Origin of the sequence: Chitinophaga arvensicola (assembly GCF_900110835.1) — a bacterium.
Classification (GTDB): Bacteria; Bacteroidota; Bacteroidia; order Chitinophagales; family Chitinophagaceae; genus Chitinophaga; species Chitinophaga arvensicola.
On record NZ_FOJG01000001.1, the window covers coordinates 2,959,883 to 3,075,225 of the forward strand.

Genomic DNA, 115,343 nt, shown 5'->3' on the forward strand with positions numbered 1-115,343 from the left:
TTTGATTTATAAAGATATGTTCAGGAAGTGAGAAACGGATGGCTACATATCCATAAACTCCCAGGCGCTCTGGTAAGCGTTTTTATTTTCCGCATAACTGATAAAGCCGGCATAAAAATCCAGGTGCGATAACGTGCCGCTGTCGCCAATAACCACCAGCTTTTTACGTGCCCGGGTCATAGCTACGTTCATACGGCGGATGTCTGACAGAAATCCGATTTTGTTTTCAGTGTTGCTGCGCGTCATACTAATGTATACAATATCGCGCTCCTGTCCCTGGAAACTATCGATCGTATTCACGGATATTTTAGCTGCATACGGCTGTAACGCCGGTGAATGCTGCAGCTGTTCTTTCAGTAATTGTATTTGTTGTTTATAGGGAGATATAACTGCCACCGTGGGAAATTCTTCCGGCCGGTAATGTTCGCCCAGCGCGGTAACCAGCTGTGTCAGGTGTTTGAATAAAAAAGCCGCTTCTTCCGGGTTGGTGGTGCTGGTGCCATCTGCTTTTTCATCAAAGCCGCAACCGGCAGTGTCTACAAAGGCCAGCGGGTTATCGGTGGAAAAGAGCAGGTGACCGGCTACAGAAGGATGCGCCTTTAGTTTGTCTTCATAAAAAATTCCGGAAGAATAACCCATGATGGTTTCGTGCATCCGGTATTGTTCTTCCAGCAGCGTCACGCTTTCCGGATGCAGGCCGGTACATTTTTCCAGCAAGGTGGTGCTGAGACCCTTCCTGGCGGCTTCGTCCGACTTAATAGTGGGCGACAACTGGCAGTGGTCGCCGGCCAGTACTACCTTTTGCGCTTTGAGGATGGGAATCCAGCAGGCGGGTTCCAGTGCCTGTCCGGCTTCATCTATTACCACGGTATGATACTTTACATTTCTCACCGTATAGTGATTGGCGCCTACGAGGGTAGCGGTGATCACCTGTGCTTTGGAGATCAGGTCGTCGATGATGTATTGCTCGGTATTGCCTACTTCCTTCATGATCTTGCGGGCTTCATCGAACAGGGCTTTGCGCTGTTCCCTTTCTGCTTTGCCGAAGTTACGCTTGTATTTATGGGCCATATCGCGGAATTCATTGGCCTGTTTTTTCAGCCGCTTGATTTCTTTGATGCTGTTATGGTCTGATATTTTACTATCCAGCGTAAGGGACATGAGCCGCTCAGATACACGGGCAGGATTACCTACCCGGAGTACATTCAGTCCTTCGTCTGAGAGCTTTTCGCTGAGCAGATCCACTGCCGTATTGCTGGGCGCCACCACCAGGATCTGTTGCTGGTCCTGTTTGATCAGCGCTTTGATGGCCTGCACCAGGGTGGTGGTTTTGCCGGTACCGGGAGGGCCATGCACAATGGCCAGGTCGTTGGCGGATAATATTTTATTAACGGCTGATTGCTGGGAAGCATTCAGCGCGGGATTTACATAAGGGGTAATGTCCGGATGAAACACCGGTTTCTTTTCGCCGGTGAGGATCTTAATCAATCTTCCTTCCGGTTCTTTATCCTGTAATGCATCGGCCTGTTTCAGGGCGTTCTGCATTTCATCATAGCTGTTATCATCAAAAAGGAGGTCTATACCCAGTTTACCATCGCTGGCCCACTCCGGCAATTCATCTGTACGTAGCGTGATTTTCAGACGGTTGCCGCCCTGGTAGGAGATGGTACCTTCAAGATGGTCCTGCTTGGGATCATGGTTCGAAAACAACACCGCAGAAGCGCCAAATCGCAGTTGATGGGGAAGGTCCTGGTGGGTGGTCCGTTCTACTTCCACCGTGAGATAGTCGCCCCGACTCATTTCAGAACCCCGGATGGCAATGGGATACCAGGTAAGGCCATTCGCCCGGCGGTCGGCCACAGACGAGCTTTCTGTCATTTTTTTATATGATGTCCGGTCTTCCTCCCGCTCGATTTTGAGTAAATCAAGCTGCTTTTTGAAATAATCCATGGCGCAAAGGTAAGATGTTCCTGAAATGTCGCAATCAGCCATGAAGAATGTCGTATTCCCCCAGCAGGAATAATCGGGAATGCCGGTAAGTTTGTATTGTTAATCAAAACAAAAAAATAACCACAAAAACTACACAAATATGGAAGCGCAAACACTTTATCTGAATAAGAAAGCACCTTCAAAAGCAGCGAATGTAACGGGCTGGGTAATCACTGCCATTTGTCTTCTTTTCCTGTTGTTTGATGCCATCATGAAAATTATTAAGAATGTATATGCTGTTCAAGGCAGTATAAAACTGGGATGGCCGGAAGAACAGATCACCGGACTGGGTGTTGTATTACTGATAGCCACCATTATTTATGCAATACCCCGCACCGCTGTACTGGGAGCGGTATTGATCAGCTGCTACCTGGGTGGTGCAGTGGCTATTATGAGCCGGATACATGAGCCTTATTACTTCCCGATAGTATTCTGTGTACTGATCTGGGCCGCCTTATTTTTCCGGATGCCCGCACTGCGCGCTCTTTTCCCGGTACAGAGCCAGCAACAGTAAACATTTTGCTATCAAAAGTCCTTGTACTGCCCCGCAGTACAAGGACTTTTTTATTTCTTTTAAAAAAAAATGCCCGGGTCATAGGGGAGCGGTAAATCAGGTGCGTCATACATACAGGAGGAATATTTTTATGCAATTTCCAGATGTTATCAATCACCGTTTCCGGCAGGTCATATTGACCACCTGCCTGGTACTGGGCGGCATCATAGCCGGGCAGGCACAGGATGCCTTGCAGGCCGATCAGAACGTTCATTATAAAGTAAGCAGGGATAAATACCTGGCGAACAGCAGTTACCTTACCCGTGATCAGGGTACTACCGTGCAGCAGACCTATAAAGCGTACCAGTATTTTGAAGCAAAGGCAGAGGCCCGGCAACAGCGCCGTCAGTGGCGACAGGACCGTCGTATGGCCCGCAATACGTGGTATGACGAGAGTTTCGGATATGCACCTTCTTCATATAGTTACAATTATCCCGTTTATAATAATACTTATGTCACCCCTTTTCGTTGGAATGATGTAGCAGGTATCACCGCGCTGGCTTTAGGTGCCTATATGCTTTTCCGTTAGTCCGTTAATTATCCATAAAATTTATTGCGTCATGTTTAAAATGAATGCCCTGGCATTTGCAGGGATCTTATGTGCCGGTATTTTGTTACAGGGATGTGCCCCCCGTAAGGTTACCCGCGTTAATGCCAATGAACAGATCGATCTCAGCGGCCGTTGGAATAATACCGATTCCCGTCTTACCGCAGAAGAAATGATTACCCGGGTATTGGGTGAAAACTGGCTCCCCGATTACCAGCAGCAGCATTCCGGCAAAAAGCCGGTGGTGATTGTGGGCATGGTGGCTAACAAAAGTCATGAACATATCGACGCCGAAACTTTTGTAAAAGATATGGAACGTTCTTTTGTATCTACCCAAAAAATACGACTGGTACAAGGTGGCGCCAAGAGAGAAGAACTGCGGGGCGAAAGGGCTGATCAGCAGCAGAATGCTTCTGTATCCACCATGAAGAAATGGGGACTGGAAGTAGGCGCCGATTATATCCTGCAAGGAAGCATTAACTCCATTGTTGATTCCCATAAGAAGCAAATGGTCGTGTATTACCAGGTGAACCTTGAACTAACAGATCTGCAAAGTAATGAGGTAGTATGGATAGGAGATAAGAAGATTGCGAAATACGTAAAGAACTAACAGACTCATCACCTACACTGGCTGTAACCCTACGTTTGGCTGACTTTAGTCAGCCGGCGTACGGGTAAAATTCTCATTTCAGATGAATAAGAAATTACTGCAACGGCCATACGCATGGCTATTGCTGGGTGGCTTGCTATGCCTGTTTTCGTGCCGTACCTATAACGATGCCATTGGTAGCTACTATGGGGCTATTGCCCAGGGACGCTTCGATGATGCAGCTATGCAGCTGGACAAAAATAAATTCCTGAAATACCGTCGTAATCAATTGCTGTTTTGCCTTGAGAAAGGGAAAACAGCCTTCCTGCAGGGGCAGTATGCTGAAAGCAACCTTTACTTCAACCAGGCCGATTCACTGTTGGAAAGCGGTGGCCGGAACAAAGCCATGGATCAGGCGCTGGGGCTGCTCACCAATCCGGCTATGCAACAGTACCGGGGAGAAGATTTTGAAAAATTGCTGATCCATTATTATAAATCGCTCAACTATATGCAGCTGCATATGATGGAAGATGCAGAAGTAGAAGCCCGTCGCATTTCCCTGAGCGGATATGAATTGAACGATCGGAAAAATAACCGCGAAAACCGCTATAGCAATGATGCTTTTGCCATGATCATCCAGGGCATGGTATACGAAAGCGCCGGGGATATCAACAATGCTTTTATTGCTTACCGCAATGCCGCGGATCTTTTTCTGCGGCAGGAGGATCACACCTATTATGGTATCCCGCTTCCGCAACAGTTGCAGGAGGATGTGCTCCGCACTGCTGCCGGGCTGGGATTTGAAACAGAACGGGCCTATTATGCACGTGCTTTTGGTAACACCCGCATGCCTGTGGAAAAACAGGAAGGCGGCGAAGTAATGGTGTTCTGGGAAAATGGATTGGCGCCGGTGAAAGCAGAAGCTAATTTCTTTTTTACGCTGACCGAAAGAGGACCGGGTAATTTTGGTTTTACAGATGGAGACAACAGCCTGTTTATTCCTTTTGATTTCAACCTGCTGCCCCGTGATTCCTGTTATAAACTAAGGCGGCATTTTGAAGCATTCCGGGTAGCTTTTCCGAAGTATGTAGAACAACCGCTATACTATACGGGCGCCAGTATCCAGCGCGATAGTACCTTGCAGGTACAGATGGAAAAGGTGGAAGACATCAACAGGTTAGCTTTTAGTACCCTACAGGAGCGGTTTATGAAAGAACTGGGATTAGCGCTTACGCGGATGGCGATCAAAAAACTGGCGGAGCAACAGATTAAGAAAGAGAATGAATCGCTGGGGGAAGCATTCAACCTGCTCAGTATACTGGCAGAGAAAGCAGATACCCGCAACTGGCAAAGTCTTCCACATACTATTTACTACTCGCGTATTCCGTTGAAGAAAGGGCAAAATAAACTGGTGTTGACGCTGAAAGGCGCCAGTACTACACAGCAGGTAGAGTTTGAAGTGTATGGCAACGGGGGGCTGCAGACGATTCATTATTCTTCGCTGCAAAAGTCATAACGAAGGAGAAATCTCCCGGAGAAAAAACAGAACGCAAATACAATGCGTACAGCGGGATCATCTTTGTATAAGAAATACAAACAGCAACAAAGAAAACAGACCGCGATTTAGGAAACCATTGTTTGACCGATAATATACCTGAAAAGATTGCCCTGATGAACAGAAGTGCATCCTGACAATATTAACCGATGAAAACAAAATATACCCGGGAAAGATTGACCTGATGAACAGAAGTACATCCTGACAAAATTAACCGATTAAAATAAATCTATCCTGGAAAGATTGCCCTGTTTTAAATCTACATCTTTATGGCTTTTTAATTAATACCCTGCATAATCACTGGTCCCCTGCGCCTTTCCATACAAGGCTCCCATCAGCTATCGGGAAATTCACCTGGCCTTTTATCACTCCGGTATCTGAAGAATAACCATTGTTTATATGTAATCCTTTATCCTCCGCATTATCCGCATAATGACCAGAAGGAACAACCATTGTTTTTTGACCTTTGATCATTCCGGCTATCCGCTGATCAGGGGAAGGAGTAACCATTGTTTTAAGTGACGTTTTATTCTTCAACCTATTTGTAAAATGAACCAAGTTGTGATTTCCCGCTACCAGGATGAAAGTCCGCCTATTGCCTTTAGAATTAACGATACAATAGTTTCCGAAAATGTATATAAAACTTACAGGTATCTGTTGAACCGGAAAGGGCAGTTTCTTTCCCTGGTAACCATTGGTATGGCCTTTGGCCGCCCCTATGATTTGTCTGCCGGCTGGGCATCAGTACAGCTCCGTAAACTGATAGCGCTACGTGTTGTGGAAAAGCGTTATGAAACCGGCAATCATCAGCCGGTAGTGTATGGCATACCTCATCCAACGGAAGGAGATGCCGGCAGGTACATACAATAAGATAGACAAGGACTGGTTTGACGAATTTCAGCATAACATAAAAGCATGCAGGTAAGCATTAAGATCACCGCTGCCGATATATATAACCAAGAAGTACTGGATGTAATAACCCGCTTCCACCGGTTTGATGGTAAGGCGTGGTATGGGAAAATTATTATTGAAACCGAAACCGGAGGTACGGTTGCCCTGGATGGAAGACATGAATACAACGATTATGAAGCGCAATATGGGTTTATAATAATTGCAGAATAGCGTCCTTTTTAAACAATTTAAATGAGTATTAACAGAAGTATTTATGACACACTGGATAAAAGTCTGAGAAAGGATTTTGTCGTGGGCGCCTTTATAGGTTGTGTAATGGCTATTGCAGGGCTTTTTAGCTGGGGGATCCACAATGAAGCGCAGGTCATTGATTGCAATGAAAGATTCGCCGCGTTCGCACTGGACCTGCAACAGAAAACCCAACGGAAGCTCGACGAAAAGAACAAGGAGATCGATAGCCTGAAACTACAGGCAGCGCTGGAGTTAAAAAAGGTGACGGAGATCAGGAAGAAGATAGAAAGCCAGATTAAATACAAGACAAAATAATGATGAAGTTTACAATTGTTACATTGCTGATACTGATTGCCGTACATCCTTCCCGGTCGGGCATCAGCAATGCTGATTATAGTTATGATGTATTCAAACCGATTGACAGCATTATCCTGATGAAAACCAGTCAGAATATTCAGAAGCTGGATGCTGCTATCCATCAGCTGCATGACGTTTCGAAGCAATATGATTCCATAAAAAGAATGATAATAACAACAGCTCCCGACGCATGAAGAAGTATATTCTATTGTTACTACCTGTAACGATCACTGCTTGTGGTACCGTACACCGGAAGATACAGCAATCCAGGTCTGAGCAGGAACTCCGGACAACGCACCGGGAGCAGTCCATAAAAACGGTGACCATCGAAATCGATACTGCCGTTGTTATTCCTCCGGATTCCATTCAGGTAATGATGAGTATATCCGGTAGTGAGGACACGATCATCCGGCAGGTGGCCGTAAAGGATGGACTGTCTGTTATGGCTTCGTATAACCGCCGCACACAGGTATTTACCGCTACGGCTCATGTGGCTGAACAACAGCTTCCGGTGAAGGCAAAAAAAACTACCACGGAAACGCATCATTTCTCCCTGGAGCAGCAAACCGTTACTACAGAACGCGCTTCCCTGAAGGAAAAGGATACAGCCAACAGTGTGTTATGGTCCATCGTCATTTTATTGGTCGCATTGCTGGCCTGCTGGTTTGGATTTAAATTTTTCAGGTATATAAAATAATCAGCATGATCTCAGAAACTCAATTTGAAAAAAGCGCGGCTGTCGTTGGTTGTGAAGTGGCCGTGATCAAAGCAGTGGCAAAAGTAGAATCCAATGGCGCCGGGTTTGACGCTGCGGGAAAACTGAAAGTATTGTTTGAACCGCATATTTTCTGGAAGCAGCTTGTGGAAAGCAAATATGATCCCAGGCAGTTTGTAAAAGGCAATGAAGATATCCTCTACCCGGACTACCGGCAGGATCACGGTGCTTATCAGCTCCAATGGCAGAAATTAAACCGTGCCATGAAGATCCAGGAAACCGCTGCCTTAAAAAGTGCCAGCTATGGGATGTTTCAGATCATGGGATTCAATCATAAGGCAACCGGGTTTGATAATGTATATGGCATGATCAATGCTTTTACCATCAGTGAAGATGAGCAATTGAAGGGGTTTACCCATTTTATTGTATCTAATAACCTGGTAGCAGATCTGCGTAATAAAAACTTTGCGGCGTTTGCACGGAAGTATAATGGTCCCGCCTATGCGAAGAATGCCTACGATACGAAAATGGAAAAGTATTATCAGCAATTCCGAAAATAAGGATTGAATCGTTTAAATCATCTGCTATGCATAGATTATTTTTTTCTGACGCCACCAGGAACATAGACATCAAAATGGCGACTACCCTGAAAGACCCGTTGAAAAAGGATGAACAGTTTTATGTGGTGGATATACGCACTATTGATTCCTACCTGGAACAGGAACTGTTCTACTGCTGGGTAAAAGGTGTACCGTATACCCTGAATGAAATGATTTTCTTCGCTGTCAATAATCAGCTGGCACTGGACATCTACGGCGAAACAGATCATCAGCTGATAGCGCATTATGGTGCATAAAAAAGAGGTTTTTTTGTGAGAAAATGGAGCTTATATTTTTTTTCTTCCATTGTTATTTTTAACTTTGTACTATTGAAAAAAGATCGCCGTTAACCTTCTCCATTTAAGTATCGTATCTCTCTTTTTACATCTACCACAAACAGATTGGTCTTAATTTTAATTGTATAATGGCAACCCCTCTGAATATTATTCCTGAAGCCATCCTGTTGGAAAGTATCCAAAACGGACTGGCATATGTAAAAACAAATTTTCAGCAACAGCCCGAGGCAGACAGCTATCTTTTTAAAGCATTGGATGGTTTAATGCTGGGTTCCTATAATTTTTACGAGCAGGCCAGGCAACTGATCATTAACGAAGCAGAAGCACCCCGTAAATTGCTGGTAGATGTGACCTATAACATGCAGCAAAGTCCGGTGCCGGCCATTGTTATTACCAACACGGTGGAAACACCTGCTGCCGGTGGTCAGTGGCTTTCCATAGGCCAGGGGTATATACTGCCGGATGATATGGGTATAGATAGTGCACTACCGGCAGTGTATACACGCAGAAAAACCGCTACCACTTCCCTGGTGATTCTTTCCGATAAGGCCGGCGAAGTAGCGATGTTGTATCATTTTATCTCGGGATTAATATTATCCCTCCAGGTACATCTGCATCTGAAAGGGATAGAGAGTATTACCATCGGTGGGGAAAACAGTGAGTATTATACCGGCCCGCAACCACTTTTCAGCAAAGCATTGATACTGAAATATGATTACAATTTCAGCGCACCGGCTATCCCCGAAGTGTTTAATTAACCCGCATATATAAAGATCGCCCCATAGAATCAATCGCAGAAAGATTGCTATCATTATTGATTAGTATTTTTAATGGCAACGAAAATTAATATTAATGGAAAACTTACGTCACTGCCCGGCGTATATGCAGTAACCAAGTCTGGCATTGCAAATCCTCCAACCAATTTATCCTATGGCAATATCCTCATTATTGATGATGGTATTGGCGCCGGCTACGGAGCTGGATCCGGCTCACAGGGCACATTTAAACAGGGCGCAGACAGCGTTTACGAATTTGAATCCCTGCAAACCTTCCGCGATTTTGTGAAAGGCGGTGAACTTTGGAACCTTGCACTTCCATTATTCAGACCTGCAAGGTCCAGTGGAGAAGTAATCAATGGTGTAAGTAAAGTATTCCTGATCCATGCCCGTGAATCCACCCCTGCCAGTTTGTTACTGGAGCTGAAAAATGGTACCCTGGAACTGCAAACACTGGACGAAGGTGTAAATGCCAACGGTACGAAATCCGGCGATAAATTGCTGAGTGGCTATGGCGCGAAACTGACCAAAGGTCAGGTAGACAAAAACAAGTATCAGCTGTCTTTCTATCACGGTACCTTTAAAGGACTGGACGCACTGAATAATGTTCCTTTTGATGGCATTGCAGCTGCTGAAAGTAAGCCGGCGCTGATTGTATCTTCTCCTGAAGTTGCTACCATCGCTGAACTCGTAACCTGGATGAATACCAGTGTGGCCTTTAAAGCAGGTTTCAAACTGAAAGCCTCTACTGTTACTACCACAGGTGCCCTGGCCACGGATGACCTGACGAAGTACCCTGAAGTGATCGCTGCTGCCGGAGGTACCGAAACCTATTCCCCGGAAGCATTTGAAGCTGCATTGAGAACCATTAATAACCTGGATTTCACCTTCCTCTTTTCCACGAAGTATGCCGATGAGATCCTGAGTGCCAATAACCAGCAACTGGTGCAATTTATCACCGATGGTTCTTCTAAATTTGAACGCTTTATGCTGGGCGCTGCCCAGGCCGATAAGGCAGGTTTCAATACGGGCGCGAATTCCAGCATCTCCGCTGCAAAGTATTACAACTCAGATAAAGTGATCCTTGTACATGGTGCTGCCAAACTGACTAATGCATCCGGTTTTAAACTGGTAAGCCAGTTGTATAAAGCCGCCGCTGTGCTGGGCCGTATTGCCGGTCTTTCCCCGCAAACACCCGCTACTTTCAAACGTATCGGTATCAATGGAGAAGTACATAAACTGGATGAGGGCGAACTGGAACTGGCAAACGAAAATGGCTTGCTGGTGACCTATTACGACTTCGAACTCGACGACTACGTGATTCTGCAGGGAGTAAATACCTTACAAAACAATGAGTACCTGGTAAATGAAGATGCCAGTTCCCACAGCATTGCTGTAAAACGTATCACCGCGCAGCTGAATAAGGAAATTGTAGTTAACGCCAAACGCCGTTTTTTTGGAAAGGATAATGTTGGCCCTAACCGCAATACCGTTACAGAAGCAGACCTGAAAGCATGGCTGGAAGGGTTTCTGCTGAGCAAAACTGCTACCGCATTAACCGATAACCTGATCATCAGGTATGGCAATGTGAACGCTACTGTTACTGGCGATAAATACTATGTGCAGTATGAGTTCGTGCCAAACTTTGAAGTAAATAAAATGGTGATTACCGGTGTGATACTGGAAGCCTAGTTGACAATAACAGATCGAAGATTGTAATTTGTATATACATAATATAAATGGCAGAAAAGGTTTTTACTGGAGCTATTGCTTTGATTAAGAGTGCGGGTGAGGTTATTGGTTTGATGAAAAATATCACCTGTACAGAAAATATAAAAAGGGTACCGGTTCGTGGTATCGGTACTATCCTGGCCTCTGAACAGGCCGTTACAGAATGGGAAGGCACACTGACCTGCGAATTTATGGAAGTGCGGTTTAATAAAACAGGTATCCGTAATGCGATCAGAAGGGTATTCCCCAATATCGGTTCACAGGTGCTCAACGGTGGCAATTCCTTCGAAGATCAGCTGGTACTGGATGGCGAAGGCGTGCAGCTGGATATCTTCAAGAAAGTATCTGATGTTGTAGATGCACAAGGTTTGGTAAGACCACACCTGGAACCATATGCCAGTGTCAGAAACTGTTTGATCGAGTCAGAAAGTTTCAATATTTCGGAAGGAGCTATTGCCGGACACAATCAATCATTTAAATACCTGACACCTATCTCCTTCGCTTAAAAAAGTGTCAATACGGCTGTGTTGTATTAAAGATCGCTTCCTGTAAATCAATTTTTCATAATGAAAGAAAGTGCTGATGAGAAAAAAATGCCTTTAAGGTCTGTTTCCATCAAAATTGGTAGTAATGACTACACCCTTCACTACCCCAATACTGGTCAATGGATTGATATTGACGTTTTAAAATCTCAATTTTCAAATGGCAATTATGAAAAGCTGAAGTACAGCTATGATCCGGGGTTCCTGCGAAGTGCCATTACAATCGACGCGGTGGCTTTACTGAATGTACTGGTGCCGAAGTTAAAGGAAGACTTAACCGTGAAGTCATTATTTATGCTGGACCGCGAAAAAATGGATCTTGTACTGGAAGAATACCTGGTGAAGGTAGTACCCTGGTTGGAACAGTGGGAAAAGCTGTTGTCAACACCCATTGCCGCGAAGAGCGAATAAATGACACCAACAAACGTGGAACACCTGAAATCATACGCTGTCAGATGGAATAATCTTTACCCGTTGGATAGATGGTACAGACGTAAGTACAATATTGGTTTTGGCACAGCGGCTCACAGAGAGCTGTGCCAGATCAATATCCTCCTCGAGTATATGGAAGAGGTGTTGTTCAGGGAATCGGAGGCATTGCATCTGAACGGGATAGAGAATGAGAAAGAATTGAAGGACGGTATCTGGATAAAAGAACGCATCAATACAGCCGAAGAGGATGAATTATTTGTGGGCCTTTCCAATATCGATTTAACAACTATTCAGTATTAATTTTATGGCTGGAGATAATAATATACCTATCACCTTTAGTGCAGGTAATTCAGACTTGTCGGCATACATAGATAAATTACGTGTGCAGGCAATGGACCTGAACGGGCAATTGCTGGCGGCAACGAAGTTACAGGCTGATACGGCCCGGGAGCAGTTAAAGCTGATCAACGACCAGATCCAGGCTATGAGCCGCAAAAACGCGATGGGGGCTGCCGCAGCCCGTGAGGCAGGGACGGCTTATCCGGCAGGTGCGAGAGTGAATGGGGATGATACCATGGTGCGGCTCACACGGGAAGGAATTGAGACCCAGGAAAATATGGCTGATCTGATTATCAGGCAGCTGGCACAGGGAGAAAATGCCATCGTGATAGCGTTGGATAAGTTGAGCGGGAAATGGGGGAATGCCCTGAATAATTCTTCCGGCACATCTTCTGATGCATTCAGTCAGAGCATCGGCAAAATATACCAGGCCATCCGGGAAGCCGGCAGCATCAGCCAGGACTCAAGTCCCATTCCCGTGGCTGAAAGCGGCGGGGCATTTGACCAGGTGAAGGAAAACTACATGGGAACGGCTACCATGCTCGGCGGAATAGTGGGTGCAATTGCCGGTGGGTTACTGGATGGTCCCGGTGGAATTCTCGAAGGCTATTCAAAAGGAAAGGAACTCACGGACGATATTTTTGGTGGCTTCGCCGGATTTGAGGCCATAGAAGAAAATGAGGTACAACGATTCAATGCTTCCCGGAACAGGTACATGGCTACAGCAGGAGTAGGAGATGAAGCAGTTGAACTCCCGAGGCTTGCCCCATACGGTATATCGCCCGCACAAACCATGGACCTGATGACTGTTGTTGCCAAATTTAATGGAACATCACAGAATGCAGGCGTAATTGCGTCAGACATTGTGACGATTAACAAAGCAACCGGTATAGGAGGTGGAACATTACTCAAACTTTCAGAAATAGACCGTAGCGATTCACCGGGAGACCATTCACTGGCCAGATTGGTACAAACACTGCAGCAACGCGCCATTAACAATGGTATCATGCAGAATAAAGACCAGGCTGGATTCAATGACTTCCTCGACAAATTTGCAGAGTTGCATCGCAGCTTCCTGGATAAACAGTCGCAGGTAGGTACTGCTACTACCATGGATGTGATATCAAAATTTAACAGGGTGGGAGGAGAGTTCAGCATCACCGACCCGCATGGATTATCAAATATCAACGCAGTCCAGGATGGATTAACCAACCCGGCTACCGACAGTATGAAGGCATTCTCTTACCTGCAGTTAAGAAGCCTGGACCCCTCAGCAGGTATGTTTGATATCATGAAACAGCAGGAACAGGGACTTGCCGGTCCTAACGGCGGTGCCTATCTTCAGCGGGTACTGCAATTCACGCACGAACTGGGTGACGATGATCTGGGTAAAAGGACCCTGGCTGGCTTCTTCCCCAAACTGAAGCTGGAAGCGGTAGAACGCCTGTATAATAAGAGCGGGGAACTGAATGGGCAGCTCGACCAGGGCTACCTGAATAACCTGTACCGCGAAAAAGGAACCTACGATGAAACGGCTGCCTATTACACCACCGACAAAGAGCGCTCTCCTGCAGTAATCTCCGAAGGTATTCTGTCTGACAGAATCAATGGTCTTATGAGTTTGAAAGCAGAAATCACACAGGCCATCCGGGAAGCTTTCAGCGGCGCTGTGATACAGGTAGATAACGGCAGGATCATTATTCCTGCGAGAACCGGGGAGCCCCGCCTGAAAGGTAACGCCATACAAAACAGCCAGCAATACAAGAATGCCGGAGGCCAGCCTGCCAGATAGTTTTTTGCTACCCAAAAAAAACAAATGGAAAATCAGATATATACAGTAACACATACCAATCCAACCCTCAAAACGGTAGGAGAGTATGTAAAGGACCCTAATTCTCCTGCGTTTCAGTATTCAAAGAATCTTTCTGCATTTTTAGCGGTGAAGAATAAAGATAAAGTATCTAACAGGGATGCTATCTTTTCAATGTACCCGGAGGACAGGAAGAGCCGTGAATACAAAGACAATGCGGAAGCCGACTACCCTTTAATGCTGGGAACAAAGCTGGCAATTGAAGCGGAAAAGATGGAAAGATCGGCCCTGCTCACGGAAGGGATTGAAGTGGTGAGTAATGATATTACCGCCTTTAAAGCCTACCGGCTTGCGGAGCTGGAAGCGGATGCCAGGTATCAGCCGGTGGATAAAATGACATTGCTGAAAGGGCAGGAATTAAATGGAATCACCAGCAACCGCTATCCCGGACTAACCGTGTGGCTGTGGTCGAAGGCATTGTCCCATCCCAAAGACCGCGCACATCGCGGGCAAATGTTTAACCTTACACCTTTTGTTACGAAAATTACCACTACTGTGACCCAAAGCTCAGGTGGAAATTTTCAGCTGTCGCTGGCCCCCGTTGTTTGCTCGATGTTGAACGACAGGTGGACATTAACGGAAGATGATATTCATTTTTATGAACAGGAGCCGGCGGTAAACGGAAAACAGTTCTATGCCAGCAGCAATCTTTACAGCCTGAATGGCACAGGTAAAGATGAAACGCCTTTTGCAAGAAGAAACGGTTTTCTTTTCAATAGCATCATCGGCGCCAACGACATGATCTTTATCCGGTTTGAAACGCTGGGAACCGAAACGGACCACCGGATACAGGACTCCGTTGCGGATCATGTAGGATTCGAAGATTTACCCGGTAAGATCTATGACATGATCGGTTTGGTAGATAGAACCGTTATGCAGGTATCTCCGGAAAATACAGATGTGGGTATAGAGATATACGGAAGAGATCTGTCGAAGCTGTTCCTGGAAGACGGATGTTATTTTTTTCCGATAGAATTTACCGATGGGAAAATGGCTTTCTCCGGATCCGCCGGCAATAAGAATCCTATCATGAACCGGGTAGCTGCCAGCAATGCACTGACCTATCTCGGCCTGTATTGTAATAATAGCCTGGAAAACATTTTTAAATTCGTTATCCAGCAATTATCGAATGTGAAAATTGTTGCAGACGAAATGTTCGCCTACTACGGCGATAGAAAGAACAAAAGATACAACTTTGACCAGGAAGCCCTGACCTCAAATAATCGGCGGACTTACTTTACAGATACCTACAGGAAAAGAGCAGAAGCAAAAATTCAGAACCTGAGGAACAGGCTTAGTTTATCTTATCGCGATAAATTACTGGAAGAAGTAAAAGTCCGGGAGATCTTTGGTGAAACAAAAAGATTTCTCACCGCTATCCGGGAAAAGAAGGTCAGAAAGGTGGCAGGCAACAAAACGGTGGGTTGGAAGAAATTGCAGTATCTCAACTTTAAGAGTGTAAATGAAGATATCGGAGATACAGAGTTTATGCAGTACTTCTATGAAAACTTGCACCACGTATCAAAAGAAGCCATCTTTGATCACTATAGCATATTCAGTATTTTCGAAGACATAGATAACTATATTGATGCTTTCGGTACACTCAAATACAAGCCTGAGTATAAGGAAGCTGATGCCCCTGGTATCTGGCAGATTGTGAAACTGGTGGTAGATGAAGGAGTTGCCGGGCGTAAACTGGTAGATAGCTCTATATCTACTGCCTCCGGTAGTTTGATGAACTTATTCAGGAAATCTTGTCAGGCGCCTTTTGTGGAATACCAGATGGATACCTACGGTGATATGTTTTACATCATGCTGCGTAAAGCCCCTTTTGATAAAATTTCGATCAGAAGTATTGTGAAAGGAAATGTCAGAACGGAGCGGGCGGAAGAAGCTGCAATCCGGAAGAGTGGTAAAGCTACCACTACTACAGATAATGCTGATAAAACACCTCCCAAACCATTGCTGATTAATATAGAAGCCGACAGTGTGATCAGGGAATCACTTGAGTTTTCGGATGCTGACGCTGTTTCCTGGTATCAGCTTATTCCCCGGGCAAATTTATATGATCAGCGCGGTTTCGCTACTGCTGTATTCCCCGCTGTTTATTTTCCTGAATATGCCAGGGAGTTCGGATCAAAGACAATGCAGTTGAATCACTATTATTTGCCAGGTACATCGGTAGACAACAGAAATACCAGCATGGCAAATAAGATTGAGACACAGATCATTGATGATATGAAGTTCATGATTGAGTCCACCGCCTATCTGCCTTTTACCAGAAAGGGAAGTATTGTTATCCACAGGGACCGGCGTATTAAAGTGGGAAATTTTATCAGGTACTTACCAACCAGTGAAATCTTTTATGTGGAGGCGGTACAGCATAGCTATAGTGTTTCTGATACCTCTGTTGAAGCATTTACAACAGTACAGGTGAGCAGGGGAATGGTGGAGCAGTTTATTTATGGTATTACCCTGAATCAGGAAGATCAGTCGAAGAAAAGTGGTGCAAACTTTGCCTCCTATTTTAATATTATCCAGTTACCGGAAGAACGCGACTATGTGTACAAGGATGTGGTAAGTACAGTGGAAGAGCCACAGGCAGCGCAACCCGTCCCTGTAAAGGAAGAGGAACCCGCACCGGCTTCAGCATCCGGTACTTCCTACCCGGATGATAAAGTAACGGAAGCAGGACTGAATGAAAACATGGTTAAACTGAATGCCTATCCACCCCAGTATAAACGACGCTTCATACAGCTGATCAATGCCATCAATAAACGTGGATATTGGGTGAAGATTGAAAGTGGTTTCCGGACCTTTGAACAGCAAAAAAAAGTAAAGAAGGACAATGGCCGTAACGCAAAACCGGGTACCAGTCTTCATGAGTTCGGAAGAGCCATTGATATTACCATCACACATAAAATATCAAAGGCAGTTGCTTCCAAGAACAGTACGGAACAGCAATGGATAGCCACAAATATTCCACAGCTGGCAAATGAACTCGGATTTCAATGGGCAAGCGGAGATGGTACCTTTCACTATAAGGATGGCTATACATATGTAGATAGAGGACATTTTCAGATAAACAGCGCCGGGAAGCCGTTTGTCCCGGTAAAAAAGACGGCTGCCAATAATCCCGCAGCCAGTCAGCCTTCGCCAGCTCCACCAGCACCGGTACAGGTAAAAAAAGTAACCGGCAAAGTACTTGATATCGAAAAAACATTCAGCGGAATGAGGGTGAATATGAATGTTTTCAGCTTCTTCCTGCAACGCCGCCAGATGAATCCCGCGTTTATAACAGGTAAGCCCTTTGTTGGTATGTTCCTCGATGACGGACGATTGGGTATCGACGTGGAAATAAAAGGGGAAAATCTCAGCAAAAATAAGCCTGCATCCTGATGCCTGAGAAATAAGAAAAAGACCGATAAATAGTATAGTTCAACACTGATATGTCATATACGCTTGGCCGCACACCGGTAGACGATTATAAATACAGTGTGGGTATAGCCTACATAGCCATTCCCACAGATGTAGACAGGGCCGCCTATATACAGGACTGCTACCGCAATTTTACAGTCAGCGTGTGGGGGGAAGACGGTAGTTTTATGAACAGACTTCCCATTACTCCTGAGGTCCTTAATTTTGTGGAATTCCCCGTAACGCCAGGTGAACTTGGATCACCGGTTGTATATGTTACCGAAGAAAGCCAGAGTCAACCCGTTGTTATCGGAAGATTTCCTTCTTTAAGTACACTTGGCGACACCAGCGAAGGCGATTTTAAATTCGGGAGAAGTTACCAGGATGGACATGTGGAAATTTTTGGCTCATCCAGGAATAGTTTTCTCAACATAGGCGTTCATTCAGATACGCAGGCCGGCACCCTGTTGTTGCAGGTGGCCGGTAAACAACCGGGTAAGTTTAAGGTGACTACCATAGGCAACAACGAATTTATTGCCAGCGAAACAAACAGCTTCTCACAACAGGGATCATTTGTTACTACCAGCGCCGACCGGACCGCAGATGACGATAGTAACGATGCCGTTTTTAAACAATCCCCGGGCGAACACCGGTTTAAGAACAATAAGTTTTATATCAATGATGGTGATCAGCCTTTTGTATTGGGAAACCATCTCAAAACATTCCTGTCTGATCTGATCGACGAACTGAGTAAATGCACGGTAAGTACCGCTATTGGTCAGCAGCCGCTGTTGAATGCCGCACAGATCTCTGCATTTAAAGAAAGAACAGACGATTTTTTAAGTATTGTAGCCTACATCAACGAATAATTTTTATGGCATTAATAGCGCAGCAGCTGGCGGAGAATATGAAGGCCCATCTCCTGAAAGCGAATGAGCATAAGCAGGAAGACGTATCAGTAGCAATTGATATGCATTGCAGACAACTTGAGCAGGAAGTGTATGCTGCCATCAGGAGTATTACCATCACAATTCCGCCAGGCGCCATCATGGTGCAAACGGCGATGGGGCCCGCAGCCAATATTGCACCGATCGTATTAACATCAACCGTGAAATAAATGAGCATAGAAAGTGTAAGACATACCATGGTGACCCAGCTCGGGGAAATAGGGAAAGCCGCACTCAATATGCGCTATCCGAAAGAGTTTGAATATTATGTATGCGCATTTGAACTGATAGATGCCAATGATAATACCCTGCGGTATTTCATTTTCCCGGTAATGCCTTCCAGTATTGATGAAACACAACCCCGCATCACAAATATCCGGAAAACAGCCGGCGGAGTTGTAGCGCTCTCTTCTACCAATTTTGCACCGGTCGATATTACAATGGCGGGAAACTTTGGGCGAAAACTTCGAATCTTACTGGGTTCCAGCTACACAGATTTTATTTCTTCCCTGAAGGTGGATAATAAAATCACAATAGCCAGCGCTGTAAATGGAATTAAAGCCGCTTTTGACGATAGCGTCAAAACAGGCTATGGCTGCCTCAAAATACTGGAAGATATAATAAGGGAAGCCGATAAGGTAGATAAAGACGGCCCACGCCGGTTGATATTCTACAATCTCGCATTCGGCAACAGCTATATCGTAAAGCCAACTTCCTTTAAAATTTCGATGAACCAGGATACCAACATGATTCATTCCTATAATCTGACCATGAAAGGTATTGCCCCTATAGAAGCCCTGTATGAAGCTAATAAGCCGGGCGGAAGAAATGATGACCTGCGGGTGACCAGCGTATGTCAGAAGAATATTGATAAGATAGTAAATACACTCGGAAACATCTTTAAATAATGAGTATGATTACGATAGATATCCTGGATCAATTCGAACGGATCACCGGAAAAAACATCCGCTTATTTTTTAGCAAAGCACTGGACTTTTTCAGCACCGATTGTAACCTGCTCATCGCATATTACTCCGGTAATGTCAGGGAAATCAAAAGTGATCCTTTTGCAACTCTTACTGCATTGGAAGATATGACGCAGACTATTTTTGCTGCCTTCCACGCACATGGCGCCAGGTTAACCAATACAAGGTGGTGGTATGTGCTGGATGAAGTGGAACAGATAGACAGCCGGCTGAAAACCATCCGCAATATTCACAGATGGGCAAGATCCACACGCTCAGGAGTGGCCTATACTCCCGGAGTGGAAATGGATTATACCATCCCCGCTGGTCAAACCCTGGAACGTATTTCAAGGGATGTACTGGGCGATAACACGCCGCAGGATGAATGGGCTGATATTGCGGTAAGCAACTATCTCCGGGAAGAAGATTATACCCCCGGGGGTGGTGTAAACATCCGGCTGAGACGTTCTTCTGTGAGTGGTAATGTTGTTGTCAATGCAGTGGTAGATGCTATGGATGGCCAGCGGATCGTAGGAAAGGACCTGCATAGAAGTATCAGTTTCCTTGATAACGATCTGAAATGCCTCAGTTACGAAGATACTGTCAGGCAGAGCGTGGAAATACTTGCTACCCTGAAACGGAATGATAATCCATATGTACCCGATTGTGGCCTGCAAAGTGCAGTGGTAGTGGGTGCTAACCGGGCCTCCCTTAATTTCCCCATTATTGTGCGGCAGATGACTGCCACTTTTGCCACAGATGATACCCTGAAAGATTTTTCTATACAGGAGATCAAAGTGGAATCCGATAACCTGCTGATTAATTACCAGGTGACATCAAGACTGAATGAAACGATTGACGGTAGCATTTTAATTTAATATGGCACTGGATTTAAAGCCCTCAACTTCCCTTGAAAGAAGATTATTATTCCTGGAAACACTGATCAACTCAACAGATAAAGTGACCAAGGTATCGGATAACTCCGTGTTGTCCGGTATCGCCACCGGCATCGCCAAAATTACCGGCAAAGGAGAAAAAGATATAGTGCTGGCATTAAGCCAGCTGTTTCCCGACTCGGCATTCAGCGATCAGTTAGACCAGGTAGCAAAGAATTTTGGCGTGTCTCCCCGTATGGGGAAACTGGGGTCTACTACTTACGTAAGAGTGGCCGCCGATCCCGGTACTTCGTATTTTGCGCATGTTCATTTCCCTTTTTCTTCTTCCGGTATCCGGTTTGAATTTGAAGAGGACTTCACCATTGGAAATACCGGTTTTGCCTATGCCAGAGTGCGGAGCCTCGACAAAGGTGAGGCGGCCAATGTAGACCCTTTAACAATTTCAAGACTGGCGCCTTCTCCCAGTGGTCACCTGAATATCGTAAATGAGGTAGGTGCTTCATTTGGCCGGGATGTAGAAAGCGACGAGTTTTTCCGTATCCGGATAAAAAACGGTGCCAATATTCTTGCGAGAGGAACAATCGCTATGCTGGAACAAGTGTTCATCGCTATCAATCCCAAAGTATTGAAAGTATTTCACTATGGTAACAGCAATTCCGGAAAGGTGATCATAGCAATCGCCACACAGGATGGCTCCCTGCTCTCAGATACGGAACTGGACTCCCTCATGAAAAACAGCGCGCTGTATTTTTCACTCACGGAATATAAACCGTTTGGCAGTGAATTCTATGGCCTGGAATTGAAAAATGTGGACTATGCACCTATCGATGTTTCCTTCCGGGTGGAACTCGACAATTCCGTAAATCCGGATGATATCAGGAAAGATATCCAGGTAGCAATATCCAGGTACCTCGACTTCCGTTCTTTTGACACTGCAAATATGAATGTGGAATGGGATAACCTGTTGCAGATTGTAAAAAATACCCGTGGTGTTAAATACGTACCCGACCAGTATTTTTATCCGCGCACGGACCTGAAAATAGACCACTTCTCCCTTCCCCGCCTCAGAGGTTTCCTGATGCTGAATATCGAAGGACAGGTGATCCGGAACTTCAGCGGTACCTTATCCCCGGTGTATTACCCGGCCATGATTGATCACGCATACATGTCCACAATACTTGATTTATAATGATGGAGATACAAGCAGCATTAATAAGAGAAGAAGGCAACAGCATTTTCATTCAATGCGCACCTGCCGTTGCCCTGCTGGGGGTTTCTTCCTTTGTGGATCATACCTCAGGAGAAGATGAACATAATTTCTTTGATAAGTTTTTCAGATATTCTGTTAACGGTATCGATTACACCGAATTTGCTCCCCTGACCCTGGAACAGCTGTCCGGTCTCAACTTTACAGGAAATGATATTGTTTGGTTTGAGTTGCAGTATTATAAAAGGCAGGCAAACAGCCATGTCCCGTTACAGGTAAATGGTGTTAGTTTTACGCCCTCCGGGCAGGGCGCCTTGAAAGATACCCCGTTATTTGCCCAATCTATTTTTGCCCGGTTTTTCCAGGCATATGATATAGAAGTGGTTAGATGGTATATGAATGTATTACAGAAATTATACGAGAAAGGCATCATCCCCAATTATATGGATCGGTTTGATGCGGAAAAAAGCAACGCCGATTTCATCAGCTTTTGGGAATCAATCGCTCACTTTGTCGCCTATCTCGTTATTTATGCCCGGAAATTTCAGGCATTCTATAAAACAGATTTCCTCCTGTCCGATTATCTGGAACAACGGGGTCTCGCTGTATCAGAGCACAACAGCCTGAGCGAGATGAATGAGCTGATGGAACATTTCTATCAGCACATTGCCTACAGGGGCACGAAACATATCTACGATAAGTCGGAACTGGGTGCTGCCATCGACGGGGAGTTATTACGCCTCATCAATTACCGCGACGATGAAGACGAACTGTTGTTTAACCTTTATAAACCGGAGCATTTCGGCTGGAACATCGGTAATGCTTCGCCGCTGTATAAAGGCCTTCACCTGAATGATAATATCAACAAAAGCTATGAAACACATTTTGATGTGCGGGACATCAGTAAATATCCTGTTTTTGGAAATGTGACGGTAGCGCGTGATCAGGAAAAGTCGGTGATGGCAATTAACCAGGGAGGCATCAATAGCAGCGATCCGGCCTGGCGCATCAAGGTGGATAGCCGCCTGGATTACGAGATTTCTTTTTTCATAAAAACAGAAAAAGACAGCCGTTTAACTGTTGGGGCAAACACGTTTTCCAAAACAGGCAATCCGCTGAGTTGCCGGTCATATAAGGATGGTACCGACACTAATTATTTTTTTGACGGTATACAGCTGGTGCGCGACGATTGCTATCTGCAGGTGAAATTATTTATTTACAACAGGAACCGTAAAACATTTGCACATGATACGACGGAAGTAAAACAGGGAAATGACCTGATTTTCCATGAAGATGCAGTGTACCTGATCCCCGAAATCCGTTTGTCCGGTGCCGGGAAGCTATGGGGGCTGCGTATCCTGCCTATGCAAACCAGTTACTCAAGAGGACTGATCCAGGTAAACAACTTTATTTCGGTATGGCTGCGCAACCGCAATCATGCGTATGCGATGGAACAGGTGAAAGATTACATCACCCGCTACCTGGTTCCGTACAATTCATGGATGGCATTGTCTGATGTGGGAGATGCCGGTTACAATGAACTCGAAGAAGCACCGGAAACATTTTACTGGCTGCCGGAAGCGCCTTACTGTGAAACCACTGCCTGGAGACCTGTGGGTCCTTCCTGCGAACTGAAGGATCTGGTATGGGAACCGGAAATAGAGACTGCTTATTGTGAAACCCGCGAGGGTGGACCGAATCCGAAAAATTAATTAACTATGCCTAATACCGGAAAGAAACACTATGCACTTTTGGTGCAATACTCAACGGCAACAGGTTTGCCCACCGGTGTGGTAAAGCCCAATAACCCTTCTGATCCGGATTATGTGGCGCCGGTAGAGGATCTGGAGAGTTGCCCGGCGCCCCCGCAGATAACAACACATTTTGAGATCAACAATCTTTGTGCAGACCCGATTCTCACGGATATCCTTTTCGCTGTATATACAGCATCAGGAAGAACGGGAACAGTAGTGCCCGGAGCACATACAGATTTCACGGTGCAGGGCGATGATCATGCTATCCAGATTATAGCACCCAGCGCAGGGCAAAGTTTAAGCTCCTCTTCCGAAAAACGGGTTGTGGTCGATGTGTTCATTTTTCAAAATGATAAACTGATGTATGCAAAAACCATCAACAGTAACTACGCGGATCCGCAAAACGATGATCCGGTTACCGGGTATAATCCGGATGGATGGCATATAGAGTCACTGTCAGGCAATATCCTGATCAATGTCACAGGAAACGAAAAAGGTTTCTATAGCAGCACCAATGTGCTGGCAGTAGAGTCGGCAGCCGGTTTCGGCAATGCCGGTTTCGATTTCTCCATACAGGGATATCATGGTCCTGCAACAGCCAGTTTAACAGCTGCCAGTCAGTTTGCCTACATCGACTTTGTATTCTGGAGCGATCCTATCCACGTAGACGGGCAGAACTCGAATGATTATAATCTGAAGCTGGAGTTTATTGCCAGTGAGCCGGAATGGATACCGGATGATCCGGATAACTGGGAAGGACCCGGCCATTTTGAGCAGAGAACAATCTCCTCCATCATTGCGCCTGGGCCATATAGTACAACCCTGGATCCGAACGCGCTTGGCGGCCGGGATTTTATTGTCAGAATATCAAAACAGTAGTATGCAGTATAAAATAATACTGGCTCAGGAAGATACCGCTTTATACAGATGGCAGCTCAAAGTTTTCCTGTCGTCTGTAGTAAAACTGGGAGTTTCTCCGGAAGACATCATTTTATTGGCAGCAGTAAATAAGCAGCCACATGCCGACTTCAGGAAATTTGAAAAGTATGCCACCTGTTTCTATTATGAAGACACTAAGAACAGATTTTACCGTCCTTCCTGTAAGCCTTACCTGTTTGGGCGTTTCTGGGAGGAATACCCGGAGAATAAAGAGCAGTGTTTCTTTTTTACAGAACAGGATATGCTGCTCACCGGCCTGCCGGATATGCACCCCGCGCCGGGCACCTGGTACTGGAGTGATGCCGGCAGGTATATTGAATCCGGTAAGTATGAGCACGTGATCGGTTTAAAGCCTAACACTGCCACACCCGGCGGCTTCCATGCCATAGGAAAGGGAGTGGATGCAGATTTCTGGTATAAGGTGGAAGAAGATAGTATGAAACTCTTCGAACACATGTGCCGTTACCTGGATCCACGGGAAGACCGGTGGATCTGCGAAATGAGGTCGTGGATATGGAACCTGTGGGATAAAGGATTCCAGACGGAGATAAGCCGGGAGCTTGATTTCGAGTACGGTAAAGGACCGCGCAGAAATGTGCATTTATATCATCATCTCGACGACCGGCTGTTTAATAAAAGAAACTATACGGACAAAGAACCGTTTGAGGACATAGACAGATACCGTGTATCTCCCGTTGTGTCGGCCTCGCGGTATATAGAAGCGATAAAAGATTGCAGAGATAATTTTTTGAAAGATTTTTGATGCTTATCAACACAGGAAAACTTGTTTATCAGTGGCTCCGGCAAATAGACCAGGCAACTGGTCTGCCTACCGGTCTGCGTAAGCCCAATGATCCGGGCGATTTAGATTATGTGCCTCCGGTAGATAGTCCGGGCTATTGCCCTATTCCCTATTCATGGGAGCCCTTAGATCCGTATTGTGTGAAAACAAGCGAAGCAGACAGTAATAATACCGGCTACAAGGGGTGGCGGAACCGCAGGCGGCTGCTCGCGAATATACCGGATGGTTTTGTAGAACCCAACCTGCAATGGGAAGGATCAGGTACCTGGTTTCCTCCGGTATATGACGATGTGTCCTGCCCGATTGTAGTTACGCAGTTACAGGCATTCGATTATTGCGTTCTCACATTTGGTTTCCAGGATTATGATGGCGTCAACCTGCAAACATTCGCAGGCGGTATAAAAACCGGTACACAGCTGGATACACGCTGGGCAGGCGTTACCCCTTCCTATTCGGATTTTCCTTACAATTCCCCGCCTCAGGATGCGTATTACTCCTGGAGAAAGGATATGTACGGCAGGGAAAGATTACTGCTCAACTTCAAGTCAATTGCCATGCTGGAAACAACGGCTGCTACTACTGATATCGGTATCAGAACCATGTGGGAGATCTGCCGGATGGGCGATTTCGATATGCGGGTCAGAACCTACCTGGGTGGAACAATGATGGATAATAACGGGGAGTTTCAGAATACTGGTGGCACATTGGTACAGGACATCACCCTGTCAGCTAATGGAACAAAAATGGGTACCTATCCGCGTTATAACTCCTCAGAAGATGCCGCTATGTTCCGGTATAACAGATCGACAAAACAAGCCACCCTACAAATACTCTAATGGCACAAAATACAGGATTTGTCAGGTACGGAAACCTGGAAGAATATATTATAGGAACAGGACTGCCTACGGGTAATATTAAACGCAATAAACCACTGGACCCCGACTATGTGGCACCCGCATATGATCCGGTTATTTGCCCGCTGACGCCTTCTGCCAGTAATGTGAAAAACGAATGGATCATCCGCATCAGCAATAAAGGAAGTCAGTTCCTGAATTTCCTCTCACTCGAAGTAGCGGCCTGGGATAAAAGCAGCAGCATTTACAAAGCAAAATGCCTGCTGCTGCCAGGGGAAGTGACAGATCTGGTGGCCAGGCCGGTGCAACAGATAACCGATTGGATTGATCTCAATTTTATCAGTGGTAATTTTTCCAAAAAGTTTTCGGTAAATATGGATGCTTATTTTACTGATGCCACTGAAAGAAAACTGGTTGGAAATATCACACTGGATAATAACACCGGTAAAACGCTGAGCCGCCTGCATGTTGGCAGAACGGCTACAGGTGGCGTGAACCTGCTGGAACTCATCGTTACCGATTTACCAGGTTCCACTGTAAGCAACGAACCACCCGTAGCCAATGCAGGCGCCGATCAGGAGGTGCTGCTGACGGATGATCTCAAACTGTTGCTGAATGGTAGTGGAACTGACAGCGATGGCCAGGTAGTGAATTATCACTGGGATAAAATTATGGGGCCATTGCCTTACCACCTGAGTGATCCGAACATTGCTGCACCCGAATTATCAGGCCTCGTTAAAGGCATCTACAAATTCCAGCTTACCGTAACAGATAACAGGGGCGCTATCGGACAATCGGAAGTAACAGTGACGGTGAATGCCGTTTCCGAAGATACCGCCGGCACTTTGGTAGCCCTGGTGGAATCCGGGCTAACCAACGCAGCTGTTACGCAGATCCAACTGATTGCATCAGAACTGCAGACAGACTTGTTGACAACTGCTGTTACCGCCGCAGATGGCCCGGTGTTAAAGAACCCGGTAATGGGCAAGTACAAAATGTACGTAACCATCAGTGGTAGCCCCGGCGCTGTAAAAGCCGAATTTGACGATACTACCGTCTGCCAGCCATTCCATGGAGAAGGATTGTATATTTTCCCGGAAGTAACAATAGGCGCGGGTTCCAAAGGATTGGCACTCAGCCTCGTGGCAGCTCCATGCAACACTGGTGCAGACACCAGTGTATTTGTGCGGATGACCACTACCAACACCGTGACAACAGAACAGGCCCTTGTACCGTTTGGCAAAAAGAAAGTACAGAAAGCCGACATAAAAGCCAGCTTCTATAAAGATGCAGACGGACAAGAGCCGGTTGCTGCTTCCCTGCTGCTTAATTACCGCGTGGAAACCACCAACCTCAAAACCGGGCAGGTAGAGGTTACTGATACCTATACCACCGTGGAAAACCTCGATAGTGTGCTGATTGGAGGCACCCTGTTGCAAACCGTATATGATCTGACATTACCGGCCGGACAACAAATGGTCAGTGACCGCAGCAGCGTATACACCCTTTTGCCGGGTATGGGATACAGATTGATATAAAGATTGACGGATGATTAATTTTAAGCTTGTAAATGTCAAGATTTAAATTTTGCCCTGATTTATTTTTGGAAGCCATAGAACTCAACAGATTCGCAGACTTTTTAGATGAACAGGGATTTAGAAAGAATATACTAGAGAACTCCCTTTCGTTCGGATTAATAAAAAATGAACGGTTGGACCCCCAGTTCCTGAATGCAAGGGTAGAAAGGGATCTCGACACCACTATCGGTCAGAAAACCGTCAAGATCCGCGAAGCGAAAGGGATCGACGCAGATGGTAACTTCCTGTATCTGCCTGAAACCAATGGTATCCCGGTGCCGGCAGATGGCAACTGGTACTGGATGAAAATCACGTACCATGCAGCAAGCGAAGAACCCGGCGATGTAACGCTTTCCATCAACGGCGACCTGGTAGGTACCGGTACTGCATTTACAAATACCTTAAGGGGCTTACCGAATTTTCCATCCCGGATTTCATTTCCAGGTTCCCGTTTTAATAAACAGGAGTATGATGTGATAGAAGTGGTGGATGACTTTCATGCAAAGATTTCCCACCCGGCTTCCACTACTTCCGGCATTGCACAGTTTATGGTGGAGGAAAATCTGAAATACCGCGTAGTAGGTACTTTTACACCTGGTGCAGCAGTGCCGAATGCCAATAAATTCCCTTTTGTGTATGACGCCTGTACCTATTCCCTGGAAAAGGAAACAGACAATAACATGATACCAGGTCAGTACAGCGTAGGAAAAGAGTTTTTTATTGCGCGGCTCCGGGTAGAAGGCAGTAATATTATTATCCAGGATAAACGGCTGGAAACCTGGGTAACACAGGCAGAATACAATGCAGTGGCTATTGCTGCCGCCGATAATCCGCTGATAGGTGTGGAAGCAGTGAAATGGCAGAACCCTTTCAGTCCCGCGAATAAAAACCAGGTGCAGATTGCCTGGGGTATGAGATCCCAGAACTGGTCTGTAGATTCCTCCTTCAATACCTTAACCCTGCTGGGCGGTGCTATAGGCGGAAAATTCAAGAGCACCGATGATTTTACCAATGGTGATTTCAACGGATGGCGCGCATATTTTCCCAATGGCAACTACCGCAGAATTACTTCTTCGGTAAAACAAGGCCTGGCCATCAATCTGCAACTGGATGTACTGGACATCAACGATGTGTCGCTGGATGGCGGTACCACCTTTATTAACCCGGCTTATGTACTTGTAGTACCCGATTGTGATATGGTGCAGATTAAATGTACACCGGAACCTAAAGACAATATGGGTAACGTGGCAGTGGAATATTCCTTTCCGGTAAATACCCTGTATGGTATCTGTGAGGTGGAGGCTTATAAAGACCCGGTATCTTCCTACAATATTTCTTATCGCTATAAATCGCAACAGGCATACACGGAATATACCCCTATCCCCGCAGATACCGCTGCCGGTTATTTTACCGAAGATTCCTTTACAAACAACGGAATTTTAAAATCTATCGAAAGCCGGCATCTGCAGCCCTATAACTCCGATGCAGCAACGGGATTTATCCCGGTACGTTGTGCCCCGTTTGCCTATAGCAGGTTTGCAACAAAAGTTGATAAAGGAGATATGATCGGCGTGAGCGCCATCAGCAGTTTTGCCAATACCCAGATTTTACAGCTGAGAGTAGGAAAGGATAAGAACTACCAGTATATCAATGGCAACGTAACACTTTCAGACGATGTGTATATCAGTCTGAGTAATGAAGACGCCGTAGAAGGGAATGAGTTTCGTATTCATTTCGATTGTGCTTCCTTCGGACTTTCGGGCAAGAATGTCTATATCGTGCGCAACTATGCCGGTGGCAGCCCCGATATACTGAAAAAAATCGAACAGGGAGATATATGGCATATGCTGAACCATGATGGGGGGATCATTTTTCACTGCAAATTTACAGGTACCAACTGGTGTTTGTCGGCCAACTACGAACTCAGCTCACCATTTCAGATCAGTATGACTGATGGCGTGATTACAGACCTGTTTGATACCAACGGTTGGGGAAAGGTAAAAGGTTATTTCGGCAGCCACCTGTGCAACGGTAACGACAACACGCCGGATCTCCGCGATCGCTTTATTGTAGGCGCAGGGTATACTTACCGGAAAGGTGATAAAGGTGGGGCAGCCAGTGTGCAACTGACAATAGAGCAGATGCCTTCCCACTCACATAGTTTTGCCAAGGCGGGCGACAAGTTGCTGGATGCTGTATCTACCTACGCTGTTGCCAACTCCAACTACGACCACACCTGGGGACCTTTTGACGCTGCCATGAACAAAGCTGGTGGTGATATGCCACACGAGAATTTACCACCGTACTACGCGTTGTATTACTACAAAAAAATGTACTAATACCAGATGGTGCTGATGAGGGTGATATTCATCCCCCTGAATCTTCGGGGGGGATGTTTTTATCGCGATACTGCAATGCCTGTCGGCACAGGGTAAAAATGATTTACTACGCTGTAATTGCCTGCTGTGGCTGATTTTTAGACGCTGTTCCGCGTAGTGCGGGAAATGTAATTTAAACGGATTAAAGAAGGATTTTTTTTATCCATGACCCCGGATAATTGTTTTTATTCTCCACGAGTTTGCTTAAATTTGTTATAACAATCATTGTTAATCCAAAAGTTCTGAATTAAATAGTTCCTGTGACCCTTTAAAAAATTAAATGATGTTTTAGTGTAGTTTGTTGATTCCATATCCCAGGTATTTTATTAAGTACACCGCTGTTACCAATTACTGTATTCATTTATTACTACGAGTTTGTTCAAGACCCCGGAAACACATACCGTGATGAATCTTCATGTTGTTTGATAACTGCTATACGCCAGATACATATCGGGTGAATGTAATCACTATTAATCCTATTTGTTGTGCAGATCGAATTTATATAATCCTATAGCCTTTATTAATGGAAACATTGGAATTAAAACGTGAGAAGACACGTGAGTTGTCAATTTATGATTTTTTTGTTGTACTGCAGGTAGAATGGGTACAGGCAGATATACGACATCGCATTTACCGCAGCGAAAAAGATAAGAAATACTGGGAAAGAGTAAAGGAAGGAAAAGAAATGTCTATCCGGAAAATTGCGGAACGTAACAGTTTACCTACTATTTTTGATGACCCCTATATAAAAAATGATATTGATAAACGGGTATTTCAAACATCTTCCTATCCCTTATTCACTTACAAAAATGCAGAGATGAAAGCAGAGCTGGAATATCTTGATCTGTTATTCTACTATTACAAAGGTAGCGCGGTGAGATGCGAATTGCCGGATGGTAGTTTGAAACAGGGTAGGATTACTGCATACCAGCCTTTCGATGCATTACTGACGGTAACCATTGACAATGTGTGCCTGAAGGTGCCGGTAACCAAAACTATCCGCACTGATTTTTAAAATATAAGGGCGACCCTGCCCTTATATTTTTCCTGGAGAGATTGCTGTTGAAATCATATATCCCGTGATGATCTTATTGCCCTGTACTTTATTTATTGCCTTGGTCATATTGATAATACTGTATCAACGGCAGCACACCTATATCCGCGAACTGGAATCCATTCAACAGGTACCCGGAAACAGGTCGCTGTTGCAACGGGAACTGGAGATAGAGACCGTGGAGCTGAGCGTGGAAAAGTATATAGACGAAAGGAACTGGTATCATCAGGCCGACCAGGAAGTGGCAGATTTTTCCGCTTTCAGAAAACAACTGGAAACAGAGCTGGTAACAGCTCTGTTGGAATCCGGCCTTGTGAAAATTAAACTGTATACCATCAAAGATGAACAGGGCCATCCGCTTCCACTATGGGAATCTTTACTGAAAGCAAGCCTGCTGGTCTGTAAAATACCTTAACGCATATACGCTACCATTCCTGCCATCAGCAATAAAACAACATTAAAAGCCACTGACTTAAATTCAGCGCGCCTGTAGTGAATTGGTATCGCCATCACCATAATAAGCGCGAAGCAACCTGCCGCCAGCGGCGTAAGCTGCGGCACAATACCGGTAAGCCTGGGAAGAATAATACCAACAGCACCTGCTATTTCTGCCAGGCCGATAGAACGGATAACGGGGTAGGAGAGGTTGGCAACACCTGTTTGTCCCAGGCTGACTAACCGGTCTCTCTGTTGGGTGGCTTTCATGATGCCGGAATAAATGAATACGATGGCGAGAAAGCCTTGCAATGTCCATAAAAGCGTGTTCATGATCTGGGTGATTTTATACCACAAAGATCAGCTGCGTGCCACCGGCTTCCTTTGACATTTATCAAATAGTGTAATCTGCCCGGATGCGGCTGAGTGTTTCCTGCGTAATCCCCAGGTAGGAAGCGATCATGCCCAGTGGCACCCGTTGCAACAGTGTGGGTGATTGCTGCATCAGCTTTGAATACCGTTCGCGGGCCGAGGCAAAATGAAGATCATCGAAGCGTTGCTGCATCTGTACCGCACCGGCACTTACCATTAATCTGCCAAAGCGTTCTATTTCGTGATTTTTCCGGTAAAGCTGTTCCAGGTCATCGCGTCCGATAGCCCATACGATGGAGTGCTCCAGCGTTTCAATGCTGCGGATATCCGGTAATCCCGTAATAAAACTCACAATAGATACGGCCAGCGACTGCTCCGGGCTGATCCAGTCGGTGACCTCTTTTCCGTCCTTTATATAAAACGTGCGGGTTAGTCCCTCCTGAATAAAAAACAGGTGTTTGCAGCAACTCCCTGCGCTCACCAGGCAAACACCTTTGGGGTATTCCCTTTTTTCCGCAATGGAGGCAAAAGCGGCTCTGCTATCGGCAGACAGCGTGATATATTGACCAATTAACCGGAACAGGTCGTCCAGTGCAGGATCGTATTCATTTGCAGGCATGCGTTATTACTTACGCTCCTAAAGATAGGGACATTTGTTTGGCCTGAACGGTATTATTTATGGCATTTGAGACAACCGCTAATTCCCCTATCATTGCAGTATGAAAAGTATTCCACTCCCTGCACCAAAGCTGGTTGTAATTGTGGTGATGTCCGGCAATGTGCTGCTGGACATTGCAGGCCCCGCAGATGTATTTGTGACGGCAGGCAAAATACTGGCGAAAAGTCCGCAGCCTGTTGGCGGCTATGAAGTATGTGTGGCAGCTCCCGGGCATATCACACAACTTCCTTCCAGCGCAGGTCTGCAACTGATGTGCGCCACCTCGGTGCTGGATATCCGCCGCCCGGTAGATACCTTGCTGATAGCAGGATACAACAGTGACCAGGAAGAACTGGAAGATTACACGGCGTTTTATCAATGGCTGGGAGTAAAGGCGAAAGAGATACGTAGAATCGGCGCTGTCTGTGTAGGCACTTTCGCGCTGGCAAAAGCAGGCCTGCTAAACGGAAAACGGGCCACCACCCACTGGGAGTATTGCGGACAGCTCCAGGCATGTTTCCCGGAAGTGAAGGTAGACCCTAATCCTTTTTTTATAAAAGATGATAACCGCTACACGTCCGGCGGCGTCACTTCCGGGATGGATCTGGCGCTGGCACTGGTGGAAGAAGATCATGGAAAAGACCTCGCCGCACAGGTGTCGCGCAAACTGGTGCTTTACCTGAAAAGGCCCGGTTCACAGGCATCCTTCAGCGCCTTGCTGCCGGGTTATGCCATCGGCAATGCCATTTCCGGGCAACTCCGTACCTGGATCATGGAACACCTCTCCGCATCCATTGGCGTATCAGACCTGGCCGCACAGATGAATATGAGTACACGCAATTTCAGTCGCGCGTTTACAAAGGAAACAGGCATATCCCCGGCAAAATTTGTAGAGAAGCTGAGAGTAGAAGTGGCCAGGAAATACCTGGAAGACAGCTCCCTTTCCCTGGAAACTATTGCAGAGAGATGTGGCCTGGGCAGCGTGGTATCCATGCGCCGTATTTTTGACAGGCACCTGCATCTCACACCCGGCGACTACCGGCGGACGTTCCGGACTTCCATTGCAAGGGACTTCACAGGAGATATACCTGCTTCATAATTTCCTGCAAAACATATTCAGCAACGCTTATTCCTCACTTCATAAAATAGAATAATTATGCATCCCTCTCCCAGCATGCAGCCCGGTACGGGGCTGGCAGACTTCCTGTGCTTACCCGGCGACAAAGTTGCTGTAGCTGCGCTCCGGTTTGTACAAACACATGAAACAACATCGGTATATAATCACAGCGTCCGCAGTTTTATTTTTGCCCGTTTATATGCGGCGCATAAAGGACTACAGCCCGGGGTCGACTTTCATGAACAACTGCTGTTTATTTCCTGCCTGTTTCACGATATGGGCCTGACCACTATCGGCAATGGTCCCCAGCGATTTGAAGTAGAAGGAGCAGACCTGGCAGTGCAATTCCTTTCGGGAACCTCCTTTACCACAGCGGAAGCAGATATTGTATGGCAGGCGATTGCACTGCATGCCTGCGCTGGTATTGCGGAGAGAAGGGGAGTGGTTCCTTTGCTGACAAGAATGGGTGTGGTGATTGATTTCGGTGGCCCGCTGGCGGATTTTATTACAGATGCACAGGCCGCTGAAATTTTTGCCATGTATCCTCGCCTGTCTATGGCCACCAGCCTGGCCGATTGTATTGTGGAGCAATGCTGTGCCAATCCGGCCAAGGCACAGCGATATGCTATTGCAGGTGAATTATTCCGCGAACGCTCCCAGGGAGGATTGACGCAGATGGAAGAAAATACGATAAAGGGCCGTTGGGGAAACTAACCGACAGTTTTTTTATGAACACCCTCACAGGAAAGCATCTCCGGCTTTCCTGTTTTTTGCATTCCTGATATCATTATGGAATTTTGCATTATTATTATAACTTGCCGTATCATTTGTTAGTAAGCAGCAATCAATTTTAAGCGAATAGTAAGTAACCATTACAGGAATGTCATGCCTGTTTTTTATGAGCACATCTTTAGCCAGCGTTTATCAACATCATTATTAATCTTTTTTAATTGGACGACGGTCACTCTTTTGAAGCTCCTGACCTTTATAAGCGGATAGCAGCCGGAGATGAAGCTGCATTCAGGAGCCTGGTAGAACAGTATACACCGCGTTTGCAGGCCATGGCAGCGCGTATCACGGGATCTGTGGCGGTGGCAGATGACCTCGTACAGGATACCTTTCTCAAAATATGGGTAACCCGTGATCAACTCACGGAAGTAACACATCCAGGCGCCTGGGTGAAGAAGATCTGTTTTTTTCTGGCAGTCAATTATGTGCGCCGGCAGCAGATCCGGGAAAAAGTAATGGATACCATCGGGTATGAGAAGGAAACAACCATTACCGGTGTGCCGGTAGCGGAAATGATAGAGTTTCACCAGTTGCTGGGCTTTGTAAATAATGCTGTACAGCAACTTCCCGAAAAGCAACAACAGATTTACCGCCTGAGCCGTGAGCAGGGATGGAGTATGGCTGAAATTGCCATACATATGGGGCTTGCCGTTAGTACGGTGAAGAACCTGCAGGTGATGGCATTGAAAAATATCAGGGCTTCCCTTCAAAAGGCCGGCTATCCGCTATTGCTGGTCCTGTTAATGGATATTCTTCTCTGACCGGAAAAAAAGATGATCTTTTTTCGGTACCATCTTCCTGCTCATTTGTCTGATAACAGATAAGGGGATATAAACTGTCTTCGTTTACCTGTAATAACCAGCATGGAACATAGCACGCGACTACAATATTTAATGGAACGCCTGACCGCGCATACTGCCACGGAAGAGGAACTGGACGAATTGATCGGATTGGTGGACAACGACACAACCAGCGGCTCCATCGACGAGGTAGATGCCTGGCTGGAGGCTCAACATACGCAGCAGTTGCCGGTATATGATGCAGCACGCTGGAGGAAAGTGGCAGATGATATCCTGGGATCGGATAAGTTATTCCCGGAGCCTGTTACAAAGTCAGCAGGCCGTGTTCATATCCTGCACAGGTGGGGATGGGCCGCAGCAATTGTGTTATTGCTGGGCGCAGGTACCTGGTTGTTTCGATCTTATCATCAGTCCAAACCGGCTGTAATGGCGATAAATAGCCCACAGCTGGATGTTGATCCCGGTAAGAATGGAGCAATTCTGACGTTGGCCGACGGCTCACAACTGGTGCTGGATAGTCTGGGTAACGGCGTTGTTTCCCGTCAGAACGGTACCAGCATTGTATTACAAAGCAGTACACTGCAATATAGTCCCGGTGGTGCCACCAACAATGCCACCGAATATAATACCATCACCACGCCAAAAGGGCGGCAGTTCGAGGTGATACTGCCGGATGGTACAAAGGTATGGCTGAATGCAGGCAGTGCGCTGCAATTCCCGGTGGCTTTCAACGGAAAGGAAAGGGAGGTACAGCTTAATGGTGAAGCCTTTTTTGAAGTAGCGCCCCGTGCGGCACAGCCGTTTAAAGTAAAGGTGCGGCAGCAGTTGTCGGTGGAAGTACTGGGCACCAGCTTTAATGTAAACGCCTATACGAATGAACGGCACATTGCTACTACACTGATAGAAGGGGCCGTTCGGGTATCCCTGACCAACGAAAGCGGTCGTACGCTGGTGTTGAAACCTGGTCAGCAGGTACAGGCCACGGCAGAAAGTATGGAGATGATTTCCGGCGCCGCCGTGGAGAAAGCCATCGCCTGGAAGAATGGGCTTTTCAATTTTGAAGGAGTAGGGCTGCGGGAAATGATGCGGCAGCTCGAACGCTGGTATAACCTGGAAGTAGTGTATGAAGGAAATGTGCCGGATGTAAAGTTTTTTGGAGAGATGAGCCGCTCGCTCAAACTTGCGGATATACTGACCGGATTGGAAAGATCGGATGTGCATTTCCGCCTGGAAGCCGGGCGGCGGCTGGTAGTAATGCCTTGAGTAATGAATGTTAAACATTATACCAACATGAAATAAAAACTGGTCAACCGGCAAAAAAAAACCGGGAGTGCGACTAACACTTCCGGTTGCCTTTGAGTAATCAAAGGGTTGCCGGGTTGATTCAAAACAGGGTTTCGCGACCTCCATTTTTAACAACCAAACGTTGCAAATCTATGCAAAAAACTGCTTATTGGAGCCGTTGGGACTTGCCGTGCCGGCTCCCAACCAAAATGCTCCGGATTATGAGATTGACAAGTGTTCTTCTTCTCGCCATTTGCTTACATGTATCAGCCAGCACCTTTTCGCAATCCGTTACCTTTTCAGGCAGAGCGGTTCCGCTGGAACAACTGTTTACCGTTATTAAAAAACAAACCGGTTACGTGGTATGGGGAAAGTCGGCGCTCCTGCAACAGGCCGGGGCTGTATCGCTATCCGTAGCGGATATGCCGCTGACCAGCTTTCTCGACCTGGTCATGAAAGACCAGCCCATTAGTTATAAGATTGCCGGCAATACGATTATGCTGTTCAGCAAATCGGAAGCGCCGGCTTTCATCGCCGAAATAATACCGGATAAAGAAACACCGGTAACCGGACATGTAACCGATAGCCTGGGCGTACCGCTGATTGGCGCTACCATACAGGTAATGGGGAGTAATCAATCTGCCATTACCAATGCCGACGGGAATTTTACCATCCCTGTATTGGTCGGAAATGTACTTCGCATCAGCTTTATCGGGTTCAGAACAAAGGAACTCGTGATCACACCGGTGATACAAAAAACCGGGAATGCAGGTAACATTACCCTGTCGGTGGCCACGGCTAATCTGACTGAATTAAATGTAACTGCCAATACCGGTTATCAATCTATACCCAAAGAACGGGCTACAGGCTCCTTTGGCATCGTTACCGAAAAAACATTAAGCGCCAGGATGGAAACAAACCTGCTGGATCGCCTGGAAGGTACTATCCCCGGGCTTTTTATGCAGAACGGTTCCGTGAGCATCCGTGGCGTATCTACGCTTTATGGCAACCAGGATCCATTGTATGTGGTAGACGGATTCCCTTATGAAGGAGACCTGTCGCTGATCAATCCTTCGGATGTCATCAACGTAACGGTCATGAAAGATGCTGCTGCGGCATCTATCTACGGTACCAGGGCCGCTAATGGCGTTATTTCCATTACCACCCGCTATGGTAGCAGCCGCAAACCGGTGATCAATTTTACCAGTACTGCTTTTATGACACCCATCCCGGATGCCGGTTATATGAACCTGATGAACTCCGGAGAAATGGTAGACCTGCAACAGGAACTGTTTAATAAATGGCATCCCTCTTACAATGATGCCATCAGGCGCGCCGCTCAGCCCAAAGCACTGGAAGCGCTGTATAACTATGAGCAAAACCTCATCGACAAATCCACACTGGATAATACACTGAATACCCTGCGCCAGGGCGACGGACAGCGCCAGATTGAAAAAATGCTGATGCGCAACCAGCTGCAACATCGGGAGAGCTTCTCCGCCAGCGGTGGCAACGAGATTCATCAGTATAACATGATCATGAATTATACCGGTACACGTCCATACTCAACGCAGAGCAAGAATGAAGATATCAACGTGGGTATAAAAGATAAGGTGAAAGTATTTAAATGGCTCGATGCAGAAGTGGGCGCTTATACCAATTTCCGTAACGGAAAATATCCCCGTGAAACACCGGAAGGCTTTTACCGCAATATGCCCTACGAAGTACTGAAAAATGCCGATGGTAGCCTGGCTGGTTGGTCGAAGCTGAAATCACCCTACGAAATTGAGCGCTTAAAAAACCTGGGATTATACGATGAAACATTTAACCCGTTGAGCGAAGCCGGAAAGTCGGATACCCGTTACTGGTCGAACCAGTTCCGCTTACAGGGCGGCTTTACCGTGAAAATAATGAATGGCCTGAGCCTGGACCTGAAGTACCAGACAGAAAGAGGAAGCAGCTATTCCAAAACCTATTTCTCTCCCGATTCCTATTATGCCAAAAGCCTGATCAACGATGCTACCCAGATCATCAATGGAGATGTGATAAAAAATGTACCCGATGGCGGACAGGTATATGAAGGCCGTGGTGATAATAAATCCTATACCGCCCGTGCCCAGCTGAATTTTGATCAGCATATCCGTTCCAGGCATCATATCTCGGCATTGGCAGGCGTAGAAAGAAGAGCGGTGACGGCCTCATCTACCAATGTATTTAAAATGGGTTACAACGATAACAACCTGCAGTATCTGCCAGTGAATGAAATCGCGCTGGGAAACCTGAAAGGCACGGAATCCATTAACGGTACTATCTACTGGAAGTATAATAACGATAATAATTTCCGGTATGGGGAAGACCGCTACATTTCTGCCTATGGCAACGCCGGTTACACCTACAACGATAAATACAACCTCACCGGAAGCGTACGGATAGATAACTCCAACCTGTTTGGCACCGATCCCCGTTACCGCTACCTGCCACTGTGGTCTGTAGGCGCCAGCTGGAGAATATCGGAAGAAGATTTTATGAAAGATATCAGCTGGTTGAACAACCTGGGGATCCGCTCCACTTATGGACTCAGTGGCAACGTCGCTAAAAAAGTAGGTCCCTACCTGCAGGCCAGCTCTTCTTTCTTTTCGGAAGCAGGAGCTACTGCTACAGATATTATTTATCCGCCCAACAAATCATTGCGTTGGGAAAAAACGGCGACGGTCAATATCGGTATCGACTTCGCCCTGCTGAACAACAGGGTGTCGGGATCACTGGATTATTATGTACGTAAGAGCAGCGACCTGCTCGGAGAAAAAGCCATTGATCCTACCAATGCCTTTCCCAGTGCATTGATCAACTATGGTAGTTTAACCAACAAAGGAATTGAATTGGCGCTCAATACCGTGAATATCAAACAGCGACATTTCAGCTGGAACACTTCCCTGGTAGTCAGTCATAATAAAAACCGGATGACGGAGATCAACACGAGAACGGAGAACATATATGGCCTCACTGCGGGTTGGGGGGTAAACCGCGTAGGTTATCCGATGAATGCGGTATTCAATTTCAGATCAGCAGGTCTGGATCCCACCAACGGATCTGTGCTGGTGTATGATGCGGCAGGAAAAGTAGTAAAGAATTATGACCAGAGCGGAGAGATCGTGGCCAATATGACGGACATCAACGGCCTGGTATACGGTGGTACCTTAACACCTACCTATACTGCAGGACTCACCAACACTTTTACCTGGAAACAACTGACACTGAGCGTAATGCTGATTGCCAACGGAGGCAACGTACTCCGGGATGTAGTGCCTGCGCTTAGTTACGGGTTGCTTAGCACTAACCTGGATAAACGGGCGGCTAATTTCTGGCGTAAACCAGGCGATGAATTGAAGCCTGGCACCATGCCCGCACCGGACCTGAAAGCCAACGGCGGCAGCTATTATACGCTGATCTGGTATGCTTCCGATAAGAACACATTGAAAGCGGACTACATTAAAGTAAGAGATATTTCTCTTGCCTACAGTTTGCCGGAAAAGCTGTTCCCTACCAAAAAGCTGACCGCTGCCAAACTGAGTTTACAGCTGCGTAATCCGTTCAGCTGGTACCGGAATGAGGCGGGGATTGACCCGGAAGCATATACCGCTGCCAGCCAGTACGCCAACCGCACATTGCCACAAATGACTACTTACATGGTAGGTCTTGATATCACTTTCTAAACGTTGGAAACATGAAGTCATTACATCTATATATGATTACCAGCCTGCTGTTATTGTCAGGCTGCACAAAGTTCCTGGACATAAAACCAAAGGATAAATTCATCCCGGTAACAGTAGCGGATTATGAGAATATGCTCAACTCCGGCACGATTGTCAACTATGGAGATTATTTCTGGGATCTGCTCTCAGATGATGCATTCCTCCCGGAAGGAGAACCCGGTAACCTCTTTTCCAAACAGCAGCTATGGGGAAGAAAGATTTATACCTTCAACAGCAGCCCTTATGAACAAGGGCTCACAGACTTTACCTGGAGCGAAGGGTATAAAAGGATCTTCTATTTTAATTCCATCATCAACAATATCATGGATGCCACAGAAGGCACAGTCGAGAATAAGAAAAGCGTGCGTGCAGAAGCTTTGCTGGGTCGTGCTATGGAGCATCTCCTGATGGTGAATGTATACGCGCAGCATTATGATGCGAATACTGCCGCTACGCAGCCAGGCATACCGCTGGCATTGATTGCAGATATCAATGCGAAGTTCACACGGAATACGGTAAAAGAAGTGTACGACCAGGTACTCAGTGATGCCAACGCCGCTATCGCCGATCTGCCGCTAAAACATAAACTCACCAAATTCAGGGCATCGAAAGCAGGCGGCTACGCGCTGCTGAGCAGGGCTTATCTTTTTATGGGTGATTATGCCAATGCGCAGAAGTATGCCGACCTCACGCTCTCGCTGCAGCATGAACTGGCCAACATGAATGCGTATAAGATCACCATCCCCGGTCCCTTTCCCAATGTACCCGGTGCCCCACTGGGCTGGACAGATATCCCGGATGGTCAATTGAATAAAGAAACGATTGTAGCCCGGCATTTTCTCCGCCCATTCGGACTAGGTATGGATGTTTGCGCTTCTCCTGAACTGACGGCGCTTTTCAGCAGCAACGACCGCCGCTGGATGCTGTACTATGCAGACGGCTGGCCGCCGGCGCCCCCATTTAACTATATGTCCCGGTATAAAGTAAAGCTTTACCTGCGTGGCGATTATTACAGCAACTATCTCAATGTACCGGAAGTATACCTGACCCGCGCAGAATGTAATGCCCGTAACAACAACCTGGCCGCTGCCCTGGACGATGTGAATACTTTAAGAAGCAACAGGATCACACCAGAGGCCTATAAAGCTTTTACACCGGCCGATTTCAACAATGATGCGGAAAAAGTGCTGCGTTTTGTACTCGAAGAAAGAAGGAGGGAACTGGCCTTCACAGGGATGCGTGTGATAGACCTGAAACGGCTGAATAAAGAAACCCGTTTTCAGAAAACGATTAAACATACTGCGGAAGGCAAAAACTATGAGTTATTACCGGGGAGTAATAATTATGTGCGCCAGCTGTGGCCCAGTGCCACAGTGTTTAACCCGGACTGGCCACTGAATCCATAATTTATTTGTCCTGTCCCTATACTAATGGTGACGCCGGTATCAACACCGGCGTCATTCACTTCCTATTGACTAATCAGATCAGACATGCAAGACAACATTGTTAAAATTGAAGGACTTTCCCACCGCTACAGTAAGGATTGGGCGGTACAGGATGTCAGTTTTGAGATCAATAAAAAGGGTATCGTCGGCTTACTCGGTTCCAACGGAGCGGGCAAGTCCACTACCATGAATATCCTCTGCGGCGTGTTAAGTCAGACCCGTGGCCAGGTACTGATTGAAGGCATCGATATGAGAGCGGCGCCGGAAGAAGCGAAGAAACGGATTGGCTTTCTTCCGCAGAACGCACCGTTGTACCTGGAGCAAACCGTGGATGAATACCTGACCTATTGCGCACACCTGCGACTCATAGAGAAACCCCGTATCAAAGCAGCGGTAGACGCGGTGAAAGAAAAATGCGGTGTGGCCCATTTCAGCAAACGGCTCATCGGCAATTTATCCGGTGGTTACCGCCAGCGGGTGGGCATCGCACAGGCGTTGATCCATAAGCCCCTGCTGGTAGTGCTGGATGAGCCTACCAACGGCCTGGACCCCAACCAGATCCTGGAAGTAAGACAGCTCATCAAGGAAATCGCCATCGATCGCGCCGTGATTTTTTCTTCGCATATCCTGTCGGAAATACAGGCTACCTGCCAGGATATTATTATGATCGAAGGTGGTAAAATGGTATTTAAAGATACCATGGAATCATTCAACAATTATATAGAGCCGGATAGCCTGATCACAACCATGGAGAATCCTCCGTCTGCAGCAGTGCTGATGGCCATCCCGGGGATAAACGAGGTAGTGTTTTTATCTGAAAATACCATCCGTATGCATTTTGATCCGACCGCTGATATTGCGGAAAGCATTGTGGAAATGAGCGTAGGCAACAGGTGGCGGTTAAAGGAAATCACCCTCGAAAAAAGTTCCCTCGACGCTATTTTTGCCCAACTATCCAATAAAAAATTAAAACCCGTTTTACAGAAATGAGAGTCATTATCAGAATAGCGCGTCAGGAGCTGAGTATCCTTTTTCATTCGCCGGTAGCATGGCTGATTTTAATCGTATTTCCCGTACAGATAGGAATTGATTTTCTGCATTACATCCAGATGATAGGCCGGGCACAGCGCATGGGGCATCATTTTACAGATGTTACCGCCATGGTGTTTGCAGGGAAGGAAGGATTTTTTCCGGGTGTAAAAAGTACCCTGTATTTCTATATTCCCCTGCTTACCATGGGGCTCATCAGCCGGGAAACACACAGCGGGTCTATAAAGCTGTTGCTGTCATCGCCCATTAAAGTAAGAGATATTGTATTGGGAAAATATGCCGCCATGATGGGATATGGCGCCGTACTACTCCTGATTATCTGTTTGTATTGTGTATCAGGCGCTTTTTTTATTGAGCATATCGACTGGAAATTAATGTTCTCCGGCGCATTGGGGATATACCTGTTGATTTGTGCATATGCGGCCATCGGGTTATTCATGTCGTCGCTAACCACTTACCAGGTAGTAGCCGCTATCAGTACCCTCGCGGTATTGGCGGGCTTAAACTTTGTCGGTGGCCTGTTCCAGGGCAATGATACCATCCGGCATATCACTTATTTTATGTCTATCGCCGGCAGAACAGAACAGTTTATTTTCGGATTGATCAGCTCAGAGGATGCATTTTATTTTGTGTTGGTCATCGGTTTCTTCCTGGCTATTACCGGCATGCGTTTGCAGGATCAGCGGGAAGCAAAATCAGTATATACCCGCACCGCGAGATATGTGGGACTCGTTGTATTTTGTTTTGTTACCGGCTATATCAGTTCCCTTCCTTCGTGTACCGGTTATATAGACATGACTGCCACGAAAACCCATACGCTGGGGCCTCAGAGTCTTGCGCTCATCAAAAAAATGGATAAACCATTAAAGGTAACCACCTATGTGAATATCCTGGACAACAACTATTACATGGGCGCCCCCGAAAAGAAAAGTGAGGATGAAAGGCTGTTGACACCCTATCGGCGCTTTATGCCCAATCTGAAGATGGAGTACGTATATTATTATGATTTCGCCAATAATAAAAGTCTGTATAAAAATTATCCGGGAGAAAGTGATGCGGCAATTGCAAAAAAAGTAGCAGATATCCAGGACCTGGATTACCGGAAAGTATTGCCACCTGCGCAGATCCGCAAGCTGGTAGATCTCGGACCGGAGGAAAACCGGCTTGTAAGATTGCTCCAGTACGGCGATGGAAAAACCTTTCTCCGTTACTACGACGATATCATGGTATATCCCAGCGAGCAGGAATTTACCGCCGCACTGAAACGTATTGTCACTCCTTCCAAAATTCCGGTGATCACTTTCCTGACCGGCAACGGTGAGCGGAGCATCACTAAAAACGGTGATGCTGCACTTAGGAAATTTGTAAATGAACTTACCTTCAGAGGAGCGTTGATCAATCAGGGCTTTAATGTAGATACCGTCAATCTTTCCGTGCAGGACATTGCGCCGGCCACCTCCGTATTGGTGATTGCAGATCCTGAAACTGCCTTCCCTGCCACTGTACAAGCGAAGCTGGATCAATACCTGGCTGATGGTGGCAGCTTACTCCTGATGACAGAGCCAGGTGCTGCTGCTGTGCTGGCGCCTTTACTGCAACAACTGAATGTACAGGCCGCCAATGCGCCGGTACAGGAGGAAAGCAGGGATTATGCACCGGATTTTATCCTGGCAGGTTTCTCAGACAGCGCCGGTGTCATCGCTTCCAGGCTGGAAGGCTACCGGAAAGATAGCGCCATTGTTTCCCTGGTTGGAGCTGCGCCGCTGCAATACGCGCCACAGGCAGGCTTCCGGACAGTACCTTTGTTGCAAACCAAAACACATCAGCCGTTGGCGTTAGCCCTGGAGCGGCAGGTGAAAAATAAATCCCAACGCATTATTGTAACAGGCGATGCAGATTTTATGAGTACCGGCGAACTTGGCCGCCGTCAGCCGGTTACCTGGAACCAGGCGTTCATCACAGAAATGTTCCGATGGTTTTCAGCAGAAGAATTTCCGGTGAGCACCGGTAAAGTAAGGCCCATTGATGTAATTGACAGCGATGACAAGGGTATCCTTACTATGCGGGTATTTTTCTTTGGCGTGATCCCGGCATCTCTCCTGATTTTTGCTACTGTGCTGTTGTTATACAGGAAGAGAAGATAAGCTTAAAACCAACCAATGATAGAAGGGGCCGTCACGTTAAAGTGGCGGCCTCATTTCTTTTATGGTGTGCAAAAAAAAACCGCAAATGCAACAAAGCATTTGCGGTTGGTTTATGACGGGAGATGGTTACTTGTCTTTCCCTTCCAGTACTACGGTAATCCGGTTCTCCATATCCTGTAAATGATACTTCGATACCCCGGTCTGCAAAGGAATCGCTTTGCGGATGTCACTACGCAACGCTACTAAATGCGCCCGCATGATGCTGGATACATCTGTGCCGGTAGGATCAGGATTTATATAATAGATAGTGCCATTACCATTGTTACGGCCCACAATTTCATTCACGGCTTTAAATGCCTTGAAGGAATTATCTATATATATTTTCTGCTGGTTACGGCGGTAAATGTCAATCGGCTTGTTGGTATACAGCTCTGTCCAGATACTGCGTTTCAGGTCTTCCAAAAACTCACTGGCCTTATAGTTTTTCCTGTTTTTATTCAGTTCTTCATACTTGATCAGCGTCAGCAAAGTACCTGAGCCCTGTAATTTCATCAGTACATTCGACTGTGCTACCGCGATGTGCACGAAGGGTTCTGTACCGGTGAGGGCGGTCAGTGTATCGTTGATCAGCCAGGTAGGCGTGGTGAAAAGATAGTCGTTCAGGAATTTCATGGCGTCTTTCTGGCGCTGGTATTCCACAGGTTCTATCTGAACACCGGGTTGTTCTATGCTTTTGAGCGTGCGGTAATCGCCGCCAATGCTTTTTAATACCTGTACTGTGTAGAGTTTGTATTGTTTGATTACTTCCTCATACATGTTTTTCAGCTTATCATAGCCTTCATTTGGTTCCCGGGTCCAGTCTTTCAGCTGTGGCAGGATACGCTGCAGGTTTTTGATACCGTATTTACCGGCCAATACCGCATCGTCGCCCAGATCTTCGCTCTGGTTGCGCGGATCGGAGAAACTGAATTCATTACCGAAATACAGGTGCTTATTTTTCGCCAGGCTGTCGATGATGAGTTTATTCAGATAAGGTACTTCCTCTTTGGCGCTTTTGAACTGCGGATACCATCTGTAACCCCATTCAATAGCCCAGGTATCGTATTCCCCGATTCTCGGGAAAATACCTTTCTGGGAGATATGATCTTCCGGTTGCGCTACATAGTTAAACCGTGCATAGTCCATGATAGAGGGCGTGTGGCCATGTGCTTCCACATATTGCTTGTCCCTCAGTTTTTCTACAGGTACTGTAGAACTGGAACCAAAGTTATGCATGAGGCCCAGGGTATGTCCTACTTCATGGGAAGACACAAAGCGGATGAGCTGTCCCATCAGTTCATCATCAAATTTCATTTTGCGGGCGGCAGGATCAATAGCACCGGCCTGGATCATGTACCAGTCGTGTACCAGCTGCATGATGTTGTGATACCAGTTGATATGCGATTCAATGATTTCGCCGCTGCGTGGATCATGTACATGCGGACCGCTGGCATTGGCTATCTGTGATGGTTTATAAACGATTACATTATGGCGTGCATCGTCGATGCTCCAGGTAGAATCATTTTCAGGAGCAGGCATGGCTTTGATGGCATTTTTAAAACCTGCCTGTTCAAATGCTTTCTGCCAGTCGTTTACGCCTGCAATGAGGTAAGGTACCCATTTCTTTGGGGTGGCCGGATCTATATAATAGATGATCGGCTTTTTAGGTTCTACCAGTTCACCGCGTTTATATTTTTCAATGTCTTCGTCTTTAGGTTCCAGTCTCCAGCGGGTAATCATGTATTGTGCTTTCACGCCCTGTGGATCTGCATCAAAATCTACGAAGCCCCTGGAAAAGAAACCTACGCGCGGATCTGCAAAGCGGGGCTGCATAGGTACTGCCGGAAGCAATACCATAGAGCTGTTCAGCTCATAGGTATCCGGGATGGTGGAAGCCGGTCCCTGGCCTGCTACCGGCAGATAGCTACGCAGGGTACGGATTTCGATGTTCTGCGGAAACGCTTTGATACCGGCGATGTAGGATTTGTCGGCTTGTACGGCCCCTATTTTCAGGACTGTTTTGGTCTGCGGACTGAAATAGAACACTTCATTATCGGTGTTCAGGTAATCTGTCACATCAATCACCGTGCTTTTCTGTTCCTTGTTATAGGCTTTTACGGGAAATGCAGCAGCAATGGGTTCCAGGTTGGAATTCAGTACGGAGCGGAATAATCCGTTCTCGGTAGAATCTGCAGAACGCTCATTGAAGCGCATTACTTTCATAAATACTTTATCATCCGGACCGGGTTCGAAGCGGATCACATTTTCGGCGATCTGGTCGCCGGCATATCCTGTCATCTGTGGTCTGGGACCTACAGCTGCTTTGGAGATGCGGTTCACCACCAGGATGGCCCGGTTGTACATGGAGTCGGGAATCTCAAAGTAATAGCGTCCGTTTAACTGATGTACCTTGAACATACCAGGAAAGGTCTTCGTTTTTGCCGTAATCACCTGTCCGTATGGTTTGATGGCGGAAGGAAGAGTGTCTGTTTTTTTGACAGATGAATCGGCAGGAAGTGCTTTTTGCGCCTGGGAAGTGCCCGTAATGCCCAGCAGTGCAACCAGGGCGATGTTTAATCTAAGCATAGTTATTGTAATATTTCTTCAAGTTTTTTAGTCAGTTGTGCGCCGCGTAAATCTTTCGCAATGATCTTTCCGCGTGGGTCTATCAGGAAGTTCTGCGGAATGGAGCGGATCATATACAATTCTGCTACTGCATTGTTCCAGTATTTCAGATCAGATACATGTTTCCAGGTAAGGCCATCGTGTGCAATGGCTTTCAGCCAGGCCGCTTTCTGGTCTGCCTGGTCCAGGGAAACGGAGAGGATATCAAAGTTTTTATCTTTAAAGCGGTGGTAGGCGGCTACCACTATCGGGTTTTCTTCCCGGCAGGGACCGCACCAGCTGGCCCAGAAGTCGAGCAATACATATTTACCTTTGTAGTCCTTCAGCTGTACCGGGTTACCGAGGGTATCCGGGGAGGAGAATGCCGGTGCGGTAGCGCCCAGGCGTACGGTCATAAAGCCGTCTATTGTTTTTTTCAGTTTGATGCCTTCTTCACTTTTCTGTACCGGTTTCTTCAATCCTTTAAACAGGCGCTCATAGATCGTGATGTCATCAGGAATAGGGCCAATGGCATCTTTCAAAGCTTCCACACTCACGATATAATCGGGATGTTGTTGTATAAAAGTGATTTCCTGTTTCTTCCTGATCAGTTTTAATCCGCGTACATCTTCCCGGTATTGTGCCAGCCCGATGGTATCATATTTTGCTTTGGCTTTTTGTGCGTCGTACCATGCCTGGTTACGATCGGCCACTTGCTGGTCAATGTCTTTCAGCGCGGTGGTCAGTTCCGCTTTTTGCCTGGAACGGATCAGTGTATCTGTCGGGCTGCTTTGCGCCAGGAGACTGCCTGTATACAAGGTGCAGGCCACTGCGAATAGTAAGGAGCTTTTCATGTTTGGTAGGTATTTATTTTTTGAAGAGACATGAGATCACCTGGCCACCGGCTAAAGTGGCTTTGGGGTGATCTCATATCGGAAATAATTTAGAAGACCCGGCTTCCCAGTCCTTGTTCTACGTAGGTCACATTGCTTACACGTCCATCGCCTTCGAAATTCGGTTTGGTAAGTGCATCAATGGTACCGGTAGAGCTGATTTTATGCAGCCATATTTTATAGCGTCCGTTTGCATAGGAGGCGATGGCCAGGTAGTCGGTGGTAACCGGTATGCCTGCTGTTGGCTGCGGATATTTGATATGCTGGATACAGGTAACTGTTTCTCCGGCAGGTAATGTTTCCTGTAATATTTCCTGGGTAGTAGCCACATCTGTCAGGTATATTTTGTTACCATTGGCATAGTAGATGTAATCCGCATCATAGTTACCACCTATGGCGCTGGCGTTCATCAGGCCATGCGTTGCGGGCAGGGTATCTTTGGCCATGATCAGGGGAGATGTAAACCCTGCGAGGTAACCATATTGTACGTTCAGTTTTACGAGTAATCCTTGTCCGCTTTGCATACGGAACAGGCCCAGTGCTATACTGCGCTGGCCGGCATATCCACTCAGCCAGAGCACACTGGCATTCATGTTTTTCAGGTCGTTTCCATTGGAGCCTAAGGCGGCGAAACTACTGCCGTTGAAACAGAAAACAGATTTTGAGTTTTCATCGAAACCAATATCCATGGCTCCTACTGCAGCAATCGCCGATACTTTGTAGGTGGAGGGTAAATCAGTGAACAAGGCACCTTTCGTCATGGAGTATGCTTTGTTGTCATTGATCAACCCGATGTTGTTGGATGCCATGGATTGAAATGCGTTCTGCAATTTCCGGGTGGCGGGTTTTGAAAAAAACATATCATCAAAGGAACGCACCATTTTGCCATTGTCGATCCGGTAAATAGCGGCATCTTTTTCGGAAAGAACCGTGAGCGTATTAAACAGATCGGTAGAGGTGATCGTCATTTTGAAAGAAGGCGTGAAGATGGCTTTTACCGCGTTTCCATCCAGATTTTTACCGCCGTTATTAAAGCTGATCCAGTTATCGATGCGTCCATCTTTATAAATAAAGTCAAAGTCTGTTTTACCTGCGTTGTCTTTCAGCAGGTACCAGCCGTTCATGTTAACGGTAGCTACAAACAGGTTCAGATTAATGAGTTTTATTACCCCGGTTTTTTTGTCTTTTACATTAAATACCAGGTAGTACGAGCCAGGAGCGAGTACCACGGGGTAGTTCAGAATTTTTGCGTTACTCAGCGTATCCGCCTTTGGAAGATTGCCCTGTACGAAGTTGGTAGAATAAGCGGTCCAGTAAAAGTCATAGTTACTTTCATTCTCTACCACCGGATTCATTTTTAAGGTATCCCGGCGGGTGAATATCGTGACGCTATCCTTTAATCCGCTTACCACTACCGGAGGAAGCGGATGATCGGCGTAGGTGCTGTTGTCTTTTTTGCAACTCATGGCCAGTGTCAACAGAAGGCCTGCCGCAATAATATATAACTGTTTCATGTTGGTCATAATTGATAAATGATCAGGGGAATGTTACCACAAGGGCGCCCGGAGCAGTTGTTTCACGTAAAGGTGCTTTTCCGCTGGCGATATTGGCCGGGTCAACGTTAAAATCCGCCAATGCCTGTTTCAGTACGGTGCGGTATTGTTGTGCCGCGCCAGAACTCAGTACTGCCTGGAACCATTCTTCGTCTATATTCGCTTTTAATACATCCACCATAAACTGGTGTTTGCCGGTGCTGTATTTTCCAAAAAGCGAAAAGGCAGAAGCAGAGGTGTTGTCTACTCTCCAGGAGTAAAAACGTTCCAGCCGGTCTGAGAATACAAGCGTTTTTGCCCTGGCATTTACTTCACCAAGTCCGAACTGATCGTTGGCGACGAGTTGCACCCGTAAACGATAGCTGTTGTTTTTCAGGCTGGTGTCGCGCAGCAATACTACCGGGATATTGGCAACGGCCTGGTGAGCTTTCACCACCATTAAAGACTGGATGGATTTATCTTTCAGGTCCAGGTAATGTACGCCGGCAACCGCTTTAAAAGGTCGTTCCTTTATCAGGGTATCGGTGATCTGGTTGGTCACCGGGTCGCGAACGTAGGTGTAATCGTATTCCGGCACCTGTGTCAGTTCCACGGTACGGTCATGATCTGCTACATCGCCGATGGTATTCACCTGGATATAAATCGTATCCCGGGTAATGGCAGGCGGTATGTACACAAAAGTGGCGCTCATGGTGGTGGTATCACTGAGCTGTACACGGGTAATATCGTTATATATCAGGAGATCCGCTTTTTTGCAACCGGCCGCCAATACCAGCAAAACAGCGATCGCGTATATGAATGTTTTCATCGTTGTCATTAGTTGTTATGGTAATTGATTTCACGATCGGGTTTCGGTACAATGTATCTGCCAACAGATCCGGTGTAGTAGGTGGCTGTCCAGTTGGCTGGTAAGGCCACTACGTTAAATCTTTTGTAGGTAAAGAAGGTTTGTCCCTCTGCATAGAACTCACGTACATATTCCCGGATCATTTTATTCTTACGGTCTGTTTCCCAGTTATTGGCATTGAATCCATTTACGAAGGGTATCCCTTTCTGGGCGCAGTAGATCCGATAGTATCCTTCGGCGGCTTCTTTTGTGGTAGCGCATTCCGTGAGGATCAGGTACATTTCGCTGAGGCGCAGTAAGGGGACCTGTTGTATCGGTGCATTAGCCCGTTGAATGAATTTCTTATACATCACATAGCTGGTGTTACCGGCAGAAGTTTTATAAGCCCACATTTCTTTCCACCTGATATCGGACGTTCTTTCCGCTACGGGGAAGAGGTTATTCAGGTAATAGAATCCATCCTGAACGTTGAAATCATTCCGCACCAGGCTGCCCTGTTCACCAAAACTGCTGTTTGCGATGTTATCCAGGGTATAGATGCTTAATGCCATCAGGTGTTCGGGCGACATGGTATTATCTCCCGCTACACGGTCGCTCTCCCTGCCCAGGCGGAAAGTAGGCATACCTAAACGGTCTTTGGCATCAATCACCATCTGTGCATACTTCGAAGCATTGGCTTTGTTCGCCGTATTCAACGGCGCCAGCCACAGGTATACACGGGCTTTCAGCGCCAGTACTGCGTAGTAATTCATACGGATTTGCCGGTACAGGTAGTAATTGTCTACTACCGACGGAGTGGAAGAATTACTGCCCGGGTTCAGTTCTGCGATGGAGTATTTTGTGATAGGATCGGTATCCTTCAGCAAGGCTTCTGCGGCGTCCAGGTCTGCCAGTATGGCTTGTGTAAACTCCGCATAAGGTACCGGCAGAATGATATCGTGGGACACTTCTTTTACATAAGGCAATATGGCCGCTGTGCCGGGATTATCAGGCATCGGGCCATACAGCCGTATGGCATCAAAATGAGAGAAAGCTCTTAGTGCCAGCGCTTCTCCTTTGATGAGCGCATAGTTATTGTCGGTGAAAACGGATTTATTAACGTCGATCTTCTCCAGGATGCTGTTCACATCTGCCACTACTTTATACATATCGGCATACGTGTTATCCAGCCATCCACGTGCGGTGGCGTCGGTATAAACGCCGTTGGCCAGGCCGGTGATACCGGTGTTGGTAGCTGATACCACGTCCCAGTTACGGGCCATATATTCGATATTGCTCCACATCATAGCGGCGCCATAGGTGTTGTTACTTTTCAGGTGAATGTAGGCACCTGTCAGCGCATCACGGAATCCTTTCTGGGTGCTGAACAGTTCATCTTTGGTGGTCTGGGCCTGCGGTTTCACATCCAGCCATTTGTTGCATCCGGTGAAGGTGATGGCGCTCAAAGCGATAGTTGCGATTATGATCTTCTTCATGTTGAGTTCAGATTAAAAGGTGGCAAACACGTTGATCGATACCTGCCGGGTGAACGGATAATCAAGGCCACGTTCCTGTTGAACGCTGGAGATGTAAAACAACTCCCCGGTGTTAGCACCTACTGTCAGCGATTTCATGCCGATATGCGACAGCCAGGCCCTGTTGAGTACATCGTAGGAAATATTCACGTTCTGACAGGTGAGGGTAGATTCATTCTGCACAAAGCGGGAAGAAGGATAGATCCTGGAAGTTTCATTGATACCACGGAAGAAGCTTTTATCGCCGGGTTGTTTCCAGCGGTCATAAAACACCCGTTCATCCACATTGAAAAGACGGTCGGCATTTTCGATTTTGTCGATCAGCGTCTGGTTGTACAACTGCCCACCAAAGCGGAATCCGAAGGAAGCGTTCAATGCCAGCCCACCATAGCGGAACAGGGTGCTGAAATTGCCACGGAATTTAGGTTGACCCAGGCCAACGGCTACACGGTCGGCCGAGTTCCAGGAATAGGTAACACCACCGTCTTTATTGAGGAATAATTCCTTCCCGGTGCTGGGATCGATACCCAGTGAACGTACGGCATAGATAGTATTCTGGGAAGCGCCTTCGCGGATAATTTTATTGGGAGAGTTGCTGGATACCACCGTCGCCAGTTTTTCATTGGCGGCTTTCATCGCCTGTGATAACTGTACGATCTGATCCTGGTTATGGGCAATGTTACCGGTAACAGACCAGGTGATCCGGCGCGCATTATTGCGGATGAGCATTACGCTGGCCATCATTTCCCAACCGGTTTGTTCCAGTTTGCCGATGTTTTCCACATAGCTGGTAAAGCCATTGGCATAAGGCAGTTCGAGCGAAGAAAGCAGGTTGGATGTTTTTTCCTTGTACACATCGGCCTGTAAGATCAGGCGGCCGTGAAACAATTCAGATTCCATTCCCAGGTTATATTTACCGGTTTTCTGCCATTGCAGGTCCTTGTTCCCGAGAGATGTTTGCGTAGCGCCTAACCAGTTTTTATAACGGTCGTTGGTGATATAGGTATAAGTGGCCAGTGGCTGATAGGCGGAAAACTGCTGGTTACCCGTAACCCCATAAGAGGCGCGCAGTTTCAGGCGATCTATAAAATGTAGGTTGTCTTTAACAAAGGATTCATAGTGCAGGTTCCATCCGGCGCCGGCAGACCAGAACGGAGCAAAACGTTTATTGGTGCCGAATTGGGACGCACCATCCAGGCGATAGGCCAGGTCTGCGAAGTAACGTTCATCATAAATATAGCTGAAGTTACCGACTACGCCTATCCTGCGGGTAGTAGCTTCGTTTCCGGAAGGGGAGCCACCAGCCTGGTATTGCAGCGCCATACCAATGAAGTTGATACTTTCATCCGGGAAACCTTCTGCCGCAAAGGAGTAGCTGCTGGTTTTATCTTCTGTTACTTCTACAGAAGCACCGGCAGCAATACCATGTACGCCATTGAATACATTGGAATAGGTAGAAGTAAGATTGGCAGTATAGTTAAAGGCCTTTCCGCTGCCATAGATATAGCTTCCTTTACGCAGCAGGTCTGCATCACTGTAGCCTGCAAAAGAAGAGTGGCTGGCAGGTTTGAAGTTGTCGGCCGTGCTGTTGTTGGTGGTTACACCCAGGCCGCCACGTAACAAAAGGTGATTCACTGGTGTCCATTCCAGCTGGAAGTTATTGGTGATCGCCGTATAAGCGTTGCGGTTAAAAGTATTCAGGGTGGCGTCGTACATCGGGTTGGGATAAGGATTACCGCTGTATTTGCTGGTTTGTGTCCAGTAGTCCCAGTTGTAGGGAGTGAAGCTTTGTACAATATGGCCCTGCGCATCGTACGGGCTCCAGTATGGATTCAGCTTTACATAATCACCAAAGGAACCCCAGGGTGATTCGTTGGCTTTCATGCTGGAAATCCGGAGACTGTTACGGAAGTTCAGTTTACCGAGGCGATAGGAGAGGTCTATGGAACCATTGATGGTTTCACGGCCGGAGCCTTTCATCACGCCGTTGATCTTATTATATTGTCCTTCCATCGAATAACGGAAGGCATTGTCGCCCCCTTCCAGACGGAGAGAATGGTTCTGGTCTATTTGTGTGCGCAACGGTTTGGCCATCCAGTCGGTATTTACGCCGCTTTCCACGAGATCCTTGATCTGGTTGTAGTACTGTTGCATGCCGATGTTCCGTTGTGCATCTTTCGTTGAACTCTGATAGTATCCGGAAATGCGTTCCAGTTCCAGTTTATCCCTGGCATTGAGCAGGTGATAGCTGCTGAGATCGGGCATACTGAGATTTAGGCCACCTCTGTAGGTGAGTCTTAATTTCCCGCCTACTGGTTCTTTGGTAGTGATCACAATTACACCATTGGCGCCGCGTGAACCATACAATGCAGTGGCAGAGCCATCTTTCAGCAGGGTTACGGAGGCGATCTCATTATTGTTAAGGTCCATCATCCTTTGCAGGGTGGTAGGAAATCCGTCCAGGATAATGAGGGGGGTATTGAGGGCAGCAGAAGTTTTATCCTGCAGCTGGTCTATATTGGGAAGGTTGCGGGTACCCCGGAGTTGCAGATCCGGTAAATGGTTGGGATCCGAACCAAAGCTGTTGTCGGGCACAATGTAGAAAGAGGGATCGATGTTCCCGATGGTCACAAAGATATTACGGCCCTGGAAGGCTTGCAGCTCTTTTGCGGTAATCACCTTGGCGGCGCCGGTATAGCTTTCTTTGGATTTGTTGAAGATACCTGTTACCACTACGTTGTTGATCGTGGAAATAGTAGCCGCCATGGAGATGTTTACTGTTTTAGTATCATTCTTAATAAAAACAGTGGCAGGGCGGTATCCGATGTAGGTAATGATCAGTACATCGCCGGGTGCAGCGTCTATCTGAAAATGTCCGTTTGCATCGGAAGATACGCTCTTCTGTTTGCCCCGGATCAGGATAGTGGCGCCGGGCATGGGAGCGCCGCTGGCGCTATCGGTTACCCGGCCGGAAATGGCCTGGAAGGCGGCGGCTTGTCCTACCGTGAGGGTAAGTGGCGCTACCGGTTTGGGAGAAAGCACAATTGTTTTTGTGTTTTCTTTCATCTCCAGTTTGAACGGCTGGTCTTTCACTACCAGTTCCAGCAGGTCGTTCAACGGCATACTTTTTACTTCCAGGGAAACCGGTTTCGCATTGGCGAGGATGTCCTGGTTATAGAAAGTAACATAGCCGGTTTGTTGCCTGATGTCCTGGAGGATCTTTTTTACCGCTAAATTTTTGCCGGACAGCGTGACTGTTTGCGCTGTAACGGCTGCCTGCACCTGAATAAGTGCAGTGGTCAGTAGTACAATTGTCAGTTTCATTGCAAGCACAATTGATGCTGTGTGGCTACGACGGGTTCGCGTGTTGAACCGTACCATCGTAAACAGCGTTTTGGTTGATGCCCCTTGTGCCGGTCGCTGTTTTAAAGGCACAGCAATAACATACGGCTCGGGATAAGCTGTAAAATCCATAACTTACGTTTGGTTTGGGTTGATAAAATAAGTGGTTGTTCCTCGAACGAAAATTGTTTATTGGGTTCAGCCCGGCCATTCACCGGAGGTGTTGCAAGCGCCTTCGGTTTTTTTATGGGCTATCCCCTTACGGCTGTCATGTCATCATGAATTATCTGGTTTTATCGACTTATATTTTGGCACAGTGAATAATAAGCGCTGTCGGATCGGGGCATTATGGCATGACAACCAATTTGCGGCCTTGTTCCAGCTTGAAATGCACATTTGATTCTTCCAGGATCTGTAAAACGTCCTGGAGTGTATTCTGTTTGTTGATCTCCCCACCGAAACGGATAGGGGGTATACCTTTTGCGTAAGTTACTTCTATGTCGTACCAACGTTCCAGTTCTCTCATTACTTCCGGGAGACTGGCATCATCAAACTTGAACAGTCCATTTTTCCACGCCATTACCTGTTCAGGATCCGCTTCATGCGCGGGTTCCATTTTTTCTTTAGATGGCGTGATGCTCACCTGCTGGCCGGGTTTCAGCGTTTGCGATTGCTGGTACGCATGGAGGCGTACCACCCCTTCCAGCAAGGTGGTTTTTATCGTTGACTCGTTTTTATACGAGTTGATATTAAAGCTGGTGCCCAGTACTTCCACTTCTGTAGTATTTCCTACCGCTACTTTAAAGGGCATCGCGGCATTTTTTGCGATCTCGAAATAAGCTTCTCCTTCCAGTGTTACCCGGCGATCTTTCCCGGTAAAGGCAGTGGGGTACCGGAGCGCGCTGGCGGCATTGAGCCATACTTTGCTGCCATCAGGCAGTAATACCTTGAACTGGCGGCCCCTGGGCGTGCTGATCGTGTTATAGACCATTTCTTCCCCGGAACTGCTGATGGGACCATAGGCCAGCTGACCATTTTGTAAAGAAACCGGAACGCCCTGCTGATTGGCAATAACGCCATTTCCCATGCTGTCCAGTACTACCCTGGAACCATCTGCCAGTGTTAATACAGCGCCATCTCGCCCGGGGGCAATGGTTTCCGCAGATGATGCGTGTGCCAGTGATGGCTCCCGGTGTTGCCGGAGCGTCCAGAGATAAGCGCCGGTACCGAGTAAGAGCAGGCCGGCAGCAGCATAGCGTACAAAACGGCGTCTTAGAAAATGAACCCGTGTATGGATGGGAGGGGTGAGCTGATGTACCCGGTGCATGCCCAGTAATTTTTTCTCTTCCCGGTTCTTTTCAATGGCATACCATTTTTTCAGCATGTCCTGCACAGCGGCAGACATTTCCAACCGGTCCAGCAGCGCTTTGTTGTCGGAAGATCGTTCCTGCCACTCCTGCAACAACAGCAATTCCTCCGCTGAGAGCGGCTCTCCGGCCAGCAGTTTATGCAGCAGCGGAGCTACCGGATCCAGTAATGCCATGTTGATATCGTGAAAATCTTCCGAAGCCATGCAAGCTATTTTCAATAAAACAACTGAGGAAAAGGAAGCGTGACAGATTTCTCAAAAAAATAATACAGACAGTAAAAGTTCGCTGAAACCTTTTCTGAGCAACTCATTTTTAAGTTCTTTGATAGCCCGTCCTTTTCGTTGACGCAGGTTTTCCATGCTGATGCCCAGTTTTTCTGCCGCTTCTGCGGAAGAAAGATCTTCTATATAAAGCAACTCCACTACCTCGCGGTAGGAGGCTGGTAACCGGGCAATTTCCTGGTGAACAAGCCGCATCAGATCGGATTCTACGATCAGTGCTTCCATTCTTGAATCTACCAATACGTCCGTTCCGGAAAGGGTGCTTTCGCTGCGTTCCCTTACCCGCAAGTGTTTCAGGTAGTTCAGACTGGCATTTCTGACAAGCGTGAAAAGATAGCTTTTCAATTTGCCTGTTGTTTCGAAATGAGTGGGCAGCTGCCACAGCTTCACCAGGGAATCCACGGCGATATCCTCGGCCTGTTGCTGGTCCGGAATGATACTGAGGGAAAAATAAACGAGAGAATTATAATAAGTGTCGTGCAGGTAAGGATATATGGTGGCATCACCTTCCGCTATGCGCGTCAGCAATTCTTTCTCCTCGTATGGTAAACTGGATTGCAAATTCGATTTAGTATTGACCCCTTACGGGTACAAACATAGAATAAAAACATTATTGAGAGGAGAAAAATTGGGGGAGATAATAAAAAAAGGATGATTTTAAGCAGGAAATAATGTAACTGGGAGGAGGAGGTACTGATAAATAATTTTCTTATTTTAAAGACAGATTTCTCCTCTTAAACCGCAAAGTGGAAAGTATTCCCTTTAATTTTAATATTTATCCCCCGGATTTTTTTTCCAGGACATAAGGGTTTATGGTAACTGAAGTGTATCATCAATATATTGTAGTCAATAACCGTAACGCTGGCTGAAAATTGGATGTACAAAAAGTCTTAAAAGAAGGTGAATCCCGGAACGCGGGTGTAGTTGTGCAGTACTTTAACGCTTACTTTGAAGTGTTACACGCTTATGCGTATACCATATTAAGGGATAACGACGAGGCTAAAGACGCAGTACAGGCGGTTTTTCTTAAATTATGGGAGAAAAGAGAGGAGTTGCAGGAAGAGCAATCGGTAAAATCCTACCTGTATACGTCAGTTTATCATCAATGTTTGAACATAGTCCGGCATGGGAAAATAAAGCAGAAATATATTGAGCAAAGTGATGTCACCGCCCATGAACCAGGTAATGACCTGACCAGCAAAGAGAGAAGCCTGCAGATATTAAGGGAAATTGATAAGCTGCCGGATCAATGCAAACTCATTTTTTCCAAAAGCCGGTTTGAGGGTATGAAATATGCTGAAATAGCTGCGGAACTGGGATTGTCTGTTAAAACAATTGAGGCACAGATAGGAAAGGCATTAAGAATTCTACGGAAGAAGCTCTTCAGCATATTCATCTTCATTGTCTGGTAACCGGGAAGTCGGTGGTAACTTTATTTTTTTTATCTAAACATAACTATGGTTAGTAATTTTATACAACAATGAGTATCAGAAGCCATATTCCAGTTGATATTGAGCTGTTGGGCAAATATTTGTCGGGCGAAGCTTCTCCGGAGGAAGCGATAGCTATCGACAACTGGGTTGCTGATGATGCAGAAAACCGGCGGTTGTTCGGTGAAGTAACAGCCATATGGGAGCGCAGCACTCCCGGAACAGGTCACCAGCTGCCTGATAAAAAGCAGGCATTACTGGAACTGCAAGGTTTGTTGGAACAAAGTAAGCGGGAGAAGAATGTTCCTGTCAGGAAAATATTCCCCTATAAAAGTATAGTAGCAGCCATCGGATTGCTGTTGCTGGCCTCAGGTATGTTGTATTTTTTCTTTTATCAGGAAAAAACACCTTCATCAGCATCAGATGTAGTGAAACAGACCGCAACAGCTATTTCCCGTGATACGCTTCCTGATGGTACGGTAACAGTACTGAACAGCTATTCACAACTGAAATATTCCCCTGATTTTGGTAAGAAGAACAGGGAACTTGTACTCAATGGGGAGGCCTGGTTTGACGTGGTACCTGACCCGCAACGGGCATTCGTGATCCATATAGGGGATATCCATATCAAAGTATTGGGTACTGCTTTCAATGTGATGCGGGATTCTGCTAAAATTGTGGCGATCGTGAAAAGCGGGACTATCCTGATGTACCGGGGAGGAGACAACATTACTGTTAAGGCTGGCCAGAAAGGGGAATACCTCTTCAATAGCCGGCATTTTTTTGTATCTGATACAGCAGATATGAACAACATGAGTTATGCCACCCGTATTTTCAGTTTTGAGAATACCTCACTCGGCGAAATGGTAGCTGTACTGGAAAAGGCATACAGCACAAAAATTATCATTGAGAATAAAAAGTTGGAAAACTGTACAATGAGTAGCTCATTTGATAACAGACCGCTGCAATATATTTTAGATGTTATCTCAATTACTTTAAATGTGCAATGGAGAAAGGAACACGATACCATATACATCAATGGTATGGCGTGTGATTAACAAGTGGACAATAACCGGTTTGATGATAATGCTCCTGGCATCGCATCTGCCATCAAATGCACAGAACGGAGAAGTGAACCTGAAAAGGAAGATCAGCATACCTGCTGGTAATATTCGTTTTGATTCCCTGCTTCACCTGATTCGCAGGCAAACGGGTATAAAATTTTCCGTGAACACACGTAAATATCCGCCGTCCCGTATGATTCCTATCGGCAAAAGGACGTTGCCATTGGAAGATTTACTGGAAGTTATTCATAGCAGATCCGGCATCTACTATACGGTGCTGGGCGCACATATCATTTTCGTGGATACACCTCCGCAACAGGCGAATGCTGTGCATCGTTCGCAGGCCCCCGTAACAGTTGGGAAAGCTCCCGTCAGCATAATGTCTGCAAAAAAAGGAAAGGCCCCGGTAATAAAGCCCCCGGAATCAAAACAACCTGTAGTAAAGCCCCCGCAAGTAAAACGACCGGTTAAATCACCGTCGTTGTTAACCATGGAAGCGTTGCCGCCTGCATCACCGCAGATGGCTGTTGTTGTTACGGGGCTGGAACACGTATCTTTTATCTCGTATAAAAAAAATCTTACTGCGGGTGATAGCATTCCTTTAGTCACGCTTTCTTCTGATAGTATCCGTGTAGATAAAGCCCCGCAAACAGGTACCTCTTTAATCCGCTCTGCCTGGGAAGGAATTACTTCCATCCGTTTACCAGCTTTGGGCTACAATGAACAGAAAAGAACTGGTCGTCGCGCTGTATTCAATCCGGAAATAAAACCTGGTATCACGGCAGATGAAACATTTTATATGAACCCCATTATTCAGGCAGGATGGCCATTTCTCTATGGTATTGTTTCCTGGAGCAGCAATTTTAAAGTTGCAGGTTTGCGCTATGGAGGAGGAGTGTCGGCCAGAATAGCAGATAACTGGCGGCTACACCTCGCGGTGACAACCGGTAAACTGGAAAAATCATATGATACTTCGGGTTTTATCATCCAGGGTAAAAGCACCCTTAACAGGGTGGCATTGAGAGCGGAGAAGCCATTGAATGAAAAATGGTGTTTGCAGTTTGGTGTTGCCTACGCTATGCTTCGTACTGCCTATTATCAGAATGGTACGCTCACCCCTCCGTTTATCAGCGAAAATGAAGTGAAAAGAGAAGTGAATCCAATAAACCCTATTTATACCATTGGGGGCCGTTATACGCAGGATGGCGCCGTGCATCACCAGACCTGGATCGGATTTCAGATAGGTATATTTTACCGGATCAATTTTTCCAGGCACAATAAGGGATTTTAAATTATTAAGTGTAGTAGTCATGCATTACTGTATTACTCACCTCACAACACTTAATAATGTTTGCACTACTAAAAACGGCAGAAAGAACCAACAATACTTCATTTAGTAATAACTATGTTTTCCAGCGTCATGTATTTGCATACAGATATTCACATCACTTAAAACTCGTAGGGGAGCAGGTACTGGAAGTAGGTTGCGGCGAAGGCTATGGCATAGCGCTGCTTTCACCTTATACGGAACAATATATTGCAGTGGATAAAAAGAGACCTGAGATTCACAACTTTAGTGATAAGGCAGCTTTCATGCAGTGCCGGCTGCCGGATTTATCAGGATTCGGTGATGAGTTGTTCGATACGGTGATTTGCTTTCAGGTAATCGAACATATCAGAGAAGATCACCAGCTGCTTACTGAAATTAAAAGAGTGCTGAAACCGGGAGGGAAATTATTGCTGACAACTCCCAACAGGTTAATGTCATTAACGAGAAATCCGTTTCATATAAGGGAATATAAACCCCTGGAGATGTGTACCCTCATGGCAGCACATTTTAATGACTTTACAGTGCAGGGAATTTATGGTAATGATCTTATAATGGATTATTACAGGGAGAATAAAAAGAGCATAGCTGCTTTTATGAAATACGATTTTCTTAACCTTCAATATAACCTGCCTGGTTACCTGCTGAGAATTCCCTATACTTTATTGAACAACCTGAACAGACTGTTGCTATTGAGGAAAATGGAAGACCTGACAACTGGGTTCAGCTTCCGGGATTTTTATCTACAATCCCTGCAGGATGATTGCCTGGATTATTTTGTGATGGCTGTTAAGCAATAAAACTGTGTTTTAAAGAAATGTCACCTTCGACAGCTCAGCACCCATTCCTTTGAGTTCGGCGTAGGTCAGTTTATCCATGATGGCGCCGTCAAAGCAGATGGTTTTAATGGCACGGTAGTATTTGTTGGTTAACGCATATGTTGGGCGGAAAGAAACATTCTTAAGGGTGGCGCCATTGAACGTAGCTTCGTTCAGCGCTGCCTTGTCAAATTTTACACCAATAAAGGTTTGCCCGTCAAGGCATACATTACGCAGATCGGAATACTTAAAATCTACACCTTTGAAGATACATTTTTCGAAAACAGTTTTCCTGAGATCAGTTTTGTTCAACTTTACATCAACCAGTTCAGCTGCTATAAATTTTGCACCGGCCAGTCCTGATGCAGTGAACACCGTGCGAACGAACACCGTTTTGTTAAAGCTGACATCTGTAAGGTCATTGGCCGACAGGGTGCAATCTGTCAGATTCGCTTTATCGAAATGGGCCTCACGGATATCACTACCCGTAAATGAACTGCCGGTTAAATCTGCCCCGGCAAAGTCTGAGCCGCGTAGTGCGCTTCCATTAAACTTCCTGTTATGCGCCGTAACCCCCGCAAAGTCACTTTTTGTCAAATTGCCACCGCTGAAGTTCGTCAGTAATTCCCGTTCGGGACGGGTGAAAACTTCCGCTGCCGTTTGCTCGTCGTTGTCGCCGGCTATGTTTGAAGGTAATTCCTTATCTGTCGACAGGAAATTTTCTGAAAAATAATTAAGGTCAACACCAAAAATCTCCGCGAGTCGGTTTATAGTAACAATGTCAGGGATCGATTCTCCACGTTCCCATTTTCCAACCGCCTGTGGGCTGATAAATAAAAGCCCGGCGAGTTGCGCCTGGGACATATTTTTGTCCTTGCGCGCTTTGGCTATTTTATGGCCGATCATTTTAGTATCCATAACTGCTGTTTTTTGATGTAGTAAAGTTACTCCTAATCACTCCGGAAATCGGCAAAAAGGACGCTCTTTAAAGTGGTGATGCTGCTACTTCAGGTGGTATCTGACAACCGCCAGTTGTTTTCCGTATATTTTTTAGGTAAATGCAGACAGAACCTGCTAACTTTCGGGCATTGAATATCCTTGTATATGAAATGGATTACCCGTGAACGGCCAAAAATTGATAGAATTGCCTGTCCATGGCTGATAAAACGCTTTATTGATCCGGCAGCAGAAATTATCTATGTGCCGTTCCCCGATGTCATTACGCAGGCGGAACGCTTATCCGCCATTCCTTTTGATATCCCGGGTGTGGAGTATACACACTATCAGGGCCAATGTACATTTGACTATTTCCTCAAAAAGCATCAATTAGAAGATGCAGCCCTTGATCGTATCGCCGCAATCGTAAGAGGCGCAGATACAGATCGCCACGATTTTGCACCACAATCAGCCGGTCTGGAAGCCATATTTTCCGGGTTGGCGCATAATATCAGAGATGACCAGGAATTACTGAATTTTGGTGTCGTTATCTACGACGGACTGTATAGCTGGGCAAAAGATTTATACCATCTGAAACATACCCAGGCCGGTCCGGCAGAGCAAATGTTGTTGGAGCTGTTCAATAAGTACATCAATAAAAAAGGAACCCAGACCACTCCTGGTTGGGTAAAGGAATTGAAAGCACTCATCCAGGACCAGATTGATACCAACCTTAGTTTAACATTAAAAGATCTCTCAAAGGACCTGGATATTAACCCATCGTATATATCAAGAGAGTTTTCCAGGTACTTTGATAACCTTTCCTATGGCGACTACATCAGGAAACTAAGAATTGAACGCTCCATTGAGCTGCTGAAATCCTCCGGTTATTCCCTGACGGAAATAGCCTATCTCACCGGGTTTTCCGATCAAAGCCATTTTACCCGGATCTTTAAGCAACAAACAGGAAAAACACCCTCCGCGTACAAAAAAGAATGCTCCAAAAGTAAAAACGATTCCAAAAGTTAATTCTGTTCTATTTCCGGAAATACGAAGATGATAGTATTGTATAATGGTATATCAGCCATTACATGCCGTCTTCTGTATGAAAAAAATTATCACCATCTTCTTTGCTGTGATCAGTTTTGGGATGAAAACAATATCTGCTCAAACAGCTACTGTAACGTATCCCCGTATTACCGGCTATGCTGGTATCCTGCATCCGGTGGTCACCTTTGGAAATGATGGTGCGCACACCAATTTTGATGGCGCCTATGTTGGAGGGTTACCAACAGGCATCAATATATGGAAAAGTCAGAAAATAGGTTTCTCAATGGAAATCGTTCCTTTCATCCGCGTGGCAGATGGAACCAGCAAAATGAATCACCTGTTGTTCCATCCGGGAGTACTGGTGTCGTTAGGACACGGTTTCACACTGGCCAACAGACTGGCATTTGAAACATCAGGGAGATATGGTATTACACCGGTACTCAATAAGGTCATTAAAAAAGGAAAGGATTGCAGCTACTTTGTAGCGGTTCCTGTACCAGCCAGGTTTGGAAACGATCAGCCTTCCACTGTCGGGATAGGTTTTCAATTTGGTATCAGCTTTTAATACTTCCTGTATGAATAGCACTGGCGCAAACTATAGTCTTCGTGAACTGATCCTGTATTTTTTAAAACTGGGTTCATTGGGATTTGGCGGCCCGGTGGCGCTGGCCGGTTATATGCACCGCGACCTGGTTGAAAAAAGGGGCTGGATCAGTGAAGCCGATTATAAGGAAGGACTGGCATTAGCCCAGCTTGCTCCCGGTCCGCTGGCCGCACAATTGGGTATATATATCGGATATGTACATTACCGTATCCTGGGAGCAACATTGGCGGGTATCGCGTTTGTATTACCCTCTTTTATGATTGTTGTTACGTTGGGATTCATTTATACCAAGTGGCAGGGCATTCCCTTTATGCAGGCTGTATTTTATGGTGTGGGTGCTGCTGTTATCGGGATAATCGCCATGAGTGCGTATAAGTTAACCCGTAAATCAATTGGTACAGATAAGTGGCTGGCCGGCATTTATCTCACTACAGCTGCATACACGGTCTGGAAAGAGGATGAAAATATATTATTGTTTCTGGGAGCAGGAATACTTTACTGGTGGTTAAAATCACCCCGAAAGAAAATGAGCCTGAAACAGCCATCTGCCGATCTCCTCAAATCATTTTCCTTTCCGATACTGGTTAACCTGTCCGGTATTACAGGCGGAAGTACGTTGTGGCAGCTACTGCTGTACTTTACGAAAGCAGGCGCGCTCGTGTTTGGCAGCGGCCTGGCCATCGTTCCATTTTTATACGGAGGAGTGGTAAAGGAACATGCCTGGTTAAATGAGCAGCAGTTTATGGATGCAGTGGCAGTAGCGATGATCACACCCGGACCGGTGGTAATCACAGTGGCATTTATCGGATTTTTGATAGCAGGTTTTGCCGGCGCATGTCTGGCAGCATTGGGCACCTTCTTTCCCTCATATATCTTTACCGTTTTACCAGCACCCTACTTCAGGAAGTACGGGAAACATCCCGGCATCAAGGTTTTTGTGGATGGCGTTACAGCTGCTGCTGTCGGAGCTATATCCGGCGCCGTGGTCGTATTGGGCAAAAGATCCCTGGTAGATGTTTACACGATTGTGCTGGCAGTCATTACAGTGATCGTGCTGCTGCGATTTAAGAAACTGCCGGAATCACTTATCATATTGGCGGCGGCAGGTATCGGGCTTTTAGTGAAGTGTTTATAGAGAAATTAGTATGTTTGAGGCAGAGCTATACCTCCCGTTACGCTAAACGGGAGGTATTAAACGATTTTATCAATGAGTCCTAACAGCGATCATAGTCATGTTCTTTCTGCCGGAGAGTTTGAAAGGCTGTTTCGCCATAACCATCAGTTTCTGTGTGTGATTGCCGCCAGGATCATCAAAGATGATGTTGTAGCAAAGGATCTTGTACAGGATTTCTTTATTAAGTACTGGGAAAACAGGCATCATCTCCATGTGGCTTCTTTTGAGGCTTATGCTTACCGTGCGGTGAATAATAGTTGTATCGATTATTTAAGGCGGCAGGAGGTGTCACAGAAGCGCCATGCCGGACTGGAAACAGACGTTTATACTTTGCAGCCATCCGACGAGATGCCGGCAGAAGATAAACGCCTGAACCGGTTGTTGCAGTTATTCAACCAGCTTCCGCCCGAACGACGCCGTGTTTTTGAACTGCATGTACAGGAAGGGCTGACTTACAGGGAAATTGCCCTTCAACTGAATATTTCCGTTAATACCGTGAAAACCCAGCTACGCCGGGCCTATACTGCGTTAAGGGGAAAAATAATTTCACTTCTGGTGTTGCTCTGGATACTTTTTTTAATTTTTTTTTGAAACCTGTCACCCTTTTACGCAGGTAATGCGTCAATGATATAAGTATGGATCAGCACAATGATATCGACTGGCATAAGTTGCTGGACGCCCTCGAAGAAAAAGAGGCCGTGCAGGGTACGTTGTCTGTAGAAGAAACGCAGTTGCTCGGTGAATTACGGGCAATCAGGTCCGAATCAGCAGCATTGCTGCAGGATGTCCGTTCGTACGATACAGACGGAGAGTGGAAGTTGATCCGCGCAACGATGCAGATAGAAAGTAACCGGTATAAAAATACCTGGAAATATGTGACTGCGGCCGCGGCAGTGCTGCTGCTGGGCATCGCGGTATCCTGGTGGATGAAACCACCGCCTGCACCGGTACCTCAACCCGTAGCAGATATCGCTCCTGGCCGTACCGGGGCTACGCTGACATTACCCAATGGGAAAAGCATTCATTTGTCTGACCAGCCCGATGGAGAAATAAACCGGTCTGCCGGAGTAGTGATCAAAAAAGGAAAGGATGGGGAACTGGTTTATAGCTATAATACAGCTGCAGGAGAAACCGCTAAAGGAATAAATGTTCTTTCTACAGCCAGGAGAGAATCCTACCGGCTACAGTTGCCCGACGGTACCAATATCTGGCTCAATGCGGCTACCACACTGAAATATGATCCTTCTGCAAGAGAAGGGGGCATACAGGAAATATCACTGGAAGGAGAAGCCTATTTCGAGGTGGCGCCACACCCGGGCCGTCCTTTTGTGGTACAAACGGCTACGCACAAGTTGGAGGTACTGGGTACCCGCTTTAATATCAGCAGTTATAAAAATGAACAAAGTGCCCGGACAACCTTGCTAGACGGCGCCGTGAAAATATCTCACCAGGCCGATAGCCGTGTGCTGAAACCAGGGCAGCAGGCAATAGTAACAGCAAGTGGTATTGTCAGTGTAAAGGAAACAGATGTAACACAGGCTGCTGCCTGGAAAAATAATCAACTGGTGTTTGATGGAGAACAGATAGAAGATATCATGAAAATGATTGAACGATGGTACGACGTAGAAGTCGTTTATGCCGGTGAGAAACCCCGGGATAAGTTTATTGGTGGTGTATCCCGGCTGGATAGCGTATCGCAGGTACTCAAGGTGCTTGAAACCACCGGAGGCGCTCATTTTAAAATGGAAGGAAGAAGGATTGTTGTGACGAAGTAATGCTTTGTTCTCACGTTTTTATCATAAACAGCAGCATGCCAGACCACCGGGATGAAGTGCACACTTCCCGGGAATCAATTGTTGAATATCAAATATCAACCATTAATCTGCAATGCCTGCAGAATTGCTTAGCAGGTATCTTGCATTAAAAACAGACCAAGAAAAAATGCATCAGAATCATGTCGATGTACCCTCTCAGCAGAGGCGTACCGGGTGCTTTTTGCCTGTCGTAAAACGATATATCCTGAGCCTGGTATTTATACTGGCAGGTACAGGGATCGTTTCTGCACAAAAGATCATCCTGAACAGCACCAACGCTTCCCTTGCCGTTGTATTGAAAGATATCCGTTCGCAAAGCGGGTATAATTTTGTGATCACCGAATCATTGCTGCAAAAGGCAAAACCGGTATCTATAAAGGTGAAGGACAAAGAGGTGCTGGAAGTATTGAAGATGATCTTCCGTGATCAGCCATTGAGCTTTACCGTCAACAACAAAACAGTGGCCATAGGGCCGAAAGAAGGAAAGGAAGTCACGCCGGAAGCAGCTACCATACCGGTAAAAGGCATGGTGCTTTCAGATGAACAATTGCCATTGCCAGGCGCCTCTGTTAAAGTAAAGGGAACCAGCGGCATGGCCACCACAGATCAGCAGGGGCAGTTCCTGATCCCGGAGGTAGATGAACAGGCGGTACTGGTTGTTTCATTTGTCGGATATGCTACCCGGGAATTAAAGGTCCGGGAGGATATGGGTAATATCATGCTATCTAAACAAACGGCTACGCTGGGTGAAGTGAAAGTATTTAATACCGGTTACGTGAAGATCTCCGGCGAAAGGGCCACAGGCGCCTATTCCTTTATTTCAGGGCGACAGCTGGACAATAAGCTGAATCCCAACGTGGCCGCCATCATGGAAGGACAGGTCGCCGGATTGACTATTTCTCCCGCCGGGGCGATTGAGATCCGTGGTGTATCTACTTTCCTGGCAGAAAGAGCGCCGCTTATCGTAGTGGATGGTTTTCCTGTTACCGGTGGATTGGAAAGTATCAACATTGATAATATTGAAAGTATTACCGTACTCAAAGATGCGGTAGCTGCCTCCATTTACGGCGCCCGTTCTTCCAATGGTGTGATCGTGGTAACCACCAAACAGGCGAAAAGTGGTTTGCTGCATGTACAGTTTAATACTTCGCTGGGGTGGCAGCAACGTCCGGATCTGTCCTACCTGCGCCTGACCGGGGCCTCAGACTACCTGGATGTGGAAGCCGAGCTTTATAACCGCAATAAAACAACAGCCCTGAACACTTACAACCGCTATGGCCGCCTGCCATTGGGTACTTACCTCATGCTCGCGAAAGATCAGGGTTTTATCAATCCGGCCGAAGCAGATCAGCAACTGGCCCAGCTAAAGGAAAACGGCGGACAGGCGCAGCTACAGCATTATCTTTTCCGCAACCAGTTTACACAACAATACAACCTTTCTGTTTCCGGTGGTAGCGAAAAGGTGCTCACTTCTATGTCTGCAAGATATATCGGAGATCGTGGAAACGCTTTGTATACGAAAGACAGCCGGGTTATACTCGATTTCAGTAATCAATGGAAACCTGCAAAGGGCGTAACGCTTCGTGTATTATCCAATATCAATTACAATACGGTGCAGGCGCCGCTTACGCCTGTATCAGAACTGATTCAGTATAGTACCACTTCCTTGCTGCATCCTTACGACCTGGTAGTAAATCCTGCAACAGGTCGCTACCAGGATATTTTTGCAGAAAATCCGATGAAAATCCGCGACTATGCGAAAATTTCAGGGCTGAAACTGATGACCTACAACCCGCTGCAGGACCTCGCTTTGTCCGAAAGCCAGCAACGCAATTTGCAATTGCGGCTTTCCGGTAATCTGAACATCCGGCTGGCGGATGGCATCAGCATCGATGGCGGCGGCTCCTGGACACGCGGAAATATATTGATCCGGGAAATATCAGGCGCAGATGCTTTTAATATGAGAGTGAATTACAACGATCAGACTTCTGTTTCCAATCCGTCCAAACACTATTTCCCGGATGGCAGTATGCTGAATGAATCCAGGAATATCAACCAGTCCTATACCTTGCGTGGGCAGCTCAACTTTGATAAAACATACCAGCGACACAGTATCCTGGCGATAGGAGGAGCAGAAGTAAACAGGCTGACGGTCGACAACAATACTTATCCTACACGTTTCGGGTATAACGACCAGAGTGGCACCTTTGCCATCTTTAACTATGCCGATTACAACGGGGGACTGTACATTCCCGATATGCTCAATCCCAGTCTGACTAACGCCAATATCGGATCTATTACCTATGGCGATAACCGGTTTGTTTCCTGGTATGGTAATGCTTCCTACGAGTTCGACAAGCGTTACCTGTTATCAGGAAGTGCGCGTCTGGATCTGACCAATTTCTTTGGCACCAATCCCGACTTCCGTTACAAACCGATATGGTCTATTGGAGGTACTTATAAAATATCGAATGAAAGCTATTTTAAAGCTGCCTTTATTGACAAATTATACGTGAGGGGATCGTATGGTATTAATGGGAATATAGATCTTAATTCCGGGCCTTTCCTGATTATTGCGCCAGGAAGCGCTTTTTCCAACCTGACAGGCGCGATCCCTTACCGGATTACTTCTCCTCCAAACAACTCCCTGCGTTGGGAAAAAACCACCACTACTAATCTGGGCGCAGATGTATCCCTGCTGAAATCCCGTTTGAACCTGACGGTTGATTATTATCTCAGGAAAAGTGATCTGTTACTGGCCAGTGATGCCATCGATCCCACTACAGGGTATTCCAGTATCAGACGAAACGTTGGAAGTATCAATAACACAGGGGTGGAAGTATCGTTGCAGGCCAATGCCATCCGGTCGGAAGGCTTTACCTGGAGTATCCTCGGTACATTCAGTTACAATAAGGGAAAAATTATTGATTACAATTTCAATTACACGTTTCCGACTTTGCTGACCGGAGATCCGGTTAACCGCGAAGGGTATCCTGCCGACGCATTGTTTAGTAACCGTTTTGCTGGTATCAGCAATGCCGGTAGTCCGCAGTTCTATACCCAGAAAGATGCAAAAGTTGCCGGCAGCAGTGTAAGTATAGCCGACCTCGCCTATAGTGGAACTACAAGAGCACCTTTCGCTTTCGGACTCACCAATTCCTTTAACTACAGGCAATTCGGACTTTCTTTCCTGCTTGTTGCGAAAACGGGCAACGTAATGCGGGTGCCTGGTTTTTACGGAAATAACTATCAGCAACAGGATGTAAGGCTGCGTTGGCGCAAGCCGGGAGATGAGTTGACCAGTCCTTATCCTAAACTGGGCAGCACCAATAACGATCCCGATTATTTCTCTGATTCAGATTTCTTTATCCGGAACGCATCATTCGTAAAACTCCGCGATGTATCATTTTCTTACAATATCGACAGGAAATATATCAGGAAGACAGGGCTTTCCAATGCAGGCCTGTATTTCCAGGCCAGGAATATAGCGATGATCACAGCCAATAAGGAACGCTTTGATCCCGAAGCGGGAACATTCAAGGTACCTGCTACTTATTATGTAGGACTGAAAGCAGATTTCTAAACCTAACAGTTACCATTATGCTTAGATATAACGTACTGGCATGTACGATCCTATTATTGCTCTCGTCCTGCCAGAAATATTTGGATGTGAAACCAAAGGGCAAATTGATTCCTACCAGCATCGCAGATTTTAATCATTTGCTGGATAATGAAGACATTGTCAGAAATCCTTTCCTGGATAACAATAGCGCATCGATGATCGCTTTCCTAACGGATAACCTGACCATTTCTGAGGCCATTGCCCAAACACAGTTCCTGTCTGGTGCGCAATCCCCTGGTCCATATTATGGATATATTTTCAGGGAGCCTTACCTGAACCCTAACCTGACAGATTATTTCTGGGAATGGGGTACCTACAGGTCTGTGAAATACTTCAACAATGTAATTGACGGAATAAAGGCGTTGCCCCAGGCAGCTAATGCAGCAGAAGCCAATGAGGTGCTGGCACAGGCATACACAGGCAGGGCCTGGATTTATTTCAATACAGCGCTTGTATATGGCCCGGTATATCATCCCGGGGGAGATAACAGTAAAAAAATAATACCCTATGTGGTGAGCAGCGATATTCAAACGCCCATGGTAAATTTGTCTTCCCAGGAAGAAGTGTTTGCAAAAGTACTCAGCGACCTGCATACCGCATTACCCGGCAGTCCGGAAGTGACCAGCTATCCTTCAAGGCCGAATAAAACCGCTACCCTGGCTATGCTGGCCTATTACCACCTTTTTACCCGGCAGTTCGACAGTGTGGCCTATTATGCCAACCAGGCCTGGATACTGGCCTCCGCCAAAGGGGTAGACCAGGTACTCTATGATTACAATACCCTATACTTTGCCAATCCCAGCCGGCCGCCGCAAAACGATATGGTGAAAAGTCCCGATGGTAAGCTCTCTGTGCCTGCCAGTAAAGAGATCCTGTTGTTTCGTTCCAGCGACCGGTTTATTGGTTATGATCAATCTGCCTATCCTTCCGCCGATTTCCTTGCCCTGTTCGACAGGAAAACAGACCTGCGTGCAAAGTTTTTTCTGATAGATGCACCCGGGTACCAGACTACTTACCAGGGAACAAATTATGATGATGGTATCAGAACACAGTATTACCGTGGTCAGAAAACAATGCTTACCTCCGGGTTTACTTATCCTGAACTGCTGCTCATGAGGGCGGAAGGATATGCCAGAACTAACCGGTTACAGGAAGCGATGAATGACCTCAACCTGTTGCGTAAATACCGTTATGTAACCGGTACGCCTGACTGGCAGATGCCGGGTTCACAGGAAGAGGTAATCAATCTTGTATTGCAGGAGCGACGCAGGGAATTGCCGCTGGGACATATCAAACGCTTCCTCGATCTTAAAAGATATGTATTGGATGCCGGCAAACCATGGAGCAAAAATAAGATCACGCATGTGGTGGGGCAACAAGTTTATAATGCAGATATCGACTCTCATTTTTTTCAATTTCCTATCTCTAACAATATTTTGAAATTCAATCCGCAATGGAATGTTCCATTGGAGCAGCGGATATATTGATCCGCTGAAAAATGACTTACTACAGTTAAATAATTCAAGATGATACGAAACCGATTTTTGTTCTTTTCATTCTTTTTATTGCTGGTGGGCCTGACTACCGCAGTGAAGTCGATGGACCGTGGCTATGTTATTAAAGGCCACATCACCGGTGTGCCGGATGGTGCCAGTGTAAAATTGAGCTATGCCGATTTTGCAACAGGTAATGAAGTATTGGGAAGCACTCATGTAAAAGAAGGAGCGTTTGAGTTAAAAGGGACTTTGTCTTCCCCCAGGTTATTGTCTTTGTTGATCACCGTCAAAGGACAGGAAGGAAAAGGAACCTGCTTTTTTGCAGAAAACGGAACGATAGCTATCAGCGGTGCGGTGGAAGATCTGCTGGATCAATCGGCCATGGCCAACCGGATGGGTACTGCTGCAAAAATAAAAGTGACAGGTTCCGCCAGCCACGATCTTTATCTCACCTATGTCGTTAAAAAAGCGCCGCTGGACCAGCAGATCAATACCCTGAGAACATTTGATCTTTATGTACCCGAGCCGGGAACACCTGTAAAAGACAGGATCCGTATCAGCAGTATCCTGGATTCCCTGATGGCTGAGAAAATAAAAGTGGGACTGGATTTTATCCTGAAAGCACCTCTTTCGGAAGTTAGTTGTTATGTGGGTTCCCAGACAATCAGTATCGTGGATATCCGTATAGCAGATGTCGATAAGATGATGCAACACCTCACCGCTGCCGCAGATGGTCCTTTAAAACAGCAGCTGTTAAAAGGTGCGGTTACTGCCCGCTTTTCAGCTGTAGGCGCATCTTTCAAAGACTTTGTATTACAGGATGTTAATGGGAAATCGTATCACCTGAAAGATCACCTGGGTAAAGGGAAATACGTATTGCTGGAATTCTGGGCCTCGTGGTGCGGGGTATGCAGAAAGAGTTTTCCTCACCTGAAAGAGTGCTATGAACTGTATCACCCGGCTGGCCTGGAGATAGTCGCCATCTCATTGGACGATAAGAAAGAAGCCTGGAAAGAGGCGATGGATAAGGATGGCACAACATCCTGGTTGCAGTTATCGGATTTACTTGGTTACAATAGCAGTATTGTAAAAGCATACGGTTTCAGTGGTGTGCCGGTAAGTATATTGTACGATCCGGAAGGAAAGGTGGTGACACGTAATTTCAGAGGCGCCTGGATGGAAAAGATATTGATCGGGCAGTTCGGGGATCGATTTACCACGCATCCTTAGCATAAATGGAGACTGATATTAAAAAGGCTGGTTCTGTCTGCAGGGCCAGCCTTTTTATACTATAGCCTCTATTATTTAATGGTACTATTACCTTGCCTTTAGCCGCTTGAGTTCCTATATTTGCATCGTAGCATTATTCAATCCCTATACAATTATCTATCATAACCCGTCAAGCAAATACTCAATCGTCAAATTATGAAGTACAGTTTATCCCTTGGCCTGCTCCTGTTCGGAGGGCTGCTGCAAGCACAGAACTATATCCCTCTCGATTCCGGGAAAGTAGGCATAGGTACCAAAACACCGGAAGCGCTGCTCCATGTATACAAAGGAAACGTCAGGGTCACTAATTCGGCCCCGTATCCCTATGGTATAGCAGTGGATATGGTCGGAAATATAGGCACCTGGGCCAGGGAATTTGGTATTTCCTATAATAACACCGGAAAATTGGCTGCCTTTGGCGTATATGCTTTTAACGGTACCATGAGTTATGCCTATATCGGAGGGAATACCGCAAAAGAGGTAATTTATGACACGCCCTGGATGGTGTTTAAACCGGATGGTAATATCGGAATCGGCACCCTCAGTACACCTACCCGGTTCTCTGTGAATGGTGGGTTTACCATGTATTCTCCGGTAACAACAACAGATCCCAGACCTCCCATATCTGCCGGTACCATTACAGGTGAAATAAGAGGTACCAGTCCGGCATGGTACGAAGGTGATAACGGTTTTCTCCGGCTTAGTGCTGGCGGTGGAACAGCAGCCGGCACAAAATCTTTTATTGACTTGTCAGGGTATTCCAATAATCAACCGGATCTGAATCAGAATATCGTGCTGGGAACTTCCGGCGTAGAAAAGATGCGTATTCTGTCCAATGGAAATGTAGGCATTGGCACTGCTACCCCTTCCGTTAAATTAGCGGTGAATGGAGATATTAAAGCCCGTCGTATAAAAATTACTGCTACCGAATGGCCGGACTATGTATTTAACACAAATTATCACCTGCCGGATTTACTGGAAGTGGCCCGCTTCATTGATCAGCATAAGCATCTGCCCGATGTTCCATCTGCCGGAGAAATAGAGAAAAATGGGGGAGTAGATATAGGAAACATAAGTGAAATAACGATCCGGAAAATCGAGGAACTGACCCTTTATATGATTGAACTTAAAAAGGAAAATATGCAGTTGAAAAAGCGGCTGGAACAGCTGGAAGCTAAACAGTAGATAAATGCAAAGCGCCCTGTACTGTAGCAGGGCGCTTTACGCATTTCTCAGGGCGGCCCACGCGCGTATGGTATTGAAAATTATTTACAACTTTGTCTGATAAATTATAGCCGGGAATTGCTCAATGGCTGAAATAATTCCTTTACATTTGTTTCAATCCACCTGCTACAGGTGGTTTTATTTGTTATGTGTCCTTTATATCCGATAAACACTCCCGGGAACAACCAAATGTAAAAATTATTTTATCTAAATTATTATTGTAAATAATTGGAAAGCAAGGATCTACATAATGAGAAACAGCTATTTCTCCTTATCGCCGACAGTAATGAAGAAGCGTTCGAGACGCTCTATCGAACCTTGTTTCCACGATTTTTGCCATATTTATATAAACTGTTGGGGTCGGATGTGGCTGTAGAGGAAGTGTTGCAGGACACGCTTATTAAATTCTGGCTTAGCCGGCATAAATTAACCGAAATCCTTCACCCTCATGCCTGGTTATTCCGGATCCTCGCTAATGAAGCCTTGCGATATCTTCGCCGGCAGAATGTTCAGTTGAAAGCTAAAGACAAATTTCAGGCACTCCAGGAAGATCTTAACGGCTCCGGTTCCAGTCAGACAGAATTAGATCTTTCCTTTCGGGAAACGCAACGCATTATCGGAAAAATTGTCGATGGACTTTCCCCCCGTCAAAAAATAATTTACAGATTAAGCCGGGAGCAAGGACTTAAAGTGCCGCAAATTGCGGAAGAGCTGAATGTTTCTTCCAATTATGTACAGAAAACCCTCTCATTAGCCCTTAAGATCATTCAGCAAAGACTCTTGGAGAAAGGAATCTTTATCCCCATCCTGCTATTGCTTTTTAAGAAATAAAATTTTTTTTCTACCGATGGGTAGAAAACCATTCTCCCAGGTGTCTATATTATATACGCACTTATGGACACTATCAGAATAGCTTATTTATTAACGCAGTTTACTGACAAAACTATCACTGCCGTGGAAATGGAGGAGCTGGAGCATTACCTTCAGGACGACAGATACGACGGGATACTGACAGATGAAATAGTTGGCCAGCTGATGAAAGTAGAGGCGTCTTTGGTAAATGCTGACCGCTTTAGCCATCTGGCCCAAAGGGCCATGCAGGTTGATAAGGTTTTCAAGAGCGATATCAATACAGAAACCAATGCTCCGATTCATTTTCTGCGCAGGTGGGGCTGGGCTGCCGCAGTGGCACTGCTATTGGGTACTGGCGCTTTCTTTTGGATAGCCGGTAGAAAGCATACAACGCCTGATGATATAGCAAAAGCGGAAATAAACATAGTGCCAGGCACCAACCGGGCAGTATTAACTGTGGGAAGTAATCAACCCATCACGCTCTCAAACAATAAAAAAGGAATAGCAGTTGGAACAGCTGTTACTTACAATGATGGGGAACGTATTGCGGATGCCGGTCAGGTGTTGCAGCTGGTTACGCCACGTGGTGGCCAGTATCAGGCGGTTCTTCCGGATGGAACAAAAGTGTGGTTAAACGCGGCATCATCTATCAGGTTTCCTACAAAGTTCGATGCCGGTAAGAGAGAGGTGCAGGTAACAGGAGAAGCGTATCTGGAAGTAGCGAAAAATGCGGCGTCTCCCTTTATTGTAAAGACAGGAAGCAGCACCATACAAGTGTTGGGAACAAGTTTTAATATAAGTGCCTATGAAGATGAAAGAGTGCAAAAGACGACGCTCATAAGCGGGTCTGTAAAGGTGATGATTGGTAACAGCGGTCCTTTTGACCAAAATGTTACGTTACAACCCGGGCAGCAAGCCATTGTATCTGACAATAAATCCATTGATGTAAAAAAAGGAATTGATACTACGCAGGATATCGCATGGAAGAATGGATATTTTAATTTTGAAAGTGTAGGCATGAATGAGGTCATCCGGCAAATTGAAAGATGGTATGATATCAAGATCCAATTTGAAGGTCAGGTCACTAAAGTAAAATTAAGCGGTGGAATGGACCGGGGAGTTAAATTATCAGGCCTTATCAGGTTTTTCAATAGTTATGGATTGCAAACCAGGCTGGATGGAAGAACGCTTTATATAAAAGAAAATTAGAAAAATATAGATCACGGATTAAACGTACCTCGTATCAAAAAAAGCCGGAAGTGCTAGAACACCGCCGGCTGGAAATTCGGGTAACGCAAAAAAGTCGTCGCTGACTGTTTATTACATCAACCAAACATTGCAAATGTATGCAAAAAAGTCCTTATTGCGGCTGTCAGGCTCATGGGAGCAATAGCCGTGTCATCCAAAACTTGTTAGTAATGAAGCTAACAATGCTTTTACTCACCGTTGGTTTTCTGAATGTTTCTGCCACCGCACTCTCACAGAATGTGTCCCTATCAGGCAAAAATCTGCCATTGGAAACAGTATTTAAAGAAGTAAAGCAGCAGACAGGCTTTATTTTTCTTTATCCTGAAATTGTGCTTAGTAAAGCGAAGCCGGTTGAAGTTCACGTCAGCAATATGCCGCTTAACACCTTCCTCGAGGTACTTTTCAAGGGGCAGCCGCTGACTTACTTCATCGAAAGCAAAACAATTAATGTAACACTTTTACCCGATGCCAGGGCTAACGACAGGCAGCCGGAATTATCACCGGGAACCAACTATTTATCAGACACACTTGTAAATGTTCAGGGACGTGTAAGTAATGATAAAGGGGAGTTCGTTGGCGGCATCCTGGTCTCTGTCAAACTGGGAAAGGCAGCAGCAGTAACAGACGATCAGGGATATTTCAACATCAGAAATATCAGCTCAAAATCGGTATTGGTTTTTATAGGATTTAATTATCAGGCAAAGGAGATACGTGTGCCACAAAATGGCTACGCCGCCGTTACATTAACCACCAAAGTATTACAGCTTGACAGTGTAGTAGTCCGTAACATCAACACCGGTTATCAGATCCTCAAAAAAGAAAGAGCTACCGGTTCCTTTGGCCAACCCAACATGGAGGTGTTTTCGCAACGGACAGGATCAATGGATGTGATGGCCCGGTTGGAAGGACTTGTTCCCGGTTTAACCGTCAATAGAGGACAGGTAACAAATTCAAATGGAAATGGGATTGCTACCCAATCGGTCGTTATTCGTGGTGCCAGCTCTATTCAGTTGGGAACGGAGCCGCTTTATGTGGTAAACGGCGTCGTTACCAATGATTTCGCTACGGTTAACCTGGATGATGTTACTGATATCACCGTTTTGAAAGATGCTGCTGCAGCAGCTATCTGGGGTGCAAGGGCTGCCAATGGCGTTGTTGTGGTAACTACCAGACAGGGCGCAAAAAATCAACGCCTTACGATCGGTTACAGCGGATTTGTCAATTTTCAGGGAAAGCCAGATTTTGACTACTTAAAGCGGCTTAACAGTGCACAATATATCCAGGCCGCCAAAGAAACATTTGATCCTAAAACTTATCCATGGGCCACCCTCTCCAGGCAGTCGGTAGCCCCTCACGATGTTATCCTTTATAATCAGTACCGGGGCCTGATTACAGCCGCACAAGCCAATAAAAGTCTTGATAGCCTGGCTGCAATAGACAACAGTGGACAGATCAGCGATCTGCTCTATAGAAATGCCATGACAACCAACCATACCATTTCAGCTTCGGGTGGTAACAATATCTATTCATTTTATGCTTCTCTGGGTTATACAAGTGTAGCAAGTAATACGCCGGGACAGAAAAATAATTCCTACCGGATCAATGTTACGCAAAACCTCCATCCTAATAAAAGGATCCAGGTAACCCTTAATACGCAAATGACGAATGTGATCACTAGTGGTAAGAACTATCCCGGTGTTACCAATACTTTTTTGCCTTACCAGCTTTTTAAAGGTCCGTCAGGTGAAAACCTGCCGATGTCCTACCTGCTGGGATTTTCGGATTCCCTCAGGCAGAATTATCAAGCCAGAAGCGCCACCAATCTCGATTATATTCCACTTGATGAGGTTAATTACAAGTATACCCAAAGCAATACACTTGCTTTTAATGTAACCGCTAATGTAGGTGTCAATATATGGAAAGGATTGAGTTTCCAGGGTACTTACGGTTTTATGAGAGAACCCGGCAACGTTACTTCTTACCAGGACAGCAAGACAAGAGAACAACGTAATACCTTGCTGAGCCTTACTGTAGCGCCAACTATCGGCTCCACACCTGTGTATTATTATCCCACAACAGGAGGCTTGTATACAAATTCATCCAATGACCAACGCAACTGGACAGTACGGAATCAACTGGTGTATGCGGCCAATCCCCGGAATGGAAAGGATGCTTTAAATATCCAGGTAGGGCAGGATGCTCAGGAATCTTTTGGCAGTCGGGCCACCACAACAATACCCGGCTATGATGCGGCACTCAATAGTTATCCTGCTATCGATTATGCCACCTTACGCAAAGGTGTTCCCGGAACGATCCTTGGCTTTGGAAGCTTAACTACACAACCGTACGTCTATATCCAGAATCAGAGCCGTTTCACTTCATATTTCGCACTGGCCAGTTATTCCTACCAGCAGAAATACAGCCTGGATTTGAGTTGGCGCCAGGATCACAGCAATCTTTTCGGGCATGACGAATCTACACAGAACAAACCTATCTGGAGTGTAGGTGGTAAATGGCAGATAGGCAAAGAGTCATTCATGAAACGCACCAATAACTGGCAGAATATGCTGGCCCTGCGCGCTACATATGGTATTACCGGAAATTCTCCTTATGTGGGGGCAGCTTCGCTTTTCGACATTCTCCGGGTAGTAGATGCCAATCAGCAAATCGGGGCGGTTGCCGGTAATGCGCTTTCAATCAGTCAGCCCGCTAATACTACGCTGAGTTGGGAAATTACTCATACCACTAATCTCGGACTCGACTTCTCGTTGTTAAAAGACCGGATCTCCGGTAGCTTAGATGTTTATAACAAGATGACTACCGGCCTGATAGGAAATGTAACGCTGAATCCCTTTTCCGGTTTCGCTTCTCAAACAGGCAACATAGGAGAGTTAAGTAATAAGGGAATTGAACTGGCTTTAAAGACAGTAAACATAAAATTGCGTGACTTTTCCTGGTCTACCAACATCGCCTTTAGTTATAACAAAAATAAATTGCTGTCGTATGTAGACGTCAATCCGCAGTTTTTTAACGCCAATTCAAAAATTACATCTTCCTACCAGGTGGGCTATTCACTGGGGCCTCTCTTCGCGTATCGCTATGCCGGACTGGATAATATGGGTGATCCGCAGATTTATATAAAAGATCATGCGGTAAGCAAAGCACTCGATGCTGCTACTCCTGATGATGTAGCGTATATGGGTACTATGCGTCCTACCTTTAATGGTGGTTTGTCGAACACTTTTTCCTATAGGGGAATATCGTTGTCCGTGAACATGATCTATAGCCTGGGCAACGTGATGCGTCGCGAAATGAATCAATTCTATACCGGACGTATGTGGAGTTCGACCGCTTTCAACGGCCCCACTATCAGTCCCGAATTTTTAGATAGATGGAAACAACCGGGTGATGAACAAAAAACCAATGTGCCTTCTTATGTAGCAGGATCCGCCAGTTCCAGCAGAAGAAGCGTAGGCTATTATGTTTATGGTGACCTTAATGTAGTTAGCGCGGACTATGCCAAAATACGTGATATCACGCTGGGATACGATCTGCCGGCTTATTTGCTGCAAAGAATAAAGATCCGCAACATCAGGGTATATGCGCAGGCAACTAACTTTTTAGTATGGACAGCCAATTCCGACCACGCCGATCCGGAATATTCCAGTATACAAAATGGCGGCCGGACACTTCCTCCGTTTAAGCACAGTTTTAGTCTTGGTACCAATATTACTTTTTGAGTCCTGTAAAAATAAAATCGAATGCGTACAAAATATATAGGCAGTATTCTGGGGATTATATCACTGATATCTCTGAGTGCTTGTAAAAAAGACTTTTTGAACATCGTTCCATTAGGATCACAAGTGGCATCAACTACCAACGACTATGACCAATTGATGAATGATCCGTCGCTCTATTATTTTAATGCTGGCGGTGGTTGGCAGGAACTGGTCTTGATGGGAGATGAAGTAGGAGCAGATGCGACTTATTTTAATCAGGGATCAGCGCAAATGATCAATGCATTTCAATGGAAGGACGATATTTTTTTACCGACTGATGGAATGCCCGTGGACTGCCGGTTACAGCTCAGCAGTCTCTATCAGTGCAACAAAGTTATTGCAGAAGTGGCTTCTTCAACCGGGGGAACTGACTTGCTCAAGGCACAGGTTAAAGCAGAAGCGATGGCTACACGTGCCTGGATCAATTTTGAGTTTATTAATTTTTATGCAAAACCATATCTGGCATCTACGGCTGCTACAGACCCGGGCTGGCCAATCATAGATCAGGCTAACGTATCTATTTCCAATTATCAGCGGGCGTCTGTGCAGGCCGTATATGATTTTATGATTAAGGATCTTACCAGCGCTATTGCTGATCTGCCGGTAAAGGCAAAAATACTTACGCGCATGTCCCGTCCGGCTGCAGAAGGCCTGTTAGGAAAAATATATATGTTTATGGGCCGCTATAATGATGCCGTTCCATTATTCAATGCTGCGCTTGCCGACGTGAAAGCTGCAGGTGTGCCCGTGTTATATGATTACAATACCACACTGGCGCCCGGTGGGCCTTTCCTGCCAATAGATCCTTCTTACGGCCCTAAATCACCCGGACAAATTTATACCGATATCACAGAATCAGTCGTTTCCAAGATTTTTAATAATGGGCCTTACAGTCCGTTTTCCAGCAATCCTTTGGGAAGTAGTGGTTTGGTGCTGGCTCCATGGGCTGCGGCATTGTACACTCCCGCTGATTTACGTCTTAAACTCTATTCGGATAAAAACCTGGATGGCTCGGCTATTGGCGGCGGACGATTACGAAAATATGGTGTACAATGGTCGCGTTGCGGTTTGCAACTGGCAGATCTCTATCTGCTCAGTGCAGAATGCAAAGCCCGCCTGAACGATCTGGATGGCGCAAAAAAAGATGTAGAAAGTCTTCGTATGCGTCGGATGCCTATGCCGGATGCAGCAGTGCCGGTTAATATCGCTTCCAGTCAGACAGCATTAATCAAATTCGTCATTGAGGAACGTATCCGCGAGTTTGCCATGGAAGGCGCCCGCTGGTTTGATATGCGCAGATTGTCTGTAGATCCGTTGTTTGCAGGTACTGCATTTAAACACGTGTTATATGACAATGATGCGGGCAATACTACTACTTACACAATGAATCAACCCAATCGTTTAACATTAAGAATTCCTCCTGCTGTAATTGGTCTTAATCCGGGAATGGCCAATAATCAATAATAAAAATTAACAATAAATAATATGAGAACGTATTTTTTGTGTCTCCTGCTGGCAGCGGGATGTTATTTCCATGTGTCTGCTCAAAGCACTGGCCGTCTTCAAATAGATAAGCAACATCCTGCACCGAACCAGGAAATTACATTGCGCTATAACTCAGATATCGCTGTGCCGGCGGGCAAAGAGCTGCACGCACGGGTCGGTTTTTATAATCAGCTCAAATATCCCAGGGCCCGGGATATAACGATGAAACTATCCGGCAATGCTTATACCGCTACGATAAGCGTGCCGGAAGGTGCAGTAGTAATGGGTGTTGCTATTGGTATGGATACGATAATAGATGCCAACAAGGGAAAAGGCTTCCTGTTTGACGTATATAGTAATGACAAAGCAGTGGCCAATATCCCCGGCATCCGATCATTTATTTATACTTATGGTGATGAAGTGTTTGGTATCAAACCCGATCCCAAAGCGGCATTATCATGGGTGAATTTGCAAAGGCAGGCCTATCCCGCTACTAAAAGCGACTACGATAATATTTACTACACCTGCCTCGTAAAGAATCCCGGTAAAGAGCATCGAAAGATATTGGATGCAGAGATAAAAAGGTTATTGAATAGTGACAAAGAAGCTGACTTTAAAAAAGCAGTTGATATCTATGGCTATCAAAAGAATAGAAAAAAAGTGGATAGCCTTTTTCAATTACTGTTGAAGCGGTTCCCTACCGGTTTGGCTGCGAGAGGCCAAGCCGCCGGAGAGATATTTATTATAAAAACGGCTGCTGAAATGCAGCAGGCATATGAGCAATTCTGCAAGCAATTTCCTCCATCCCTGTATCATGAAGAGCCCATACAATATGATTATATCAGGATTGGTATTGCTCAACGATATGCCCGTGAAAAGGATTCTTTGCACGCAGCAGCATTCGCCGATAGCGTCCAGACTCCTTATTTAAAGCCAACGACATACAATAATGTTGCGCAGGAGCTGTTCAGAGCAGGCTTACTGGAAACAGCAAAAGTGCTTTTCCAAAAAGCATTTTCAGGTTATGATGAATATCTGTCTGCAAAAAAGAACGACGAAAACGCTGAAAAAGCCCTGAAAACTTATGTAGAAAGTTATTGTAATTATGCGATCATCCTGTATGAGCAAAAAAATTACGAACAGGCATTAAAATATATCACTATCGCCTACCAGCATTTGAACAACGCGGTAGCGCTCAATTATTATTATGCAAAAATATTAAAGGCAAATGGTAAACCGGCAGATGCCCTGCACATCATGGATGGTATCATGCGCACCGGAAATGCAGATTCTACTATGGTCGCAGCGTTTAAAACACTTTACCTGGAACAGCATGGTGCACAGGCCGATTTCAATAAATATATGGCCACTATACAGGAAGAAGTAGTTAAAAAGCACCGGGAAGATATCGTGAAACAAATGATTGACCGCCCGGCCAAATCTTTTACCCTGACGGATTTAGATGGTAAAAAAGTATCCCTGGCCGACTTGAAAAATAAGGTAGTCGTATTGGATTTCTGGGCTACCTGGTGCGGCCCTTGTAAGAAATCGTTGCCAGCTATGGCCATGACGCAGAAAAAGTATAGCAATGATCCTGGTGTGAAATTCCTTTTTATTCATACATGGGAACAATCCAATACGCCGGTACAGGATGCAAAATCGTATATCGACAGCCAGCAGTATGACTTTGAAGTATTGATGGACCTCAAAGATCCTGTTACCAAAAAGAACAAAGTGGTGGAGAGTTACGGCGTAACATCGATACCTGCGAAATTTATTATCGATCCTAAAGGAATTATTCGCTTCCAGCTGACAGGTTTTAGTGGAGATACCAGTGAAGCAGTACAGGAGTTGTCTACCATGATAGACCTTGCCAGGGAAGAGGGAAAAAGAAATTAATTAAAGTGAGAAAGGTTGTAGTAAGTAACTACAGCCTTTCTGGTGCTTATAAAAATCTGTCATGATGGGGCAACTATTTTAGTTGTCCCTTTTTGATATTTACCTTACTGTAAGGTAGTAGCAGGAATATTCATTTTACAGTCCTTTTTATTACACCGCAAGGATCGCCACGTTCGTCGCTGTTGACCAACATTTATAGTTTAATAATAATTTTTCCAAAATGCTTTCCATCTTTAAGATAAGTAAAGGCGTCCTTGGCTTCCTTAAAATCATAAATTTTATGGATCACCGGGTGAATGTTATTTCCTACTAAAGCATTGTTCATCCTTTCAAACATTGCTTTAGACCCAACTTCAATACCCTGCAACTTAATTTGTTTACTCATTATCGGACTTGTACTAATCTCTCCGCTTAATCCGCCAATAAGACCAATAATTGAAATAGTAGCATCATATGTGGCAACGTCAACAGATCTGTTGATATTGTTGCCACCCACTACTTCTACTACGTGATTTACACCATGGCCATTGGTAATATCTTTTACCTGTTTTTCCCAATCGGGATGTTCATTATAATTGATGAGATGATGCGCCCCTAATTTACCGGCCAGCTGCAGCTTTTCATTGCTACCGGATAATAGAATCACCTTAGCTCCGGCCATTAATGCGAATTGCAGTGAAAACAGTGATACGCCTCCTGTACCTTGAATTAATACTGTACTATCAGGTGTAATATTCCCCCTTTCAATTATCCCGTTCCACGCGGTCAGGCCGGCACAGGGCAATGTGGCACCTTCTTCATCAGACAGGAAAGCGGGTATTTGTATCAATTCATGCTGATCAAATATGGCATACTCCTGTAATAAGCCATCCCGCGAACCGCCTCCAAGCGGATTTAATAGTTTTTCAGCACTCAATTTTCCATCGATCCAATTAGGTAGAAAAAGCCCGGCCACCCTGTCGTTTAATGATAATGTTGTAACAGCGCTACCTTTATCAACAATATACCCTACACCATCAGATACAGGAACTCTGCCAACCGGAGGTTTCCATCGGCCGAAACCGGTAACTACTAATAGATCCCGGTAATTTAGGGATACTGCACTGATTTTAACAAGCACTTCATTGGGGAGAAGTTCGCGGATGCTTTGCTCTTTCAGCGCCAGGGAGGGGATACTGTAATCCGCTGTAATTTGGTAACTTTTCATATTGTTATTACTTTTATTTTATACAAAGAAATGTTTGGTTCAAACAGCCGGTGATTCATAAACCAGCACCACTATGACCTTACAGCATGTAAATTTAGATCAAAAATGATCCGTGGGTTACTACGGTGCTAATTATGAGACACTCATAAAAAAATGAGTATGCGCCAGAAAAAACAAAATTCTACCAATACGCTTAACGAACATTTCCTGGAAGAAAGATGTACGCTGAATAAGGTTTTAAAAATTATCGGCAAACGATGGATCACAGAAATATTAATCCTCATTGAAAAAGATGTATATCGGTTTTCCCAACTGAAAGAATGTTTGAGTGGTATATCAGATAATGTATTATCAACAGCGTTGAATGAGCTGGTAGAAAGAAAATTGATCAGAAAGGAAATCTACAATCAGGTACCCCTGAAAGTTGAATATCAGATTACAGATACCGGGCTGGAAATGCTTACAGTATTACATAGTTTATGTGCATGGGGGAAAAAACATATTCCGTACGATGTCCGGATGACTCCTGGTGTGGCAAAAAAAGCAGGGATATAACAATTTTCATTAAAAGTGAATCGCGCTATATTGTCTAAATCCTTCTGTGTGCCTGCAGCCTGTTAAGCTGATATCCATTCCGGAGACGGGATTGTCTCAAAATAAAAAAGGACAAACCGAAGTTTGTCCTTTTTGTGCCCAGAACTGGATTCGAACCAGCACATCCTTGCGAACGCTGCGACCTGAACACAGTGCGTCTACCAATTTCGCCATCTGGGCATCGCATGTCCCCGTTAAGGGATTGCAAAAGTAAGCACTTTTTTAAATTCACCAAATTTTTTTTCCGCAGACAAAAAAATAGCGCCTGATGAATACTCATCAGGCGCTATCCGGAACAAAAAATTTATACCGCTACATTGAACTCACGCAGGGTGTCGTTCAGGCTGGTTTTCAGATCTGTAGAGGCTTTACGCTGACCAATGATCAGTGCGCAGGAAACCTGGTATTCACCGGCAGGGAATTTCTTGGTATAAGTACCAGGAATGACCACGCTGCGGGCTGGTACACGGCCTTTGTATTCAATAGGCTCGCTGCCGCTTACGTCAATGATCTTGGTAGACTGCGTCAGTACTACGTTTGCACCGAGTACCGCTTCTTTTTCCACAATCACACCTTCTACTACGATACAACGGGAACCTACAAAGCAACCATCTTCAATGATCACCGGACTTGCCTGTAATGGCTCCAGTACACCACCAATACCAACACCACCGCTCAGGTGAACGTGTTTGCCGATCTGTGCGCAGGATCCTACAGTAGCCCAGGTATCTACCATGGTGCCTTCGTCTACGAATGCGCCGATGTTAACATAAGAAGGCATCAGGATGCAACCTTTGGCGATGTAAGCGCCATAGCGGGCTACCGCGTGTGGTACTACTCTTACACCCAGCTCTTTATAGTTCGACTTCAATCTCATTTTATCATAGAACTCAAACGGAGGTACCTCCATTGTTTCCATGGGCTGAATGGAGAAGTACAGTAAAATAGCCTGTTTCACCCACTCATTCACCTGCCAGCCATTTTCTGTTGGCGTCGCAACTCTCAGATGTCCTTTGTCTACTGCTTCTATCACCGCTTTTACTGCATCTGTGTACTGAGTCTCCTGTAAGAGGCTGCGATCAGCCCAGGCAGCCAGTATTTGTTGTTGTAATTCCATTTTTTTATTTTTTGCAAACATAATACGTAGAAAATAAAATTACGAATTACACGGGGGGATTTCCGGAAATCTTATCAGATATACGTAATTCGCCATCCGTAATCCTTAATTTTGCCTTTTGTCTGAATAGCATTGTATGAAAATAGGATTCGACGCCAAGCGCGCGTTCCAGAACAATACCGGCCTGGGAAATTACAGCCGTACGCTGATATCATCGCTGGTAAAGGATTTTCCGGAAGATGACTATTACCTGTTTGCACCAAAGCAAACAGCGATGTACGATCTGAGCGATATGCCCGGTTTACACGTTATATTGCCGGAAAAGCCGCTGCATCGCTGGTTTAAATCTGCCTGGCGCAGCCGCTTTGTGGTAAAGGACCTGCTACGCTATGGGATCGGTATCTACCATGGCCTCAGCCATGAACTGCCGTTTGGGATTCATAAAAGCGGCGTGAAATCGGTCGTTACCATGCATGATCTTATTTTTGAAAGATACCCGGAGCAATACAATCCCATTGATGTGATCACCTACCGGCGGAAGGCGCGCTACGCCTGCCTGCATGCGGACAGGGTAGTGGCCATCAGCGAGCAGACAAAGCAGGACCTGATCACTTATTACCATACGCCCGCCAATAAAATTGATGTGGTGTACCAGAGTTGTGATCCTTCCTTCGCGGTTACTTACCCGGATGATGAGATCGCTGAACTGGGCGCCAGGTACCGGTTACCATCGCAATACTTCCTGTATGTAGGATCCCTGATTGAAAGAAAGAACCTGCTGGGCATTGTAACGGCCATGAATACACTGAAAGGAACGCTGGACCTGCCGTTGGTCGTATTGGGCAATGGCAGCGGGTATAAGAAGAAAGTAAAAGCTTACCTGGCGGCAAACGGTCTCACTACACAGGTAATTTTCCTCAATGAGCAGGTACGTTTGCAGAACAGTGAGTTGCCGCTCCTTTACCAGGGCGCCGTGGCCTTGATCTATCCCTCTGTCTTCGAGGGCTTTGGTATCCCGATCCTGGAAGCGTTGTGGAGCCGTACACCTGTTATTACCTCCCACGGATCCTGTTTTGCAGAAACAGCGGGAGATGCCGCCATTTACGTAGATCCATTGAATCCGGCCACCATCGCCGATGCCATGAGGCGCATAGTGGACAATCCTTCGCTGGTAAAGCAGTTGCAGGAAAAAGGATGGCAGCATGCGCAACAGTTTACACCTGAGAAATGCGCAGCCGCCATGAGAAAAGTATATGAACAATTAAATAAGCCATCATAAATGTTTGAAGATGATATCAGCGCAGCCATGCCGGTGCTGCGAAACGGAGGCCTGATCCTTTATCCTACAGATACAATCTGGGGCATCGGCTGCGATGCAACCGATGAAGCGGCCGTACAGAAAGTATTTGCACTGAAAAAACGCAGCGAAAGCAAAAGCCTGGTGATCCTGCTGGCAGAAGTAAAAGACCTGCTGCAATATGTGGCCAATCCCCGGCCCGATATGGCCGACATAATCGCCGGTTTTACCCGGCCCACCACAGTGATCTATGAAGGCGCACTGGGGTTAGCCCCCAATGTGATCAGTGAAGATGGCAGTGTGGCTATCCGGATTGTAAAAGATCCTTTCTGCCGTCATCTCATAAAAAGACTCCGTAAACCCCTGGTATCCACCTCCGCCAACATCAGCGGAGCGCCTTCCCCGGCCAGCTTCAGCGAGGTAGCTGCCGATATCCGGAATGGCGTGGATTATGTAGTGAAATACCGCCAGGAAGATACCGCTGCAAGCGCCGCATCCAGGATTATCAGGATAAACAAAGACGGTTCTATCGCGATAATCCGGGATTAAAATCGTTTATTTATTACATTTGCGCCCTGGTTTTCAGCGAAAGGAATAAAATTAACTGGAATATATTACTATGATCAGCAGCAAACCGTTAGACATACCCTGCTCCCTGCAGGAAAGAAAAGTGCTGGAAAAGATAGCATTAGCCGCCCAGGAACTGGGCGTACCTGCCTATCTGATCGGTGGCTTTGTGCGGGATAAACTGTTGGGACGGAAAACAAAAGACATGGACGTTGTTTGCGTTGGCGATGGTATCGCCCTCGCGCACAAAGTCGCAGATAGCTTAGGCAACAACCTCCCCGTTAACTTCTTCAAAACATACGGCACCGCCCAGGTGAAATGGAATGAACTGGAAATAGAATTTGTAGGCGCCCGTAAAGAAAGCTACCGGGAAGCTTCCAGGAATCCGGAAGTATCTGCCGGCACCCTGCAGGACGACCAGAACCGCCGCGATTTTACCATCAACGCTATGGCCATCAGCCTGAAAGATATCGATTATGGCTCCCTCCTCGATCCATTCGACGGACTGGGAGATCTTGATAAGAAAATGATCCGTACGCCCCTGGCGCCGGCACAGACTTTCAGCGATGATCCCCTGCGCATGATGCGCGCCATCCGCTTTGCCTCACAACTGCAGTTTACCATCGAGGAAAGCGCCTTTGCTGCGATACAGGAAAATGCAGAACGCATCCGCATTATCTCCCAGGAAAGGATCTCCGATGAGTTCAATAAAATAATGCTCTCGCCGAAACCCTCGGTAGGACTGGATCTCCTGTATAAATCCGGCCTGCTCAAAATTATTTTCCCCCAGATGATCGATATGGTGGGAGTAGAGATGTATGAGGGAAAAGGTCATAAAGATAATTTTTATCATACCTTGCAGGTAGTAGACAATATATCCGAAAATACCCGCGATCTTTGGTTACGCTGGGCCGCACTGTTACACGATATCGGAAAACCGGCCACCAAAAAATTTGAACCAGGCCATGGTTGGACCTTTCACGGCCACGATGCAGTAGGCGGCAAAATGGTGCCCCGTATCTTCACCAGGATGAAATTACCATTGAGTGATAAAATGAAATTGGTAAAAAAACTGGTAGAACTACACCTGCGGCCCATCAGCCTCACCAAAGAAAATATAACAGACTCGGCTATCCGAAGATTGCTGTTTGATGCCGGTGATGATATAGAAGGACTGATGATGCTGTGTGAAGCGGATATTACCTCAAAAAATAAGTCGAAGGTTAAACGCTACCTGGAAAATTTTGAATTGGTCCGCAAACGCTTGAAAGAAGTGGAAGAGAGCGACCGGATCCGCAACTGGCAACCACCTGTTACCGGCGAAATGATCATGGAAACATTCGGGCTGAAACCAGGCAGGATAGTAGGCGACCTGAAAAGCGCCATCAGAGAAGCCATCCTGGATGGTGAAATCCCAAATACCTACGAAGCGGCATACGCATTTTTATTGGAAAAAGCTGGCGCATTGAATCTAAGCCCGGTTAAATAAAATTGGTAATTTTACAATACCATAATAATTTTTACTAGCATTCAGGATCCACCGCTAAAGGCGGAGAGTTTAATCATTAAATAACTTATAACCTTTTTTGTCATGCCGGTTTTGAAATTCAGAGTTTACTGGGAAGAAGATGAAAGTGTCTACAGAGACATTGCCATTAAGCCGAATCAGACGTTCTTATTATTTCACCAAGCAATTTTGCAAGCATTCGAATTTGATTCAAAACATAAAGCTACCTTTTTCCGTAGCAACGATAACTGGCAACGTGGCCGGGAAATCATCCTGGAAGCAGATAACCAGCCCCGCAAAGCGGAGCCCCTGCTGATGGCGGATACAATGATTGCCGCTGCGGTTAAAGATCCTAATCAGAAATTCATTTATCTCTACGATTTCGCCAAAAACTGGTCGTTTCTCGTAGAACTTATCGGCGTTTCCAAAGACGAAAACAGTAAAATTACCTATCCTGCCTGCGTACGCAAGGAAGGCCTGGCCCCCAGCCAATACGGCACCAAAGGCCTGGTAGGCGATAAACTCGTGGAAATGGAAGAAAAATACGACCTCAACAAAGAAGGCATGGACGCTGATGGCTTCGGCGAAGAAGGCGAAGAAAGCGACGCCCTCGGCGGCGACGGAGGCGAAGAATTCGGATCAGAAGAAGAAAACAATTTTTAAAATATTTCCCATCAGTCAATTTAGGGATCTGTCTATTTTTTGCAGAGAAGAACTGTTCCATGGATGAAACAGCCCGTCTTCCGCAAAAAATAAGCAGATCCCTAGCTATTTAGCGCAATATTTATGCAAAAAACCGTCATCATTATCGCAGGTCCTACCGCTTCCGGCAAAACTGCCCTGTCTGTTCAGATAGCACAGCTGTTCAACACAGCCGTGATCTCCGCAGACTCCCGGCAATGCTACCGTGAAATCAGTATCGGTACCGCAAAACCTTCCCCGGAAGAACTGTCGGCGGTTCCCCACTATTTTATTAACTCCCACAGTATCAGGGAAGAGGTTAACGCAGGCATATACGAGAAACTTGCCCTGCAATACACCAGCGAAATCTTTGAAAAAAATGATGTAGCCATCATGTGCGGTGGCACCGGCCTCTACATCCGCGCCTTCGTGGAAGGCATCGATGATATGCCCGCCATCGCCCCCGGTATCCGTACCCACCTCAATGAACAATTTGCCCGGCATGGCCTCTCCTGGCTGCAGGAACAACTCCAGGAACGCGATCCCGGTTTCTACGCCACCGCTGAAACACAAAATCCCCAACGCCTCATCCGCGCCCTGGAAGTACTGGACGCCACCGGCCAGTCTATCACCACTTTCCGCAACGCCACCCGCGCCCAGCGCGATTTCCGGGTCATTAAAATCGGGATCAACCTGCCCAAAGAACAACTCCATCATAATATTCACTACCGGGTAGACCAGATGATTCAAGCCGGCCTCGTTGAAGAAGTCAGATCCGTACTGCCTTACCGGGAACATAACGCCCTGCGCACCGTAGGCTACCAGGAAATCTTTAGCTTCCTCGACGGATATATCTCCCTGGATCAGGCCATAGACGATATTAAAACACATACCCGCCAGTATGCCAAAAGACAACTGACCTGGTTCCGCAAAGACCCGGCCTTCCAATGGTTCGATCCCCGCGATACGGCAGCGATCATCACTTATGTGAAACAGCAGGCGCAGTAACTACACCACCGCTTCAAAGAAACATCCTCTCTCCAAAAAACGGATTACCGGTGCAACCGGTGAGGGCCTATGCTATGTGTACACCTGAAAGCAGATGTAATAAATCGCACTGTTTATTGTCATTGCATTGTCAGGTAAGCCGTATCCTAGCCCTATCCCAGCCCTATTCCAGTGCCCCATAAGCTCCACCTATTAGATACGGCTTATCTATAGTGGGATGAGTGAATACCTACCCTATATCGGGGTGTATGATAAAGCCGGCAATAACAATCTCCTGCAAATAATTACGGACAACCGCTGTGCTGAAACCGGACATTTGGGATAATTATGGAATATGTAATTATTTGTATCTATGTAACTGATATTGTGGCATTTTCTTAGCTGCCAGAGCAGACGCCCGAAGCCGGGCTCACTGAAACATTCCGCTTATGTTTAGAAACTATCTGAAAATCGCCTGGCGACACCTGCTGAAAAACAGGCGTTTTACCCTGCTGAATCTTATCGGGCTGTCTACCGGTCTCGCAGGTACGTTGTTAATCTGCCTCTGGGTATACGATGAAGGAAGCTTTGACCATTTCCATAAAAATGACCGCCACCTGTTTCAGGTCATGGAAAATGTGCCACACGAAAAGGGCATCACCACTTCTCCGGAAACACCCGCATTACTGGCCGCAACGCTTAAAGCCAATATGCCGGAAGTGGCCGCCGCTACGGTAAGTACACCGCCCTCCTGGTTTCCGAAAATAGCCCTGACAGCAGGAGATAAAAACAGTAAAGCCGCCGGCATTTTCGCCGGAGCAGATTATCTGCAGGTATTTTCTTACCCATTGCTGCAGGGAAATAACCAACAGGTACTCCAGGATAAAAATAGTATCGTGATATCCGCCAGCCTCGCGCAAACCTTGTTTGGCAGCGTATCAGGCGCAGTAGGTAAAACCATTCACTGGCAGCTGGATAAATTCAAAAAAGCCAGTATCGTGTCCGGCGTGCTGGAAAATACACCGGCTAACTCTTCCACCCGGTTCGATTGCCTACTGCCTTTCGATGTGTTCAGGGAAATCATGAATATTACTGCCATGGACCCACAAGGCCCGTTTTATACCTATCTCGTTACAAAAGAAGGAACAGATGTTACCGCCTTTAATGCAAAGCTGAGCCAGTATATGACCAGTCTCACAAAAGGCAGTACCAGCTCCCGGCAGCTGTTCCTGGAGCGTTACAGCGATCATTACCTCCATGGTAATTATGAAAATGGCGTACAGGCAGGCGGCCGTATCAGCTATGTAAAACTTTTCTCACTGATCTCCCTTTTCATCCTGCTCATAGCGTGTATCAACTTTGTAAACCTCTCCACCGCTCAGTCTTCCGGCCGCATGAAAGAAATGGGAATCCGGAAAACGATCGGCGCTAATCGCGCTACACTGGTACTGCAATACCTGGGAGAATCCATGCTGCTCACTTTTTTATCGTTGCTCGTAGCATTGATGCTGGTAACACTGTTGCTGCCGGAGTTCAACCAGATCACCGGTAAATCATTGTCCCTGTCGTTCAATACCGGCACGGTTGCCATCATCCTGGCTATTGCACTGGCAACAGGCCTGCTGGCAGGCAGCTATCCCGCCTTCTACCTCTCCGGGTTTCATCCGCTATCGGTATTGAAAGGCAAAATGCCCGGATCTCCCGGTCAGCTGCTGGCCCGTAAAGGCCTGGTGGTATTCCAGTTTACTTTGTCGGTGTTATTTATGGTGGCGGTGATTACTGTATACCGGCAAATTGCGTATGTGCAGCACCGTTATCCCGGATATGATAAAGACAATGTGGTATACTTCGACGTAGAAGGCAAGGTGCCGGAAAAGATCCCTGACTTTTTAGCGGGTATTAAAAGGATTCCGGGTGTAGAAAATGCATCTGCCATGGTAGGAAATGTGTTGGGTGCACCTTCCAGGGGATGTAGCTGGAAGGGCAGGGGCAAAGACGAAATTATTTTATGCCGTCCTTTCCAGGTAAACTATGATATGATGGAAACACTGGGGTTGCAGATGGCGGCCGGTCGTTCTTTCTCCAGGGACTATGGTACAGACAACAACCGCATCATTTTTAATGAAGCGGCCATCCGGGCAATGGGTATTGAAAATCCTGTGGGCAAAGTGATCCAGTTCGATGGAAGTCAGCTGGAGATCGCCGGGGTAGTGAAGGATTTTCATTTTCAATCCATGCATGAAGCCATCAGTCCTGCCTTTTTCAGGCTGGATATGGTGAACAGCACAGTGATGGTAAAAATCAAAGGAGAACAAACAAAGACGACGCTGGCGGCACTGAATCACTTTTATCAGCAGTATAACCCGGGTTTTGCATTTGATTATAAGTTCCTCGATGAAGATTATCAGGCGCAGTATATCGCGGAGCAACGGGTGGCCGCGCTGTCAAAGTATTTCACCATACTGGCTATCCTGATCTCCTGTCTGGGTTTGTTTGGTCTGGTAGCTTTCACGGCAGAAAGCCGGCGCAAGGAAATCAGTATCCGCAAGGTGCTGGGTGCTACCGTAGCGAATGTGGTGCTGATGTTATCGGGCGTGTTTTTACGTTCGGTGCTGATCGCCATCGGTATCGGTTTGCCGCTGGCCTGGTATGGCATGAATCGCTGGTTACATAGTTTTGTATATCATATGGAGATGGGCGCCGGGGTATTGCTGCTGGTGGCCGGGGCTATTATCGGGGTCACGTTGCTGACGGTCAGTTTTCAATCGGTACGGGCAGCGCTGGAGAACCCGGTAAAGAGTCTGAAAATGGAATAAAAAAAGTCCGGGTCATCAGGCCCGGACTTTTTTTATCATCAGTTGATTTGTTTAGAACTTGAATCCTACAGACAACACGATATTGCTTCTGGCAAAATCCATGGTAGCAGCCTGTGGAGTCAATGCGGCTTCATATACGGTATACGGCTGATACCTGTCTTTTCCCTGGGTGTAGCTGTAGGTAGCATCTACATACAGGCCTTTGGTACGCAGACCAAGACCACCGCTGTACACTTTACGGGAAGCATCTACACCGGCGTTGTAAGCATCATTGCTATATGGGTTGCCATACGCTGCAAAACCTGCTCTTACGGCATACATGGCGAGGAATTTAACCTCAGCGCCTACACGAACATTGGAAGTGGCTTTGTAAACAGCGCTGATATTGTTATTCAGCACGTTCTGGCCAGATCTGTTATCGCTCATTTTGAATTTACCGGACGACTGGTTTACGTATTCATAATCTGCCGTGATAAAGCCCTGAACGGTTTTAGGTTCCTGCAGGTTGCCAAAGAAATAGGAAGCGCCGGCACCTGCACGCAATGGAGCGGTGTAGTTGTAGTCATTTTCAACAGGATATCCCTGCGTCTGATCCAGTGAAATAGCGCCTACTTCTTTACGGCCGTCTTCTATATCTGAATATAATTCGGAAGTATAACTGTCATGAATAGAGTACCAGGTAGGTGTTACGAAAGTACCACCCAGTCTGAAGTGGTCAGATACCTTGTAGAGGATACCCAGTTTACCACCAAAACCCAGACCGGTACGTTTGAGGTTCTTATAATAGTCGAAATACTTGAAATTATTGGCATCGCTTCCGGTGGCATCATCTTCTGACCAGGAAAGATTCTCTTTGTAATTAATGCTGGGCAGGTTGATGCTGGCGCCGATATAGAGGCGGTCGCCATAGTTACCACCTACTGCGAAGGTATATTCATTGAGGCCGCCTTCTGTTTTCAGGGTTCCTCTCTGCTGGATACTTGCCAGCCCACCAATTTGCCTGGATGGAGAAGACAGTGCCATGGGTTGTTTATTACCGGTGGTAGGTTGATAGTCTGCAATCAGTCCTGTAGCGAAGCCAAGGTCGTAACCCAGTGCCTGTGTGGCTTTGGAGCCGTCGAACAGGTCATCTACCCATACATCTGCGTAGGAAGATTTTTTATTATTGCCGGCGATGGCGATTTCGTTATTGTAATTAGCCACGCGCTGCATACCCAGTGAAAAGCTGATATTGTTCCACGTGCTGGCGCCGTTGTTTTTGTTGGTAGCCATTACCAGGCCGATGGACGGCATCTGGAAATTGGAACGGTTTCCTTTGTTATCGAGCGAGCCATTGCCGAGGTAGGTAGAAGTATTCTGCGAGATACCTACGCCGCCTGAAACATGAAACTCACCGGTTTTGAAGATGGCAATACCTGCCGGGTTAAGATGTGCGGATGAATAATCTCCTCCGAGACCTATGCCTGCTCCGCCCAATGCCTGGGTTCTGGCGGTTCCCTGAGGTTGATTGGGAGAGTAAAGTAGTGCGTCGTTGGTGCTCTGGGCAATGGCTGTCACAGATATAAACATGCCACCTAAAAGAGGATAAAGTCTTTTAATCATAATCTGTTTTCTTAAAAATGAGATTGCTGCAGGTAAAATTACGGTTGCTGGACGTTTGCTGCGATATGTATAACGTGCTGAACTGGCAAAACGTGTGTGGAGATAAAAAATAAGCGTAGTTTTTCAGGCTACGCTTATCTTGTCAATGTTTTTTTATTAACGGCCTCCTCTGGATGGACGGCTGTAACCACCGCCGCCACCGGAATTACCACCACCTACACGACCACCGCCTGAGCTGGGAGGAGTGTAGCTTGGAGCCGGGGTAGGAGCTGGTCTGCTGTATTCTGCTCTCTGTGGACGGGAATAATTACCATTGTCGCTACCACTGTTGTAGGCAGGTCTTGATACAGGTCTTTCTGAACTGGACTGCTGGAACACACGACGTGGTCTGTCATTACCATTCACTACGTTACCGCCATTGGCTGGCTGGAAGGTACCGGTTCTGGAAGGACGGGTATATCCGCCACCACCGGTGCCGCTACCGCTATTGGTATAATTCGATCTTGGTACTCTTTCGTTACCTGCTCTTACAGGACCGTAAGAGTTGGAAGGACGGGAATTGTAATATCCGCCATGTCCGTAGTAACCACCACCATAGTAGCCACCGTGGCCGTAAAATCCACCACCGTAGTAAGGGTAGTAGTAAGAAGGCCAGTAGCTGCCGATGTATGGGTATCCCCAACCGCCACCGTAGAAACCGCTGTTCCATGGGCTATAGAAACCACCCATTCCCCAGCCAAGGCCGAGGCTCAGTGAAGGTCCGTAGAAACTGCTGTATGGGCTGTAACCGAGTCCGAAACCACCGAATCCCATGCCCATTCCCCAACCGCTGCTCATGTACAGGTTGGAAGCCGCATTGTAACCATCCTAGTAATCACCGGAGTAGTTGCTGCCACTGCCAAATCTGTTCAGACGGCGTTGGTAATCGCCCTGGTCTTCATCCTGGTAAGTAACATAGTTACCACCTTCGTCCTGGTTGCCTTGTACATAATTGGCATCATTCTCATCCTGGCGGCTATTTCCATTCGAACCATTATTGGAGGCATAGGTACGCTGCTGCTGACGCGGAGAATAGTATACATCATCCGGTGTCTGCGCCGTTTTGTAGGTACTGGAACACGCGCCCAGTGCGAGCGAAGCGGCCAGTCCAATGTATAATATAGGCTTCATTTGAAATATGTTTTAAGCGTGATTCGTGTAGTAAATTTACTTCTTTTTAACGGATTTAACGGGAAGAAAGTTACAATAACACAGACTACGTTATATTATTTTGTGATAAGTGTTTGCAACGTTATGTTTTTCATCTATGTTTGTGGAATTTCTTCTGAAGGTAATTTGGACAAAAACTAAGCCAATTCAGCCCCTGGCACATGGCAGACAGGTTTAATTTTGACTTGACAAATATAACCCGACTAAGCTTAAAACTAACGATATATAAATAAGGTATAATTTTTATGAGTAAAGAGATCACAGCCCGCTCGGAAGACTATTCAAAATGGTATAACGACCTGGTATTGAAAGGCGGCCTGGCAGACTATTCTGCCGTGAAGGGATGTATGGTTATCAAACCATACGGCTTCGCCCTCTGGGAAGCCATGCGCGATGTATTGGATCGCAAATTCAAGGAAACCGGTCACCAGAATGCATATTTCCCGCTGTTCATCCCTAAAAGCTTTTTAAGTAAAGAAGCCGCCCACGTGGAAGGATTCGCAAAAGAATGCGCCGTAGTAACCCATTACCGCCTGAAAAACGACCCCGATGGCGGTGGCGTTATTGTGGACCCGGAAGCCAAACTGGCAGAAGAACTCATCGTTCGTCCCACTTCTGAGACAATTATCTGGAATACATATAAAGACTGGATCCAGTCGTACCGCGACCTGCCCCTCCTGATCAACCAGTGGGCAAACGTAGTACGCTGGGAAATGCGTACCCGCCTGTTCCTCCGTACCACAGAATTCCTGTGGCAGGAAGGCCATACCGCTCACGCTACTGCACAGGAAGCCATCGCCGAAACAGAACAGATGCTGAACATCTACGCTGATTTCGCTGAAAACTATATGGCCGTTCCCGTTGTACGTGGACTGAAATCACCCAGCGAAAGATTCGCCGGCGCCGTAGAAACCTATTGCGTGGAAGCCATGATGCAGGATGGTAAAGCCTTACAGGCTGGTACCTCCCACTTCCTGGGCCAGAACTTCGCCAAAGCATTCGACGTACAGTTCTCCAATAAAGAAAATAAACTGGAACACGTGTGGGCTACTTCCTGGGGAGTGTCTACCCGCCTGATCGGCGCACTCATCATGGTACACAGCGATGATGAAGGTCTCGTGATGCCGCCGAAAATTGCTCCTATCCAGGTAGTGATCGTGCCTATTTACAAAGGCCCCGATCAGAAAGCCGGTCTGGATGAAAAAGTGAACGTTATCGTAAAGGAACTGAGAAGCGCCGGTATCAGCGTGAAATACGACGATTCCGACAATAACCGCCCAGGCTGGAAATTCGCTGAATACGAAATGAAAGGCGTTCCCGTTCGTATAGCCATTGGCGCAAGAGATCTCGAAAACAACGTGGCCGAGGTAACCCGCCGCGATACGAAAGAGAAAATGAGCCTGTCGCTGGATGGTTTATCCAACCGCATCAAGGATCTGCTGGACGAAATTCAGATCAACCTCTTTAATAAAGCAAAAGCTTACCGCGATAGCCACATCACCCGTGTAGATACTTTCGAAGAATTTGAAAAAGTACTGGACGAAAAAGGTGGCTTTGTATCTGCACACTGGGACGGTACCGCCGAAACAGAAGAACAGATCAAAGACCGGACAAAAGCAACCATCCGCTGCATCCCGCTGGACAACCCGCAGGAAGCCGGTACTTGTATTCTGACCGGCAAGCCATCAAAGGAAAGGGTGCTGTTCGCCAGAGCTTACTAAGAAAGAATTACCATATTAACCCGACGGATTACGGATTTTCAGGAAGATATTCATAGGAATTCTTCCTAAAAAGCCGTAATTCGTTCCGGTGTTGTCTGGAAGCTTTCATAAACCATTAAAATGATCCGATGCCCTTGAACCGTTTTATAATGTTATGGGGGTTGGTCTTCTTTTGCACTGTTACAACATCCCTGGCACAAGGGCTGATGATCCGTAACTATAATGTGAAGGACGGACTGGCCAACGCTACTGTTTATGCTGCTGTGCAGGATAAAGACGGGTTCATATGGTTTGCTACTCCCACCGGCGTCAGTAAGTTCGATGGTAAAAGATTCCGCAACTACGCCAAAAAAGACGGTCTTACGGATAATGAAGTGGTGAAACTCGCCGCCGATTCCAAAGGACGGGTATGGTTTTTTACCCTCAACGGAAAACCTTCCTTTTACGAAAAGTCAGTCATCCACAGCGAAGACAACGACTCCTCCCTGCTTTTCAACAGCCGTAGCCACTACATGCAGTACGCCTTCGAAGGACAAGGCGGCTACATCTGGTTTCTCAATACCAATAACCGTATTGTACAATACAACGGCAAACAAACGATTTACGATAAACTGGGTGCTTCCGGCGCCGACCTGTATTTCCTGATGCGCAACGACAGCATCTTCCATCCTTTACAGGCTTCCTTTCACCTGGAAACACTGAGAGATCCCAATAATTCCTTACAGCAGATCTCTTCCGTTTGTCCGTACCCGTTAGATGATCCCACACTGCGTACCCGTGTAAACGAAAACGCCGTAGTGATCATGCGGAATACCCTGTACTCCTACACTTCTAAAGAAGCTTTCTGCTTCTTCAATGGCGCAGAATGGGGAATAAAAGATGATATCAGCCACATGTGCATCGACAACGATAACCTGTGGATCGGTACCCAGCGTGCTTTGTATTTCCTCAAAGGGTACTTCCGGGGAGAAAGAAGAATTATCCGTTTGCTCGATAATCATTTTATCACCTCCCTGCTGAAAGACAGGGACGGCAATATCTGGATCACCACTTTTGGAGATGGTGTATACAATATCCCCTACAAGAATTTTTATTTCAGTTACCTGGATAATACCAATGGCCTTTATTCGCATTCCATCTTCAGCATCAGCAAAGACAAGAAAAACGACCTGCTGCTGATTGGGCAGAATGCCGGCATCCTCAATACCATGGATGTGGATAACCAGATCCGCCAATATACACTGGACACCACTTCCGGCCGTAACAGCGTACTCTCTATTACCCCGCATACCAACGATAATGTATTGATAGGCACCGATAACGGCCTGTATAATTTTAATGCCCTTACCCGTAAAACATCTCTCTTAAAAGCAGTAAAAATGCTGAAAGATGTAGATGTTTCCCCCGGTGGAAAGATCCGGATAGCAGCGAAAAACCAGGTGATTGCGCTCGATGACTATGCCATCAGCGACCTGGATATGCTGGTTACTTCCATCGCGAGTATCAGCGACTCTACCTATTACGTGGGCACCAACATGGGCCTCTATTTCTGCACCGATAAGCAACGGACACTGGTACCCGCCGGCGCAGACACCATGCGTAAGGTAAGTATCAAAGACCTTAAATGGATAGACGGTTCCCTTTGGGTAGGCACCAGCGACCAGGGAATTTATGTGATGCAGCACGATTCAGTTGTAAAGCACCTGTCGACCGCAAACGACCTGGCCAGTGATATTTGTCAGCAACTTTATTACGACGGTGTTGGCCGCCTGTATGTAGCTACCAACCACGGCGTATCAGTGGTGGATGTGAAAACACGGCGCATCACCCGCAACATCACCTCCAGCGACGGATTGATGTCGGATGACATCCGTGGTGTGTATGCGGATCATGATATCCTGTATATCGCTACCTCCAACGGGTTGTGTTATTTCAATGCAGATCATATCCCCGTAGATACCATTCCACCGGTGATCTACCTGAATAATATCCGTTATGGCGACAGTACCTTCCTGTCTTCCCAGCGTTTTGTACACCTGTACAAACGCAAGGCTTCCTTTGAAGCGGAGTTTGGTACCATTGTATTTGATTTGCCGGAACTGGTAGAGTACCAGTATAATTTTTCGGGAGATAGTACCAATGGCTGGGTAACTACCATGTCGAATATCATCCCGTTCCCGGACCTGCAGCCTGGCAACTACACGCTGATGGTAAGGGCGAGGAAATACAAGAGCGACTGGTCCAAGGCGCTGAGTATGGAAGTAAACATCCTGCCCAGATGGTACCAGCAATGGTGGGCGAGAGGCATCCTGCTGCTGGCGGCTTTACTGCTGGTAGGCGTAGGCCTGCGCTATATTATCCGTCGTATTAAGCAGGCAGAGAAGCGGAAAACAGAGTATAACCGGCGTATCGCGGAGCTGGAGGCCAAGGCATTGACCAACCAGATGAATCCGCATTTCATTTTCAATTCCCTGAACTCCGTGCAACACCTGATTTTAGAGAAAGAAGAGAAGCAGGCCCTGAATTTCCTGGCGGATTTTGCCACACTGATGCGGCAGATGCTGAATAATTCCCGTAAATCGTATATATCCCTGGAAGAAGAAATCGCTTTCCTGACCCGTTACCTCGAGTTGGAAAAGATCCGGTTTGCACATTCCTTTACCTATCACTTTATCATGGAGGATGCTTTGAAAGAGTATACCATTTATATCCCGCCCATGATTATTCAGCCGATAGTGGAAAATGCCATCAAACACGGGTTGGCACCCAAGAATATCAGCGGTTACCTGGAGATCCGCCTGGAGATGGTGGATGACCTGTTATATTGCTCGGTAGATGACGACGGAATAGGTTGGGATAAGTCAAATAGCATTAAAAGTTCAAGGCTCATTAAACACGAGTCTACTGCACTCAGCGTGATTAAAGAGCGGTTGCAGATTATAAAATCTTTTAATGGAAGTGTTGGAAAGTTAGAAATTATTGATAAATTTAAATCTGGTTTCGGCAATAAGGAAGGTACCTTAGTTGAAATACTGATTCCCATTGTTAAGATGTTATGAGTAATATAAAAGCTGCCATTGTAGACGATGAAGTCCGCAACATTCATATTTTACGCAATATACTGGAGAACTACTGCAAAGATGTGACAGTTGTCGGTGAAGCGCAGAATATCAATGAGGCGGCAGAAATGATAAAGAATAACCCCATTGATGTTCTGTTTCTTGATATTGAGATGCCACCACACAATGGATTTCAGCTCCTGGAAATGTTCCCGGTGCTGAATTTTGAAGTTATCTTTATCACCGCTTTCCAGGAGTATGCACTGCAGGCAATTAAATTTGCCGCGCTGGACTACCTGTTGAAACCAATCAAGGTCAGTGAGGTGGAAGATGCGTTGGAAAAAGTGAAAAAGAGCAAGAAGGGGAGACTCAACGAACTGGCATCCATCCTGAAAGACTACGTAAAGAACAACGATAATGCTTTCTCAAAGATCGTTATACCGGTAAACGACGGGTATAATGTGATCGATCTGAAAGATATTATCTATTGTGAAGCCTTTGATAGCTATACCAAAATTCAGCTGATCAATAACGTATCCCATCTGATCTCCAAATCATTGAAGGAATATGAGGAGATGCTCTCTGATAAAGGATTTTACAGGGTGCATAAGTCCTTCCTCATTAATATTCATCACATCGTCAAGATCATCAAAGGGCTGGGAACAGCCGTGGTGATGAGCGATCAGAAGAATATCCCGATCTCCTCCCGTAAGAAAGATGAATTCTTCACCCAGTTGAAAGGAGTGATCAATCTCTAATATTATTAATTTATTGTAATTATTAAAGCCGGTGGCGCAACGCTTAACCGGCTTTTTTGTGCGTTCACTAACCGGATTGAACCGTTTACGGATTTAGACCGGTTCATCTCATATACTTATATTATTTTTCTAATGGGTTTTCATAGATATGGCTGATTGCATGCCCGGTCTTTTAAGGCTATTGCGTGTATGACTTAATGGAAAAGTCCCGTTCCCGAGTAAGCCGGGACGGGACTTTTATCTTTTAAGACCCTGACCTGTTAAAGGATCAGAGGTTTTCGGTACCAGTACCGGTAGTTACATTATAGTAATAGATATTTCCACCTTTTTCAGGATAGAAGCCTATCAGCTTGAGTGTTTTTTGTTTTTCCACGGCCTGGCTCAGGTCATCTACAGAAGTGATCTGTGTGCTGCCTGCTTTCAGGATTACGAACCCGGGCGCCATGGTGGTTTGTTTTTTCAGGATACCATTGCCGATATCATTGACTACCACACCGCCATTTACACCCAAACGGGCTGCCTGATCCTTGTCGAGTTCGGAGAGATCCGCACCCAAACGGTCCAGCGCTGTTACCTTTACCAGGTCGGTATTACCTTTCAGGTTTTTCATCACCACATTGTTAACGGTGATTTCCTTACCATCGCGCAGGTAGCTCAGGCTGATCTTATCGCCTGGTTTGTAACGGGCCACCTGTTCGCTGAGCTGGGAAGTAGTCGGGATCTTCACTCCGTTTACCGCAGTGATCACATCGCCGGTACGCAGGCCGGCAGCAGCAGCAGAGCTATTCGGCAATACTTCCGTTACCTGTACACCATTTACATCTCTTCTGATACCGGCATCTTTCAGCTGCTCATCGCTCATATTGGCAATGAGGGAAGAAGGAGCGTATCTCACACCGAGATAAGCACGCTGCACGTTACCATATTTCAGGATATCATCGACTACCTTTTTGATCAGGTTTACCGGAATGGCGTAGGAATAACCTGCATAGGAACCTGTAGGAGAGGCGATTGCAGAGTTGATACCTACCAGCTCACCAGCGGTATTCACCAATGCACCACCACTATTACCCTGGTTCACCGCCGCATCGGTTTGTATAAATGATTCGATGGCGCTGTTTACCCGGCCACCACTTTTGTTGATACCAATGGAGCGGGATTTCGCACTCACGATACCAGCAGTTACGGTGGCATCAAGATTCAGCGGATAACCCACGGCCAATACCCATTGTCCTATTTCCACGTTGTCGGAGTTACCATACAGGAGATAGGGAAGGTCTTTGGCGTCGATTTTTACCACAGCGAGGTCGGTGCTGGGGTCAGTACCTACCAGTTTCGCTTTGTAGGTTTTGTTTTCGTTGCTGAGGGAAACGCTGATTTCATCGGCATCAGCAATCACGTGATTGTTGGTCACGATGTAGCCATCTGCGGAAATCAGTACACCGGAGCCGGAAGCCATCTGGCCCGGAACATAGTACCGGCGGCCATCTCCGCCACCATTAAATTCATCTCCGAAGAAATCGTCTCCGAACAGATCCTGCAGGATACTGCGTTTTCTTTGCAGGTTATTACCATTGGTAACCTGGCGCGGATTGATTTTCGTTTTGATATGAACTACTCCCGGCACAGCTGCTTTTGCCGCAGTAGTAAAATCTGATGGTGGTGTGGCATTTGCATTTCCTTCTGTACCCGGCATGTAGCGGGCATAGTTGACAGGGATTTCAGTTCCGTTCTGGAAAACCATCGGCTGCTTCGGCTGGATATATTTGCCATACACAAATATGGAGGCAGCTGCCGTTACAGCACTGATAAGAACAGTCGTAACAATTTGCTTGAATTTCATATTATAGTGTGTTTGCGTGATAATTAATTTAACGCAGGTATATGATCAATTTATATGCCCTGAGTACAAATTTAATTCGCAGCAGGAATCAAACGCAACCCGGGAGATTTACTTTAACACATTTTTATATCAATCGTTAAACGCGGCTTAATACGCTACTGACAGGCATGACAGCCCGCATGTCAATATAACAAGTAATTGCGACAAATTGTTAGGGGAATGCCTCCGTTGTGCGGTATGTCCGGACACAACGGAGGTAAGACGTTATAAATCCAGCAGGAATTTCATGGTATCCACGCCGTCTGCATAATCGGTGAGGGAGGGTTGCTGCGCAGAGCCAAAAGGTGTAAACTGCTGACCTACCAGGCATTGGAGGGCTTCTTCTCCGGAAAGCTCCTGTTGGAGCTGAGCCATATCTATATAATAACTATAGTGTAAAACGCTGAGCGGTGAAAACAGGCCGGTATTTTCCTGGAGCAGGATACTGCCGTTGGTCATATACGGACTGGCATTGAGCAACAGGAGCGCCAGGTTATAATCGTAGTTGTTCTTGTATTTATGATGATCTGCCAGGTAGCTGTATTTCTCCAAAGCTTTGAGCAGGGGCACAAAGTCGTAGTCGACCGGCACATACACTTTGGTCACATTACGGCAGCCAAGTCCGAAGTAAAGCATAATATCATCTGCCAGGGACGAAAGTTCTTCTGGTGTTTCGTTACCGGTGAGGATAGCGGCGGAAGTACGGTTATGACGGATAATATGCGGATATTTTGCAAAATAGTAGTGGAAGTAGCGGGCAGAGTTGTTACTGCCGGTGGCGATATAGGCGTCGCAGTTTTTCAGCATATCCTGCACTTCGGTCTGGTGGGCCTGGTCCGGGTACCATTCCCCGATCTTCTCCAGGATATGTTTCATGAGGATCTCATCTTTACCGGAGAGCTTCATTTTTACGGAATGCCCGCTCAGGAAGCCGCAAAGCCAGTCGTGGAAGCCTACCAGGGGAATATTTCCGGCAGAAACGATGCCTACGGTTTTGGGCGTCCTTTCTTCGGTGGCTTTCGGATAGCCGGCCAGCCATTCCTGTAAAGGCGCCGGAGAGAGGAAATACCGGGAGATATTCTCCAGGGCGTTGTCTATAAAGGAGGGGATAAACCAGCCATTTGCAATATAAGCACGCTCTTTTACTGCTTCCAACTCCGGACTTTTATCCGCCAGATACTGCCCCAGGCGCACTAATGCGGCTTCTTTTTCTACTATGTTCATGAAAGTATATAAATAATGACCTAATTAAACCGGGAAAATTTTATTTTTGTCACACAAAATTAATGGCTTACTACTTAACCAAAAAGTTTACACTATGGCAATTAAGATAACAGACGAATGTATAAACTGTGGCGCCTGCGAACCAGAATGCCCCAACAATGCGATATACGAGGGTGGTGTTGAATGGGCTTTAGCCGACGGTACCACCGTAAAAGGCTCCTATACATTGATGGATGGTAGTGTAATGGATGCTGACCTGCGAAATGCGCCTATCAGTGTAGATACCTACTATATTGTGCCCAACAAATGTACAGAATGCCAGGGATTTCATGAAGAACCACAATGTGCCGCGGTTTGCCCGGTAGATTGCTGCGTACCGGATGAAATGTACCAGGAAACTGTGGATGAGTTGATGGATAAGAAGGCAAAACTGCACGTTTAAAATATTCAGGAAGGAAGCTTATAACCGTTCCCGCTTTGGCCGGAACGGTTTTTTTTATGTAATTTGAACAGCCGCCGTCTGCAAGGGCCGTGGCTCTTGACAATTAACAAATATCCTTTAACTTTACCCGCTTATTGTAAAACATTTTATGAAGAAGAATATAGCTTTGGTCGCCGGTGGCTATTCAGGAGAGTATGTGATTTCCGTGCAGAGTGCCGTAACTATTGAAAATAATCTCGACAGCAGTAAATACAATGTATATAAGATCGTCATTACCCGGGAAAGCTGGAGCCATACCGGTGCAGATGGCGTGGTGACCGAAGTGGACAAAAATGATTTTTCCTTAACCATCCACGGAAATAAAATCACCTTTGATGCCGTTTTTATCGGTATCCATGGTACCCCGGGCGAAGATGGCCGCTTACAGGGATATTTTGAAATGCTCGGTATTCCGTTTACCAGCTGTGGCATGGTCACCTCTGCGGTAACGTTCAATAAAAGCTATTGCAATAAGGTAGTAGAAGCCTTGCAGGTGGTGAATGTATCCAAATCGGTGCATATTTTCCGCGAACAGCCCTATAACACTGCTGACATCTTGCAGCAACTGCGTTTACCCGTATTCGTGAAACCGGCAGAAGGAGGCAGCAGCATCGGTATGTCCAAGGTGAAAACTGCGGAAGAACTGCAGCCAGCTATCGATAAAGCGTTTAATGAAGATTCACAGGTACTGATCGAAGAATTTATCAAGGGCCGGGAACTGACCATCGGATTATTCCGTTCCAAAGGTGCCATCACCGTATTGCCTATCACGGAAGTGGTGAGCAGCAAGGAGTTCTTCGACTATGAAGCGAAATATACCCCGGGTGTGAGCAATGAAATTACTCCTGCGCCGGTAAGCGACGATATTACCCGTAAAGTACAGGAAACCGCGACTGTATTATATAATAAGCTGAATTGCAAAGGCATTGTGCGTGCTGACTTTATATACGAAGAAGCCACCGGCAAATTATTTTTCCTGGAAATCAATACTATGCCCGGTCAGTCTGAAAACAGCCTGGTACCACAACAGGTAAGGGCTGCCGGAAAGACCCTGCAGGAATTTTATGGCCTGCTTTTGGAAGAAAGCATGCAATAACGATTATCACACTTAATTTAATTATCGTGTTCGACTTTATTACCAAACGCTCATTTTTATTCAATCTGTTAGCGGTTATCGTCATGTTTTTTGCCCTGGCACTGTTATTTTTTTCCATGCTGGGCTTTATCACCAAACATGGACAACAGCTGACCGTACCGGATGTACATGGAAAATCTGTTAAAGAGGCCATTGAACTGCTGGAAAAAGCCGGTTTTGAAGCCGATGTAAGGGATTCCATTTATATTGACAGCATTCCTCCGCTGGCGGTATATGCACAAACGCCGGATAAAGGTGCGCAGGTGAAGGTGGGCAGAACCATTTACCTGACCGTGAATAAAACAGTAGCGCCGATGGTGAAAATGCCGGATCTCGAAGGACTTACCTTCCGGAGTGCCGAAATGATGCTGAAAAGCATGCGCCTGAATGTAGGAGATACCATCTACAAACCGGATTTTGCCACCAATACCGTTTTGCAGCAATTGCTGAATGGCAAGAAAGTAAAGCCGGGCACAGAAGTAGCAGAGGGCAGTAATATTACCCTGATCCTCAGCAGCGGAACCGGCAGCGTGGAAAACCCGGTGCCTAACTTTGTAGGACTCACCTATGCGGAAGCCCGCGAAATGCTGAGTGCCAGCAACCTCAATCCAGGTACAGTGATTATTGATCCCGGTGTGTCAGACACGGCGAATGCCTATATCATTAAACAGGTGCCTACCCGTAAAAACGAAATAGGAGATTTCAATATGGTCAGGGCCGGTGAAAGCGTGGACTTCTGGTTATCGGCCACCAAGCCGGTTACGGACAGTACCGCTACCGCCAAACCTGTTGAACAGGAATAATTGAAAATGATGTAATTTGATTTTAAATACTTAACAACATGCAAAACATTACGGCAGAAGAACTGAAACAGCGTATCGACAACGGAGAAGAGCTTTATATATTAGATGTAAGAGAACCACATGAACGCGCAGAGTTCAACATCGGCGGAACGCATATTCCTTTGGGTTTTGTTCAGCAGATGCAGGTGGATGAAATTGAAGACTGGAAAGACAAAGAAATCATCGTGTACTGCCGCAGCGGTAACCGCAGTGGTCAGGCCTGTATGTTACTCGATTCCATGGGCTTTACCAACACCAAAAACCTGGTAGGTGGTATGCTGAAATGGACAGAGCTGTATAAATAATTTTTATTGCAGAAGCGGAATAGCTGCGGCTTTGCTGCAGCTATTCCGCTTTGTATTTTGATGCAGGCCGGTTTAGGCTTTCTGCTCTACAATAGCCGTTGCTTCTATCTCCACCAGGTAACGGGGATCAATCAGTTTACTCACTTCCACCATCGTAGTAGCGGGTTTGATGCTTTTAAAGAATTCTCCGTGAGCACGGCCATATTCCTCCCACCTGGAAATATCGGTTACAAACATGCGGGTGCGTACTACATCATGTAAAGTGGCGCCGGCATTGATCAGCGCGGATTCTATTTTCGCCAGCGCAAATTTCGTTTGTTCATAGGCGTCGCCTTCTGCCACTACCTTATCGTTGTCGGATGCTACGGTTCCGGATACTTCAATGATATTACCGATTCTTACTGCACGGGAGTAGCCTACTTTCCCTTCCCAGAGCGCTCCGGAGGAGTAATTGGTACGTTTCATAGCTATATTTTAGAAAGATGAGGAGATATACAAATCTACAACATCCTGTGGGTTGCGATAGCATGATCCTGCACTGGGTGACACCATGAATCATTACGGTGTTATTGCCGCGTTCCACTGCTATTATCCGGCGGTGGTGTGGTTCTGAACTTTACCACTTTCCCCAGCAGATCGAACCAGAACGGGGCGCCAAGAGAAATAGCCAGCGCCGTAATGCACCAGCCGCCAAAGATCAGCCAGCTGTTTTGCTGAAAGGGATGGGTATAGCCGCAGCGGAGCACCGGATGGCCACTGCTGGTGTCGGTGATGCAGGCGCGGCTGATACCCAGCACATTGGCAGCGTCGCCGGCATCGTTGCGTAGCATGGCGTAAACACCGATCAGGGAAGTATCTCCCACAAATACGCGCAGCGAGGTATCGGCACGGAAAAAGGCGCTGTCTGGATGCAGTATATTTTTACGTATAAGTGTATCCGTTATGGCGCTATAAGCAGGCGTTCGGCTGGTGGCCAGTTGAACCATTTCGGTGCGCACGTTTTTGTCTTTCATCAGGATCCGTGCAATGGCAATAGAGTCTACATTGAACAAGGCGGCAATGGTGATACCGATGAAGAGCAGCCAGGTTTGTGTTTGCTTGCGGTACCAGCCACTGGCGCGGGTCATGGTTTCATTGAACCAGCTCTCCATATTGATCCGGAAGGCAGGAATATTGTGATGGGCATCTTCAAACAGCTGCAGCAGGTGTTCCTGTGTATCTGGTACCAGGTGCAGGGTATTGAGCGTGAGCGCCGTTTTCACCGCCTGTGCATCTGTACCGGCATGTTCTTTCACACTACCACGGAGCAGGTGCAGCATGGTTTGTGAAAAGATCTGCGGACTGATATACGCAGGTCTCGATGTAGCGCTGTTTTCCCCCAGGTTACGGATGGATGGTGTGCTGTAGAATTTCCGGAGAAACGGATTTTTGCGGAAGGGTTCAAAAAAGTAAACCACGCTCCAGCCCAGTTCGTAAAACCAGTTGAAGAAAGTAAACTTTCCAAACCAACCGAGGTCTTTGCTGTGATCATCTTCTTCCAGCATCCTGCGCAGGCCTTTGGTGAGCAACCGTGCGCGGGAATTGAAAATTCTGGCAATCAGTTCCTGTACTACGGAAGCCAGCAGGCTGTAAAGCAGGTAAATAAAAATAAGGCCGAGGGCCACATCAATGGCCAGGTTACTAAACATAAGGATAGGTATTAAGTTGACATATTCACATAAAAGTAAATATTTATACTAAAGATAAAAGGCCGCTACGCAATGTATTTGCAAACCCGTCGTTATGTTCTTATGAACTGCCGCTGAGTGCGGTGCAGAAACATTATATATTTGCGCATATCTTAGTCCATATGAACTTGAAACATTTAGCCTTGTGTATAGGGATAGCCGCCGCCAGCAGCGCCTCTGCCCAGATCAAATACAGGGATACCGAGAAGAAGCCGACTTTAGTACCTTACGACAGCAGTATTGCCTTTCAGCATCTTACGCCAGACATTGCCCAATTGACGCTGGTAGGACAGGAAATTACGTTCCTGAAGCTGAACCCGAAGCGTCCGGTGAAGAACAAGGAAGATACCCTGCTCGATAATATTAAAGTGAAAGCCGTGATGGAAGTGCCATATAAGAGCGTACTCAAAGGCGGACATTTTTATACGCCCTATAAGGCGGTTGAAAATAAAACCTTCCGCATTGTTGACTACGACCGTAAAAACCTTGACGGAGGTACACCTACCCTGATCTTTACGCTGCGCGATGAAGACAGGAAGCTGTTGCTTTTCCAGGTACCCGAAGAAAGCTTATCCAGTACGCCGGTTATTATCAATGGTAACTACGAGTGGCTGAAACAGCAGTATGTTGGAAAGAAACTCCGTCTCCGGGCAGAGGAAAAGAAAACGGAAAATGTACTGGATAATAACAAGGAAATTACCCTGAGTAATGCAGATACCTATTCCTGTACAGACATTGCGGTGATCTATGCCGGTAAACAGAAGTATGGCCAGCCTTTCCTGATAGTGAAGAACAGCGAGAACCAGGAACTGGCAATTGGTGTGGGTAAGAAAAGTGAATACGCCAATGGTCCGCTGATAGAAGAATTTGAATTTTAAGCGGAAGGATACGGGGTTGTATCCTTGTATGAATAAAGCATAAGGCGCTCTTCATAAGAGCGCCTTATGCTTTTATTTTGTATCGCCGGTTTCAAAGAAACAGCAGCTGCCACCTACCCAGGTGTCCTGGCTGTTGAACCCGACGCCGATCATTTTTCCCTTGCTGATACGGGCCAGGTTGTGTACCAGTATAGGCCTGGCAGAGCCGTCCTGCCAGATATAGATCATCCTGATCTCACAGATCGCCGGTCCTGTAGGCGTTTCTATGGCAGGGGCATATTTTACTTTATGTTGCAGGATCCAGTTCTCCGGATCTTTGATAGCATCAATATCTGCGGCAGTTACATCTATCAATACCCCTTTCCCGGCAAAAGAAAAGAGGGGCTTCAATACATAGTTTTCCAGGTCGGCCGGCACTACCGGTAATTCATGCAGGAACCAGCTTTTAGGTACATAGTCGCTGTGAATAAAAGGCATGATGTATTTGCTGATGCGGTAAAACCAGTTGGGATGTGTGATCCATTCCACATCGAGTTCCTGGAAAAGATTGACATGTGCGCCCAGGCTTTCTGCCTGATGTTGCAGGTCATCGAAAATGATGCGGTTATAGATGCGGCGGATACGCGTTTTTACGCCATCCTTTATATAGTACAATTGTTTTCCTTCCTGTATCAGTTCCGTTAAGCAAACGGTTTTAATCCCCAGGTTTTTTTCTGTGCTGTGAAAGTCGATACGTGTTTTCTGCTCCTCCGGTTTTACTTCCAGCAGGATCACTTCTTCCGGTGCAAAAGGTCCTACGATCATATCGCGCAGCAACTGGTAATAAGCTGCTTCGTCGAGTCCGTTGAAGAAGTTACTGAGTCCGGCGGGGATATTGAAATGTGTTTTGAACCGCCTGGCCATTACTTCCTGGAAAGCCAGCATGGTAGGGAATCCCTGCAGTTCAATCAGCTGCGGCACCAGGTGGTCTTCTGCATCTTTACACACGGCAAAATCAATCACAATGAAATGCGGATGATCATTTTCATGCGGCACTTTCAGCGATGCAGGAATCGCATCACGGGTAATGGTTTTGAAATCGGGGCGGAGCAATACATCCACAATTTCTTCACAGGCCTGCACCAGTTTGTTGCCCAGGGCAGCAGGTACAAACACCGGTGTTTCCGCCACCCGGAAAGCAGGCGCTTCACCGGTATCATCGGCAATACCTGCTAAAAAAGCCTGGTATTGTTCGGGCGTGAATTGCTCATTATATAATTTTCTGACAGCAGGGATCATAAATTGTTGAATTAAAAGAACGAGTGTTCCTTGTCGTTATGCGCCGCCACCTGTACCAGCCGTTCAATATTGGCGAGCCTTTCAGAGAGCTGACCGTAAATGGCATAGTCCAGGAAAGCGGTAATGAAGCGATCGTGTGTGAGCATAATCCTGTCCGGATCGGTGAGTTGCTGGATCATGCTGTTATATTTTTCCAGGCCGTGGTGTTTCACCACCTGGTTTTTCTTTTCTTCCTGGAGCAGGTACATGTGCATACCGGCGGCATCTGCTTCGGGATGAAACTGGGTTCCTATAAAGTGTTCGTTGAAGCGGATGGCCATAGTAGCACGTTCCAGCGGCACATGTGGCCGTTCTTTTTCCAATGCAATGACATAGCCGCCCATTGCCTGTAGATTTTCGTAATCCAGTTCAATCACTTGCCAGTCGCGGCTATCTACAATATAAAAAGGGTCTGGTAAGGCACTGAATACTTTTTCCTGCATGCCGGCAGCGGTTTTATGTACGGGGAAAACGCCGAAAGCGGGCGATTTACGTTTACATACATTCCCCAGTTTATAATAGCGGCACATGATCTGGTAGGAGTGGCAGATAAAGAAGACGGGTTTCTTGACGGCTTCGGTACGATTCCACTCCAGCAAGTCTTCTATGAGGGAGAAGTAAGCGGTTTCCCAATCGCTGCCTTCACTGTCGACCGGACTACCCGGGCCGCCTGTAGAAATATAGATATCATAGGAAGTGTCAGGAACCTGTATCTGCTGCCTTACTTCAAACTCATCGAATTGCAGGTCGAGTGCATGCATACTGGCATATTTCGCCAGTATTTCACGGATACAGCGCATCCCTTCATTGGGAACACCCTCATACATATCCAGCACAGCTACCTTCCAGCTATTTTTAATTGGATGCATGCTGCAAAATTACACAAATTTGTCTTTTTACCGGTGTTAAGTGATGAAGACGAGCATCAGCAGCCTTTCAGGAACTGGCCCTGGATGAAGTCGGTCACGGCTACAAGGTCGTTGGTGTCGGCGTATACCTGTAGCTGTTTATCCGCGCCGGTACCGGTTTCCAGCAGGCGGGTGGTGGCGGCAATCACTTCGCGGCTTCCCAGTTCATCTACTACATCATCAATAAAATCCAGTAGTTCAAATATGAGGGCGCGGGTATTGATTTCCATTTCCTTGCCGAAGTCGATGAGGTAACCATCGATGCCATAACGCGAAGCTCTCCATTTATTTTCATTGATGAGGGCGCGGTTATAGATGATGAAGTTGAGATTCTGCATGCGCAGTTTATAGATCTTCGCACACACTGCCTGGAACAATCCTGCCAGCATGATGGTATCATCGAGGGTTAAGGGTACATCGCATACCCGGAATTCTACGGTATTGAAAAACGGGTGTACCCGCAGATCCCACCATACTTTTTTGGCGTTGTCGATGCAGTTGGTTTTTACCAGTAGTTTGATATAGTTATCATATTCCTCAATGCTGGCAAAATAGTCGGGGATGCCGGTACGGGGAAATTTATCGAAAACTTTGGTACGGAATGATTTGAAGCCGGTGTTGCGGCCTTCCCAGAAAGGAGAGTTGGTGCTCAGTGCAAAGATATGCGGCAGGAAGTAACGGACAGAATTGGCAATATGTATCGCCATTTCCCTGTTTTCCATGCCTACATGCACATGCAGCCCGAAGATGAGATTGGAGCGGGCGGCATCCTGCATTTCGTTCACAATTTCAAAGTAGCGGGGATGATCGGTGATCAGTTGTTTTTCCCATTTACTGAAAGGGTGGGTACCGGAAGCGCCGATGCTGAAGCCCAGGTCGCCGGCTATTTGTGCAATGGTACGACGTAGATACGCCACATCGGTGCGGGCCTCATCGATATTGGCACAGATCTGTGTGCCTACTTCCACAACGGCCTGGTGGAATTCCGCTTTCACCTGGTCGCTGATCACTTTATGCGCCTGTTCAACAATTTTTTGTTCATGTGATCTGAGTTCCCGGGTAACGGGATCTATTACCATGTACTCTTCCTCAATCCCCAGCGTGAACGCCTTAAACATGTGGTATATATTTTAACACTGTCTACAAATGTAGGGCAGTAAAACGGTTTCATTTTTCTTTTTGTTGTTTTTTGGCCGGGCTTTTTTTCGCGGCGGTCTTTTTCTCCTTCTCGGGCGCTGCTTTTTTCTCTTTTACTGCTGCTGTTTTCTTTGCTTTGGGAGCGGCAGTTTTCTTTTTCTCTGCGGTGGCTACCGGTTTGG

Annotated in this window: 97 protein-coding genes and 1 tRNA gene (1 of these 98 cut by a window edge); 72 read left to right on the forward strand and 26 right to left on the reverse strand. The window is 46.3% G+C overall.

Going from position 1 to position 115,343, the window contains the following annotated elements; translation table 11 throughout:
* Positions 1-42: 42 nt before the first annotated feature.
* A complete protein-coding gene (locus tag BMW79_RS12285) occupies positions 43-1,878 on the reverse strand; it encodes an AAA domain-containing protein (protein WP_245752472.1) in 1,836 nt (611 codons plus the stop codon).
* Between the two features lie 211 nt (positions 1,879-2,089).
* Between BMW79_RS12285 and BMW79_RS12290 the strand changes: the two genes are divergently transcribed.
* From BMW79_RS12290 to BMW79_RS12445, 31 genes are all read left to right on the forward strand, one after another.
* The gene (locus BMW79_RS12290; protein WP_089895083.1) at positions 2,090-2,503 is read left to right on the forward strand and encodes a DoxX family protein; all 414 of its coding nucleotides are present in this window, start codon (positions 2,090-2,092) and stop codon (positions 2,501-2,503) included.
* Positions 2,504-2,633: 130 nt separating this feature from the next.
* Entirely contained in the window at positions 2,634-3,071 is a 438-nt protein-coding gene (locus tag BMW79_RS12295) for a hypothetical protein (protein ID WP_089895085.1), read from the forward strand.
* A gap of 31 nt (positions 3,072-3,102) precedes the next feature.
* A complete protein-coding gene (locus BMW79_RS12300; RefSeq protein ID WP_089895087.1) occupies positions 3,103-3,699 on the forward strand; it encodes a penicillin-binding protein activator LpoB in 597 nt (198 codons plus the stop codon).
* A gap of 82 nt (positions 3,700-3,781) precedes the next feature.
* Positions 3,782-5,194, forward strand: coding sequence for a COG3014 family protein (locus BMW79_RS12305; RefSeq protein WP_089895089.1), 1,413 nt, complete (start codon positions 3,782-3,784; stop codon positions 5,192-5,194).
* A gap of 588 nt (positions 5,195-5,782) precedes the next feature.
* Positions 5,783-6,103 (forward strand): hypothetical protein, encoded by a 321-nt coding sequence (locus tag BMW79_RS12315; protein WP_089895094.1) that lies wholly within the window; start codon positions 5,783-5,785, stop codon positions 6,101-6,103.
* 45 nt (positions 6,104-6,148) lie between these two features.
* On the forward strand, positions 6,149-6,355 hold the full coding sequence (locus BMW79_RS12320) for a hypothetical protein (RefSeq protein WP_089895096.1): 207 nt from the start codon (positions 6,149-6,151) through the stop codon (positions 6,353-6,355).
* A gap of 21 nt (positions 6,356-6,376) precedes the next feature.
* Positions 6,377-6,691 (forward strand): hypothetical protein, encoded by a 315-nt coding sequence (locus tag BMW79_RS12325; RefSeq protein WP_089895098.1) that lies wholly within the window; start codon positions 6,377-6,379, stop codon positions 6,689-6,691.
* Positions 6,691-6,927: a hypothetical protein gene (locus tag BMW79_RS12330; protein ID WP_089895100.1), complete on the forward strand. Its 237-nt coding sequence runs from the start codon at positions 6,691-6,693 to the stop codon at positions 6,925-6,927. The genes BMW79_RS12325 and BMW79_RS12330 overlap by 1 nt, the downstream gene beginning before the upstream one ends.
* A complete protein-coding gene (locus BMW79_RS12335; protein WP_089895102.1) occupies positions 6,924-7,430 on the forward strand; it encodes a hypothetical protein in 507 nt (168 codons plus the stop codon). Before BMW79_RS12330 ends, BMW79_RS12335 begins: the two co-directional genes overlap by 4 nt.
* A gap of 5 nt (positions 7,431-7,435) precedes the next feature.
* Complete coding sequence (locus BMW79_RS12340) at positions 7,436-8,008, forward strand: N-acetylmuramidase family protein (RefSeq protein ID WP_089895104.1); 573 nt, start codon at positions 7,436-7,438, stop codon at positions 8,006-8,008.
* Positions 8,009-8,034: 26 nt separating this feature from the next.
* Positions 8,035-8,304: a hypothetical protein gene (locus tag BMW79_RS12345; protein ID WP_089895105.1), complete on the forward strand. Its 270-nt coding sequence runs from the start codon at positions 8,035-8,037 to the stop codon at positions 8,302-8,304.
* Between the two features lie 167 nt (positions 8,305-8,471).
* Entirely contained in the window at positions 8,472-9,101 is a 630-nt protein-coding gene (locus BMW79_RS12350; protein ID WP_089895107.1) for a hypothetical protein, read from the forward strand.
* A gap of 72 nt (positions 9,102-9,173) precedes the next feature.
* Positions 9,174-10,811 carry a hypothetical protein gene (locus BMW79_RS12355; protein WP_089895109.1) on the forward strand — a complete coding sequence of 546 codons (1,638 nt, stop codon included), beginning with the start codon at positions 9,174-9,176 and terminating at the stop codon, positions 10,809-10,811.
* A 113-nt stretch (positions 10,812-10,924) separates the two neighbouring features.
* The gene (locus tag BMW79_RS12360) at positions 10,925-11,356 is read left to right on the forward strand and encodes a hypothetical protein (RefSeq protein ID WP_143059138.1); all 432 of its coding nucleotides are present in this window, start codon (positions 10,925-10,927) and stop codon (positions 11,354-11,356) included.
* 60 nt (positions 11,357-11,416) lie between these two features.
* The gene (locus BMW79_RS12365; RefSeq protein WP_089895113.1) at positions 11,417-11,803 is read left to right on the forward strand and encodes a hypothetical protein; all 387 of its coding nucleotides are present in this window, start codon (positions 11,417-11,419) and stop codon (positions 11,801-11,803) included.
* Complete coding sequence (locus BMW79_RS12370) at positions 11,804-12,124, forward strand: hypothetical protein (RefSeq protein WP_089895115.1); 321 nt, start codon at positions 11,804-11,806, stop codon at positions 12,122-12,124.
* A gap of 4 nt (positions 12,125-12,128) precedes the next feature.
* Positions 12,129-13,955 (forward strand): hypothetical protein, encoded by a 1,827-nt coding sequence (locus BMW79_RS12375; protein WP_089895117.1) that lies wholly within the window; start codon positions 12,129-12,131, stop codon positions 13,953-13,955.
* 24 nt (positions 13,956-13,979) lie between these two features.
* Positions 13,980-17,432, forward strand: a complete 3,453-nt coding sequence (locus tag BMW79_RS12380) for a D-alanyl-D-alanine carboxypeptidase family protein (RefSeq protein WP_089895119.1) — start codon at positions 13,980-13,982, stop codon at positions 17,430-17,432.
* A 50-nt stretch (positions 17,433-17,482) separates the two neighbouring features.
* Positions 17,483-18,319 (forward strand): hypothetical protein, encoded by an 837-nt coding sequence (locus BMW79_RS12385; RefSeq protein WP_089895121.1) that lies wholly within the window; start codon positions 17,483-17,485, stop codon positions 18,317-18,319.
* A gap of 5 nt (positions 18,320-18,324) precedes the next feature.
* The gene (locus BMW79_RS12390) at positions 18,325-18,567 is read left to right on the forward strand and encodes a hypothetical protein (RefSeq protein WP_089895123.1); all 243 of its coding nucleotides are present in this window, start codon (positions 18,325-18,327) and stop codon (positions 18,565-18,567) included.
* Entirely contained in the window at positions 18,568-19,305 is a 738-nt protein-coding gene (locus tag BMW79_RS12395; RefSeq protein ID WP_089895124.1) for a hypothetical protein, read from the forward strand. It abuts the gene before it with no gap.
* Positions 19,306-19,310: 5 nt separating this feature from the next.
* Entirely contained in the window at positions 19,311-20,240 is a 930-nt protein-coding gene (locus BMW79_RS12400; protein ID WP_143059139.1) for a hypothetical protein, read from the forward strand.
* Position 20,241: 1 nt separating this feature from the next.
* Entirely contained in the window at positions 20,242-21,447 is a 1,206-nt protein-coding gene (locus BMW79_RS12405) for a baseplate J/gp47 family protein (protein ID WP_089895127.1), read from the forward strand.
* On the forward strand, positions 21,447-23,177 hold the full coding sequence (locus BMW79_RS12410; protein WP_089895129.1) for a hypothetical protein: 1,731 nt from the start codon (positions 21,447-21,449) through the stop codon (positions 23,175-23,177). Before BMW79_RS12405 ends, BMW79_RS12410 begins: the two co-directional genes overlap by 1 nt.
* 6 nt (positions 23,178-23,183) lie before the next feature.
* Complete coding sequence (locus BMW79_RS12415) at positions 23,184-24,098, forward strand: hypothetical protein (RefSeq protein ID WP_089895131.1); 915 nt, start codon at positions 23,184-23,186, stop codon at positions 24,096-24,098.
* 1 nt (position 24,099) lies between these two features.
* A complete protein-coding gene (locus BMW79_RS12420) occupies positions 24,100-24,921 on the forward strand; it encodes a hypothetical protein (protein ID WP_089895133.1) in 822 nt (273 codons plus the stop codon).
* Complete coding sequence (locus tag BMW79_RS12425; protein WP_089895135.1) at positions 24,921-25,796, forward strand: hypothetical protein; 876 nt, start codon at positions 24,921-24,923, stop codon at positions 25,794-25,796. The genes BMW79_RS12420 and BMW79_RS12425 overlap by 1 nt, the downstream gene beginning before the upstream one ends.
* Positions 25,796-27,352 carry a PKD domain-containing protein gene (locus BMW79_RS12430; RefSeq protein WP_089895137.1) on the forward strand — a complete coding sequence of 519 codons (1,557 nt, stop codon included), beginning with the start codon at positions 25,796-25,798 and terminating at the stop codon, positions 27,350-27,352. The genes BMW79_RS12425 and BMW79_RS12430 overlap by 1 nt, the downstream gene beginning before the upstream one ends.
* Before the next feature lie 173 nt (positions 27,353-27,525).
* A complete protein-coding gene (locus BMW79_RS12435) occupies positions 27,526-29,730 on the forward strand; it encodes a hypothetical protein (protein WP_089895139.1) in 2,205 nt (734 codons plus the stop codon).
* Between the two features lie 562 nt (positions 29,731-30,292).
* Positions 30,293-30,784, forward strand: a complete 492-nt coding sequence (locus BMW79_RS12440) for a hypothetical protein (RefSeq protein ID WP_143059140.1) — start codon at positions 30,293-30,295, stop codon at positions 30,782-30,784.
* 100 nt (positions 30,785-30,884) lie between these two features.
* Positions 30,885-31,238 carry a hypothetical protein gene (locus tag BMW79_RS12445; RefSeq protein ID WP_143059141.1) on the forward strand — a complete coding sequence of 118 codons (354 nt, stop codon included), beginning with the start codon at positions 30,885-30,887 and terminating at the stop codon, positions 31,236-31,238.
* Here BMW79_RS12445 and BMW79_RS12450 read toward each other — a convergent pair.
* Together BMW79_RS12450 and BMW79_RS12455 are read right to left on the reverse strand one after the other, a co-directional pair.
* On the reverse strand, positions 31,235-31,591 hold the full coding sequence (locus BMW79_RS12450; protein ID WP_089895144.1) for a DoxX family protein: 357 nt from the start codon (positions 31,589-31,591) through the stop codon (positions 31,235-31,237). The two genes, BMW79_RS12445 and BMW79_RS12450, sit on opposite strands and share 4 nt — an antisense overlap.
* A 61-nt stretch (positions 31,592-31,652) precedes the next feature.
* Positions 31,653-32,249 (reverse strand): Crp/Fnr family transcriptional regulator, encoded by a 597-nt coding sequence (locus BMW79_RS12455; RefSeq protein WP_089895146.1) that lies wholly within the window; start codon positions 32,247-32,249, stop codon positions 31,653-31,655.
* 100 nt (positions 32,250-32,349) lie between these two features.
* On the opposite strand from BMW79_RS12455, the gene BMW79_RS12460 reads away from it, so the two are divergent.
* The 8 genes from BMW79_RS12460 to BMW79_RS12495 all read left to right on the forward strand — a co-directional run bounded on the left by BMW79_RS12460 (position 32,350) and on the right by BMW79_RS12495 (position 44,669).
* Entirely contained in the window at positions 32,350-33,387 is a 1,038-nt protein-coding gene (locus tag BMW79_RS12460) for a GlxA family transcriptional regulator (protein ID WP_089895148.1), read from the forward strand.
* 57 nt (positions 33,388-33,444) lie between these two features.
* Positions 33,445-34,119: an HD domain-containing protein gene (locus tag BMW79_RS12465; protein WP_218150307.1), complete on the forward strand. Its 675-nt coding sequence runs from the start codon at positions 33,445-33,447 to the stop codon at positions 34,117-34,119.
* A gap of 236 nt (positions 34,120-34,355) precedes the next feature.
* The gene (locus tag BMW79_RS12470; RefSeq protein ID WP_089895151.1) at positions 34,356-34,955 is read left to right on the forward strand and encodes an RNA polymerase sigma factor; all 600 of its coding nucleotides are present in this window, start codon (positions 34,356-34,358) and stop codon (positions 34,953-34,955) included.
* A 102-nt stretch (positions 34,956-35,057) separates the two neighbouring features.
* Positions 35,058-36,257, forward strand: coding sequence for a FecR family protein (locus BMW79_RS12475; RefSeq protein ID WP_089895153.1), 1,200 nt, complete (start codon positions 35,058-35,060; stop codon positions 36,255-36,257).
* A 242-nt stretch (positions 36,258-36,499) separates the two neighbouring features.
* Positions 36,500-39,991, forward strand: a complete 3,492-nt coding sequence (locus tag BMW79_RS12480) for a SusC/RagA family TonB-linked outer membrane protein (RefSeq protein ID WP_177192142.1) — start codon at positions 36,500-36,502, stop codon at positions 39,989-39,991.
* An 11-nt stretch (positions 39,992-40,002) separates the two neighbouring features.
* Complete coding sequence (locus tag BMW79_RS12485; RefSeq protein ID WP_089895156.1) at positions 40,003-41,436, forward strand: RagB/SusD family nutrient uptake outer membrane protein; 1,434 nt, start codon at positions 40,003-40,005, stop codon at positions 41,434-41,436.
* An 84-nt stretch (positions 41,437-41,520) separates the two neighbouring features.
* Entirely contained in the window at positions 41,521-42,465 is a 945-nt protein-coding gene (locus tag BMW79_RS12490; RefSeq protein WP_089895158.1) for an ABC transporter ATP-binding protein, read from the forward strand.
* Positions 42,462-44,669 (forward strand): Gldg family protein, encoded by a 2,208-nt coding sequence (locus BMW79_RS12495; protein ID WP_089895160.1) that lies wholly within the window; start codon positions 42,462-42,464, stop codon positions 44,667-44,669. Before BMW79_RS12490 ends, BMW79_RS12495 begins: the two co-directional genes overlap by 4 nt.
* Positions 44,670-44,795: 126 nt before the next feature.
* On the opposite strand, the gene BMW79_RS12500 is transcribed toward BMW79_RS12495, so the two are convergent.
* The 8 genes from BMW79_RS12500 to BMW79_RS12535 all read right to left on the reverse strand — a co-directional run bounded on the left by BMW79_RS12500 (position 44,796) and on the right by BMW79_RS12535 (position 57,673).
* Positions 44,796-47,294 carry a zinc-dependent metalloprotease gene (locus BMW79_RS12500; protein WP_089895162.1) on the reverse strand — a complete coding sequence of 833 codons (2,499 nt, stop codon included), beginning with the start codon at positions 47,292-47,294 and terminating at the stop codon, positions 44,796-44,798.
* A gap of 2 nt (positions 47,295-47,296) precedes the next feature.
* Positions 47,297-48,166 carry a peroxiredoxin family protein gene (locus BMW79_RS12505; protein ID WP_089895164.1) on the reverse strand — a complete coding sequence of 290 codons (870 nt, stop codon included), beginning with the start codon at positions 48,164-48,166 and terminating at the stop codon, positions 47,297-47,299.
* Positions 48,167-48,255: 89 nt separating this feature from the next.
* Complete coding sequence (locus BMW79_RS12510; protein ID WP_177192143.1) at positions 48,256-49,719, reverse strand: PKD-like family lipoprotein; 1,464 nt, start codon at positions 49,717-49,719, stop codon at positions 48,256-48,258.
* A 22-nt stretch (positions 49,720-49,741) separates the two neighbouring features.
* Positions 49,742-50,566 (reverse strand): DUF4843 domain-containing protein, encoded by an 825-nt coding sequence (locus tag BMW79_RS12515; protein ID WP_089895168.1) that lies wholly within the window; start codon positions 50,564-50,566, stop codon positions 49,742-49,744.
* Positions 50,567-50,574: 8 nt separating this feature from the next.
* Positions 50,575-52,080 (reverse strand): RagB/SusD family nutrient uptake outer membrane protein, encoded by a 1,506-nt coding sequence (locus BMW79_RS12520; protein WP_089895170.1) that lies wholly within the window; start codon positions 52,078-52,080, stop codon positions 50,575-50,577.
* 12 nt (positions 52,081-52,092) lie between these two features.
* Positions 52,093-55,443, reverse strand: a complete 3,351-nt coding sequence (locus BMW79_RS12525) for a SusC/RagA family TonB-linked outer membrane protein (RefSeq protein ID WP_245752474.1) — start codon at positions 55,441-55,443, stop codon at positions 52,093-52,095.
* A gap of 364 nt (positions 55,444-55,807) precedes the next feature.
* Entirely contained in the window at positions 55,808-57,034 is a 1,227-nt protein-coding gene (locus BMW79_RS12530; protein ID WP_089895174.1) for a FecR family protein, read from the reverse strand.
* Positions 57,035-57,085: 51 nt separating this feature from the next.
* Positions 57,086-57,673: an RNA polymerase sigma factor gene (locus BMW79_RS12535; RefSeq protein WP_089895177.1), complete on the reverse strand. Its 588-nt coding sequence runs from the start codon at positions 57,671-57,673 to the stop codon at positions 57,086-57,088.
* A 311-nt stretch (positions 57,674-57,984) separates the two neighbouring features.
* On the opposite strand from BMW79_RS12535, the gene BMW79_RS12540 reads away from it, so the two are divergent.
* The 4 genes from BMW79_RS12540 to BMW79_RS12555 all read left to right on the forward strand — a co-directional run bounded on the left by BMW79_RS12540 (position 57,985) and on the right by BMW79_RS12555 (position 61,733).
* Positions 57,985-58,524: an RNA polymerase sigma-70 factor gene (locus tag BMW79_RS12540; protein WP_089895179.1), complete on the forward strand. Its 540-nt coding sequence runs from the start codon at positions 57,985-57,987 to the stop codon at positions 58,522-58,524.
* A 68-nt stretch (positions 58,525-58,592) separates the two neighbouring features.
* Positions 58,593-59,600 carry a FecR domain-containing protein gene (locus BMW79_RS12545; RefSeq protein WP_089895180.1) on the forward strand — a complete coding sequence of 336 codons (1,008 nt, stop codon included), beginning with the start codon at positions 58,593-58,595 and terminating at the stop codon, positions 59,598-59,600.
* Positions 59,601-59,622: 22 nt separating this feature from the next.
* Positions 59,623-60,897, forward strand: coding sequence for a hypothetical protein (locus BMW79_RS12550; RefSeq protein WP_089895182.1), 1,275 nt, complete (start codon positions 59,623-59,625; stop codon positions 60,895-60,897).
* A 56-nt stretch (positions 60,898-60,953) separates the two neighbouring features.
* Complete coding sequence (locus BMW79_RS12555) at positions 60,954-61,733, forward strand: class I SAM-dependent methyltransferase (protein ID WP_089895185.1); 780 nt, start codon at positions 60,954-60,956, stop codon at positions 61,731-61,733.
* A 9-nt stretch (positions 61,734-61,742) separates the two neighbouring features.
* Here BMW79_RS12555 and BMW79_RS12560 read toward each other — a convergent pair whose 3' ends face one another.
* On the reverse strand, positions 61,743-62,669 hold the full coding sequence (locus BMW79_RS12560) for a pentapeptide repeat-containing protein (protein WP_089895187.1): 927 nt from the start codon (positions 62,667-62,669) through the stop codon (positions 61,743-61,745).
* Positions 62,670-62,855: 186 nt separating this feature from the next.
* On the opposite strand from BMW79_RS12560, the gene BMW79_RS12565 reads away from it, so the two are divergent.
* From BMW79_RS12565 to BMW79_RS34385, 14 genes are all read left to right on the forward strand, one after another.
* Entirely contained in the window at positions 62,856-63,716 is an 861-nt protein-coding gene (locus tag BMW79_RS12565; protein WP_089895189.1) for a chromate resistance protein ChrB domain-containing protein, read from the forward strand.
* 76 nt (positions 63,717-63,792) lie between these two features.
* Positions 63,793-64,302, forward strand: a complete 510-nt coding sequence (locus BMW79_RS12570) for a hypothetical protein (RefSeq protein ID WP_089896877.1) — start codon at positions 63,793-63,795, stop codon at positions 64,300-64,302.
* Positions 64,303-64,312: 10 nt separating this feature from the next.
* Entirely contained in the window at positions 64,313-65,476 is a 1,164-nt protein-coding gene (locus BMW79_RS12575) for a chromate transporter (RefSeq protein ID WP_089895191.1), read from the forward strand.
* 72 nt (positions 65,477-65,548) lie between these two features.
* Positions 65,549-66,106, forward strand: a complete 558-nt coding sequence (locus BMW79_RS12580) for an RNA polymerase sigma-70 factor (RefSeq protein WP_089895194.1) — start codon at positions 65,549-65,551, stop codon at positions 66,104-66,106.
* Positions 66,107-66,150: 44 nt separating this feature from the next.
* The gene (locus tag BMW79_RS12585; RefSeq protein WP_089895196.1) at positions 66,151-67,290 is read left to right on the forward strand and encodes a FecR family protein; all 1,140 of its coding nucleotides are present in this window, start codon (positions 66,151-66,153) and stop codon (positions 67,288-67,290) included.
* 166 nt (positions 67,291-67,456) lie between these two features.
* Positions 67,457-70,912, forward strand: a complete 3,456-nt coding sequence (locus tag BMW79_RS12590) for a SusC/RagA family TonB-linked outer membrane protein (RefSeq protein WP_177192144.1) — start codon at positions 67,457-67,459, stop codon at positions 70,910-70,912.
* 17 nt (positions 70,913-70,929) lie between these two features.
* Positions 70,930-72,438 (forward strand): RagB/SusD family nutrient uptake outer membrane protein, encoded by a 1,509-nt coding sequence (locus tag BMW79_RS12595; protein WP_089895200.1) that lies wholly within the window; start codon positions 70,930-70,932, stop codon positions 72,436-72,438.
* A 39-nt stretch (positions 72,439-72,477) separates the two neighbouring features.
* Complete coding sequence (locus tag BMW79_RS12600; RefSeq protein WP_089895202.1) at positions 72,478-73,677, forward strand: TlpA disulfide reductase family protein; 1,200 nt, start codon at positions 72,478-72,480, stop codon at positions 73,675-73,677.
* A gap of 195 nt (positions 73,678-73,872) precedes the next feature.
* The gene (locus tag BMW79_RS12605) at positions 73,873-74,901 is read left to right on the forward strand and encodes a hypothetical protein (RefSeq protein WP_089895204.1); all 1,029 of its coding nucleotides are present in this window, start codon (positions 73,873-73,875) and stop codon (positions 74,899-74,901) included.
* A gap of 267 nt (positions 74,902-75,168) precedes the next feature.
* A complete protein-coding gene (locus tag BMW79_RS12610; protein WP_089895206.1) occupies positions 75,169-75,771 on the forward strand; it encodes an RNA polymerase sigma factor in 603 nt (200 codons plus the stop codon).
* Positions 75,772-75,834: 63 nt separating this feature from the next.
* Entirely contained in the window at positions 75,835-77,001 is a 1,167-nt protein-coding gene (locus BMW79_RS12615; protein WP_089895208.1) for a FecR family protein, read from the forward strand.
* Between the two features lie 209 nt (positions 77,002-77,210).
* Positions 77,211-80,780, forward strand: a complete 3,570-nt coding sequence (locus BMW79_RS12620; protein WP_177192145.1) for a SusC/RagA family TonB-linked outer membrane protein — start codon at positions 77,211-77,213, stop codon at positions 80,778-80,780.
* Between the two features lie 21 nt (positions 80,781-80,801).
* Positions 80,802-82,283: a RagB/SusD family nutrient uptake outer membrane protein gene (locus BMW79_RS12625; protein WP_245752476.1), complete on the forward strand. Its 1,482-nt coding sequence runs from the start codon at positions 80,802-80,804 to the stop codon at positions 82,281-82,283.
* Between the two features lie 1,440 nt (positions 82,284-83,723).
* Positions 83,724-84,203: a TlpA disulfide reductase family protein gene (locus BMW79_RS34385; protein WP_407641627.1), complete on the forward strand. Its 480-nt coding sequence runs from the start codon at positions 83,724-83,726 to the stop codon at positions 84,201-84,203.
* Between the two features lie 193 nt (positions 84,204-84,396).
* Here the strand turns inward: BMW79_RS34385 and BMW79_RS12635 are convergent, their stop codons facing one another.
* The gene (locus BMW79_RS12635) at positions 84,397-85,410 is read right to left on the reverse strand and encodes a zinc-dependent alcohol dehydrogenase family protein (protein WP_089895214.1); all 1,014 of its coding nucleotides are present in this window, start codon (positions 85,408-85,410) and stop codon (positions 84,397-84,399) included.
* A gap of 159 nt (positions 85,411-85,569) precedes the next feature.
* Here BMW79_RS12635 and BMW79_RS12640 point away from each other — a divergent pair, with 159 nt between their 5' ends.
* Complete coding sequence (locus BMW79_RS12640; protein ID WP_177192146.1) at positions 85,570-85,965, forward strand: winged helix-turn-helix transcriptional regulator; 396 nt, start codon at positions 85,570-85,572, stop codon at positions 85,963-85,965.
* A 135-nt stretch (positions 85,966-86,100) separates the two neighbouring features.
* Here BMW79_RS12640 and BMW79_RS12645 read toward each other — a convergent pair.
* Positions 86,101-86,184: transfer RNA gene (locus tag BMW79_RS12645), tRNA-Leu, on the reverse strand.
* Positions 86,185-86,308: 124 nt separating this feature from the next.
* Positions 86,309-87,121: a 2,3,4,5-tetrahydropyridine-2,6-dicarboxylate N-succinyltransferase gene (locus tag BMW79_RS12650; RefSeq protein WP_089896879.1), complete on the reverse strand. Its 813-nt coding sequence runs from the start codon at positions 87,119-87,121 to the stop codon at positions 86,309-86,311.
* Between the two features lie 136 nt (positions 87,122-87,257).
* On the opposite strand from BMW79_RS12650, the gene BMW79_RS12655 reads away from it, so the two are divergent.
* From BMW79_RS12655 to BMW79_RS12680, 6 genes are all read left to right on the forward strand, one after another.
* Positions 87,258-88,400 (forward strand): glycosyltransferase family 4 protein, encoded by a 1,143-nt coding sequence (locus BMW79_RS12655; RefSeq protein ID WP_089895218.1) that lies wholly within the window; start codon positions 87,258-87,260, stop codon positions 88,398-88,400.
* A complete protein-coding gene (locus BMW79_RS12660) occupies positions 88,401-88,967 on the forward strand; it encodes an L-threonylcarbamoyladenylate synthase (protein WP_089895220.1) in 567 nt (188 codons plus the stop codon).
* Between the two features lie 70 nt (positions 88,968-89,037).
* Entirely contained in the window at positions 89,038-90,474 is a 1,437-nt protein-coding gene (locus BMW79_RS12665) for a CCA tRNA nucleotidyltransferase (protein WP_089895222.1), read from the forward strand.
* A gap of 102 nt (positions 90,475-90,576) precedes the next feature.
* The gene (locus BMW79_RS12670; RefSeq protein ID WP_089895224.1) at positions 90,577-91,155 is read left to right on the forward strand and encodes an IS1096 element passenger TnpR family protein; all 579 of its coding nucleotides are present in this window, start codon (positions 90,577-90,579) and stop codon (positions 91,153-91,155) included.
* Positions 91,156-91,278: 123 nt separating this feature from the next.
* Positions 91,279-92,181, forward strand: coding sequence for a tRNA (adenosine(37)-N6)-dimethylallyltransferase MiaA (gene miaA / locus BMW79_RS12675; RefSeq protein WP_089895226.1), 903 nt, complete (start codon positions 91,279-91,281; stop codon positions 92,179-92,181).
* A 428-nt stretch (positions 92,182-92,609) separates the two neighbouring features.
* Positions 92,610-94,976 (forward strand): ABC transporter permease, encoded by a 2,367-nt coding sequence (locus tag BMW79_RS12680; protein WP_089895228.1) that lies wholly within the window; start codon positions 92,610-92,612, stop codon positions 94,974-94,976.
* Positions 94,977-95,027: 51 nt separating this feature from the next.
* On the opposite strand, the gene BMW79_RS12685 is transcribed toward BMW79_RS12680, so the two are convergent.
* From BMW79_RS12685 to BMW79_RS12695, 3 genes are all read right to left on the reverse strand, one after another.
* The gene (locus tag BMW79_RS12685) at positions 95,028-96,578 is read right to left on the reverse strand and encodes an OmpP1/FadL family transporter (protein ID WP_143059142.1); all 1,551 of its coding nucleotides are present in this window, start codon (positions 96,576-96,578) and stop codon (positions 95,028-95,030) included.
* 156 nt (positions 96,579-96,734) lie between these two features.
* Positions 96,735-97,415 carry a hypothetical protein gene (locus BMW79_RS12690; protein ID WP_089895233.1) on the reverse strand — a complete coding sequence of 227 codons (681 nt, stop codon included), beginning with the start codon at positions 97,413-97,415 and terminating at the stop codon, positions 96,735-96,737.
* Positions 97,416-97,445: 30 nt separating this feature from the next.
* The gene (locus BMW79_RS12695) at positions 97,446-97,748 is read right to left on the reverse strand and encodes a hypothetical protein (RefSeq protein ID WP_089895235.1); all 303 of its coding nucleotides are present in this window, start codon (positions 97,746-97,748) and stop codon (positions 97,446-97,448) included.
* 284 nt (positions 97,749-98,032) lie between these two features.
* Here BMW79_RS12695 and proS point away from each other — a divergent pair, with 284 nt between their 5' ends.
* The 3 genes from proS (at position 98,033) to BMW79_RS12710 (ending at position 103,325) form a co-directional block, all read left to right on the forward strand.
* The gene (gene proS / locus BMW79_RS12700; RefSeq protein WP_089895237.1) at positions 98,033-99,508 is read left to right on the forward strand and encodes a proline--tRNA ligase; all 1,476 of its coding nucleotides are present in this window, start codon (positions 98,033-98,035) and stop codon (positions 99,506-99,508) included.
* A gap of 134 nt (positions 99,509-99,642) precedes the next feature.
* Positions 99,643-102,567, forward strand: a complete 2,925-nt coding sequence (locus BMW79_RS12705; RefSeq protein WP_177192147.1) for a sensor histidine kinase — start codon at positions 99,643-99,645, stop codon at positions 102,565-102,567.
* A complete protein-coding gene (locus BMW79_RS12710) occupies positions 102,564-103,325 on the forward strand; it encodes a LytR/AlgR family response regulator transcription factor (protein ID WP_078672331.1) in 762 nt (253 codons plus the stop codon). Before BMW79_RS12705 ends, BMW79_RS12710 begins: the two co-directional genes overlap by 4 nt.
* Before the next feature lie 268 nt (positions 103,326-103,593).
* Here the strand turns inward: BMW79_RS12710 and BMW79_RS12715 are convergent, their stop codons facing one another.
* Positions 103,594-105,168, reverse strand: a complete 1,575-nt coding sequence (locus BMW79_RS12715) for a trypsin-like peptidase domain-containing protein (protein ID WP_089895241.1) — start codon at positions 105,166-105,168, stop codon at positions 103,594-103,596.
* Positions 105,169-105,432: 264 nt separating this feature from the next.
* Positions 105,433-106,431, reverse strand: a complete 999-nt coding sequence (locus tag BMW79_RS12720; RefSeq protein WP_089895243.1) for an acyl-CoA reductase — start codon at positions 106,429-106,431, stop codon at positions 105,433-105,435.
* A 94-nt stretch (positions 106,432-106,525) separates the two neighbouring features.
* On the opposite strand from BMW79_RS12720, the gene BMW79_RS12725 reads away from it, so the two are divergent.
* From BMW79_RS12725 to BMW79_RS12740, 4 genes are all read left to right on the forward strand, one after another.
* Positions 106,526-106,873: a 4Fe-4S dicluster domain-containing protein gene (locus tag BMW79_RS12725; RefSeq protein WP_089895245.1), complete on the forward strand. Its 348-nt coding sequence runs from the start codon at positions 106,526-106,528 to the stop codon at positions 106,871-106,873.
* Positions 106,874-107,021: 148 nt separating this feature from the next.
* Entirely contained in the window at positions 107,022-108,008 is a 987-nt protein-coding gene (locus BMW79_RS12730) for a D-alanine--D-alanine ligase (RefSeq protein ID WP_089895248.1), read from the forward strand.
* A 26-nt stretch (positions 108,009-108,034) separates the two neighbouring features.
* A complete protein-coding gene (locus tag BMW79_RS12735) occupies positions 108,035-108,850 on the forward strand; it encodes a PASTA domain-containing protein (RefSeq protein WP_143059143.1) in 816 nt (271 codons plus the stop codon).
* A 38-nt stretch (positions 108,851-108,888) separates the two neighbouring features.
* Positions 108,889-109,194, forward strand: coding sequence for a rhodanese-like domain-containing protein (locus tag BMW79_RS12740; RefSeq protein WP_079468586.1), 306 nt, complete (start codon positions 108,889-108,891; stop codon positions 109,192-109,194).
* Between the two features lie 72 nt (positions 109,195-109,266).
* Here the strand turns inward: BMW79_RS12740 and BMW79_RS12745 are convergent, their stop codons facing one another.
* Entirely contained in the window at positions 109,267-109,659 is a 393-nt protein-coding gene (locus tag BMW79_RS12745; protein WP_089895252.1) for a RidA family protein, read from the reverse strand.
* A gap of 101 nt (positions 109,660-109,760) precedes the next feature.
* A complete protein-coding gene (locus BMW79_RS12750; protein ID WP_089895254.1) occupies positions 109,761-110,882 on the reverse strand; it encodes a hypothetical protein in 1,122 nt (373 codons plus the stop codon).
* 161 nt (positions 110,883-111,043) lie between these two features.
* On the opposite strand from BMW79_RS12750, the gene BMW79_RS12755 reads away from it, so the two are divergent.
* Entirely contained in the window at positions 111,044-111,799 is a 756-nt protein-coding gene (locus BMW79_RS12755) for a hypothetical protein (RefSeq protein WP_089895256.1), read from the forward strand.
* Positions 111,800-111,871: 72 nt separating this feature from the next.
* Here the strand turns inward: BMW79_RS12755 and BMW79_RS12760 are convergent, their stop codons facing one another.
* The 4 genes in view from BMW79_RS12760 to BMW79_RS12775 are tightly spaced (at most 56 nt apart) and all read right to left on the reverse strand, a layout consistent with a single transcriptional unit that may run on beyond the window.
* Positions 111,872-113,077, reverse strand: a complete 1,206-nt coding sequence (locus tag BMW79_RS12760; RefSeq protein ID WP_089895258.1) for a hypothetical protein — start codon at positions 113,075-113,077, stop codon at positions 111,872-111,874.
* 11 nt (positions 113,078-113,088) lie between these two features.
* Positions 113,089-113,985 carry a type 1 glutamine amidotransferase gene (locus BMW79_RS12765; RefSeq protein WP_089895260.1) on the reverse strand — a complete coding sequence of 299 codons (897 nt, stop codon included), beginning with the start codon at positions 113,983-113,985 and terminating at the stop codon, positions 113,089-113,091.
* Between the two features lie 56 nt (positions 113,986-114,041).
* Positions 114,042-115,142 (reverse strand): carboxylate-amine ligase, encoded by a 1,101-nt coding sequence (locus tag BMW79_RS12770; protein ID WP_089895262.1) that lies wholly within the window; start codon positions 115,140-115,142, stop codon positions 114,042-114,044.
* A 49-nt stretch (positions 115,143-115,191) separates the two neighbouring features.
* A protein-coding gene (locus BMW79_RS12775) for an ATP-grasp domain-containing protein (RefSeq protein ID WP_089895264.1) crosses the window boundary here: on the reverse strand, positions 115,192-115,343 show its 3' portion. It continues 940 nt past the right edge of the window; the window shows 152 of its 1,092 coding nt (coding positions 941-1,092); its start codon lies off the right edge, out of view; the stop codon is at positions 115,192-115,194.

Excerpts from the sequence above, each read along its gene's own strand:
- BMW79_RS12555 (WP_089895185.1), top strand. The coding sequence starts at position 60,954 with ATGTTTGCACTACTAAAAACGGCAGAAAGAACCAACAATACTTCATTT.
- BMW79_RS12425 (WP_089895135.1), top strand. The coding sequence starts at position 24,921 with ATGCTTATCAACACAGGAAAACTTGTTTATCAGTGGCTCCGGCAAATA.
- BMW79_RS12360 (WP_143059138.1), top strand. The coding sequence starts at position 10,925 with ATGAAAAATATCACCTGTACAGAAAATATAAAAAGGGTACCGGTTCGT.
- BMW79_RS12520 (WP_089895170.1), bottom strand. The coding sequence starts at position 52,080 with ATGAAGAAGATCATAATCGCAACTATCGCTTTGAGCGCCATCACCTTC.
- BMW79_RS12640 (WP_177192146.1), top strand. The coding sequence starts at position 85,570 with ATGCGCCAGAAAAAACAAAATTCTACCAATACGCTTAACGAACATTTC.
- BMW79_RS12725 (WP_089895245.1), top strand. The coding sequence starts at position 106,526 with ATGGCAATTAAGATAACAGACGAATGTATAAACTGTGGCGCCTGCGAA.
- BMW79_RS12305 (WP_089895089.1), top strand. The coding sequence starts at position 3,782 with ATGAATAAGAAATTACTGCAACGGCCATACGCATGGCTATTGCTGGGT.
- BMW79_RS12440 (WP_143059140.1), top strand. The coding sequence starts at position 30,293 with ATGGAAACATTGGAATTAAAACGTGAGAAGACACGTGAGTTGTCAATT.
- BMW79_RS12620 (WP_177192145.1), top strand. The coding sequence starts at position 77,211 with ATGAAGCTAACAATGCTTTTACTCACCGTTGGTTTTCTGAATGTTTCT.
- BMW79_RS12450 (WP_089895144.1), bottom strand. The coding sequence starts at position 31,591 with ATGAACACGCTTTTATGGACATTGCAAGGCTTTCTCGCCATCGTATTC.
- BMW79_RS12390 (WP_089895123.1), top strand. The coding sequence starts at position 18,325 with ATGGCATTAATAGCGCAGCAGCTGGCGGAGAATATGAAGGCCCATCTC.
- BMW79_RS12395 (WP_089895124.1), top strand. The coding sequence starts at position 18,568 with ATGAGCATAGAAAGTGTAAGACATACCATGGTGACCCAGCTCGGGGAA.
- BMW79_RS12410 (WP_089895129.1), top strand. The coding sequence starts at position 21,447 with ATGATGGAGATACAAGCAGCATTAATAAGAGAAGAAGGCAACAGCATT.
- BMW79_RS12680 (WP_089895228.1), top strand. The coding sequence starts at position 92,610 with ATGTTTAGAAACTATCTGAAAATCGCCTGGCGACACCTGCTGAAAAAC.
- BMW79_RS12740 (WP_079468586.1), top strand. The coding sequence starts at position 108,889 with ATGCAAAACATTACGGCAGAAGAACTGAAACAGCGTATCGACAACGGA.
- BMW79_RS12460 (WP_089895148.1), top strand. The coding sequence starts at position 32,350 with ATGAAAAGTATTCCACTCCCTGCACCAAAGCTGGTTGTAATTGTGGTG.
- BMW79_RS12300 (WP_089895087.1), top strand. The coding sequence starts at position 3,103 with ATGTTTAAAATGAATGCCCTGGCATTTGCAGGGATCTTATGTGCCGGT.
- proS (WP_089895237.1), top strand. The coding sequence starts at position 98,033 with ATGAGTAAAGAGATCACAGCCCGCTCGGAAGACTATTCAAAATGGTAT.
- BMW79_RS12665 (WP_089895222.1), top strand. The coding sequence starts at position 89,038 with ATGATCAGCAGCAAACCGTTAGACATACCCTGCTCCCTGCAGGAAAGA.
- BMW79_RS12500 (WP_089895162.1), bottom strand. The coding sequence starts at position 47,294 with ATGCTTAGATTAAACATCGCCCTGGTTGCACTGCTGGGCATTACGGGC.
- BMW79_RS12710 (WP_078672331.1), top strand. The coding sequence starts at position 102,564 with ATGAGTAATATAAAAGCTGCCATTGTAGACGATGAAGTCCGCAACATT.
- BMW79_RS12475 (WP_089895153.1), top strand. The coding sequence starts at position 35,058 with ATGGAACATAGCACGCGACTACAATATTTAATGGAACGCCTGACCGCG.
- BMW79_RS12400 (WP_143059139.1), top strand. The coding sequence starts at position 19,311 with ATGATTACGATAGATATCCTGGATCAATTCGAACGGATCACCGGAAAA.
- BMW79_RS12420 (WP_089895133.1), top strand. The coding sequence starts at position 24,100 with ATGCAGTATAAAATAATACTGGCTCAGGAAGATACCGCTTTATACAGA.
- BMW79_RS12510 (WP_177192143.1), bottom strand. The coding sequence starts at position 49,719 with ATGAAACAGTTATATATTATTGCGGCAGGCCTTCTGTTGACACTGGCC.
- BMW79_RS12380 (WP_089895119.1), top strand. The coding sequence starts at position 13,980 with ATGGAAAATCAGATATATACAGTAACACATACCAATCCAACCCTCAAA.
- BMW79_RS12365 (WP_089895113.1), top strand. The coding sequence starts at position 11,417 with ATGAAAGAAAGTGCTGATGAGAAAAAAATGCCTTTAAGGTCTGTTTCC.
- BMW79_RS12720 (WP_089895243.1), bottom strand. The coding sequence starts at position 106,431 with ATGAACATAGTAGAAAAAGAAGCCGCATTAGTGCGCCTGGGGCAGTAT.
- BMW79_RS12650 (WP_089896879.1), bottom strand. The coding sequence starts at position 87,121 with ATGGAATTACAACAACAAATACTGGCTGCCTGGGCTGATCGCAGCCTC.
- BMW79_RS12580 (WP_089895194.1), top strand. The coding sequence starts at position 65,549 with ATGAGTCCTAACAGCGATCATAGTCATGTTCTTTCTGCCGGAGAGTTT.
- BMW79_RS12745 (WP_089895252.1), bottom strand. The coding sequence starts at position 109,659 with ATGAAACGTACCAATTACTCCTCCGGAGCGCTCTGGGAAGGGAAAGTA.
- BMW79_RS12355 (WP_089895109.1), top strand. The coding sequence starts at position 9,174 with ATGGCAACGAAAATTAATATTAATGGAAAACTTACGTCACTGCCCGGC.
- BMW79_RS12760 (WP_089895258.1), bottom strand. The coding sequence starts at position 113,077 with ATGATCCCTGCTGTCAGAAAATTATATAATGAGCAATTCACGCCCGAA.
- BMW79_RS12595 (WP_089895200.1), top strand. The coding sequence starts at position 70,930 with ATGCTTAGATATAACGTACTGGCATGTACGATCCTATTATTGCTCTCG.
- BMW79_RS12575 (WP_089895191.1), top strand. The coding sequence starts at position 64,313 with ATGAATAGCACTGGCGCAAACTATAGTCTTCGTGAACTGATCCTGTAT.
- BMW79_RS12385 (WP_089895121.1), top strand. The coding sequence starts at position 17,483 with ATGTCATATACGCTTGGCCGCACACCGGTAGACGATTATAAATACAGT.
- BMW79_RS12330 (WP_089895100.1), top strand. The coding sequence starts at position 6,691 with ATGATGAAGTTTACAATTGTTACATTGCTGATACTGATTGCCGTACAT.
- BMW79_RS12455 (WP_089895146.1), bottom strand. The coding sequence starts at position 32,249 with ATGCCTGCAAATGAATACGATCCTGCACTGGACGACCTGTTCCGGTTA.
- BMW79_RS34385 (WP_407641627.1), top strand. The coding sequence starts at position 83,724 with ATGATTGACCGCCCGGCCAAATCTTTTACCCTGACGGATTTAGATGGT.
- BMW79_RS12530 (WP_089895174.1), bottom strand. The coding sequence starts at position 57,034 with ATGGCTTCGGAAGATTTTCACGATATCAACATGGCATTACTGGATCCG.
- BMW79_RS12570 (WP_089896877.1), top strand. The coding sequence starts at position 63,793 with ATGAAAAAAATTATCACCATCTTCTTTGCTGTGATCAGTTTTGGGATG.
- BMW79_RS12480 (WP_177192142.1), top strand. The coding sequence starts at position 36,500 with ATGAGATTGACAAGTGTTCTTCTTCTCGCCATTTGCTTACATGTATCA.
- BMW79_RS12670 (WP_089895224.1), top strand. The coding sequence starts at position 90,577 with ATGCCGGTTTTGAAATTCAGAGTTTACTGGGAAGAAGATGAAAGTGTC.
- BMW79_RS12590 (WP_177192144.1), top strand. The coding sequence starts at position 67,457 with ATGCATCAGAATCATGTCGATGTACCCTCTCAGCAGAGGCGTACCGGG.
- BMW79_RS12290 (WP_089895083.1), top strand. The coding sequence starts at position 2,090 with ATGGAAGCGCAAACACTTTATCTGAATAAGAAAGCACCTTCAAAAGCA.
- BMW79_RS12465 (WP_218150307.1), top strand. The coding sequence starts at position 33,445 with ATGCATCCCTCTCCCAGCATGCAGCCCGGTACGGGGCTGGCAGACTTC.
- miaA (WP_089895226.1), top strand. The coding sequence starts at position 91,279 with ATGCAAAAAACCGTCATCATTATCGCAGGTCCTACCGCTTCCGGCAAA.
- BMW79_RS12635 (WP_089895214.1), bottom strand. The coding sequence starts at position 85,410 with ATGAAAAGTTACCAAATTACAGCGGATTACAGTATCCCCTCCCTGGCG.
- BMW79_RS12415 (WP_089895131.1), top strand. The coding sequence starts at position 23,184 with ATGCCTAATACCGGAAAGAAACACTATGCACTTTTGGTGCAATACTCA.
- BMW79_RS12315 (WP_089895094.1), top strand. The coding sequence starts at position 5,783 with ATGAACCAAGTTGTGATTTCCCGCTACCAGGATGAAAGTCCGCCTATT.
- BMW79_RS12655 (WP_089895218.1), top strand. The coding sequence starts at position 87,258 with ATGAAAATAGGATTCGACGCCAAGCGCGCGTTCCAGAACAATACCGGC.
- BMW79_RS12560 (WP_089895187.1), bottom strand. The coding sequence starts at position 62,669 with ATGGATACTAAAATGATCGGCCATAAAATAGCCAAAGCGCGCAAGGAC.
- BMW79_RS12730 (WP_089895248.1), top strand. The coding sequence starts at position 107,022 with ATGAAGAAGAATATAGCTTTGGTCGCCGGTGGCTATTCAGGAGAGTAT.
- BMW79_RS12345 (WP_089895105.1), top strand. The coding sequence starts at position 8,035 with ATGCATAGATTATTTTTTTCTGACGCCACCAGGAACATAGACATCAAA.
- BMW79_RS12490 (WP_089895158.1), top strand. The coding sequence starts at position 41,521 with ATGCAAGACAACATTGTTAAAATTGAAGGACTTTCCCACCGCTACAGT.
- BMW79_RS12405 (WP_089895127.1), top strand. The coding sequence starts at position 20,242 with ATGGCACTGGATTTAAAGCCCTCAACTTCCCTTGAAAGAAGATTATTA.
- BMW79_RS12335 (WP_089895102.1), top strand. The coding sequence starts at position 6,924 with ATGAAGAAGTATATTCTATTGTTACTACCTGTAACGATCACTGCTTGT.
- BMW79_RS12690 (WP_089895233.1), bottom strand. The coding sequence starts at position 97,415 with ATGAGCAGCGGTTGGGGAATGGGCATGGGATTCGGTGGTTTCGGACTC.
- BMW79_RS12350 (WP_089895107.1), top strand. The coding sequence starts at position 8,472 with ATGGCAACCCCTCTGAATATTATTCCTGAAGCCATCCTGTTGGAAAGT.
- BMW79_RS12485 (WP_089895156.1), top strand. The coding sequence starts at position 40,003 with ATGAAGTCATTACATCTATATATGATTACCAGCCTGCTGTTATTGTCA.
- BMW79_RS12515 (WP_089895168.1), bottom strand. The coding sequence starts at position 50,566 with ATGAAAACATTCATATACGCGATCGCTGTTTTGCTGGTATTGGCGGCC.
- BMW79_RS12375 (WP_089895117.1), top strand. The coding sequence starts at position 12,129 with ATGGCTGGAGATAATAATATACCTATCACCTTTAGTGCAGGTAATTCA.
- BMW79_RS12605 (WP_089895204.1), top strand. The coding sequence starts at position 73,873 with ATGAAGTACAGTTTATCCCTTGGCCTGCTCCTGTTCGGAGGGCTGCTG.
- BMW79_RS12550 (WP_089895182.1), top strand. The coding sequence starts at position 59,623 with ATGATAATGCTCCTGGCATCGCATCTGCCATCAAATGCACAGAACGGA.
- BMW79_RS12285 (WP_245752472.1), bottom strand. The coding sequence starts at position 1,878 with ATGACAGAAAGCTCGTCTGTGGCCGACCGCCGGGCGAATGGCCTTACC.
- BMW79_RS12325 (WP_089895098.1), top strand. The coding sequence starts at position 6,377 with ATGAGTATTAACAGAAGTATTTATGACACACTGGATAAAAGTCTGAGA.
- BMW79_RS12495 (WP_089895160.1), top strand. The coding sequence starts at position 42,462 with ATGAGAGTCATTATCAGAATAGCGCGTCAGGAGCTGAGTATCCTTTTT.
- BMW79_RS12565 (WP_089895189.1), top strand. The coding sequence starts at position 62,856 with ATGAAATGGATTACCCGTGAACGGCCAAAAATTGATAGAATTGCCTGT.
- BMW79_RS12295 (WP_089895085.1), top strand. The coding sequence starts at position 2,634 with ATGCAATTTCCAGATGTTATCAATCACCGTTTCCGGCAGGTCATATTG.
- BMW79_RS12750 (WP_089895254.1), bottom strand. The coding sequence starts at position 110,882 with ATGTTTAGTAACCTGGCCATTGATGTGGCCCTCGGCCTTATTTTTATT.
- BMW79_RS12685 (WP_143059142.1), bottom strand. The coding sequence starts at position 96,578 with ATGATTAAAAGACTTTATCCTCTTTTAGGTGGCATGTTTATATCTGTG.
- BMW79_RS12320 (WP_089895096.1), top strand. The coding sequence starts at position 6,149 with ATGCAGGTAAGCATTAAGATCACCGCTGCCGATATATATAACCAAGAA.
- BMW79_RS12755 (WP_089895256.1), top strand. The coding sequence starts at position 111,044 with ATGAACTTGAAACATTTAGCCTTGTGTATAGGGATAGCCGCCGCCAGC.
- BMW79_RS12505 (WP_089895164.1), bottom strand. The coding sequence starts at position 48,166 with ATGAAAAGCTCCTTACTATTCGCAGTGGCCTGCACCTTGTATACAGGC.
- BMW79_RS12625 (WP_245752476.1), top strand. The coding sequence starts at position 80,802 with ATGCGTACAAAATATATAGGCAGTATTCTGGGGATTATATCACTGATA.
- BMW79_RS12340 (WP_089895104.1), top strand. The coding sequence starts at position 7,436 with ATGATCTCAGAAACTCAATTTGAAAAAAGCGCGGCTGTCGTTGGTTGT.
- BMW79_RS12585 (WP_089895196.1), top strand. The coding sequence starts at position 66,151 with ATGGATCAGCACAATGATATCGACTGGCATAAGTTGCTGGACGCCCTC.
- BMW79_RS12600 (WP_089895202.1), top strand. The coding sequence starts at position 72,478 with ATGATACGAAACCGATTTTTGTTCTTTTCATTCTTTTTATTGCTGGTG.
- BMW79_RS12695 (WP_089895235.1), bottom strand. The coding sequence starts at position 97,748 with ATGAAGCCTATATTATACATTGGACTGGCCGCTTCGCTCGCACTGGGC.
- BMW79_RS12545 (WP_089895180.1), top strand. The coding sequence starts at position 58,593 with ATGAGTATCAGAAGCCATATTCCAGTTGATATTGAGCTGTTGGGCAAA.
- BMW79_RS12765 (WP_089895260.1), bottom strand. The coding sequence starts at position 113,985 with ATGCATCCAATTAAAAATAGCTGGAAGGTAGCTGTGCTGGATATGTAT.
- BMW79_RS12615 (WP_089895208.1), top strand. The coding sequence starts at position 75,835 with ATGGACACTATCAGAATAGCTTATTTATTAACGCAGTTTACTGACAAA.
- BMW79_RS12770 (WP_089895262.1), bottom strand. The coding sequence starts at position 115,142 with ATGTTTAAGGCGTTCACGCTGGGGATTGAGGAAGAGTACATGGTAATA.
- BMW79_RS12525 (WP_245752474.1), bottom strand. The coding sequence starts at position 55,443 with ATGAAACTGACAATTGTACTACTGACCACTGCACTTATTCAGGTGCAG.
- BMW79_RS12660 (WP_089895220.1), top strand. The coding sequence starts at position 88,401 with ATGTTTGAAGATGATATCAGCGCAGCCATGCCGGTGCTGCGAAACGGA.
- BMW79_RS12370 (WP_089895115.1), top strand. The coding sequence starts at position 11,804 with ATGACACCAACAAACGTGGAACACCTGAAATCATACGCTGTCAGATGG.
- BMW79_RS12715 (WP_089895241.1), bottom strand. The coding sequence starts at position 105,168 with ATGAAATTCAAGCAAATTGTTACGACTGTTCTTATCAGTGCTGTAACG.
- BMW79_RS12430 (WP_089895137.1), top strand. The coding sequence starts at position 25,796 with ATGGCACAAAATACAGGATTTGTCAGGTACGGAAACCTGGAAGAATAT.